Source organism: Candidatus Pelagibacter sp. FZCC0015 (assembly GCF_007833635.1).
Lineage (GTDB): Bacteria > Pseudomonadota > Alphaproteobacteria > Pelagibacterales > Pelagibacteraceae > Pelagibacter.
The window spans coordinates 689,085-804,427 of sequence record NZ_CP031125.1; the positions used below are offsets into that span (position 1 = coordinate 689,085).

Here is a 115,343-nt window from a genome sequence, read left to right on the forward strand (position 1 = left end):
CTTTTAAGTTTTTTATCTTTTTATCAGGGATGGATCCTTCCAAGTTTAATTGATCTATTTTTGTTATCAATGGTTGGTATATTAGGGGGTCTTGCAAATTTATGGTTATCACAATCTTATAAATATTCAGAAGTGAGTTTAGTTTCTCCTTTAAAATATCTTGGATTAGTATTTGCAATAATATTTGGATATTTTATTTGGAATGAAATACCAACTTCTAAAACTTTATTAGGTGCCTTATTAGTTATAGTTTCATCTATTATTATATTTAGAAGAGAGATGTATTTGAAAAAAAAGTTATCTGTTTCACGACATGAGTAAAACACCATCATATTGGAATAAAGCAAAAAAATATTTATCTCAAAAAGACAAAACTATGTCTTCTTTGATTAAAAAATATAAATCCCCCTCAGAAACAGTGCTAACTTCAAGAAAAGATGTTTTTTTCTCTCTCTGTAAAAGTATAATTGGACAACAAATTAGTATAGCTGCTGCTAATTCAGTTTTTTTAAAATTTAAGAAAAAATGCAAAAATAAAATTAACCCAAAAACAGTAAGCAAGTTGTCTACTATTCAGCTCAAAAGTTGCGGCTTAAGTAGACAGAAAGTAAAAGGAATAAAAAGTTTATCCCAAAAAATATTAAGTAAAGATTTTAATCCAAGACTTATTTCAAAAATGTCTGATGAAGATGCCATAATTTATCTTTCTCAATTAAGACAAATTGGAAGATGGTCAGCAGAAATGATTTTGTTATTTACTTATAATCGTCCTAATATTTGGCCCATCCAGGATATTGGTTTGTTAAGAGCTATTTCAAAAAATTTTAATAAAAAATATTTACCACCAGAAAGTTATGTGAAATATCTAAACAAAAAATTTTCTCCTTACTGCTCCGTTGCAACTTGGTATTTATGGAGAAGTATAGATCCAGAACCAATTCAGTATTGAAATTCAAAAAAGATTTTCATCTAGCAATTTTTTTAAATTCAATCCATCCACTCTTTATATTTGGATAAATTTATTTGAATATAATTTGGTAGTTTCTCTGTATTAAATTTTTCTAATATTACTCCATTTCCTACTTTATTTACTCTTTTATCAACTCTAAGGTCATATATAGCTTGTTTTTTATTAACTAAATTTTGTATTTCTTTTTCTGTTAGTGAAACAAGATCAAATTCTCTATGATGTAAATATGATTTAAGTTTATGTTCTATCATCTTGGGACTTTTAATATTAGAAAAGTGCCAACCACCATCTTCAATTATTTCTAAATTAGTATATTTTTTTTTAGAAAAAAAAGTATCTAATCTATAAAAAGGGTATTTTTTATGTTTCACATTTCTGAGCCATTGTGGCGAAATTAAATTTTTCTTTTTAACCCCTTTTGTACCAGGCCATTTAAAATTAGGCAGAGAAAGATTAAATTTATAATAAAACATATCTTGTTTAAAAATTAAAATTTCATTCTTAACATTTTTTAAAGTCTCAATATTTAATTTTGGAATTTCGTCTACATCAGAGATTAGAACCATATCATTGTCTTCAGCATCTTTTAAGCCCTCTAAAATAAAATTTCTTTGAGAATTTTCTCTATAAAGAGCATTCATTATATATTTAACATCTTTAGTTCTTTTATTGTCTTTTTTTTTAACTTCTTTTACAGATTCAGGTATTTTGTCATAGACTAAGTAGATAATTTTGTCTCTGAAATTTTTATATTTTTTTTCATTAAATATTAGATTTCTTTTTTCTCCCCTGTGATTGTAAGTACTTTCTACAATAACAAAATAATCTATATATTTATTTAAAACGTTAAGCCTAAGATCTAAAATTTGATCTTCGTCAAAAAACATAAAACAATCAAAAATTTTCATTTTTATTTTATTAATTAATTTTTTACATTCCTTCAAAAATTATATGTTCTCTAGTTGCATTATTTTCTAAATGTTTTCTAGCCTCAACATACTCCTCTGAATTGTAACAATTTTTTGCTGTTTCAATATCTGGAAATTCCGCAAGAGCTACTCTTACCATTTCTCTACCTTCTAAAGTAACATTATTTGCACTTCTAGCTATTATTTTTCCAGAATATTTTTCAACCGCTTCTTTAGCTTTAACGGCATATTTTTTAAGTCTTTCGTCGTCTTTTATTTCAGTATAATTTGCAACCCAATAAGCTTTCATAATTCTCCTTTTTAAATTTTTTTAATTATGATACCAAATTTATGTGAAAAAATTATTTTTAAATTTCTTTGGTACATCATTATTTTTGATATTTTTATCATTAACCCACGTTAATGCTGATGAATTGTTTAATAAAGGAAAAGAAGTTTTTCAGGGAGCTGGAAATTGTGCAGCATGTCATATGCTTTCAGATGCTGGATCTAACGCAATGGTTGGTCCAAATTTAAATGAAATTAGACCTGATATTCAAAGAATTATAATGGCAGTTAGAAACGGTATAGGAGTAATGCCCGCAATGGAGGGTATACTAACTGATGAGGAAATAGAAGCGGTTGCTCACTACACTTCTATAGCTGCGGAACAATAATAAAAATTTTAACTATAATTTTTTATCCAATGTTTAGCTATATCTACTCTTTTACAGATCCAAATATCCTTAAATTTTGTGATATAATTTAAAAATTTTTTAAGAGACTGTATTCTACCAGGTCTTCCAATTAATCTGCAATGTAAGCCAACCGACATCATCTTTGGTGAAGTTTTTCCTTCCTCATAAAGGGCATCGAAACTATCTTTTAAATAATTATAAAATTGTTCACCTGAATTAAATCCTTGATTGGTTGCAAACCTCATATCATTATTGTCTAGTGTATAAGGTATCATTAGTTGTTTTTTATTACCTTTTTTTATCCAGTAAGGAAGATCATCACTGTATGTATCGCTACAGTATAAAAAACTACCATTATCAATTACTAAATCTAGAGTATTTTCACTACACCTACCAGTGTACCAACCAGCAGGTTGATTACCAAAAATCTTTTTTATAGATTTGACTGCAAGTTTCATATCATTCTTTTCTTTTTTCTTTGATACATTTTGATAGTCAATCCATCTCCACCCATGACTAGCAACTTCATAATTTGCTTTTTTTATAGCCGAACAAACTTCTTTGTTTCTTTCCAATGCCATACCAACTCCAAAAATAGTAAGTGGAATTTTCTTTTTATTAAATAGATCGTGAATTCTCCAAAATCCTCTTCTTGATCCATATTCATAAATTGATTCCATATTTAAGTGTCGACCTTTAATTGGTTTTGCTCCTATAATTTCTGATAAAAATATTTCCGAAGTTTTATCACCATGAAGAGTACAATTCTCTGCTCCCTCCTCGTAATTAAGCACAAATTGCAAAGCTAACTTGGCATTACCAGGCCACTTTACTTTGACTTTTTGTGAACCATATCCTACCAAATCTCTTGGGTATTTTTTTTTCATTTTTTCAAAATAATTTGATCTTTTTTAAATTTATGAATAACGAGATTGTTTCCTTTTCCTTTTCTATCAACAATTAGGAAATTCATATTTTTCATAGAAATCAATGGAAAGTGCCAAATACCAGCATTGTAATTAACCCCAGTTTGTTTTGGGACTAAAAAGGATTGGATTTTATTTACATCTGGCTTATCTCCTTTTGGTGCTACAAACACTAAAAATTTTGTATCTTCCATAGGTATAAATGCTTGGCTTCCTAAAGGATGTTTTTCCATCATATCAATTTTCATAGGAAACCTTCTTTTTTTTGCTTTAAAAATACTAACAATTGCTTTCCCTTTGTTTTTAGATGCATCTACGTTTATCAAATTATCAAATCTTTTTGCATACCCGTCATTAATATTTATAGGATTTTTTTTTGACGTATCTATTAATTGACCAAATTTAGAAAAATTTTTTTTAGTAATTTTTTTTGCTTTTATTATTTTCATCTCACAAAATTTCCAAATGCCCTTATTCTTGAAATTCCACCATCTGGATAGATATTTATTCTAAGATAATTTTCCTTACTTCTCTTAATTAAGAATTTTTTAAAAATATGTTTCTTGTGAGCTGACAGTTTTGACTTATTTAAAATAAACTTCCAATTTTTTGAATTATTGACAATTGATTTATTGGACAGATCTTTTGAAATGCTTGCAGTTTGAATTGAGCAACTATCGGGATAGTTTCCTTTAAAATGATGGGTATCTATCTCTAGTTTTTTTATTAATCCTGGTTTTCCAAATTTTATTATAAGCCAATCAAAGTTTTTTCCTCTACTTCTTCTTGTTTCCCAACCATCTCCCATATTTTTTCCTTTACCAGGTGCTATGATATTATCAGCTCTGCCGAAATGTTCATTATTACAACCAATAATTGAAGCGCCATTTAAAACAGATGTAAGGTTGACAGTTTTGTTATTTAAAAAGTTTTTCTCCATTTCAATTTTTCCATAAAGTCTTAGTCTTGCAACTCCACCATCTGGAAAAATGTTCAGTCTTATATAATTAAAAATAGATTTGTTGTTTGATTTGAAGTTATGGTTTCGGCTTGGCCCAAGTTTTTTCTTGCTCAGTAAAGAAATCCATTTTGTTTTCTTATTAGGCTTTGTTTTACTAAAGCAACCCTCCAACGAAGCATGTGTGGGCTGATTTCCATTGAAATGTGTTGTGTCAATATCTATATCAAATATCTTTCCAGGTTTACCAAGTTTTAAAATTAAATAATCAAAACCTTTTGATCTTCTTCTCCTTGTTTCCCATCCATCCATCCATTTACCATGTTTGTCAAATAGTCCATCTTTAAAAACTGGAGTTTCGATGTTTAATATTCTATGAGCAGCTGCAAAAAAATCGTCAGTCTTAAATATAACTTTAGTTCCAATTCTTGGATCCGCTAAGTTAATCATTTTTGCACTTATAAATTTTTTCATTTTTTGTTTATTTCATTCAAACGAAAGGTTGCGATTTTTTTTACTTGTTTTTTTGCTTCAAGGAATTCACTTTCTACATCACTTTGTATTCTTTGTCTAAAATTATTCAAAATTTCATTTTTATTTTTTCCTTTTACGGCAATTATAAAAGGAAAATTAAACTTTTTTTTATATTCTGCATTTAATTTTTTAAATTCCTCATATTCATCATTAGAACATTGGTTTAATTTTGCAGAGGCTTGTTCTGATATAGATTCAGAGGTCATTTTTTTTGCTACAGCAAGCTCAGGATGTGCATTTAAAATCTCTAAAATTTTATTCATTTCGTAATTTTCATAAATATCAAGCATTTTAAACACAATATCTTCAAAGTTTTTAAATGGTTTTAACTCAAAAGCTTCCATAGCAACTGACTCAGTTTTTTCAAAAACATTACCAAATATAGACAAAAAATCAGACTTGTTAAGATCGTTAATGTTATCTATTGTTCTCATATAACTTTTAAAAATTTAAGTTTGAAATTAAATGATACTATAATTTTATGACAAAGCTCACAACTCATGTTTTAGATGTGTATTCTGGTAAACCTGGCAAAGGTATCTTGGTTGAGTTGTTTTATATTAATAATTCAGAACGAAAAAAATTAACGTCAACAAAACTTAATGATGATGGTAGAGCTAATTCACCATTAGCAGAGGGAGATGTTTTTATTAAAGGTAAATATGAATTAATTTTTCATATTGGAGATTATTTTAAAAACACATCTTCAGCTAGCGATGTACCATTTTTGGATGATGTTGTTATAAGATTTGGTATTTCAGATCCCTCACAGCATTACCATGTTCCTTTACTTGTTTCACCTTGGAGTTATTCTACTTATAGAGGTAGTTAAGTGATATCGAGTTCTGTTAAATTTCTATTAAATGACAAGCTTATAGTAATCAAAAATCCCGATCCAAATCAAACTTTACTTAATTATATTAGAACTGAATTAAAAAAGACCGGAACTAAAGAAGGATGTTCGGAGGGTGGTTGTGGTGCATGTACAATTGTTTTGGGTGAATTAGTCGATAATAAAATTGTATATAAAGCAATTAATTCTTGTATTTCATTTGTCCCCTCATTGAATGGTAAGCAACTTATAATTGTTGAAGATTTAGTTTCTGAAAATGGAAAACTTCACCCAGTACAAGATGCGATGGTAAAATTTCATGGTTCACAATGTGGTTTCTGTACGCCAGGATTTGTCATGTCTTTATTTTCAATGTTTAAAAATAATAAAAGTCTCAATAATGAATTAATAACAGATTCTATATCAGGTAATTTATGTCGTTGTACTGGTTATAGACCTATAATTGATGCTGCCAAAAGTTTAAATAAAATAAATAAGAATGATCAATTTTCTAAAAATAAAAATAAAGTTATTCAACAATTAAAAAAAATTAAACCGAAAAATATTTATATTAAAAAAGATGATAAAATTTATTTTTCACCAAAAAATATTAAAGATTTAAAAGGTATAATTAAAAAACATTCTAATTTTAGTTTTCTTGCTGGTGGAACTGACTTATCTTTAAAAGTCACAAAAGAAAGAAAAGAAATTCCGTTTATAATTGATTTAAAAGAAATTAATGAATTAGATTTTATCAAAGTAAGTAAAAATTATTTAGAAGTTGGTTCTGCCACACCTTTAATAAAATTTGAAAAAGAAATTAAAAAATATTATCCAGATTTTTATTTGGTTCTAAAAAGATATGGCTCTGTTCAAATTCGAAATGTTGGAACTATAGGTGGCAACATCGCAACAGCATCTCCAATTGGTGACTCACTGCCAATTCTATTATCTTTAAATGCAGATGTTTTAATTGAAAGTTTTAACAAAAGAAAAGTGATACCTTTAAATAATTTTTTTCTTGATTACAGAAAAACTAAATTAAAAAACAATGAATTTATACATTCAATAAAAATACCATTATTTAAGAAAAATATTTTTAAGGCATTTAAGATATCAAAAAGATTTGATGATGATATTTCATCTGTTTGTGGATCTTTTAATTTTGAGATTTATAAAAATAAAATTAAACAGGTTTATATTGCATATGGAGGCATGGCCGCTGTACCAAAAAGAGCTAAAGCATGTGAAAAAATTCTTAAAAACAAGCCTCTTACCATCAATACTTTTGATCAAGCAAAAAAATATTTGGAAAAAGATTTAAGTCCTATTGGAGACATGAGAGCTAGTAAAGAATACAGACTAGAGATAGCAAAAAATTTATTGATGAAATGTTTTGTAGAAATAAATTCTAATAAGTTATCAAGAGTAAATTAAATGAGCAAAGAGAACTACATCGAAGAAATAAGACCACACGATAGTGCCTACAAGCATGTGAGTGGATATGCAGAGTACACTGATGATATTAATGAGCCAAAAAATACAATTTATGGTGCTATTGGTTTAAGCAAAAAAGCCCATGCAATAATTAAAAATATAGACTTAACCGAGGTAAAAAAAAGTGAAGGAGTGATATCAATAGTTACTCAAAGAGATATCCCTGGTAGGAATGATGTGGGTCCAGTTTTTGATGGTGATCCAATTTTTCCAGAAAAAAAAGTTGAGTTTTTTGGTCAGCCATTATTTGCTGTTGCTGCTACAACTACAGAACTTGCTAGAAAGGCAGTATTAAAAGCCAAAATTATATATAAAGATTTAAAACCTGTTATTACAATTAAAGAAGCTTTAAATAAGAAGCAATTTTTATTTAAACCAAGAAAAATAAAAAAAGGTAACCCTTCTAAAAAAATAAAAAATTCAAAAAACAATTTAAAAGGAAATTTTACAACTGGAAGCCAAGAGCACTTCTATCTAGAAGGCCAGGCAGCTTTTGTTGTTCCTAAAGAGGATGATAATTTTTTAGTTTATAGTTCGACGCAACATCCATCGGAAACACAACAATTAATTGCAAAAATATTTAATCAAAAAAGCAATTCAATAAATGTTGAAGTCAGAAGAATTGGAGGTGGGTTTGGTGGAAAGGAAACAAATTTTATGACAGCATGCATTTGCGCGTTGTTAGCAAAAAAATCAGGGCAGCCAGTCAAATTAAGATTGGATAGAGATGATGATATAATTTTGACTGGTAAGAGACATGAATTTTTATCTGAATATGAAGTTGGTTTTAATGATCAAGGTATCATTGAAGGATTAAAATTAAATTTATCTTCTAATTGTGGAATGTCACCCGATTTATCAGTTGCAATAAACGAGAGAGCTTTGCTTCATGTGGACAATGCATATTATATTTCAGATATCGAGGTAACAAATAATTTATGTAAAACAAATATTCCAACCTCAACTGCATTTAGAGGCTTTGGTGGAAATCAAGGGATGATGGCTATAGAGAATATCATAGATAATATCGCAAGGTACTTAAAAAAAGATCCTATAGAAGTCAGAAAGAAAAATTTTTATCAAAAAGATAAAAGGAATGTAACTCATTATGGAATGATAGTTGAAGATAATGTTATTAATGAAATATTTAAAAAATTAGAAAATAAATCTAATTATAAGAAAAGATATTCGGATATAAGAAAATTTAATGAAAAAAATAAATTTAAAAAGAAGGGGATAGCCATTACTCCTTTAAAATTTGGTATTTCATTTACCACAATTCATTTAAATCAAGCTGGAGCCTTAGTTCATATTTACACAGATGGAAGTGTTCATTTGAATCATGGAGGAATTGAAATGGGTCAGGGGACACACACAAAGATTGCTCAGTTAGTGGCAAATTCATTAGGATTACCATATAATTTAGTTCATATCTCATCAACAAATACAGCCAAGGTTCCAAATACTTCAGCTAGCGCCGCTTCATCCACTACAGACCTTAATGGAGCAGCAGCGTTAAATGCAGTAGCAAAAATTAAATTAAATTTAGAAAAATTTATTAAGAAAAAATATAAGATCTACAATCAAGAGGCAGTTTATAAAGATCAATGCATAATATTTGGAAACAGACAATTTGAATTTAAAAGCATAATTCAAGAAGCATATTTAAATAGAATATCTCTTTCATCATCAGGCTTCTATTCAACACCAAAAATTAATTTTGATAAAAAAAAATTTAGAGGAAGACCTTTTTATTACTTTTGTTATGGAGCAGCTGTTTCGGAAGTAACTGTAGATACATTAACCGGTGAAAATATACTGGAAAGAGTGGATATCTTGCATGATGCTGGAAAACCAATAAATCCTGCACTAGAATTAGGTCAGATCGAGGGTGGTTTTGTGCAAGGACAGGGATGGCTAACAATAGAGGAATTAAATTGGAAATCAGATGGTCAGATTACAACTTTTTCTCCATCGACTTACAAAATACCTGCGGTAAGTGATATTCCAAAAAAATTTAATGTAGAAATTTTTAAAGAGGGATTAAATAAAGAAAAAGTTGTTAATAAAGCAAAAACAACTGGTGAGCCTCCTTTGATGCTAGCCATGAGTGTTTTTTATGCAATTAAAGATGCAGTTGCTTCAATTGGAAATTATCAGTTTGCACCAGAACTTAATGCACCGGCAACTCCTGAAAGAATTTTAATGAGTATTAACAAAATTAAAAATAAAATTAAAAATTAAAATGGAAGATAAAAAAAAATTTATGGCAAGAGCAATTGAGCTATCAATTAATAGCGCGAATACCATTGGAGGTCCCTTTGGAAGTGTTATAGTTAAAAATGATAAGATTATTGCAGAGGGTTCTAATAAAGTTACTTCTTCAAATGATCCAACTGCGCATGGAGAAATAGTAGCAATTCGAGAAGCCTGCCAAAATTTAAATACTTTCGATCTTTCTGGATGTGAGATTTACACATCTTGTGAACCTTGCCCGATGTGTCTTTCAGCAATTTATTGGTCAAGATTAGATAAAATATATTATGCAAATACTAGAGAAGATGCAAAAAATATAGATTTCGATGACTCATTTATCTATACAGAAATTCCAAAAAAAATTGATGATAGGAAAATTAAAATGGTACAAATGCTAAGAGATGAAGCTTTAAAAGCATTTGAAATTTGGGATAAAAAAGTAGATAAAATAAAATATTGATGGAATTTTTACCTTATACAATAAAATGGTTAGAAGTTATTCTAAGATGGGGCCATGTATTATTTGCAATATTATGGGTAGGTAATAGTTTTTTATTTAATTACTTAGATAATAATTTAAATAAAAATATAACGAGTGATGATATCGATGGTGAAGGATATCTGATGCATTCAGGTTTTTTTTACAAACTTTCGAGGTTAAAAACATCTCCACCTCAGGATTACTTAAATAGATTAGTAATCTTCAAATGGCAAAGTTACTTAACCTTTGTAACCGGAATGTTGCTATTAGTTGTAATTTACTATTATAACGCTGGTGTATTAATGGTTGATAAGCGTGTCCTGTTAATAACCCCTAGTTATGCAATTATTATCTCACTTTTATCATTGATTATTTCTTGGTTTGTTTACGATCTTTTATGTAAATCAAAATTAATTGAGAATAATATTTTATTTATATCCACGGGAATAATTTTGCTGGCAGTTGTATCATTTGGACTTACAAAATTATTTGGTCCAAAATTTGCAATTTTAAGTGTTGGATTAATCATTGGATCCAATATGTTTGGTAATGTTTTCACGGTAATCATCCCTAATCAAATGAACATAATTAGTAGCAGTGAAAGAGGTGAAAAATTTGATATGAGCTTATCTTTAGCAGCTAAACAAAGATCAATTCACAATAATTATTCAACTTTTTTAGTTTTGTTTATAATGCTTTCTGGGCATTCGAGCTTTTTAGTTTATCATCAATATAATTGGTTAATATTATGTGCGATTGCTGTCATTTCTGGTGTAGCAAGACATTATTTTAATTTAAGAGGAAGAAACATTCATAGGTTGTATATTCTAATTTCTTCAATAATAGCACTTATCGTTCTTGCAGTTTTAGTTTTATTATTTAAATAACTAGATATAAAAAATTATGTCTGAAAAAATGATTGTCAGCTGGGACGAGTACAACAAAACTGTTGAGAAACTAGCAATCCAAATTGATGAGAGCGGATATAAACCAACAATACTAGTTGGTATCATGCGTGGAGCAGCGCCTATGATAGATGTTCTAAGTAGAATTTTTAAACTAAAATGTGCGTATCTTGCAGTTGAGTCTTACAGTGGTAAGGGAGTAGAGGATGAACAGGGCGATATTGTGTTTTCAAGAGAAATGAGCTCGATAGCACCTAATATGGGTGGAAAAATACTTTTATGTGATGATTTATCTGACACAGGAATTACTTTTAACAAAAGTATAGATTGGTTAAAAAAATACGAACCCATTAAGGATAAAATAGAAGACATAAAAACCGCAACATTATTTAAAAAAAAGAAATCAACATTTGAGCCAGACTTCTGTGCAAATAGACTTCCTGATAATCCTTGGATAGTGCAGCCCTTTGAAATTTATGAAGAATTAAGGATTGAAGAAATCAAAAAAAAACATCAGATATAAAAAAGGCCAGTTAAAAAACCGGCCTTTTAAAATTTTTAAATTGAAAACTAATTACTTAGGTATATCTCCTTCAACACCTTTAACGTAAGTCATCATTCCTGCAAGCATTCCATCATCTGCAGTTTTTCCTTCAGCTACCATTAAATTACCTTTCTGGTCATAAATTGGTCCTGTGAAAGAATGAACTTTACCAGATGCTAAATCTGCTTGAAGTTTTTTTACTTTTGATCTTAGGTCAGCTGGCATTTGTGAATCTAAATCTGATATCACAACCATACCATCTCCAATACCATGCCAAGTATCTTTTTGATTCCATGTACCGTTCGCAACAGCTTTAACTCTGTCCACGTAATATGGACCCCAATTGTTTTCAACTGAAGTCAATACAGCTTTAGGAGCAAACTTGTCCATATCACTTGCTTGTCCAAAAGCATATACTCCAGCTTTTTCAGCCATTTGAACAATAGCAGTACTATCTGTATGTTGAGCAATTACATCAGCACCTTGATCGATTAAAGCTTTTGCTGCCTCTGCTTCTTTACCTGGATCATACCAAGTGAAAGCCCAAACAATTTTAGTTTTAATATTTGGGTTTACTTTTTGAGCTGCTAAAGTAAATGAATTGATACCTCTGATAACTTCAGGAATTGGAAAAGATGCAACATAACCAATAACATTTGATTTTGTCATAGTTCCAGCAATTGTTCCTAAGATAGTTCTACCTTCATAGAATCTAGCTGCGTATGTAGAAACATTTGCATGTTCTCTTTTGTATCCAGTAGCATGTTCAAATTTTACATTTGGAAACTCTTTTGCAACTTTGTTAGTTGGATTCATGTATCCAAAACTAGTTGTAAAGATAATGTCATGACCAGAATTAGCTAATTGTCTAAGAACCCTCTCAGCATCAGCACTTTCTGGAACACCTTCTACGTAAGTTGTTTTAAATCCGGCAGCTTCAACAGCTTTTCTACCCACATCATGCTGATATGTCCATCCATGGTCACCAGTTGGACCAATATAAACAAATGCTGCTTTCACATCCTTTGCTATTGCAGCTACAGTCAATGTAAATAATAAAACTAAAGAAGAGACGAAAGAACGAATAAATATTTTATGCATAAATTTATTTCCCCTTTTGATTTTTTAATAAAATTAAATTTAGATTAAATTATCTAAAAAAAAATAATTATTTTAGAATTAATTGTCTTTATGAAAAGATTTCCCCAGAGAACTAGGAGTACTTAGCCTAATTTTTCTACTATCACGAGAAATTACAACTAAAACTATTATTGTAACTATGTAAGGTAGAGCTGTTAAAAATTGCACAGGAATTCTTACTCCAATTGCTTGCATATGAAATTGAATAATTGTTAATCCACCAAAAATCATAGCACCAATCAAAATTTTAATTGGGTTCCATGTTGAGAAAACCACCAGAGCTAATGCGATCCAACCTCTTCCGCCTGTCATATTTTCAATCCACTGTGGAGTATAAATCATTGATAAATATGCACCAGCAAGTCCACTCATTGCACCTCCGTAAAGAATACATAAGTAACGAACTAACCTTACTTTTATTCCTTGATTAGATGCTGAAACAGGAGAGTCCCCCACAGCTCTTACTATTAATCCTATTTTTGTTTTTTTTAAAAAATAGTTAGTCATGAACGGTAGAGCAAAAGCAAAATAAAAAACAATTGAATGTCCAAATAATATTGGACCTACAAGTGGTATTGTATCTTTTAAACTTTCAAATAAAACAGGAAATTCTTTTCCAGGAATACCCACAAAATTTTTTCCTATCATCGCTGATATTCCAATTCCAAATATGGTAAGAGCTAAACCGGTAGCGACATGATTTGTAATTAATGTTTGAGTTAGAAATGCAAAAATAGTTGAGATTAAAACTCCAGCTAACATTGCCCCAAAAATTGCAATAATTAAACTTCCTGTAACAGTCATTAATGCGAAACCTGAAATAGCACCAATTATCATCATTCCCTCAACACCAAGGTTTAAAACTCCAGACCTTTCTGTAATTAGTTCGCCACAAGAAGCTAAAATCAAAGGAACAGCGGAGGCCATGATTGATGCAATTATCAGTCCAATAAAATTTATATCAATGATCATTTTTTTGAACCTATAAATTTAATTTTGAAAAAAAGTAAATAATCTGATGCAAGAAGAAAAAATAAAATCATTCCTTGAAAAACCTGACCAGTATATTTAGGTATTTGCATAAATATTTGAGCTGTTTCAGCACCCAGATAAGTTATTGCAACAACTAGAGATGCAAAGATGATACCAACAGGATGTAAACGTCCCAAAAACGCTACAATTATTGCAGTAAAACCATAATCTGGAGAAATTTCTCTATGAAGCTGTCCGATAGGACCAGTTATTTCTCCAACTCCAGCTAAACCTGCGCAAGCACCACTTATTAAAAAAACGAGGATGATCATTTTTTTACCTTTGTAACCAGCATATTTTGCTGTCTTTAAACTAAAACCTGAAACTTTCATCTGGAACCCTAAATATGTTTTATAAAATACAAACCAACTGACAATCACTGCTGCTAAAGCTAAAAATATTCCTGCGTGAATTCTTAGTCCTTCAAATAACAACGGAAGTTTAGCAGAGTCACTGAACTGTCTGGTTTCAGGAAAATTAAACCCTTCTGGATTGCTCCAAGGACCAACAACAAGATAGTCCAAAATTAATTTTGAAACATATACCAACATAAGACTTACTAATATTTCATTTGTATTAAAGTAAGTTTTTAAGATTGCCGGTATTGATGCATACAGCATACCACCAATTGCACCAGCTAAAATTACTATTGGAAGAATGTAAAACCCTTCTTGTTCATAAAACAATAATGCTACTCCTCCAGAAACTATCGCCCCGAAAGTTAATTGACCTTCAGCTCCAATATTCCAGTTATTACTTTTAAAACAAAAAGATAAACCGATTGCTATTAAACAAAGCGGTGTAGCTTTTAATAGTAATTCGCTGAAACCATATTTATCTGCAATTGGAACTATGAAAAAAAATTTTAGAGCTTCAAATGGTTTAAAACCTAAAATAAAAAAAATCAAACCTCCCGCTACTAATGTTAGAAAAATAGCTAACACAGGTGTAAAGAAAAAAATAGCTCTTGATGGTTGATCTCTTTTTACGATTTTGATCAATTTGCTCCTCCCATTAGTATCCCAAGTTTTTCAGAGGTTACTTCTTCAGCATTCATAATTTTTGACAATTTTCCTTTATGAATTACTGAAATTTTGTCACTTAATTTTAATAACTCATCAGTGTCTGTAGATATTAATATAATTGATTTATTTTGTTCATTGATTTTAATCAATGTTTCGTGGATATAATTTATGGCTCCAACATCTAAACCCCAAGTTGGATTAAAGCAAATTAATAAATCTGGAGATGTTATTAACTCTCTTCCAATAATTAATTTCTGCAGATTTCCTCCTGACAAAAATTGACTTTTTAACTCTATGTTATCTGTATTAACATTAAAGTCCGAAATTATTTTTTTGGAATGTTCCTTAATTTTGTTTTCGTTAATTAATCCATTATTAAAAAAATTTGATGATTTAAAATTATTTAGAGCCACATTTTCAAAAATTTTCATTTGTGGAATTGCAGCCTGCTCAAGTCTATCTTCTGGAGAAAAGGCCATCAAATATTCTCTTCTCTCTTGAGGATTTAAATCTCCTATGTAATTATTATTAAATTCTATACAATTCTTGTCTGATATAATTTCACCACTTAATACTTGAAATAATTCACTTTGACCGTTTCCTGATATACCAGCAATTCCTAAACACTCACCTCGATTAACAGAAAAATTAATATCCATTAAATTTGTTTCAAAAGGATCTTCACTTGTAAAATTAAGATTAGTTATCTTAATCAATTGATCTGATGAAGTTTTTGCTTTTTTTTTCTTAATTGTTTTAAGGTTCTGACCCACCATTTTGTTGGCAAGTGACTCAATATTTTCATTCTTTATTTCACTTACAGAAACTAATTTTCCTCTTCTCATTACAGCAACTTCATCACAAAGCTGCATAACTTCCTTTAATTTATGGGTTATATAAATAATTAAAATTCCTTCTTCTGAGAATTTTTTCAAAGATAAGAATAATTCACTCGTTTCTTGCTCTGTTAATACTGATGTTGGCTCATCCATAATTAAAACTTTTGGATTTCTTATCAGACATCTAATTATTTCCACTTTCTGTTTTTGACCTGCTGACAGATTTAGAACAGGAATATCAAGATCAATTGAAAAATTGTATTTTTTCATAATTGAATCAATTTTTTCTCTTAAACTTTCCCTTTGTTCATCTGAGTCTATTATTAAGTTTTCAAATACGGACAAAGTTTCAAAAAGATTAAAATGTTGGAATACCATTCCAATATCATTTTTTTTTGCATCTAATGGCGAATTGAGCTTTAGATTATTTTTATTTAAATAAATTTCACCTTCATCAGGAATGATGACGCCTGATAGAATTTTAACTAGTGTAGATTTTCCAGCACCATTTTCTCCAAGAAGAGCATAAATTTTACCACTATTAAACTCTAGCGAAACATTATCGTTTGCAACACACCCAGGATATATCTTTGTTACGTTTGAAATTTTAAGGTTTGTATTCATTACTTAGTTTAATGGTATAGAATTTTCATTTTTATTTTCCTGGTATTGATTTGATAAAATTTGATATTTTTTTTTAATTTCGTCTAATTGTTTTAAAATATCTTCTTTTTTTGAAGTAGGTAAATTCTCAATAAGTAAATTTATATTCTGACTTTTCCAATAGGAATTTTCTTTATTATATTCTCCATCGTTAATTTTAAATACTTCTTTGAGTATATTTAAATCGTGAGGAATTTTAAATTGATCATTTGTTTCAGTATACGGAAACACATAATAAAAATTATCAAATCCAGAAAAAGTAATCCCACTCAAACACATGCTACAAGGCTCATGTGAACTTAAGAAGATGCAGTCTTTTTCATTTGGTCTTGTCTTTGCATCTAATTCATAAAATTTTTTAAGAGTATGCATTTCTCCATGCCACAATGGATTTTCTATTTCATTGTTTGTGTCTGCAACTACAAGCGATAAATCATCTTTTTTAATTATTGCTGCACCAAATATTTTACTACCTCTAGCAACACCTTGTTCAGTTAAGGGTAAAATTTCTTTTGAAAATATATTTAATATTTTTTCTAGGGCTTTTTCATTCATATACTTGAACCATCAAATAAAGAACACAATTGTTACTATAATTAAACTCAAATTAATAAGAAATAAATTATTAATACAACTTTAAAGTTAGTAATTTATTAAACAAAAAATGTTAATTTAAACTTATGACAAAATTAAAATCAGCAGTAAGTCTTCTAATTATCATACTTTTTTTTTCAGGGTGTCAAACTGTTAAAGATAAAACAGATGCTATTGTTGAAAAAGAAAATGAAAAATTAAGTAAATTTCTTGGAAAATCAGCTAGCGAACTTCAGATGGAGCTTGGAAAACCAGACGAAGACTTTAAAAATGCTAAAGGGAACTTTGAGTTTGTTTATAATAGTAAAAAATATCTTGTTCCATGTGAGCGAAGGTTTGAAATAAATTCAGAAAATATAGTTGTGGGTTTTGTTTCAAACGGGTGTTTTTAAATTTATTGGTTGAAATAAATCTGTTCATTATAGGTTTTTTTTACTATTTTAAATGGAGTTATTCTAAACTACTTAGTTTTTTTATATTAATTCATAGTCAGTAATGTAACGTCTATTTAGTTAACGACGGAGGTTATATGGCTTCAAGAAAAGCAAAAGTGGGCTCTACAAACAGTCCAGACAAGAAACTTCCATTAAATAAATCCATACCTTTAGGAATTCAGCACGTACTAGCAATGTTTGCTGGTAATATAACTGTTCCTATTATTGTGGCTGGAGTTTTTGGTCAAACGCCTGAACAAAAAATATTTTTGATTCAAATGGCTTTGTTTGTTGCGGGAGTTGCAACAATTATCCAAACAGTTGGATACAAAGAAATTGGTGCAAGACTTCCTATTGTTCAAGGAACCAGTTTTGCATTTATACCAATCATGCTACCATTTAAAGCAGCAGGATTAGGTGCAGTATTTACAGCAGCGTTCATTGGAGGAATTTTTCAAATTTTCATTGGAAAAGTTTTAAAACCAATAAGACATTTATTCCCACCGTTAGTCACAGGTATAGTTGTGCTAATGATTGGATTTAGTTTGCTTAAAGTCGGTTTTATGTATGCAGGTGGAGGTGGATGGTTAATGAATAATAAACCTGAAATCTTTGCAAATGCAAATCATTTAACGGTTGCCGCTTCAGTGTTCATAGTTGCTATCTTTTTCAATCTTAGAGGTAAAGGAATGGCTTCTGCAGCTTCAATTTTGATTGGAATAGTAGCTGGCTTCATAGTTGCAGCAGCACTAGGAATGGTTAACTATGGTAAAATTGCATCTGCATCATGGTTTGCATTTCCAATGCCACTTCAATATGGAATTGATTTTGTGCCTGGTGCAATAATTCTAATGTTGTTTATGTCAATTGTTACAACGATTGAAACAATTGGAGACATAAGCGCTACTACAATGGGTGGTGCTAAACGAGAAGCAACGGATAAAGAAATATCAGGTGGAATTATGGCAGATGGTGTTGGTACTGCATTTGGTGCAATATTTAATGCGATGCCAAATACATCCTATTCACAAAATGCTGGACTAGTTGCGTTTACAGGAGTGGTAAGTAGGCACGTTGGAACTATTGCAGGAATAGTATTAGTTCTAATGGGATTATTTCCAAAATTAGGTGGAATAATTGCTGCAATGCCAGAGTCTGTAATTGGTGGAGCAGCAATCATTATGTTTGGTATGATTGTAGCTGCTGGTATTAAATTGATTTCAAGAGCAGAAATGGATCAAAGAAATTTATTAATCTTAGCTCTTTCTTTGTCTTTTGGAATTGGAATGTCATTGTTACCAGACTTTGTGAAAAATATTCCAGATTTTGGAATAAGTTTAAAACTACTGTTAACAACTGGACTTATACCTGCTGGATTATTAGCATTTGTTTTAAATGCTATAATGGCAAAGAAATAATTAATTTAAACTTGTGGGGAGAAATCCCCACAAGCAAGGTTTAAGACTTATTTAATTTCAATAAGCTTCTTTTTTTTATGTTCTGGAATTATTCTTTCACAAGATATTGTTAAAAGACCATCTTTAAGCTCAGCACCATTAACTTTTACATCATCAGCTATAGTGAATGATCTTGCGAATTGTCTTTGAGAAATACCTTTATGAATAATTTCTCCATTAACATCACTGTCCTCAGATTTATTAACTTGTTTTGTTCTAACTGTTAATAAATTGTCCTCGAACTCAACCTCAACGTCTTTTTTGCTAAAGCCAGCCAATGCTACTTCAATTGCATAGTTGTCTTTACCTGTCTTTCGGATGTTGTATGGTGGATAATTTGACTGCATTGTCAAATTCCCATTTCCCAACATATTTTCAAACTGGTCGAACATATCATCAAAACCAATTGAAAAAGGTCTAAGTGAGTTAAATATAGATAGATCCTTACTTGTCATAATATCCTCCTTTTTTAAGCAAGTTTATTTATGCAAGCCCCATTAGGCGACTTACCTAACTTATATGGGAATTAATTTTTTTTTTTCAAGATTGAATAAGTACTAAATTTTATTTGAAATTTTTAATGCAAATGCATAGTCAATAGCAATTTCTTCTATTGCCCCATCTCTTCCAGATTTTCCACCATGACCAGCATTCATTTCGGTTTTTAAAAGAAGTAAATTATTATCTGTTTTATAGTCTCTAAGTTTTGCTGTGAACTTTGCAGGTTCATCAAATAAAACTCTATTATCACTTAAACTTGTTGTAATAAAAATATGTGGATAATCCATCTTTTTAATATTGTTGTAAGGCGCATATGAAAAAATATAATCAAAATGTTCTTTATTCTCTTTTGCATTTCCAAATTCGTCAAATTCTCCCACAGTTAACGGTAAAGAATGATCAAGATTTGTTGTTAAAGAATCCACAAAAGGAACAGCCATGATAATTCCTAGAAATAATTCAGGAGATTGATTAACAACAGCTCCCATTAATAATCCTCCAGCAGATCCACCCATGCCAATAATTTTTCCTTTTGAGGTATAATTTTTTTCAATTAAATATTTTGCAGCATAAATATAATCTTCAAAAGTATTTTTTTTGTTTGTTAATTTTCCCTCTTTCCACCACTTCATACCTTTTTCCATACCACCTCTAATATGAGCTGTAGCCCAAATTATGTCTCTATTGATAAGACTTAATCTTGTAGAAGAAAAACTTGGGGACATAGAATTTCCATAAGACCCATATCCATACAATAAAACATTTGCAGACCCATCAATTTTTGTTTTTTTGTGTCTAGTAATTGTTAATGGAACTATTCTTCCGTCATGAGATTTAAACTCAACTCTCTCAACAATATAGTCATCTTTATTATGACCAGATGGGATCTCTTGTTCTTTAACAAGTTCTTTAGATTTTGTTGCTAAATTATATTTAAATACTCTAGAAGGAGTTTTGGGTGATGAGTATCCTAAATGAACTTCATCAGTATTTCTATCTTTTTGAGTTAAGCTTACTCCTGGAACATAAACAGATTCATCAGAAAAAATTAATTCTTCTTCTATATTTGTAGAAATATTTTTGACAAATAATTTATCTAGTGCATCTGATGTTTCACCACGAATAATCCAATTTTTAAGGAATGTTAATCCACCAATTAAAACTTCATCTTTTGCTGGAATATATGTTTTCCAATTTTGATTTTCTAAATTGTCACAAATATCAATTTTAAAGTCTTCAGCGTTTTTATTTGTATGATTATAAAATTTACCATCCCATGAATTAACAGAATACAATACACCTCTTTCTCTTTTAATAATAAGTTTTGGAGATGGATTTAATTCCTCTGATTTAAAGTAATATTGCTCTGAAGTATTATGGTCAGAAGTATTTATAAAAAAATATTTTTCATCTGAACTTTTTCCAATTCCTACTGTAAAAGCCTCACTTTTCTCCTCAAATATTAATTCATCTTTTGCCTCGAAATCACCTATTCTGTGCCTGTATATTGTTCTTGCTCTATGATTTTCATCAAGTTTAGAATAAAAAATATATTTATCATCTAAACTAAATGTTATTCCCCCTGATGTTTCCGTAATTTCTTTTGAAATAATTTTGTTTGTTTTTATATCTCTTAAATAAATTGTATAATATTCAGATCCTTTAAGATCTAAAGAGTATCCTAGATATTTATCATTGTTACTTACTTCTAAATCTCCAACCCCAAAATATTCAGTTTTAAGTTTTTCTTTTTCTTTATCTCCATTCCATATTTCCTCAATATTTTCTGAACCAATTTTTTTTCTAAGTTTTATGGAATAATTTCCTTTTGTTGTAGTTTTTGTCCAATATTCATAAGTGTGATCTTTATAGGGCAAAGATTCATCATCTAATTTAATTCTTGCTTTAATCTCATCAAATAATTTTTTTTGGATATCTTTTGTATCTTTTAAATGATGCTCTGAGTAAGCATTTTCATCTTCTAAATATTTTTTCACTTCAGGATCTAACTTGCTTTTATCTCTGAGAACTTCCAAAATATTATCTTGATGAATCCAGCTGTAATTGTCTTCCCAATCAATATTGTGACAAGTTTTTATCTCTAGTTTTTTTTTAAGTTGTGGTACTTTCATCTAATAAGGAAATATATGAATATTATTATTTATCTACTTGTAATTTTAGTCATCTTATATTTTTTATTAAGATGGTGGTCAAATATTTCTCCAAAAAAAATGTCAAAAGGAGTGAGGCTGATAACAATTTTATTGTTGGCTTTATTAGCAGTTTTATTTGCTATTGGTGGAAAATTTCTACTCACATTACCATTAACTCTCGCAAGTCTTGCTTTGGTTAAACTTAAAGGTTTATCATTGATACAATTGCTTTCTCTTTATAGACTTATTCAAACTTTGAGGAATTCTGGAAGATTTTCATTTAATCAGAATCAAAATAATAATTCTTCATCATTATCAATATCAGAGGCATATAAAATTTTAAATTTAGATATTAATAAAAAACCAACCAAAGAAGCACTAAATAAAGCTTACCAAAAAATTCAAAAAAAAATTCACCCAGATATTTCTCCAGAGACTTCAAGATTGTCAGCTATAGTCAATGAAGCTAAAGAAATAGTTCTTAAAGATATTTCTTAATTAATTATTGATAATAGTTTTTCATAAATCTTATCTGGATTTATTTTATCTTTACCGTGAGTGTTGTGAGAAACAGTAGTTTCTCCATCAGGAATTATTGGATGCATATTTGTATTATAAGAACCATAAATTAATGGTGTATCTGCCATTAATGTAATTGTTTTAATTCCTAATGCTGATGATAAATGCGAGAAACTTGTATCATTGCAAATTGCAACATTACAATTTTTTATAATAGGTAATGCTTCCTTTATACTGAGATTATCTAAAGCAACACACTTTTCTCTAAATTTTGTATTTAATATTTCTATTAAGATTTTTTGTTCATCTTTATTTTTACCTGTAGCTAAAAAAAACCTACATTTTTTAAAATTTTCTAATCTTTCCATTACGTTTAGAAAAGTTTTTGATGGTATTCTTTTTGTTGGGCCTGAACCACCTATACCCAACAAAATATTAAGTTCATCATTTTTAATATTAAAGTTTGCTGCTGATTTTTGAACCAGATCATTATCAATTTGAATTTCTGGATTATCAATAGTTTCGATATTTAAGTATTTTTTTATTATAGCTTTAGCTGGTTCTGTAATGTGTTGATTTTGTTTTTCAAATAACGGGTATTGAAATATTTCTTTAACACCTGCTAATTTAGAAATTAAGTTATATCTCAAAGATGAATTAAAAATAAAAACTTTATCGAAATTATATTTTTTAAGATCACTTGCTAATTTGAAAAATCCTTTAAAACCATCATGTTTTTGATTTATTTTATTGCCTCTTTCTAAGTGAATTATTTCATCAATATAATTTGTTTGATTTAAAAACTCGTTAGCCTTTGAATTTTCTTTAACCAACAAGCTAACGGGCACTCCAAATTTATTTGAAATAGCTCTAATATAGGGTAGGAATATTACTGTATCACCTATACCCATCCTGTTTTGAACAGCTAATATTTTCATAGTTAATTTATAAACTTTACTAATTAATATTTTTATATAAATTTTTACTATGAGTAAAATTAAAGGCATTTATGCGGCTTCAATGTCGATCTTAAATGATGATTTGACGCTTGATATCAAAAAAACCATTCAGCACGCAGAAATGGTTATAGACAATGGTTGTCATGGAGCAGCTATATTTGGAAGTACAGGGCAGGCTCAACTTATACCTGTCTCTGAAAAAATTAATTTGTTAAATCATCTGACTTCAAGCAAACATAAAGAAAAGTATATTATTGGTACTGGTTTAAATTCTTTAGGTGAAACAATTAATTTAATGAGAGTTTCTAAATCTTTAGGTTTCAATAGATTCTTAATTATGCCGCCTGCTTACTATAAATATGGGGATAAAGAAGTAATAGAATTTTATAGCAAAATAGTAGAGGTAATTTCTGATTGTGAAATAGTATTATATAATTTTGAAAAACTCTGTGGTTATAAGTTTAGTATTGAATGTATTGAAGAGTTAGTAAAAAAATACCCAAAAAATATTATTGGAGTAAAAGATAGTTCTTATAATCTTTTTGAAAACTTAAAAATTGATAATTTTTCAGTTTTACCAGGATCAGAATCAAAATTATTTAAAGGACTTCAATTAGGCTGTTCAGGAATTATCACAGCAACATGCAATGCCACATCTTCATTAGCAAGAAAAGTATATGATGACTTTAATGATGGACAAGATCAGACGGTAAACCAAAATCTTTGTGATGTAAGAGCTGAATTTGAAAAATATAATTTGATTTCAGGTTTACATACATACTTTAGTAAAAAAGAAATATATTATAAAAATCTTTTACCACCGCTTAGCATATTAAATACTAAAAATGAATCGGATTTAATTAATAATTTAGAAAAATTAAATTTTTCATTAAAAAATACTAAGGCGGCTTAAATGCAATTAGCTAGATTTTTAAATAATGTTTTTAAAAAAGATGGATTTATATTAGTTGACGCTAATTCAAAAAGTTACATCATTGGAAATCCAAAAAGTGAAAATCCAATAAAAGTTAAAATTTTAAATAAAAATCTTCATTATAAGTTACTATTTCATCCTGATTTATATTTTGGTGAAGCATATACAGATGGTGAAATAACCATTGAAAATGGGACACTAACTGATTTTTTGGATCTTTCTTTAATGAATTTTGGAAGAGGAGACTTAAATTTTTTTAGCTATTTGATTAATAGATTAAGAGGTTCTTATAGATATTTAACTAATTTTAATTTTATAAAAAAATCTAAGATGAATGTTTCGCATCATTATGATATTTCAGATGATCTTTACGACTTATTTTTAGATCCTAAAAGACAATATTCATGTGCATATTTTAAAAATGAAACAGATACATTAGAAACTGCTCAAAATAATAAAATTCAACATATAATAAAAAAACTTAATATAAAACCAAATCAAAAAGTTTTAGATATCGGATGTGGATGGGGTTCTTTAGCAGTGGATATAGCCAAAAGTGCAAACTGCGAAGTAACAGGTATTACACTTTCAGAAAATCAATTTAATTACTGCAAGAAAAGAGCAAAAGAACTTAATTTGGAAAATCAATTAAACTTTAAGTTAATGGATTATAGAGAGCTCGATGAAAAATTTGATAGAATAGTCAGTGTTGGAATGTTTGAACATGTAGGAAGAAAATTTTATAAAAAATTTTTTTCACAAGTTGAAAAACTTTTAAAGGATGATGGGGTGTCATTAATTCATACTATAGGATCAGTAAATCCACCAAGAGATCCACATCCATGGATCACTAAATATATTTTTCCAGGAGGCTATACTCCAAGTCTAAGTGAGGTAACAACGCCAATTGAAAAAGCAGGCTTAATCGTTGCAGATATTGAGGTTTTAAGACTTCATTACTCACATACACTAAGACATTGGAAAGAAAATTGCATTAGAAATAAAGATAAAATAATTCAAATGTTCGATGAAAGATTTTTTAGGATGTGGGAATTTTATCTTGCTGGTTGTGAGATGGCATTTAAATGGGGTGATCAAGTTGTATACCAATTTCAATTAACAAAGAGTTATTCTTCTACACCTGTTACAAGAGACTATATTTATCAATAAATAATTGGTAGAAACTAACTCCCTTAAAATGAAAAAAAAGAAAAAAAAATTAAAAAAAAGTATTTCTAAAAATCAAAGAAAAACCAAAAAAAGAGTTGAAAAAATATTCAAAAAGTCAAATAAATTTAAGATTATAAATAAATCTGTAAAAAAAATTAATAATCGAAGAAAACAAAAAAATAAAAAACAAAAAAAACCAAAACAATCAAAACAATCAAAAAAAATTTCAAAAAAATCTAAATCTATTGTATCAAAAAAACCAGATTTTCTTTTAAAAGTAGTTAACTTTCAAAATTCTTTAAAGCCTGAATTTAAGTTTAGATTAAATTTTGGTTTTGAAAAATATATCCAAGCATTTTTTGATAAAATAGCTGACACAATTTCACAATATAAAATTCTAAAAAAAGATGAAGCAAGAAGGTTAAAATTAGAAAAACAAGAAAAAGAAAGATTAGAAAAGATTGAAGCTGCAAAAGAAAAGCAAAAAGAGGCCGAATTAAAAGTTAAATTAAAAGAACAAGCTTTAAAAGATGAAATTAGATTAGAAAAACAAAGAACAAAAGAAATAAAATTATTCTTAAGAAAAGAACAAGCTCTTTTAAGAATTGAACAAGCAGAAAAACAAAAACAATTTTTACAACAATTAAAATTAGATAAGCAAATTGAAAAATTCAGAGTCAGAGAGGTTAAAGAATTAGAGAAATTGGAAAAAATTTCCTTGAGAGAAAAGAGAGAGGATTATGCTGGTTTACAACAAAGAATAGAAAAATTAAAAGAAAAATATCGAATTATAAGAGATCAAAAAATTAGAGAAAGAGTAGAGGCTTTAGGAGTTAAAATTCAAGGAGATGAAGATAGAGAAACACTGTTACAAAAAGAAAAAGAATATACTTTAGCTAGACAGAAAATTGAGTTTGCTCTCGAAAGTTTTTACAGAAGTGCTAGCAGTTTAGTATTTCAATTAAACAAAAGACATATAACAAGACATATGTCTATCTTTAGATGTATAGATAGAAGATTTGAAACAGGAGAAATATTTGTTAAATGGGATGAAGCTTTAGATGATGAATGGCTATTATTAATTTATATAAAAAATAATTCACCAGATGAAGGAATAGTTATTGAAGACAAAACCAATCCGGAAAAAAATATTTCTCATGAGTTTAAAAATAATGAAATATTTAAGGCCTCAGATACCATGGTTGATGCTCTTACACAGTTAATCGCAAGAAAAAGAGCCAAAAATATCAATTAAATTATCTTACATAATTAAGTATCATTAAGAATGCTACTTTCTTCAACATTAATGATTATTTTGTATCTAATATTAAAATATGTCCTTGCCTGGATAAGGTATTTTAACAGTCTCGACTCTAGATTAGGCCAATCTACATGGCGATGGAGTTATGATTACCCAGTAGTTGGTGAAAGAGATATTTCAGATTTAGATGATAAGATTTTTGTTAGACTGAGGAGGAAAAGAAATAGAGTTATAACTCTCATGTATTCAATATTATTAATTATGTTTTTATTATCCATGTCTTTACTAAGTGAATTTTTAATATTTTTTTTAACTTAGTTTTCTGAGTTGTTTTTTATTTTTTAAATATAAAAAAAAAGCAACAATTTCGTATCCATATTTAAAGATTGAGAAAATTATTGGTAGTTTAAAAAATTTATATAAAAATTTATATTTTGGAATTTTTTTCCAAACGTAAAGAAATGCCTCCGCGCCTTCAATAATTTTATCATTCTCCTTAACATGCAATCTTCTTAATAATTCTTTGTCATTTCTAGATGTTTCTTTTTCAGCATCTGAATTATTTGTAATATCTATCCAGTCAATATCTTTAATATTTTCTTTTTTATATAAGTTAATTTCAGATCTACAGATTTTACAAGAATTATTAAAAAATACTTTCATTTAATAATAATTAACTTTTAGTAATAAATTGTACATGCGTAAAATGATCAGTTGAAAATTATCAACAAACCACTATTTAAGATGAATGAGCAACTTCTTTAATAAATCCGACTTAACAAGACAAGATGCTGATAAAATAGTATCTGATACACTAAATAATTGTGATGATGGTGAACTTTATTTAGAGGAGTCAAAATCAGAGTCAATTGTGTTAGATGACAATAAAATAAAAAGCTCAAACTATAGTTCTGATTTAGGATTTGGCTTCAGAGCTATCTCAAACGAGGTTGTTGCTTATTCATATTCTAACGAAATATCAAAAGATTCATTAAAAAATTCCTCAGAAAATCTTAAATCAACTCTTAAATCAATTAAAGGCACATATAATCATGAAATTCCAAAATCTAATAAAAAATTTTATGAAGATATTAATCCAATTGAACAAAAATCTTTAGACTCGAAATTAGAAGTTTTAAATAAAGTAAATGATTTTTTAAGAAAAAAAGATGGATCAGTAAAACAAGTGACTGCTAGTTTTGCTGCTGAACAAAAATCAATTGAAATTATTCGATCAGGTGGAGAAGCACTCACCGATGTACGTCCATTAATTAGATTTAATGTATCTGTAATGTTGGAAAAAAACGGAAGAAAAGAAACGGGTGTATATGGTATTGGTGGCAGGCAATCTTATGATGATTATTTAAAAAATGATAATTGGAAAAATGTTTGTGAAGAAGCTTTTAGAATTGCTTCAGTAAATTTAGACAGTAAACCAGCGCCTGCTGGAGAGATGAAAGTAGTTTTAGGACCTGGTTGGCCAGCTATCTTAATTCATGAAGCAATTGGTCATGGTCTTGAAGGGGATTTTAATAGAAAAAAAACATCAGCTTTTCACGATCTTATGGGTCAAAAAGTTGCAAGTGAGGGTGTAACAATTGTTGATGATGGTACGATTGATAATAGAAGAGGAAGTTTAACAATTGATGATGAGGGAACGCCAACAGAGAGAACAGTTTTAATTGAAAATGGTATTCTTAAAAACTTTATGCAAGACAGGCATAATGCGAGATTAATGAAGACAAGATCCACTGGATCTGGAAGAAGAGAAAATTATAGACATATTGTTTTGCCAAGAATGAGAAATACAATGATGTTAAGTGGCAATCAAACTCAAGATGAAATGATCAAATCTGTTGATAAAGGAATTTTTGCTGTAAGCTTTGGAGGAGGTCAGGTAGATATCACATCTGGAAAATTTGTATTTAATTGCACCGAAGCCTACGAAATAAATAATGGAAAAATTGGGTCTCCAATTAAAGGCGCAACACTAATTGGTGATGGGCCATCAATACTTAAAGAAGTATCAATGGTAGGAAATGATATGATGTTAGACCCAGGTATAGGAACTTGTGGAAAGGCTGGACAAGGAGTTCCTGTGGGAGTCGCTCAACCTTCAATTTTGATCGATAAAATGACAGTTGGTGGAACAAAACTTTAATTATGGTTAAGGATCAAGAATTTCTAAAATCTAAAGCTTCATATTGTTTGGATTTGGCAAAAAAAATGGGAGCAACTGATGCAAGTGTTACAGTTGGTCACTCAATTTCAGAAACAGTTAATTTTAGAAATAAATCCCTAGAAGCTTCAGATAGATCAGATGGATTGGCATTAAGTATTGAAACTTATTTAGGTAAAAGAAGATCATCAATTTCATCATCAAATTTACTAGATGAAAATTTAAAAACTTTAATTGAAAAGTGCTTTGAAACTACAAAAATTACACCAGAGGATGAATTTAATTCTTTGCCTGATAAAAATTTATTAGCTAAACAAATTAGTAGTCTTAATTTGTATGATGAAACAAGATTCGAAAACGATAAAAAAATAAAATATTTAAAAGATTTAGAGGAGTCTGCTTCATCAAATAATCAAATCATAAATACAGAATCTAGTTTTACTGAAAATAAATCGAATTTTATACTTGCAAATAGTGACGGTTTTTGTGACGGTTATAAAACTTCTTCTTTTACTACTTCTTGCGTAACAGTTGCAAAAGATGAAAATAGCATGGAAAGAGACTACGAGTTTTCTAGCAAACGTCATTTGTCTGATATTAAGCAAGCAATAGATCTCGGAAATAAAGCTGCCAAGCAAACTATTAGAAAATTGAGCCCTAAAAAAATTGGAAGTGAAAAGATCAGCATAATTTTTGATAAAAGAATTTCAAAGGGAATGTTAAGTGTTTTTGCAAGTGCAATATCTGCCTCCGCAATTGCAAGAGGTACTTCATTTTTAAAGGATAAAATTGGTGAACAGGTTTTTGCTGATTCGATAAATGTGATTGATAAACCCGATATAATTAAAGGAATGGGTTCTCAAAACTTTGATGCAGAGGGTGTAAACTCAAATACATTACAACTTATAGAGAGTGGAATACTTAAAAATTATCTTGTCGACACATACAATGGAAAAAAATTAAATTTACAATCAAATGGAAGAAGTGGTGGAACTACCAATTTATATTTTGAAAAAGGAAATATAAGCTATGAGGATCTTATGAAAAAAAATTCAAGAAGTCTTTATATTACCGAAACTATTGGTCACGGATCTAATCTTGTAACAGGAGATTATTCAGTAGGGGCCACTGGTTTTTTGGTTGAAGATGGAGAATTTAAATATCCTGTTAATGAAATAACAATTGCTGGAAATTTTAAGGATATGTTCAAAAATATTATTTTAGCTAATGATTTAGAATTTGAATATTCAGTCAATTCACCAACTATGATGATAGAAGGTATGACTGTTGCAGGAAAATGAGTAGTTATTGTGTAATTGGCTCTGGAATTTCTGGAGCAACAATAGCTAATTTGTTAAGTAAAAAAAATTCTGTACACATTTATGATAAAGCTCGGGGCCCTGGTGGCAGATCTTCTTTTAAAAGATTAAATAATTCAAAAGGATTTGATCACGGGGCACAATATATTTCCCCAAAAACAATTCAATTTAAAAAATTTATTACAAATTTACGTAAAAAAAAAATTCTAAAAAAATGGAGTGGCAAACATATTTTTTTAAACAAATTAAAAAAAGAAAACAAAAATCATGTTAAAATAATTGGCTACAAGGGTAACAATGATATTAGCAAACATTTAATAAAGAATATAAATTGTAATTTTCAAAGCGAGTTAGAGAAGATTAAATTTGTAAATAAAAAGTGGGAGCTAGTCTTTAAGAATAATAAAACAAAATATTATGATAAATTAGTATTAACTTGCCCATTCCCACAATTAAAAAAATTATCAAAAAAATTTATTAAGGATCCATTCATTAAGCAAAAAATCAAAATGGATGCAAATATTACAGTCATGATCGAAATTAAAAAAACAAATAAAAACATATCAAGTTATTTATTTAACGATAAAATTTTAGGATGGGCTGCTAAAGAAAATAGTAAAAAAAGATTTAAAAGTAATAATGATTTATGGACTTTACAAAGTACAAGCCTATGGGCAAATAAAAAAATAAATAAAAATAGAGAAAATAAAGAAAAAAACTCAAAGATTTTAATTGATCAATTTTTTAAACTTACTGGAATTAAAAAAACAAAAATATTAACTTCATTAAATCATGGTTGGAAATATTCTTCAAATTCTAGATCTTTAAAAATTAAAAGTTATTGGAATAACAAATTAAATTTAGGAGTATGTGCAGATTGGTTTGTAGGTCCTAGAGTAGAGGCTGGATGGATAAGTGCCAACGATCTTTATAAAAAAATAAATAAATAATTTTATTCAAGATTTTTTAAGCGATATTCCCAATTTCCCATTCTCTCATATGTAATTTTAACAATCACTGAAGTTTTTTTATCAAGCCAAATGTCAAAATTTAATTTTTTATCTTCAGGAAGAGACATATCTTTAGACGTAAGTTTGAAATGATCTGTCTCGTATTCTTTACCATTAATTGAAATGTTTTCCTTACCAATAAAAGTAACAATTTGTTCTTTAATACTTCCAGAAATAGGACTTATTTGGCTTTCTGCTTGTAAAATTTTATGACTCCACCAATTCCCAATAATATTTTTAACAGAAGCTTCACCAGAATATGAGGATCCTTTGATCTCAAACTTTTTATTATTTTTATCTAGTTTTAAGTTTACAAATTTTTCTTTTTTATTTTGAAGTGTTTTTGATTGAAAAGATATTAAATTATCTTTTAAATAAATTTCCTCCCCATATCCTTCTACTTTAAATATTGTTGCAGATAGTAATTTTACCTCAAATTTATATTGATTTTTTACTATCGTTTTTTCACCATCTCTTTTAAAAAAATAATTGTTATAACCAATTACTTCATCATTTCTCAAGATCTCCATTTCTATTTTGTCAAATTTGTTATAATGACCTATATGAGCCAAAGAAATTGATGAAAAAAATACAACAATTAAAATAATTGCAAACTTTTTCATTTGCTGGTTACAATATTAGAATTTTTCATTAATAGATATAGCTTATTACTATTATGTTTTTAAAAATAAAAAAAATTCCAAAAGTAAAATGGAGCTCAGAAAAACCATTTAATTTTAAACCAAAGTTTTCTACATTTTTTTTCTTATGTTTTGGTTTGTCTTTATTTGGATTGGGTGAAGGATTATTAATTGTTTCATTCACAGGAGCCTCACCTTGGAGTGTTCTAGCCCAAGGTATTTCCTTAAATGTTAATTTAAGTATTGGAACTATCACTTTATTAATAAGTATTGCTGTTTTAATTTTATGGATTCCTCTTGGCCAAAAACCAGGGATGGGCACAATATTTAATGCTTTGATAATTGCAATTATGATTGATCTTTGTATCAAATATGTTCCAACACCGTCAAATTATATTCATCAATTATTGTTAGCTGTAATTTCTGTAATCATGGTTGGAATAGGTGGGGGTATTTACTTGGTATCAAACTTAGGAGCCGGTCCTAGAGATGGATTGATGATAGGATTACAAAAATTAACTAATTTTCCTATAGCTGTTGTAAGAGCAATATTAGAAATTTCAGTTGTAAGTATTGGATGGTATTTAGGAGGTACAGTGGGAGTTGGAACTTTATTGTTCGCATTTGGCATAGGTCCTTGCGTTGCTCTAGGACTTTATTTAGTTGATAAAACTTTTGATTAAGCAGCAGCTATAGCTTTTTCGCTTTTTTTTCTTTCGTGGGGATCAAGAATTGCTTTTCTCAATCTACATGAGTCTGGAGTTATCTCTAAAGCTTCATCTGTATTAAGCATACTTAATTGTTCTGCAATTGACATTTTTCTTACAGGTGTAAGTACAACATTCTCATCTGTGCCCTGTGTTCTCATATTTGTTAGTTTCTTACCCTTCATTACATTAATGATCATATCACCTGGTTTAGGTGAAAGACCAACAATCATTCCAGGATAAACGGAGTCATTATGTGTAACAAACATTTCTCCTCTTGCCTGTAAGTTAAAGATTGCGAATGCAACAGCTTTTCCCTGTTCCATCGAGATTAAAGCTCCATTTCTTCTAGCTTCCATTTCTCCTTCGAAAGGACCATAGCTATGGAATATTCTGTTGATCACTCCATTGCCTTTTGTAAGCGTAAGAAATCTACTTGTGTAGCCCATTAACCCTCTAGTAGGTGCATGAAAAATTAATCTTTTTTTATTAGTTCCAGTATCTTTTAATTCTATTAATTTACCTTTTCTTCTGTTCATTGAATCAATTACTTTTGAAGAATGTTCTTCATCAAGGTCCATAGTAATTTCTTCAATTGGCTCAAGTTTATTTCCACTTTCATCAGTTTTGTATAAAACCTTTGGAGGGCTAACTGTCATTTCAAAGCCCTCTCTTCTCATTTGAGTTAAAAGAATTTCTAACATTAGCTCACCTCTGCCACTAACTACAAAAGAGTCTTTTCCTTCGTTTTCTGAAAATGTAATACCTACATTATTTTGTGCCTCTTGAACTAATCTATCTCTTATTTGGGTGCTGGTTAGTTTTTTACCTTCAGTTCCAGCTAAAGGTGAAGTATTTACAGTAATTGTAATTGACATAGTAGGAGGATCTATTGGAGTAGCAGCGATCGGCTCATTTACCTCTAGGTCACATATGGTATCAGCAACGTTTGCTTTTTCTAACCCGGCAACAACTACAATATCTCCAGCCTCACCAACATCTATTGGAACTTTTTTTGTTCCTTCATATCTAAAAATTTTTGTTAATTTTCCTTCATCAACTTTTTCACCATTTAAATTGATTGCTTTTATTGATTGATTAGCTTTTGCAGTGCCTTGTGTAATTCTTCCAACTAAACTTCTTCCTAAAAAACTATCTGCATAAAGTAGTGTTGACAACATTGCAAAAGGTTTAGTTTTGTCAAGTTCAGCAGGTTTTACATGATCAACAATTAAATCTAACAAAGGATTTAAATTTTCTCTTGGACCATCAACTTCATGATCTGCCCAACCTGATCTTCCACTTGCATACAAAACTGGAAAATCTAATTGTTCTTCATTTGCATCTAAGCTAACAAATAAATCAAATGTTTCATCTAAAACTTCATTAGCTCTTTGATCAGCTTTATCTAATTTATTAATAACAACAATTGGTTTTAATCCTTGTTTAAGTGCTTTTGATAATACAAATTTTGTTTGAGGCATTACACCTTCTGCAGAGTCAATTAATAACAACGCTCCGTCTGCCATACTTAAAACTCTTTCAACTTCAGCAGCAAAATCTCTGTGACCTGGAGTATCGATTATATTTATTCTTGAATTTTTCCAATTAATTGAAGCAGGCTTAGCTAAAATTGTAATTCCTCTTTCTTTTTCAAGCTCACCCGAATCCATTAATCTTTCATCAACAACTTCATTATCTCTAAATGAACCACTCTGTTTCATTAAATTATCAATTAGAGTAGTTTTGCCATGATCAACATGGGCTATGATCGTGATATTTTTGATATTATTGCTCATAAATTCTGGCTCTTATACATATTTAAAAGGATATTAAAACTCAAAAAAACTCATAACTGGCTTGAAAAATTTGAAATATTTACAATTAATTTTGTTTTTTTTGCTTTTCTTTTTTAACTTTTCTTTTCTCTTTTAGAGTCAATTTAGGTTTTTTCTTTAAATTAGAATCTTTAAACGATTTACCGCTATATCTTTTTGACATTTTTATAATATTATAAGCTAAGTTAATTTATTTATCATTATAAATGTATTTTGTTCATTTAGGAGCGGGAGCAGGAGATCAAGATTCTAGAGCAAATTTTAGATGTGGGTTCACTGAATTTATTAAAAAAAAATACGATAATAAATCAAAGGTTTTTGTTGTTGAGGCAAATAAATTAAACATCGAAAAACTTAAATTTTGCTATAGGAACTATAAAAATATAAATATTCATAATATCGCTATATCAACTAAAAATTTAGAGGAATTAACTTTTTATTATGCAAAAGATGATGCACCACATTTTCAAGTTTGTTCTTCTGATTTTGATCACGTAAAAAAAAATTATCCAAATTCAGATATAGAAAAATTTACTGTTAAATCATTCACTATTAATAATTTTTTTGAAAATAATTCAATTAATGAGATTGATTATTTAAGCATTGATATAGAGGGTTTAGATTTTGAGGTAATCATGTCAATTGATTTTAGTAAATACAATATAAAAAATATTTCTATTGAATATCTTCATTTAACAAAAAATCAGAAAAAAAAATTAATAAGTTTTTTAACAAAATCAGGATATTCTTACTGTGGATTTGGTTATGATCATAATAATTTTGATTATCTTTTTTGTAAAAAAAAAATTTTTTGGAATAGATTACTATCTAAATTAATTCATAGGATCAGTATAAAACATTATAAGATTTTAAATAATTTTTTATTAAATAATTAAAAATTTAATTCGATTATAAAAAAAAAGGGCAGTAAAGACTGCTCTTTTTGAATTTTACTTTAAGAGTAGAGGGTTACATTCTCATACCGCAAACCAAAACATAATAAAATCAACACCTTTTAATTTACTACATTGTAACCACGTGAATTCTGACCTCAAACTAGTCCAACTTTCAGAAGATTACTACATTGAATAATTGATATTCAATTTAGCGTCTCAATACTTACTTGTTTTATTTTTATTTTTTTTTTGCGCACACCCATTCCATCAAAGTGTGTTAGAAATTTAATCAATCTTGGGTTTTTAATGTCTTATAAAAAAGAAAGTATAATTCTACCTGATGAAAAAATAATTAGTCACAATATCTGTAATGTAGAATTACAATCTAATATTATTATGTTTAATTGTTTTGTAATTTTTTAGAAAGTATATAAATTATAAATTTATGAATAATTTGTTATTAAAATTAATTAGAAATTTAATAAGACCCCATAAAATACCAAAAAAGATATTTAACAAATTAAATTATTATTTTAATTTTAAAAAATACAATCAAAATTTCTTTGAAAAAGAGCAAAATGATATATTTAAATATTTTGGTTTAAATAGAGAAGAAGGAATTAAAAAGTTAACACTCATAAAAAAAGAACTTGGTTTTAAATCAAGAGATAGTGGGATGAGTTCAGAACATGAGGTTATTTTTTCAAGTCTTTCTTTAAGCAAAAATAAATCAATTACTGATATATTAGAAATTGGTACCTTTGATGGTTTTAATGCTTTGCTATTATCAAATTTATTTCCTAACTCTAATATTGATACTATTGACTTGCCTGAAAATGATGATGACTTTATAAATTTTTATAATAGGAAAGATAATATTATTAAATTTATTCAAGACAGGAATATTATTTTATCTAAAAATAAAAATATTAATTATAGTCCTCTTAACTCATTAAAATTATTAAACTATAAAAAAAAATATGATTTAATTTGGATTGATGGCGCTCACGGATATCCAGTAGTTTGTATTGATATTATTAATTCACTTAATATTTTAAAAGAAAATGGTTTAATTTTATGTGATGATGTCCATTTAAAATTAAATCAAAGTAATTCAGACATAATGTATAGTTCAATCGCTACTTATGAAACATTAAACGAGTTAAAAAAAGAGGATTTAATTAACTTTAGATTGATATATAAAAGATTGGGTGCTGAACATAATTGTATAGAAAATGAAAGAAAATTTGTAGCAATAGTTTCAAAAATTTAATTTATTTTATATTTAAAGATTATCTACCAGTCGCTTAATATTATTCTCAACTACAACTGACATTATCCAATCTCGCTTTTGACAAAGTTGTTTAAATCTATCAATGGTATGTTTGTTGATTGTGTAATTAATTCTTTTCTTATGTTGTTTAATTTTTCCTTCTTTGAATTTCTAGGATGGGTATTCGGGAATTACATTCTCACTCACTGATTGAATAACTATTGAATTACCTTGTATTTTAAAATTGTTCATTACTTGTTCATTACTCATTCATTACTTTGTTCATTACTTTTATTTTCGTAGAGATAAAAAAAAAGGCGAGTAAAAACTCGCCTTTTTAAATTTCGTAGGTACGAAAAGGGTATTACATGCCCATTCCACCCATTCCTCCCATGCCACCCATGCCACCAGGCATTCCACCAGGCATACCGCCAGCAGCATCTTTTTCCTCTGGTTTGTCAGCGATCATTGCTTCTGTGGTTACCAATAATCCAGCAATTGAAGCTGCATCTTGTAGAGCAGTTCTCACAACTTTAACTGGGTCTATAATACCTTTTGCAAACATGTCACAATATTCTTCATTTTGAGCATCATAACCATTTGTTTTTTTCATTTGTTCTAATAATTTACCAACTACTACTGAACCATCTACACCAGCATTTTTAGTAATTTGTCTAATAGGAGCTTCTAATGCTTTTCTAACTAGATCAACACCTGCTTTTTGATCATCACCTTTTACTTTAACTTTTGCAAGATCTTGAGCAGCATATAAAAGTGCACAACCACCACCAGTTACAATACCTTCTTCAACAGCAGCTCTAGTTGCATTCAAAGCATCTTCAACTCTGTCTTTTCTTTCTTTAACTTCAACTTCAGTTGCACCACCTACTTTAATTACTGCAACTCCACCAGCTAACTTCGCAAGTCTTTCTTGAAGTTTTTCTCTGTCGTAATCAGAAGTAGTTTCCTCAACCTGTTGTTTGATAGATGCACATCTAGCTTCGATGTCAGATTTTTTACCACTACCATTAACGATAGTGCTGTTATCTTTATCAACTTTGATTTTCTTACAAGATCCAAGATCATCAAGTTTAACATTTTCAAGTTTGATACCTAGGTCTTCAGATATAACCTGACCTCCTGTTAAAATAGCTATATCTTCAAGCATAGCTTTTCTTCTATCACCAAATCCTGGAGCTTTAACAGCTACAACTTTTAAACCACCTCTTAGTTTGTTTACAACTAAAGTTGCTAAAGCTTCGCCTTCAACATCCTCAGAAATAATCATTAGTGGTCTACCAGCTTGAACAACAGCCTCTAAAAGAGGAACCATTGGCTGTAAATTAGTTAATTTTTTTTCATGTAATAAAATAAAAGGATTATCTAACTCTGTAGTCATTTTATCACTGTTAGTGATAAAGTATGGTGATAGATATCCTCTATCAAATTGCATACCTTCAACTACATCTAATTCTGTTTCAATACCTTTATTTTCTTCAACAGTAATAACACCTTCATTTCCTACTTTTTGCATTGCTTTCGCAATCATCGTTCCAATTTCTTTATCACCATTTGCAGAAATAGTTCCAACTTGAGCAATCTCATCGCTGTCTTTTACTTTTTTTGCAGATGCAACAAGGCTTTCTTTTACTGTTTCTACAGCAGCATCAATTCCTCTTTTTACATCCATAGGATTCATGCCAGCAGTTACATACTTAACACCTTCTTTAACAATAGCTTGTGCAAGTATAGTTGCAGTTGTAGTTCCATCACCAGCTTCATCATTAGTCTTACTAGCAACTTCTTTAACCATTTGTGCGCCCATATTTTCAAATTTATCTTCTAGGTCTATTTCTTTAGCTACAGAAACACCATCTTTAGTAATTCTGGGTGCACCATAAGATTTATCCATTACGACATTTCTTCCTTTTGGTCCTAATGTTACTTTAACAGTGTCAGCCAAGATATTTACACCTCTTATCATTGCCGCTCTTGCTTCAGCATCAAATTTAACAATTTTTGCCATTATATCTCTCCTTTAAATTAAATTACTTAGTTGTAATACCCATAATGTCTGACTCTTTCATTATGCTGTACTCTTTACCATCAATTTTGACTTCAGTTCCTGACCATTTTCCAAATAAAACTTTGTCACCAACTTTCACATCCATTGGAATTATTTTTCCATCTTCAGTTTTTGCTCCACCACCAATGGCAACCACTTTACCTTCTTGCGGTTTTTCTTGAGCTGTATCAGGTATAATTATTCCTCCAGCAGTTTTTTCACTACTATCTAATACTTCAATTAGAACTCTGTCATGTAACGGTTTAAATTTCATAAATTCTCCTTAATAAATCTTTATAAATATGAGCCTCATATAGATATTTCACAGTCTATTTCAAGATATGAAAATATTTATAATATTAAAATTACTAGTAAATCCAAGATTTTATGGTTTATACCTTAAAATATGACCAAAAATTTAGATTTAAATGGACTACAATCTATAGCCGATAATTATGATCTATTTTATATAGATTTATGGGGTGTTGTTCATAATGGGATTAATCTTCATGAAAAAGCAATAGTTGTTCTAAAGGAACTTTTAAAAAAAAATAAAATTCTAGTACTTTTAACAAATGCACCAAGACCAAATAAAACTGTTCAAAATTTTTTAGAAAAGATGGGCATGGATAAAATACTAAGAGATCACGTATTTACTTCAGGAGAGGCAGCATTGAATTATTTGAAAAAATCTTACATATCGAAAAAGTTTTACCACATAGGTCCACCCAGAGATTTTGATTTATTTTATTTATTTGAGAAAAATAAGTGTGAAGATATTAGTGATAGTGAATATTTATTGTGTACAGGGTTATTTGATGATCATGATAAGGATTTAAAATTTTATAAAGATTTACTTGAAAAACATATTGCCAAAAAAATGATTTGTACAAATCCAGATTTAATAGTTGATCGTGGTGAGGTTAGAGAGTTGTGCGCGGGTTCTGTCGCAATGGTTTTTGAAAAAATGGGTGGAGAAGTAGTATATTTTGGAAAACCACATCCAGAGGTTTATAATCAGTCAATTGACAATAAAAATAAAAAAATATTAGCAATAGGCGATAATTTAAATACTGATATTAAGGGTGCAAATCTTTTGAATTATGATTCCTTATTAATTAGTAACGGAATACACAGAAATGAAATAAGAAATAAAGGTATCCAAGATGTTTCAAAAGAGTATGAAGCGATAGTAAATTTTATTCAATCAGACTTAAAATGGTAAAAAATTATACAAATTTTAATATTAAAAAATTACACAGAGGATCAATTATTTTAATAGGTAATTTTGATGGTTTACATTTGGGGCATCAAAAATTATTTAAATTAGCACAGTCATACAAGAAAAAATATAATTTAAAAATTGGGGTAGTAAATTTTAATCCAATGCCAAAAATGTTTTTTAATAAAAAATTAAAAAACTTTCGGCTTTCTAATATTAATCAAAAAATTAAGTTACTAAGTATTTTAAAAGTAGATTTTGTAATTACAAAAAAATTTGATAAAAAATTTTCAAAAACTAAAGCGTTAAACTTTATTTCTAAAATTTTAAATAAAAAACTAGGATCTAAATTTATTTTTGTAAGCAATAATTTCAGATTTGGAAATAAAAGAGAAGGAAATGTTAAATTATTAAAAAAATATGAACAATTGTTTAATTATAAAGTTGTTAAGCCTGAACCATTAATTAAAAGTAAAAAGATAGTATCATCATCTTTAATAAGAAATTTTTTAGAAAAAGGTCTGTTGGACAAAGCTAATAATCTTTTAAAAAGAAACTGGGCGATACAAGGAGTGGTTAAAAAGGGAAGACAAGTAGGAAAAAAAATTGGTTTTCCAACCTGCAACATAGACATCGGTGATTATGTTTTAGCAAAGCCAGGAGTTTATGCCGTCAAGGTTTTGATAAAAAATAGCGACAAATATCTTAAAGGAATTGCTAATCTTGGATACAGACCGACATTTAATCAAAAAAAAATATTATTAGAAGTTCATTTATTTAATTTTTCTGGAAATCTTTATAATAAACTTTTATCAGTAGAGTTTTTAAAGTTTATAAGGAAAGAAAAAAAATTTAATAATGTTAATCAATTAAGAACTCAAATAAAAAAAGATTTAAATATTGCAAAAAAAGCTAAATGACTAAATCACAGATAAATCTCCCAAAAACAGCTTTTTCGATGAAAGCCAACCTGCCTACTAGAGAGCCAGAAATTCTTGAATATTGGAAAAAAATAAATCTTTACGATGAATTAAGAAATGAAAGTAAAGGAAGAGAAAAATTCGTTCTACATGATGGTCCTCCTTATGCGAATGGAAATATTCATATGGGAACAGCTCTAAATAAAATTCTTAAAGACATAATTGTAAAATTTCATCAAATGGACGGAAAAGATTCCATTTATGTTCCAGGCTGGGATTGTCACGGTTTACCAATTGAATGGAAAATCGAGGAACAATATAAAAAAAATAAAAAAAATAAGAATGAAGTTCCGATAGTTGAGTTTAGAAAAGAATGTAGAACATTTGCTGAGAAGTGGATTGAAGTTCACAAAAGCCAATTTAAAAGATTAGGTGTTGTAGGAGATTGGGAAAACTATTACTCAACAATGAGCTTTAATGCAGAAGCCCAGATAGTTAGGGAGCTTGGTAAATTTTTAAAAGAAGGAAGTTTATATAAAGGTTTTAAACCTGTGTTATGGTCAACAGTTGAAAAAACTGCACTTGCAGATGCTGAGGTAGAATATAAAGATCATAAATCAGATACAATTTATACTTCGTTTAAAGTTAAATCATCAAATTTTAAAGATTTAGTTGGAAGTGAAATAGTTATTTGGACAACAACACCATGGACAATACCAGCCAATAAAGCTTTAGCATATAACGAGTCTCTTGATTATTTAATGTTAGAAATAAATGACGAGGGTGATTTTAAAAATAGAAAAATTGTTATAGCAGATGCTCTACTAGAATCAGTTGTTAAAGAGTGTGAACTAAAAAATTATAAAAAAATTCATACTTTTAAAGGAAAAGAATTTAATAAAACTATTTGTAGTCACCCTTTTTTTAATCTTGGTTATGATCATGATATCCCAATGCTTGAAGCTAGATTTGTAACTACTGAGCAAGGAACTGGAATAGTTCACTGTGCTCCAAGTCACGGACCTGATGACTTTAATCTTTGTTTGAATAACAGTATTAAAGCGATCGAAACAGTAGATGGAGATGGAAAATATACAAGTAATGTAAAATTGTTTGAAGGAATTCATATTTTTAAAGCAAACCCTATTGTAATTGAAAAACTTAGAGATGAAAAAAATTTATTATTTAATGGTGAGTTGGTTCATTCTTATCCGCACTCATGGAGATCTAAGGCTCCACTTGTTCACAGAGCCACTCCACAATGGTTTATCTCAATGGAAAGTCATAAATTAAGAGATAAAGCATTAAAGGCCATTGATGAAACAACTTTTTATCCAAGCAAAGGTAAAGAAAGATTAAAATCAATGATAGAAACAAGGCCCGATTGGTGTGTGTCAAGACAAAGAGTTTGGGGAGTACCCCTTCCAATTTTCGTAAATAAAAAAACAAAAGAAATATTAGTTGATGATGAGGTTACTGAAAATATTGCCTCTATTTATCAAAAAGAAGGTTCGGATTGTTGGTTTTCAGATGATCCTCAAAGATTTTTAGGAAAAAAGTATAAAGCTGAGGATTTTGAAAAATTAAGTGATATTGTTGAGGTGTGGTTCGATAGTGGTTCAACTCACTCGTTTGTTTTAGAAAAAAGAGATGATTTAAAGTGGCCAGCATCGATGTATTTAGAGGGGTCAGACCAACACAGAGGTTGGTTTCATTCATCATTATTAGAATCTTGCGGAACTAGAGGAAGAGCACCATTTGAGTCGATTTTATCTCATGGATTTGTTGTAGACGGCAAAGGCTTAAAAATGTCTAAATCTTTAGGAAATGTAATTGCACCTGAGGATATTCTAAAAAAATATGGAGCTGATATTTTAAGGATATGGGTAGCATCATCAAATTATGCAGAGGATTTAAGAATTGATTATTCAATATTAGATCAACACGCTGACTCATATAGAAAGATTAGAAATACATTCAGATATTTGCTTGGAAATATCAATGATAATTTTGAAAATATAAATTTTGATGATTTAGATTTATCTGAGTTACCTGAGCTAGAGCAATTTATGCTACATAAAATTTTTGTATTAAATGATAAATTTAAAAAATATTTTAAGAATTATGATTTTCATAATTTATATAAAGAACTACTAAATTTCTGCACTGTTGATTTATCTGCTTTTTATTTTGATATTAGAAAAGATAATCTTTATTGTGATTCTAAAGATTCAAAAAGAAGAAAATCATGTATTTTGCTACTTAATATAATTTTAAATGCACTATTAAAATGGTTTGCTCCTATTTTGTCTTTTACAACTGAAGAAATTTTTAAGTTGTTATTTAAAGACAAAAAAAGTATTCACCTTGAAAAATTTTTGGAATTTCCTGATAAATTTAAAAATAAAAAACTCAGCGAAAAATGGAGTGAATTAATTAAAATTAGAAATATTTGTAACATAAGTATTGAAGAAAAAAGAGCTAGTAAAGAAATAGGATCAAGCTTAGAAGCTAATTTAAAAATACAAATGAGTCAAAAATTAAAAGATCTTACTGAAAATACGGATTTTTCTGAACTTTGTATTACTTCAAAAGCTGAAGTTATTTATAAAGATGATATTGAAATAACAGCAATTACTTCTAAAGCAAGAGGATCAAAGTGCTCGATATGTTGGAAGATTAAAGAAGCAGCTTGTGATAGAGTTAATTGTGCTTTGAATTAGGAATGATAATAAAAAACTTAGGAAAAAATTTTATTATTAATTTTTTTTTGGTTCTACTGATTTTTTCATTGGATAGAATTTCTAAAATTTATGTAATTTATCTTGACAAGAAATTTTTAGGATCTGAAATATTTTCTTCAAAATTTTTAAATATAACTTTAATTTTGAATGAGGGAATTGCTTTTGGGTTATTATCTTTTGATGAAAAGTATATATATAATATCTTAACTATATTTATCTTTATAATTATTCTTATTATCTTTTTTATGCTCATAAAAAGCAAAGGATTAAAAAAATACTCTCTCCTTATGATTTTTGGTGGAGCACTAGGAAATGTTTTTGATCGAATATTTTACAAAGGTGTTCCTGATTTTATAGATTTTCACATTGGAAATTATCATTGGTTCATTTTCAATGTCGCAGATATATTTATTACTTTTGGTGTGATTTTAATGATAATATTAGAATTATTTGGTACTAATAAAGAAAACAACCTATGAAGTTTTATAAAATTTTAATTATCTTAAATTTGCTTTTGTTATTACAAGCATGTGGGACTGTAAAAGAAGGCTTTTCAAACCAAAAAAAAAATAGTAGCGATGAATTTTTGGTTGAAAAAAAAGCTCCACTTGTAATGCCACCGAATTATAATGAACTTCCAGTTCCTAAATCGAAAAAAATTGAAAAAAAAGCAGAGGATAATGCAATTAAAAATTTTGTGAAAAACAATGGAATTGATAGTGCTGAATCCAATGAAGTTTTAGAAGTGAATAAAAATTTAGAGGAATCACTTTTAGAAAAGATAAAAAAGAATAATTGATGCTTACAAAAAGTATTAATTTCACCAATTTCAAAATTAAAAAAAGTACAAAAAAAATCAACAAACATTTGAGTTCAATTCTCTCTGAAAAAAATTCAGTAATCGAATCATTAAGCACGAATTATAAAAATAGTTTCACAAAAAAATCTTTAAAAAAGTTTAAATCCTTTTTAAATTTCAGAATGATTGGTATGGGCGGGTCTACACTAGGATCGCAGGCTATATACGATTTTCTTAATCACAAGATAAAGAAAAATTTTTATTTTATTGATAATCTTAAAAAAAAACAAAAAAAAGATACCAAAAAATTTGTTAATTTAATTGTTTCTAAATCTGGAAACACAATTGAAACTATAGCAAATACAAATATTCTAATTAAAAAAAATGAGAAAAATATTTTTATTACAGAAAATAAAAATAATTATCTTCATAATTTGGCGCAAAAATTAAAAGCAGAAGTAATACATCATAATAATTTTATAGGTGGTAGATATTCAGTTTTATCAGAGGTTGGAATGGCACCAGCAGAATTGATGGGTTTAAATCCTAAAAAATTTAGACAGTTAAATCAATTAATAAAAAATAAAAATTTTTTTGAAACTTTAATTACAAACGTCAGTTCGACACTTTTTTTTATTAATAAAAAAAAATTTAATTCAATCATTATAAATTATGATGAAAATTCAGAAAATTTATTTAAATGGTATCAACAATTAATTGCAGAAAGTTTAGGTAAGAAAAAAAAGGGTATATTACCAATTATATCAACAATGCCTAAAGATAATCATAGTGTCATGCAACTTTATTTAGATGGATTTCAAAATAATTTTTTTACTTTTTTTTATGTTAAAGAAAAAAAATCCCAAATTATTAATAATACAAATTTATCTTTATCATTTAAATTTTTAAAAAATAAAAAAATATCTGACATAATCTTTGCTCAAAAAAAAGCAACAGAAAATGTATTTAGAAAAAAAAATATCCCTTATAGGAGTTTTGAAATTATAAAACGTGATGAAAAAACTCTAGGTGAACTATTTTGTTTTTTTATATTAGAAACAATATTATTGGGAAGAATGCTTAACCTCAATCCGTTCAATCAACCATCTGTTGAATTAATTAAAAAGGAAACACTTAATTTATTAATTTAAGAAATTTAAAAAAAAAATTTTTGATATTCCATATTTTTTTTCTTCAATAATTTTGAAGTTTTCAGGAAAATTATCTTTTTCTTTTTTATGTCTATGAAGAATAATTATGCCATCTTTATCTAATAAATTTAATTTTTGCATATTTATTAGTATTTTTATAAAATTTTTATCTTTGTACGGAGGATCAAAAAAAATTAAATTAAATTTATTATCAAACTTGATAAATAAACTTTTATCGTAAACATCCTTTTCGATTACTTTATAATTTTTTAATGATCCTAAGCTGATCAAATTTTTTTTTAAAATAGGCAATACACCAAAATAATTTTCTACAAAAACCACATAATTTGCTCCTCGTGATAGACATTCAATGCCGAAGGATCCTACACCTGAAAATAAATCTAATATATTTGACTTGGTTAAATTTATTTTAAATTTATTTGTATGCTCTATTATATTAAATATAGATTCTTTTGTTAAATCTTTAAGAGGTCTAGTTTTAATATCTGGTGGTTCTAAAATTTTTCTACCCTTAAATTTACCAGATATTATTCTCATTTTTTTATGACTTTATAACCTATGTCTCGTCTAAAGAAGCCGCCTGGCCAATTTAATTTATGTATAGCAGTTATTATATTTTTCCTTGCAGAGCTAAAATTTTTAGATAAAGAAATGAAATTTAAAACCCTACCTCCGATAGCATAAATTTTTTTATTTTTTTTAATTGTTCCTGCATGAAATAATAACTTATCTTGATTTGTAATTATTTTATTTAAATTTTTTATTTCTACATTTTTTTTAAAACCTTCCGGATATCCTTTGGAACATAATACAATACATAAACTTTTTTTATTATACCATTTTACATTAAGTTTGTTTAATCTTTCCTCGCAGCATGCTAAAAAAATTTCATAAAGATCAGTTTTTAGTTTTGGAATTATGGTTTGGCATTCAGGATCACCCATCCTTACATTAAACTCAATTAAAAAGGGTTCATCATTAACAATCATTAAACCTGTATATAAAAAACCTAAATATTTAGTGTTTTGATTAGATAAACCCGCAAGTGTCGGTTTTATTATTTTATTAACAATTTTCTTTTGTAATTTATTATTTATCAGTCTTGAGGGTGAATAAGCCCCCATACCTCCAGTATTTTTACCTCTATCTCCTTCAAAAACTCTTTTATGATCTTGTGCAGTTCCAAAAAATTTATAATTTTTTCCATCATGGATAGTGAAAAAACTCATTTCTTCACCATTTAAAAATTCTTCAATAAGTAGGTTTTTTGCTTTACCAAACTTTCCATTAAAAATTTCCTCGATCGCATGATTTGCATCTATTTTATTTTTACAAATATAAACACCTTTTCCAGACGCTAAATTGTCAGCTTTAATTACAATTGGATATTTCGAATTTTTTAAAAATTTTTTTGCATTTTTCTTATTTTGAAAAATTCCAAATTTTGCTGTTGGTATATTATATTTTTTACAAAGTTTTTTAGTAAATATCTTTGATCCTTCGAGCCTAGAAGCTTTTTTGTTTGGACCAAATACTTTAATTTTAAATTTTTGTAAGTAATCTACAAGACCATCAACCAATGGTTTTTCTGGACCCACTATAATTAAACCAATTTTATTTTCCAAAATAAAATTTTTGAGTTTTTTAAAATTTTCTAAATCAAGGTTTACATTTTGAGAAATATTTTCGGTACCTGCATTTCCAGGGAAGCAATATATTTTCGTTATTTTTCTAGATTTTTTTAATACTTCACAAATTGCGTGCTCTCTTCCACCACTTCCTATTATTCCAACTTTCATATAAAACTATATAAACTAAAAATGATAAAAAAATTAGCAAAAATAAGATATTTACCTAATAATTTTGAGATAACTAAGCCGGGAGATTATGTTGAGTGCGCAGTTTCTGGAAAAAAAATTCTTATTGAAAATTTGACTTATTGGAATGTAGAATTTCAAGAAGCATATTACTCTTATAAGGAAGCTTGCCTAAAAAAAGAAACTGAGGAAAAAAAATAAAAGATTACTTCCATCTATTATGAGACCAAATCCATTGCCCTGGTTTTTTAAGTATCATTTTTTCGAGAATTTTATTTAGCTCATCAGTAATATATTGGTGTGAGTCATCCTTCGAAAAATAAATAGGTTTATAAATAGTTATTTTGAAGTTTATATCTTTTACTCTCTCAATATAAATAGGCACAATTGGGATATGAAATTTTTTTACCAATTGTGATGGAATAGTAGTTGTTAAAGCTTTTTGATTAAAAAATTTTGATAAAATTCCCTCAGAAACTCTCTGATCAATCATTAAAGCTGTTGAATAATTTTGATTTTTAAATTTGACTAACTGTTTTAAACCAGCAATACCTTTTTTAATTTGATTTTCACAAATATATTTCTTTCTTATATTTTCAATTATTTTATTTAAAAAAACATTATTTAATGGACGGTAAATTGCAGAAAGCTTTATTCCAGTCTTTTCTAAATACATTGCCATTAACTCAAAATTACTTAAATGACCTGAAATGAAAACTACTTGTTTGTTAGATTTTTTTATTTCTTCAAGAATTTCCTGACCCTCTACACTTATTTTAGAATTTTCTTTATCTAATCTGAAATCCTTAATAAAAATATATTCTGCAAAAATTCTTCCATAATTATTCCACATTAATTTTATTATTTCTTTTAAATTTTGAGGTTCAATATTTGGGATTGCTTTTTTAATATTCGAAATAATTATTTTTTTTGATCTAAAAAAAGGTCCAATTATTTCAAAAATTTTACCACTTAATCTAGATGAAAATTTTAACCCCAAAATTTTAAATAAAATAAAAAAAATTATTGTTAATAAAAATTGAGTAAAATATTTAATATATTTCATTTTTAAATTATAGATTTAATTAATTTTTCCTCATCAATTATTTTAAGTTCAGATTTAATAACTTTAATTCTGTTTTTATAATGTGAATTTATTCTCACATAATCTTTCTCTGTTGTTATTATTTTACAATTTAAAACTTTTGCTTTTTTAATAATATTTTCAATATCGTTAAATGTATATTGATAGTGGTCTGGAAATTCGAAGTCCTTTAATATATTTAGATTATATTCTTTTAGCATTGTGATAAATGTTTGATGATTTCCAATACCAGAAAATACTAAATAATTTTCATCCATTTTAAATTCATTTAAATTTATTATTTTATATTTTCCAATATGGATAATTATTTTAGGATTAATTTTAAGTATTTCTTGTTTTAAAAATTCTAAATTTTCTAGATTACCATTTAAAAATATTTGATTATATTTTTTTAAAGCTGTAATATTTTCTCGTAAGGGTCCTGCCGGAATTGTCATTCCATTTCCAATCCAATTAATTGTGTTAAAACATACAAAAGATTTGTCGTAATAAATTGTTTTGTCTTGAAGACCATCATCAAAAATTGCTATATCATACTTTTCTGAAACAGCTTTTTTAAGAGCATAAAATCTTTTTTTATTTAAAAAAAGTTTACCTTTATTTTGTAAAAGCATTTGTTCGTCGGTTTGATTCTTATAGAACTTTTTAACAAAACATGTTTTGATTTTTTTCTTTTTTAAGATTTCGTTTATTTGAATACATAAAGAAGTTTTTCCTGTACCACCGATATAAATATTACCAACGCATATTGTCTTGATATTTAATTTTTTTTTTTCAGATTTAAATTTCAACAAATTTATGATTTTGATTAAATAGGCAAGAGGTAATAATAAAAATGCAAATAAATTCGGCTTTTTATAATCCCAAAATTTAGGTTTTTTTAAATTCATTCCTAATAAAATACTGTAATTCTTTTATAGTTTTTTTTAAGATTTTTTTTCCAATATTTTTGATTTTCAACCCATTCTTTTTATTTGATCTAAATATTATTGATGATGCTAGCTCTTTAGAAGAGGTAATTTTTTTTGAGATATTTAATGATTTAAGTAATTTATAAACATCTTTAAAATTATCTACATTTGATCCATGTAATATTTTTGAACCTAGTCTCGCTGCCTCCAATGGATTTTGTCCACCTCTATTTATAATTGAGCCACCCAAAAATACTGTAGAGGCCAATTTGTGAAATTTTTTTGTTTCCCCAAATGTATCCACTAGATAAATATCAAAATTTTTTAAATTTGCACTTTTAGAACTATGCAAAACAACTTTTAAACCAAGGTCCTCTAATTCATGAATAATTTCATTAACTCTATGTACATGCCTTGGGATTATTATTGTCAAAAGATTTTTAATTTTTTTTTTCAATTCTAAATGAGCTTGAGCACAAAATATTTCCTCTTTATGATGTGTGCTAGATGAAACCCAAATTTTTTTTTTATTAAATTCAATTTTTAATCTTTTTCTAATATTATCTAACTTACTTTCATAATTTTCAGAAAATTTTAAATTTCCTATTTGAATTATTTTTTTTGTATTAAGATTTTTTAAATAAAATTTAGTTTCAAGATTTTGTGGAAAAGCTACAGTTATCAAGCTAAATACAGATTTGCTAAATTCTTTTATTTTCATCCATCTTTTGAAAGTTTTTTTAGTGATTCTTGCATTTAATAAAACTAAAGGAATATTAGATTTATTTATTTTTTTAAACATTGAAGGCCATATTTCAGAGTCCACAAAAATCGCAACACTTGGTTTCCATAATTTAATAAATTTGTTTGTGATGAAAAATAAATCAATAGGGTAAAATTGATGTATTGTTTTTTTAAAGTTATATTTTTGAAAAACCTTTGATGAACTTAATGTTGTAGATGTTACAAGAATTTGGCTTATTTCTTTATCATTTTCATAATTTTTTATAAGTGGAATTATACTTAAAATTTCACCAACACTTGCTCCGTGAAACCAAATTAATTTACCCTTTTTTCTTTTTTTTGTATTAAAACTGAATTTTTCAATAAATCTTTTGCTATCTTCTTTATTTTTTAAGACTCTATAAAAAATAATAAATGGGGATAGTAATGTTACTATGAGTAATAATATTTGGTAAAAAACATACATATTTATTTTTGAATTTGTTTATCATAGAAACTTTTATATAATTCTGAATTATTCATTAGGTCATTATGCTTTCCACTATCAATTACCTTGCCAGAATCAATTACATAAATATTATTTGAATTTAAAACTGTTGATAAACGATGTGCTATTACAATAGTTGTTTTATCTTTAGTTAAAATTCTTAGGGCGTCTTGTATTTTAGACTCTGTTTCAGAATCTAAAGATGACGTTGCTTCATCTAGCAATATAATCGAACTTTTTTTTAACATAGCTCTAGCTATAGATAGTCTTTGTTTTTCTCCACCTGATAATCTCACTCCATTTTCACCAATTAGCGTATCAAATTTATTTGGAAGATTTTCAATAAATTCATTACAAAATGATAATTCTGCTGCTTTAAAAATTTCCTCATCAGTGGCATTTTCATTAGCATACTTAATATTATTTTTTATTGTATCATCAAATAGAGTAGTTTCTTGGCTAACCATTGATATTTTTTCTCTTAGTGATTTAATCTTGGTTTCATAAATTGATTGGTTGTCTATAGTAATATTTCCAGATTGGGCATCATAAAATCTTGGGATTAAATTCATAATAGTAGATTTTCCAGAACCGCTATGTCCAACTAAAGACGTCATCTTACCACCTTTAAATTCTAAGTTAATTTTATCTAGGGTTATTCCTTCCTCTATTTCATATGAAAATTTTATATCTTTGAATTCAATATTTGAGTCTTTAATTTCAATATCTTTTGCATTTTCTAAGTCCTTAATTTTACTTTTTTGATCGATTATAGGTAAAATTCTAGAGGCTGCGGATAATCCTTGATTTAAGGTCAGGTTCAGAGTTGATAGAGCACGTACAGGTTGGTAAGCTAACATCATTGCTGCTAGGAAAGAAAAAAAATTATTAATATCAACCTCGCCTTTTAACATCAATTTTCCTGAATAAAAAATTAAAACTGCGATCATTACCCCAGTTAATGTTTCCATTATGGGCGAGATTCTTATATATACAGTTTGAATTTTCTGATTTTTATCTTTTAATTCTGTTAAGTATTTATCAGCCTTAAGTTTTTCATAATTTTCTTTTTGAAAAATTTTAATCAACTTATGATTCTTAAATAATTCTACAAGATAAGTTGTTAAAAAACCTGATGTAATCTGTGCTTCTGTTGCTACTTTATTAATTCTTTTCCCCAAGCTTTTTGCGGTAATACTTGCAAGAGGGATCATAATTATAGATATCGATGCAAGCTTCCAGTTTTGTAAAAACATAACTGATAATAAACCTATTAGTGTTAAGGAGTCTTTAAATAAAGTTAGTATTGCATTACTAAGCAAATTGGTAATATGAGAAACGTCATAAGTTAAGTTAGATATAAACTTACCTGAATGCTTTTTGTCTATAATTTGAGTATCAGTTCCAATTAATGTGTTTACCATGTCATACTGAAGTTTTTTTTTTATAGACTCTCCCACACCTATCATAGTTGTTTTTGCGAAGTATAATGAAAAACCTTTTACAGCAAATGTAATAATGATAAGAAATGGAATATAAATTATTAACGTTTGATCTTTTTCAATAAACAATTTTTTAATCGCAGGATCAAGTAACCAAGCAATTGCTGATGTACTTCCAGCAACTAATATAGAAAAAAAGCCTGATAATAAAATTTTATCTAAAAATTTTTTAGAATAGTCATTATATAAACGTTTATAAATTTCAATTTTTTTCATTAAATATTTTTAATTAATAAAAAACATAAAAAAACAATTAATCCAAAAAAATTATTACTTTTAAATACTTTTAAACAGCTATTTGTATCATTAGTGTCAAAAGTTTTTATTTGATAAAAAAATAGGTGAAAAGAAGGAATTAATATCAAGAAAAAGTAAATAGAATTAAATTTCATATAATATCCACCAGCAACAAAAAGAATTATTAATAAACTAAAACATAAGAACAAAAATTTTTTTGCATTATTTTTAAATTTTATAGAAGTTGATTTTAAACCTATTATTTCGTCATCTTTAATATCTTGGTATCCATAAACTGTATCATAACCAAGTGTCCAAAATATGGCTCCTAAATAAAAAAGGATAGGAGCTAATTCTATTTGACCCTTTACAGCAGACCATCCTAGCAGAAGTCCATAATTGAATGTAATTCCGAGGAACAATTGTGGCCAATAAGTATATCTTTTCATAAGTGGGTAACTAAACGCAAGAGGCATTGACCCTAATGCTAGAATGATTGTAAAAATATTGAAATTCAACAAAACTAGTAAAGCTAAAAAACACAAAATAAAAGCATAATAAATAGCAAGTTTAATTGAAATTTTACCTGATGCTATAGGACGATTTTTAGTACGAAATACTTTTGCATCAAATTCTTTATCTAAAATATCATTTACAATACAACCAGCAGATCTCATCAACACAGAGCCTAGAAAAAAAAGAGTTAAGTAGAAAAAATAGTTATTTAAAGTTAAAGAAAAATCATAAGCTAATGTTAGACCCCAAGCACATGGCCAGAACAATAACATAAACCCAATCGGTTTTTTTAATCTCGTTAAATCAATGAAAAGTTTTAAATGTGTCATAATATTTTACTTGTAAATAACAAAGGCTAGTTTCATAATCAAATTGATTCGTATGAATATAGATTACACAGTCACAGCGCTAATGTTTCCTGCAATACCATTATTAATGAGCGTTTATAGTAATAGATTTCATTCTCTTAGTATTTTAATTCGTCAGCTTCATGATGAGCATGTCTATGAGAAACATATTCCACCTGAATGGAAAAAACAGTTTATAAATTTAAGTGGCAGAATAACTCTTTTGAGATGGACAATATTATTCGCTGCATTTGGTTTTCTTTTTAATATGCTAACTGTATTTGCTCTTTATTTAGATGAAGTTCTTTTAGCTAGAATAATTTTTGGATCATGCTGTTTATCAATGATTATTTCTATAATCTTTTTTATACGAGAAATTCAAATTTCAACAAATGCACTTAAGCTCCATATGTCTGATATGGATGTTGATGTTAATTAGGAACTATTACAGCTGGACCTAAAATTTTTCTACCCTCAAGATCTTGATGAGCTTTAATAACTTCTTCTAATTTATATTTTTTAAAAATTTTAATTTTAACTTTACCAGAGCTAATCTTTTCAAACATTTTTTTTGATGCTTCATCTAATTCTTCTCTTGTTGACAGGTATTGTTGCATTGATGGTCTTACAAGATAAAGGCCTTTTGGCTGAATAACTTTTGGCACATTAATATCTGACAACGGTCCAGATGCATTTCCAAATGAAACCATCATTCCTCTTATTGCTAAACATTCAATTGATCCATCTAGTGTATCTTTACCAACACCATCATAAACAACTGGAACACCCTTACCATTTGTGATTTCCAAAACTTTTTTAGCAAAGTCTTCTTTATTGTAATTAATTACATGATCGTAACCATTTTCTTTTGCAATATTTACTTTTTCATCTGAACCAACTGTACCAATAACAGTACAGCCTAAACTCTTTGCCCATTGTCCAAAAATCTGACCAACCCCACCAGCAGCTGCGTGAAATAAAACTGTTTCACCTGATTTGACTGGATAAGTTTTGTGCAAAAGATAAAAAGTTGTTAAACCTTTTGTCATCAAGGTTGCTGCTACCTCAAGATCAATACCATCTGGTACTTTTACCAAGTTCTTGGTCGGGTAATTTCTGTGTGAGCAATATGAACCTAAAGGAATACCTGCATAAGAAATTTTATCACCAACATTGAAGTCTTTTACGTTCTCTCCAACATCAGTAATAATTCCAGCACCCTCTAAACCTAAACCAATCGGTAGTTTTAATGGGTACAAACCTGATCTATGGTAAGTATCAATGTAGTTAAGACCAATTGCTTTTTGTTCAATTGTTACTTGATCAGGACCTGGCTTATCTAAAGAAATATCCTTAACTTCTAAAACTTCAGGTCCACCAGTTTTATTAATTTCTACAGCTTTCATAATTTATTTTACAAACGTACCATTATGATAATCTTGAACTGCTTGCAAGATTTCTGCTTTAGTATTCATAACAAATGGTCCACCTCTAGCTATTTCTTCATTAATTGGTTTACCTGAAATTACCAAGAATTTAGAATTTGATTTAGCTTTAACCATTAAGTCTTCACCCTTAGTTAAAAGTATTAAAGTACTGTCTTTAACATTTTCATGTTTATTTTTACCAATTTCGATTTCACCAGTAATTAAATAAATAAAAGTATTGTGGGTAGATGGTAATTTTAAATTGAACTCTTTATCTTCATTTAATTCTACATCAAAATAAACTGGCTCAACATTGTGTCCTTTAACAGGACCTTCAGCTTTTTCAAATTTTCCAGCTATTACTTTTACTTGTTTATCATCATCTTTATGAACACTCATTTTATCAGCATCAATATAAAGATATTCAGGCTTACTCATTTTTAATTTAGCAGGCATGTTAATCCACAATTGAAATCCATGAAGTTTACCTTCTTTCATTGCAGGCATTTCTGAATGGATAATTCCACTTCCAGTTTTCATCCATTGAACGTCTCCTGCAGTCATTCTACCTTCACCACCGGTACTATCTTTATGCTCAAAATCTCCAGCTAACATATAAGTTACTGTCTCAATTCCTCTATGAGGGTGGGGTGGAAAACCTGCAATATAATCTTCACTATTTTCTGAACCAAATTCATCTAACATTAAAAATGGATCAAAGTAGTTTGGCTCAACACCAATACTTCTCTTTAATTTAACTCCAGCACCGTCAGAAGCAGGGATGGGGTCAATAATTTTGCTAACTTCAATATTTTTCATATTTCGTAAATAAGAATTTTTTATAATATATCAAGTAACTTACTAAGATCTTTGATTTGATGTTTTGGGACATAATCTAGATTATCAAAAGTATTGTTGTTTCTATTGACCCAAATAGAATTATAACCATAGTTTCCACCACCTGATACATCCCAAGTGTTAGCACTTAAAAAAGCAACTTCATTTTTTTTAATATTATATTTTTTAATTGGTATATCGTAAACTTTAGAGTCTGGTTTATAAATACCAACTTCTTCTATTGAAAAGAGATCATCAAATAAATTATCTAAATCATTGCTTTTAACCAATTCATTAAGAAGGGCAGGTGTACCATTTGAAAGAATAGCAAGTTTAAAATCTTTTTCTTTTAATAATTTTAAAACTTCTGGAACTTCTTTAAAGGTTGATAAAATTTTATATAGATCTAATAACTCATTTCTCATTGAAGAGTCTATCTGATAAGTTTTCATTGATTTATCCAAACTATCCTCTGTAACCTGCCAAAAATCCTTGTGACGTTTCATTAAACTTCTTAGCCAAGTATATTCTAATTGTGTTGTTCTCCAATAATTGGCGAAACCTTCCCACTTATCACCTATTTTATCTTTACATTTTTCAGCAGCTGAATTGACATCAAATAAGGTGCCGTAAGCATCAAAAATTATTGCTTTAATATTTTTCATAAACTAACTTATCAATATGAGTAACATTAGATTATTTTATTCAAAAAGTTTATCTCTTAATTTGACTGACAAACTTGATAAATCTCAATCTCACTATGTTTCAAAAGTTATGAGACTTAAAGAGAAAGAAGTTTTTTCTCTTTTTAATAGTAGTGGCGAATGGGAAGCGAAAATCTCAAATATCACAAAAAGCATAGTTGAATTTAATGTTACGAAACAATTAAGACAGAAAGAAAATATCAAAGATCTCTGGCTGGCTTTCTCTCCAATCAAATCAAATTACTTTAATTTTATGGTCCAAAAAGCTACAGAGCTTGGTGTAACTAAGTTTTTACCAATTATCTTTGAAAGAACGATTGTTAGAAAAATAAATAAAGAGAGATTGGAAAAAGTAATCATAGAAGCAGCTGAACAGTCAAATAGAATAACAGTTCCATCAATTGAGGATCCTCAAAAATTAAAAAGCTTTCTAAATAATGATATGGATTTAATTTTTACTGATCTCAACACCGCTAATACAAAAATTGATCTTACAAAGTTAACAAATAAACCCACTTGCGTAATCATAGGGCCTGAAGGAGATTTTTCTGAGGAGGAGAGGGAAGAGATTCTTGAATTTAATGGTGTTCAGCCTATCAAAATCAATGAAAACATATTGAGATCTGAAACGGCTGTAATTTCTGCTCTATCGATCATAAATTACGCCATTAATTGATATTTTGTCGCTAAAAGTAAAAGTGTATTTTTTTAAAAGACACTCTATATAGGGTAAAAAAATGAAAAAATTTTTATATATATTTCTAACATTCTTTATCACTTCAAGCGCATTCGCTAATCAACCAGTCGATTGGCAACTAGGTTTTCAAAAGGCTGCTTCCGAGACTATGAGAGATATTGTTAATTTTCATGATAAATTGTTGTTACCAATTATAATAGCAATCAGTGTTTTTGTTCTATTTCTGATGGTATATGCTTGTATAAGATTTAGAGCATCAGCAAATCCAGTTCCATCAAAAAGAACTCATAATGTTGCTGTTGAAGTTTTATGGACTTTAATACCGTGTTTAATTCTGATCGTGATGGCGGTTCCATCATTTAAAATTTTATACAAACAAGATGCAATTCCAAAAGCAGATATAACTGTTAAAGCTATAGGATATCAATGGTACTGGGGATACGAGTATCCAGACGAAAATATTTTCTTCGACTCTTACATGATCGAAACTAAAGACTTAAAAGAAAACGAGCCAAGACTGTTAGCTGTAGATAATGAACTGGTTGTTCCAGTAAATAAAGTTGTTAAAGTAATGATCACTGCTAATGATGTTCTACATGCTTGGGCACTTCCTTCATTTGGAGTAAAACGAGACGCTGTGCCTGGAAGAATAAATGAAACTTGGTTTAAAGCAGAAAAAGTTGGAACTTATTATGGTCAATGTTCTGAACTGTGTGGAATTAAACACGCGTTTATGCCAATTGAAGTTAGAGTTGTTACTGAAGAAGAATATCAAGACTGGTTGTTAGACGCTAAAGTCAAATTTGCAAAAGAAATTAATGAAGAAGATCAATTTAAAAAACTAGCGAGTAAATAATATGTATACACAAACAGCATCACACGACGATCATCATACACCAACTGGTTGGAAGCGTTGGGCTTATTCAACTAACCACAAGGATATTGGAACTATGTATCTAATATTTGCAATTATTGCAGGTGTGATTGGTACTGCATTCTCAGTTTTAATGAGAATGGAACTAATGCATCCAGGTGATGGAATTTTAGGTGGGAATTATCATTTATATAACGTCTTAGTTACTGGGCATGGTTTAATCATGATCTTCTTTATGGTTATGCCAGCAATGATAGGTGGCTTTGGTAACTGGTTTGTTCCAATAATGATTGGTGCACCTGATATGGCTTTTCCTAGAATGAATAACATTTCCTTTTGGTTACTACCAACTTCATTCATTTTATTAATCATGTCTATATTTATGGATGGCCCTCCAGGTCAAACAGGTGTAGGAGGAGGATGGACAATATATCCTCCATTATCATCTACAGCAGGTCAACCAGGTCCAGCAATGGATTTTGCAATTTTAAGTCTCCACTTAGCTGGAGCTTCTTCAATTTTAGGCGCAGTAAACTTTATTACTACAATTTTAAACATGAGAACACCTGGCATGACACTTCATAAAATGCCATTATTTGCTTGGTCAATACTAGTTACTGCTTTCTTATTATTGTTATCATTACCAGTTTTAGCAGGAGCAATTACTATGCTTCTTACAGATAGGAACTTTGGAACAGCATTCTTTGATGCACAAACTGGTGGAGACCCAGTTCTATTTCAACATTTATTTTGGTTCTTTGGTCACCCGGAAGTTTATATTTTAATTTTACCAGGTTTTGGAATGATCAGTCATATTGTTTCAACATTTTCTAGAAAACCAGTTTTTGGATACTTAGGAATGGCTTATGCAATGGTTGCAATTGGAATAGTTGGTTTCGTTGTTTGGGCTCACCATATGTATACAGTTGGTTTAAGTACAGATACTAAAGCATACTTTTTAGCTGCAACTATGATCATTGCAGTTCCAACCGGTATAAAAATATTTTCATGGATAGCAACTATGTGGGGTGGTTCGATTTCATTTAAAACTCCAATGGTTTGGGCTTTAGGATTTATATTCTTATTTACTGTTGGTGGAGTTACTGGTGTAGTGCTTGCAAATGCTGGAGTTGATACTGCAATGCATGATACTTACTACGTTGTTGCTCACTTTCATTATGTACTATCTTTAGGAGCGGTATTTGCAATCTTTGCAGGGTTTTACTACTGGTTTGGAAAAATGTCTGGTTACGAGTACTCAGAGTGGATGGGTCAATTACACTTCTGGTTAACGTTTATTGGAGTAAACTTGGTTTTCTTCCCACAACACTTTTTAGGCCTTGCGGGAATGCCAAGAAGATATGCTGACTATCCAGATGCTTTTGCAGGATGGAATTACATTTCTTCAATTGGCTCTTATATTTCTGTAATTGGATTGGTAGTATTTTTTATAAACCTTGCTTATGCGTTTTATAAGAAAAAAGCTGCAGCACAAAACCCATGGGGAGAAGGCGCTACAACTTTAGAATGGACTGTACCATCTCCACCTAATTTTCATACTTTTGAAGAATTACCAAAGTTTGAAGATGAAGAGGGTGTTGAAAAATCTACTAGCTAAATTTAGCAAATAAGATTTTTTAACTTTAAATTAATGATTAAGTCTAAATTAAAAAATAGAAACTTATCTCAAGAAGACGCCTTTAATTTATCTGAATTATTTAAATTAATGAAACCAAGAGTAATGTCTTTGGTTATCTTTACTTGTGCAGTTGGATTGTTAATGGCTCCTAATATAATTCCAACAAAAGATGCAATCATTGGAATAATTTTAGTTTCAATTGGAGCAGGAGCAGCTGGGGCTTTAAATATGTGGTACGAGTCTGATTTAGATGCCCTTATGACAAGAACTTGTTTAAGACCAATTCCGACCGGCAAGGTAAATAGAAATCAAGCACTAGTATTTGGAATTTCTCTTTCGATTTTTTCTGTAATTGCTCTTGATTATTATTCAAACAGAATATCAGCTAGTTTATTACTGTTTACTATATTGTTTTATGTGTTTGTTTATACAATTTGGTTAAAAAGAAAAACTCCACAAAATATAGTGATAGGAGGAGCTGCAGGAGCATTACCCCCAGTGATTGGTTGGACTATAGCTACCGATTCTTTAACTTTTGAGCCAATTACATTCTTTTTGATTATATTTTTTTGGACGCCCTCACATTTTTGGGCTTTAAGTTTGTATAAATCAGATGATTACAAAAAAGCAAAAATTCCAATGCTTCCATTAACAAATGGTGTTGAGAGCACAAAATTAAATATATTTGTCTATTCTTTAACAATGTTACCAGTAATTGTTTTGCCTTACGCTATTGGCTTTGTGGGGATAACTTTTTTAATTCCATCATTAATTTTGACAATTTATTATAATTATTTATGTTTCGAACTTTATAAATTTAAAAAGAACAAATTTGATGCAAAAAAAGCAAAATCTATTTTTGGATATTCAATTTTGTATCTATTTTTAATTTTTGTTCTTTTTTTAATTGATAAAATTTTATGATAACGCCTGACAAGAAAACAAAGAAAAAAAATATTTTAACTGCAATAGTAATTTTAGCATTTATGGTATTCCTATTTGTTTTTACTTTATACAACGTTGGAGTATTTGATAGACAGATATGATTAAAAGCAAAACATTAACTCCTTTACTTTTGGCTGGGATTTTTGTCCTTATGTTAGGATTGTCTTTTGCGGCAGTGCCTTTGTATGATCTGTTTTGTAGAGTTACAGGCTTCGGTGGAACAACCCAGGTATCTAAAGAAGCTCCAAAAATAGTTTTAGATAAAGTTGTAAGCGTTAGGTTTGATACAAATGTGAATAATCTTGAATGGAATTTTAAGGCAAAATCGAACGTGATTGATGTAAAGGTTGGCCAGGTCAACAGAATAGAATTTGAAGTTGAGAATATTGGTGACGAAACTACTTATGGTGTTGCTAGTTTTAACGTGTCACCAGCAAGTTTTGGTAAATATTATAGTAAATTAGGATGTTTTTGCTTCGAAAAACAAGAGTTGAAGGCTGGTGAGAAAGCGACTTATGTGATGACTTTTTATTTAGACCCTGAACTTGTAAACGATCCAACAACAAAAAATCTACAAGATGTAACCATGTCGTACACTTTTTTCTCGACAGATTACTATAAACAATCATAATCACGAAAAATGTCAGCAGAAAAAAAACACGATTACCACTTAGTTGATCCAAGCCCTTGGCCAATTTATACATCTTTTGCATGCTTAGTATTAGCAATAGGTGCAATTTTTTATATGCATAACGGTATTTCCTGGGGAATGTATCTTGGTTTAGCCTTATTAATTTATGGTGCGTATATGTGGTTCAGAGATGTAGTAATTGAAGCTGAACATCAAGGTCATCATACTCCAGTTGTCCAAATTCATCATAGATATGGAATGACTCTATTTATTGCTTCAGAGGTCATGTTCTTTGTTGCATGGTTCTGGGCTTACTTTGATATAAGTTTGTTTCCAAATGAATTTGTTGGAAATGTATGGCCACCAAAAGATATTGAAACATTTGATCCTTGGGATATTCCTTTAATAAATACTCTGGTTTTATTATTATCAGGAACAACTGTTACTTGGGCTCATCACGCTTTATTAGAAGATGATAGAAAAGGATTTATACAAGGATTAACACTGACTGTAATTCTTGGTTTCTTTTTTACTTTATTGCAAGCATACGAATACCATCACGCTACTTTTACTTACTCAGGCCATATTTATGGAGCTGTATTTTATATGGCAACAGGTTTTCATGGTTTTCATGTCATAATTGGAACTATATTTTTAGCAGTATGTTTGTGGAGAGGAAGACTTGGTCATTTTACTAAAGATCATCATTTCGGATTTGAAGCAGCTGCTTGGTACTGGCATTTTGTTGATGTAGTGTGGTTATTCTTATTTGCTGCAATTTATATTTGGGGAAGTTAATATTTATCCTTGAAGAATAAATTACTATTTTCAGTTTTTGTTTACTTTATTATTTTAATTCTGCTCTCTCTTGGGTTTTGGCAAATTTATAGATTAAATTGGAAATTAGAGTTAATTGAGCAAATTGAAAATTCCTTAAAAAATGACCCTGTAGAATTAACTAGTATTGAAAAAAAAAATTATCTTAGAATAAAGACAAGCGGAGAAATTGATTTTGATAAACAAATTTACTTATATAATTTAAATGATGTAGGGAAACCTGGGTTTGAGGTAATTAATCCAATAAAAATTGATGACGTCAATTACTTATTGAATAGGGGATGGATACCTTTCGAAAAAAAAGACCTACCCGAAATAAATTTAGTTGATCAAAATCAAATAGTCGGCACTCTTATGCTACAAACTAAACCAAGTACATTTAAACCAGAAAACGATATTGAGAAAAATTATTGGTTTACTTTGAATAGAGAAGATATTTCAAAATTTACTGGAAGGAATTTTTCAGAGTATGTCATTTATTTAAACGGTGATTATAAAATTCCAAAACCAAGAGTGATTACTGCTAAAATTTCAAATAATCATAAGAAGTATGCAATTACTTGGTTTTCTATGGCGATTTCAATTCTTTTAATATATTTATATTTTAGGAAAAAAAATTATTAAATGAGATACGTAAGTACAAGAGACACATCAAAAACCTTTGAATTTAAAGACGTTTTTATCAAAGGCCTTGCTGATGATGGAGGTTTATTTATTCCAGAAAGTTTGACGAAATATACTGAAAATGAAGTTCGAGATTTTAAAAAACTAAGCTACTCAGAGTTAGCCAAAAAGATCGTTTATCCATTTATTGGTAATTTCATGTCACAAGCAGAATTAAGTAAAATTATTGATAAGTCTTACTCTACATTTAGACGGGATAATGTTGTAGATTTTATAAAACTTGGAGACAGAACTGTGTTAGAGCTGTTTCATGGTCCGACTTTAGCTTTCAAAGATATTGCTATGCAACTTTTAGGTAACTTTTACGAGTATTACCTAAACAATGAAAATCAAAAGATTAATATTGTTGTTGCTACATCTGGAGATACTGGTGCTGCAGCAATTGATGCAATTAAAGGTAAAAAAAATGTTAATATTTTTGTACTTCATCCAGATAATCGTGTTTCACCAGTTCAAAGAAAATTAATGACAACGGGTAAAGACGAAAACGTATTTAACATAGCCATAAAGGGAAATTTTGATGATTGTCAAAACTTAGTTAAATCCATGTTTGCAGATAAGAAATTTTCAAATGACATTAAAATGTCAGGTGTAAACTCTATTAACTGGGCGAGGATTATTGCTCAAAGTGTTTATTACTTTTATAGTTACTTATCAGTTGAAGATGCAAGTGAACCAACTAATTTTTCAGTGCCGACAGGAAATTTTGGAGATGTATATGCAGGATATTTAGCCAAAAAAATGGGCTTGCCGATAGATAAATTAATTGTTGCAACTAATCAAAATGATATTTTACATAGAGCAATTTCAAAAGGTAGTTATGAAGCAGAAAAAGTTTCAGAAACCATCTCTCCAAGTATGGACATACAAATAGCCAGTAATTTTGAAAGACTTATATTTGATCTTAATAATGGAGACGATCAACAGACTTCTCTAGATATGAAAAATATTAAAGAGAAGGGACAGTATTTAATAAACGACGATAAATTAAATAAAATTAGCGAAAACTTTTTATCAGCTAGAATGAGTGAGGATGAGACTTTAGAGGTAATTAAGAATGTATATGAAAAATTTGCCATAGTTTTAGATCCACACACAGCTATTGGGTATGGAGCATTTGATAAACATAACTTAAAAGGAAACAATATCGTACTTGCAACAGCGCATCCCTGCAAATTTCCAGGTGCAATTCAAAGTGCAATTAATGTGAAAGCAGAATTGCCCAATGAATTAACTTTTATTTTAGATCAAAAAGAAAATTATGATATTGTTGAAAATGATATTGAAAAAGTAAAACAACATATTAAAGATAGAACATAATGAAAATAAACGAAAACGATTTACTGCCAAATTCAGAAGTGTTTGTTTTAGAAAATGGTGAGCCAACTAAAAAAAAAATTGAAGATTTTTTCAAAAATAAAAAAGTAGTTTTATTTGGATTACCAGGTGCTTATACATCAGTGTGTTCTGCTAAACATTTACCTGGTTACGTTAAGTTGCATGACAAGTATAAAGAAAAAGGTATTGATCATATTATTTGTATATCTGTAAATGATCCTTTTGTTATGAATGCCTGGGGAAAAGAAAATAACGTAGGTGATAAAATTATTATGATGGGAGACCCTTTTTTAAACTTTACTAAAGATATAGGTGCGGATGTTGATAAAAGTGGTAGAGGTTTAGGTATTAGATCAAATAGATACACTATGTATGTTGAAGATATGAAGGTTATTAAGTTACAAGAAGAAAAAGACACTGGATCATGCGAAATTTCAGCAGCAGAAAATTTTTTAAATTTAGTCTAAATTTGCAGCTTTTTTAGCTAATAAGTCTACCTCTTCATTCATAGGATTTCCATCATGAGCCTTTACCCAATTCCATTGAACATTGAGTGATTTATTCAAATTATATAATTCAATCCACAAATCTCTATTTTTAACATCTTCTTTTTTTGATGTTTTCCAATTATTAGCTAACCAAGTATTAATCCATTCAGTTATTCCATTTTTTACATATTGAGAGTCAGTATATATTTTTATTTCAATACCAGGTTTCATATCTTTCAGTGCATTAATTGGAGCAAGTAGCTCCATTCTATTATTTGTAGTGTTTTTTTCACTGCCACTAATTTTTCTTATTTCTTTTTCATCATTTATAATAGCAGCCCATCCACCATTACCTGGATTTGTTAAACAAGAACCGTCTGTATAAATTGTAATCATTAATTTAAATAGTCTTTAAATGAACTTAAATTGTTGTGAGAAAGCAATTTTTGATAATATTCATTAGGATCTTTAATTTTAATTAATGCTGTTTTTGGTGTATTTGAATAGTCATACAATCTTGTTAACAAATATCTTAATGCTGCACCTCTACATAAAATATTTATAGATTTCCTTTCCTTTGTTGAAATTTTTTTAACGCTTTCATAGCCTTTGATTAAATTTTTAATTTTTTTATGATTCATTTGGAATTTTCTTTTTTTATAATCAAAACAAAGAGCATTGATGCATATAGCAATTTCATACATAAAATAATCATTAGCAGCAAAGTAGAAATCAATAATTCCTGAAAGTTTATTTTTTTTGAAGAATATATTATCTATAAATAAGTCACCATGGATAATACCTTTGGGTAATTGTTTAGGCCAATTTTTATTAATATCGTTTAAGTTATTTTTTAAGAATACTTTTAAATTTGAAAATTTTTTTGACTTAAATTTAATACTTTCCAATAAGGGTTTTAAATTTCTAATACCCATTGAATTTTTTCTATTAAGGTTCATTTTATTTGTGACCAAATGCATGCGAGCAATTGTTTTACCAATCGCATAACAATCATTTATATTTAATATTTTTTTATCTTTACCATCCAAGAATGATACAATACATGCAGTTTTATTTTTTAATTTAATAAGATATTTATTTTCTTTGGTTTTCAGTGGCTTAGGACAGTTTATTTTTGAATTATTCAAATTATCCATTAACTTCATAAAAAAAGGTATTTCTTTTTGTAAAACTCTTTTTTCAAAAATAGTTAAAATGTATTTTTTCTTTTTTGATTTAAGAATATAGTTTGTGTTCTCTATTCCTTGTTTGATACCTTTAAAACTTTTTATTTTATCAATATTAAAATTTTCATTAATAATATTAATTTCTTTTTGATTTATTTTTGTATAAACAGCCATTTTTTAATTTAATTTTTTGGGAACTTTAAATACTACATCTTCTTTAATTATTTCAACTTCATCAATACTTATAGAAAATTTATTTTTTAAATCATTAATAAAATTTTCAACTAATATTTCTGGTGCAGATGCTCCTGATGATATACCTATAGTATTACAATTTTCTATTTGATCATATGGTATTGAGCTTTCTGAGTGAATAAGTTGTGAATTTTCACATCCTGATTTCTTTGCCACCTCAACAAGCCTAACAGAATTTGAAGAGTTTCTACTTCCAATAACAAAAAACATATCACAACTCTTTGCAATATTTTTTACTGCCATTTGACGGTTAGTAGTTGCATAACAAATATCTTCTCTCATTGGCTCTTTTATATTTGGAAAATTGGTTTTTAAAATTTTGATTATTTCTTTTGTGTCATCAACTGACAAAGTAGTCTGAGTAATATATGCTAATTTTTTATCTAGTTTATTTTTATAGTTTGTAGCATCTTCCTCATTTTGGATTAGATCTATAGAACCTTCATTTAATTGACCCATAGTTCCAATTACTTCTGGATGATTTTCATGACCAATTAAAATTATATGGTAACCAGCTTTATTAAGATTTTCTGCTTCTCTATGAACTTTAGAAACAAGTGGACATGTAGCATCTACATAAGTCATTTTATAACTTTTCGCATCCTCAGGTATTTTTTTCGGAACACCATGCGCTGAAAAAATTACCGGTCTTGATTTATCCTTTATCTCCTCCAGCTCTTCAACAAATATTGCCCCTTTATTTTTTAAATCATCTACAACATACTTATTATGTACTATTTCATGACGTACATAAACTGGAGCTCCAAACTTCTGTATAGATTTTTCTACTATTTCAATTGCTCTTTCTACCCCAGCACAGAACCCACGAGGTGCAGATAATAATATTTTTAATTCTTTATTTTTCATTTTTTTCTAAAAAATATTCAAGCAATATATGTGGAAAGGTTAAAGACGCCAAACCTATAAATATTATTTTTAAAATTGCACTATCTAAATTAAATGAATTATTCAGAAGATATAGTGCAATAAAAGAAAAAATAGCGGTTAAAATTGTTAAAGGTAAAGCTTTATTTACAAATAATTTAAATCCATTAACTATACTATTTGGATCAAGTTCAATAGCGAGGGAAATTGAATGTCTTATTGAATGTAAAAAACAAAAATAAACAGTAAAAGCTATTAGTGGTGATAAATAATAATTTAATATCAAAATTGAAAAATAATCTAAAAAAACAACAAATTTCTTGATTTCAAAATTCTTTAAGAAAAGAAAAATACTAGATAGTGTGCTGCAGAATATTCCTATTTGAATTATATTATTTGTCTCAATAAAATCTAAACTTGAATAAAATGTCTCATTATTGATTAATAATAATTTGAAAATCGCTATTGTTTCCTGAAAATGAAAATACAAAGGAGCAAGTAAAATTAAAAATCCTTTGAAAAAATAAAGTATTTGAGTGAAATAAGATTTTTCATTAATCAAAAATTGTGTATCCTCTTTGCCAAAGTGGTAGGAAGCGATTATTAAAAAAACAATTAAAGTTATTGATGGAAACAATATCCAAGTTACTATAACTAACGCTGAAATTAAAATATATATAATGTAGAATATATAACTTGATTTTATATTAAACAATTTAAGCAGTTTTTTTCCTTTAATATAATCTAATGAACCATGGGAAACCCCTATGATTAAAATTAAAAGTAAACACAAAATTGATGAAATATTAAAATTATTAAACTTGAACAGTAAAATACAAAAAATGTTTACAACAAAGAAAAAAATAAATGAATGATTTAGATTTATTTTTTTTATTTGATTGTTCATTTTAAATTAATTCTTTTAAAAATTTCCACTTTGGCATTTTTAGAATTACCTCTAAATCTTCAAAAAAACTGCTTTTATTTGATAAAAAATTGATAGCTGTTTTAGGTTTTGAATTAAAAACTTTAAAAAATATATTGCCCATTTCATTGGAATTATTTTTAAGAACTCTTAATAAGATTTTATCTAAAAAATCATATTTTGAATTGATTTTAAATAAATTTACATTTTTAATATTTTCTATGTTTTCTCTTATATATCTACTCTGTTCTTGTATATTTAGGAAAGTATAACCCGTACTTAATCTAGTCATGCCTCCTGCTGAGCCTATGTAAATTTCATTTAATTTATTTACATTTTTTTGTCTAAAAAGTGGAATTGCACCAGTTTCTTTGAAATTGATTTTGCAGTTTCTGATATTTAGGTGGTTGCTTAAATAATTATCAATTTGTTCATCATAATCTTTGAGTTTTTCATCATTTAGCTCAGATATCCAAGTAGTTTCAACTAATGCATTCCTTTTAGTAAATGGTAGCGTATAAAAAAAATGAACTTTGTTTCTTTGATCACAAGCAAAGTCCATCAAATTGAAAATTTCGTCATCAAAAAAGTCTTTTTCTGTTTCTATTTCAACCCCACAAAAGTGTTGCCATAACTCACTCTGTTTATTCTCAAAATTAGGTACACTATTAAATACAATTGAATTTGATTTATCTATTTCATCAATACTTTTAAAAAACTGAATATTTTTATTTAATTTAAGTTTTGAAAGTATTTTTTCGTAGAACATACCACTATCAATTGTTTGATATGGCGTATGTTCGCAATTTATATATTTCGTATTATTAGGTGTATTTATTGTAAAATTATTCCAACTTTTTTTGACACAGTCATCAAAATTATGGGAAAAAACTTTCCAAAATGACCAGGTTTTATCTCTTTTATAATCTTCTCTTGGTTCAATTATTGCTAGGGTTTTATCTTTTAATTTTTCATAAACTTCCAGCTCATATGCTAATGAAAGACCTGCGCAACCTCCGCCTATAATTGTGTAATCAAATTCTTTCATTTAAATTTATTTCTTCATTAATTAAATTATGGTCATGATTAATATTATCATCGTTTTTACTTATAAGTGATAACTTTATTAAGTCAAAAATAGATAAAAAAGTTTCAATAATTTTTTCAATATTTGAAACATAAATTTTTCCAGAATTTTTATAATTTTCTATGTTTTGTTTATTTAAAATTTTGTATCCTATTTTTCTATAAACCCTTCTTGCTACTAAAATAGAAAATCTGAAACTTAACGGTATTTCTTTAATTGAGTAAAATGAATTTTCATAAAACTTTTCTGAAAGCTTGATTGTATTCTTTATTTCCTCAAAACTTTCATTGATATAAGATCTATTATTTTTTTTATCTTCTATAACATCTCTAGAAATATTTGTTAATTGCATAGCAATCCCAAGATCAATAGCTGATTTTAGAGATTGTTCTTTGTGAACATTCAATATCTTAGCCATCATCAATCCAACTGTTCCAGCTACCCTATAGGAATAAATTAATAATTCTTTTTTTGAATTAAATTTAATATTTTCTTTTATATCAGAATTAATACCCTCAAATAAATCGTCTACAATTTTAGTTGAAATACTAAATTCATTAATAAGACCCCACATGTTTTTAATAACCGGATCATCATAATTTTTATTAACAAAATTATTTCTAAATTTAATAAAATTATCTTTTTTTATTTCAATATTGTTTTCATCATCAGCAATATTATCTGCTTCTCTACAAAAATCATAAAGCGCAGAGCATTTTTCATAGGTTTTTTTTGGTAAAAAAAAACCTGCCCAATTAAAAGATTTTGCGTAAATGGCTAAATAATTCTTTGTTAACATTAAAATAATTTATCTAAAACTTTTGCTGAAGAGAGAACACCTGGTACCCCAGCCCCTGGATGTGTTCCTGCACCAACAAAGTATAAACCATCATATATTTCAGATTTATTATGAAATCTAAAGTATGCGGATTGTGTAAATTTAGGTTGAATTGAAAACCCTGATCCAAATTTTGTATTTAATTCTTTTTCAAAGTAATCAGGTGTTAGATAAAAGTCCTCAACTATATTATTCTTAAGATCCGGCATTAAGTCTTTTTCCATTTTTTCAATTACAAGATTTTTCATTTTCTCACCTTCAGTTTCCCAATTTATTTTTGATTGATTGTTAGGAACAGGCACTAATACATAAAAACAATCATTCCCTTCTGGGGCCATAGTTTTATCAGTCGCTGTAGGTCTGTGAAGATAATAGCTAATATCGTTATTTAATTTTTTCTTATCAAATATGTCATCAAGATGTTCTTTATACTTGTTACCAAACTTTATTGTATGATGTTCAACATTCTCATAAATTTTTTTTGTTCCAAAATAGTAAACGAATAAACCCATAGAATATTCCATTCGATTTTTTTTCCAATTAAACAACATGGAATTCTCGTTGCTTTTGCTTAACATTTTCTCATAAAATGCAGGTGGATCTGCATTACAAACAACATTATCTGCACCAATTTCATTTTCATTATTTAATTTTACACCACTAATTTTATTATTTTTTGATATAATTTCTGTTACTTCACTGTTTTTTATTATTTCAATACCAACCTCATTCATTAATTTTTCAAAACCTTTAATTATATTTCCTGTTCCTCCAACTGAATAATGTATTCCCCATTTTTTTTCTAAATAAAGAATTAATCCATAAATAGAAGTGGTTGTAAAAGGATTTCCCCCAACTAGCAAAGGATGCATGCTAAGCATTCTTCTTAATTTTTCATTTTTTATATAAGATGAAACAAGTGAGTAAACTGATTTATAACTTTTAAGTTTTAATAAGGCAGGCAATTGTTGCATCATTACGAAAGGTTTATCAAATGGTACATCTGCAAGTTCTAAAAAACCTTTATCAAATATTTTTTTTGTAAAATTAACTAATTTTTCATATCCATTTACATCTTCTTTGCTAAGCTTCTCAATTTGGTCTTTCATCTCTATTTCGTCGCCTGAATAGTTAAATTTAGTTTTGTCCTCAAAAATAAACTGGTACCAAATTTTAAGTGGAGTTAATTCTATATAATTTTTTGGATCTTTATTGAATAACTCAAATAATTCATTAATTAAGTAGGGTGCAGTAATTACTGTTGGTCCAGCATCATATATAAATCCGTTTTTCTTAAAAACTCTTGCTCTTCCACCTAGATCTGGATGTTTTTCTATTAATTTTACGTTATGTCCTTTTGCCTTAAGTCTTAGCGCTGCTGCGATCCCACCAAATCCTGATCCAATGACTATAGAGTTCATTTTAATAATTTATAGCTTTTTTGAAAAATTGTAAGTGTATTATGAGTTAATTTTTTTTAACTCTGCTTTAGTTTCATCTAAATTTTTTTGAAACACAGCATCTAATTTTGACTTGTCTACAGATGTAGTTATTATTTTTTTAACTGAGTCCACGGCAATTTTTATTGATGCGTCCTTAATTTCTTTTAAAGCAGCTTCTTTCATCTGACTTATTTTATTTTCAGCTAAATTTTTTTTAATTTCTGATGATTTATGAAACTTATCATTCATCTCAATTATTAATCTATCTGCATCTTTTTTGGCGCTCTCAAGAATTTCGTTGCTAACAGACTGAGCTGTATCTAATTTTTTTTGTGAGTTATCTAATAGTGTTTTTGCCTCAGTTCTTAATTTTTCACTTTCATCAATTTCATTTTTAATGTCAGATATCATTTTATCTAACATTTCAGAAATTTTTTGAGGAATTTTAAGGTAAATTAACGCTCCAAAAAAAATAATAAATGATACGGCTACCCAAAATGTTGCATCAATTGCCATAGTATTTATCTCCATTTCTTTTAGATAGATCGTCAACAATTGCAGATATACTACTATTATTTACTTCAGCTCCAATTAGTTTTTGCAATAACTCAGATGAAGTCTCAATAGCAATTTTATTTATTTTATCTGGTGCATTTTTTCTTAATGCATCTATTTCTTTTTCAGCCTCAGCAATTTCATTATCAATTTGCTTATCAAGCACTTCTCTTTTTGCACCAATGTCTTTTAGCGCTTTTTCTCTTGCTTGATTGAAAATACTATTAGCCTCAAGTTTGCTTTTAGATATAATTTCATCATATTCTTTTAGTTTTGCATCACTATCTTCTCTTTGTTTCTCAGCAGCCTCAATATTTTCTAATATTTGAGATTTTCTCGATTCTAAGTTGTTACTAATTTTTGGTAGTATTAGTTTAGATAAAACTAAATACATAATACCAAAAGTAAGTATTAGCCAAAAAATTTGAGAAACCCAAAACTCTGGATTTAATTGAGGCATACCTCCACTTTCTGCTGCAAAAGCTTCTTTAATAAAAAAGAAGCTAAAAAATATTGACTGAAAATATATTTTTTTAACCATCAATTTAAAACGCAAAGAGTATGATTAACGCAACTACCAATCCGAATAATCCTGTAGCTTCTGCAAGTGCAAAACCTAAAAGCAAGTTAGGAAATTGTTTTTGTGCTGCAGATGGATTTCTCATTGCACCAGACAAATAATTTCCAAAAATTATTCCGATACCAACACCAGCTCCAGCTAAAGCAATTGCTGCTAAACCTGCTCCGATCATTTTTGCTGCTTCTAATTCCATTATATCCTCCTCTGTTATTAATGGTGTAAATTTAATGCATCATTTAAATAGATGCAGGTTAAGATTGCAAAAACATAAGCTTGAAGAAAAGCAACTAAGATCTCCAAACCAGTTAACGCAACCGAAAAACTTAGTGGAAGCCACCCACCAACTATTCCAAGGCTAATTACAAAGCCTCCGAAAACTTTCATCATTGTATGACCAGCCATCATATTGGCAAATAATCTAACTGATAAACTTATAGGTCTACTTAAATAAGAAATAATTTCTATAACAACAATTAAAGGGAGCAATACCGCAGGCACTCCACTTGGAACAAATAATTTTAAATACCCAAATCCATGTTTAATAAACCCAATTACAGTCACTCCAATAAATATAAATGCTGCGAGCACAAATGTTACAATGATATGACTTGTTACAGTAAAAGTATAAGGTATCATTCCAAACATGTTACAAAATAAAACAAACATGAATAGAGAAAATATAAATGCAAAATATGGTTTAGCTTTTGATCCAGCTGTATCGCTAATCATTTTGGATACAAAGGTATAGCTAAGTTCTGCTAATAATTGAATTTTGTTTGGTAGTATTGAATTTTTTTTTGATCCTAAATTAAAGATTAACAAAATAGATACAGTACTTAAAATCATAAATAAACTTGCGTTCGTAAATGATATGTCGAATGCTCCAACTTTAATTTCAGGTCCAATTCTATAAACATCGAATTGGGACATAGGATTTGCTGCCATAATACTTATTTATTTTTGCATTTTTTTTGCGGATCTAATCACATTGGTTATTCCAGCAACTACACCAACAAAAAAAAATATTAATATAAACCAGGGTTTAGTACCAAAGGTCTTGTCAAAAATAAACCCAATAATTGTCCCCACAGCTACTGCAGAAACAAGTTCTGTGCTCAATTTGAATGCAGTTCCTATAGGCGAGGGGTCATTCTTCTTATTGTAGAGATTTTTCTTTGAAATCTTGCTTTTTGCAATCTCTAAGCGAGTTTTGAAAGGGTCTTTTGGCATTTATATAGTTTAAGCAACCATACTCTCTGCTTTTTGTAAATCAACAGCCACAAGCTGACTAATTCCTTTTTGAGGCATAGTTACCCCATATAGTCTGTTCATTTTTGACATGGTTAAAGCATGATGAGTTACAATTATGAATTTGGTGTTGGTTATTTTAATTAGTTCCTCAAGTAAACTACAAAATCTTGTTACGTTAGCATCGTCAAGTGGTGCATCAACCTCATCTAATACACATATAGGAGAAGGGTTAGTTAAAAATACTGCAAAGATTAAAGAGAGTGCAGTCAATGCTTGTTCACCTCCAGATAACAAAGTTATAGATTGAAGTCTTTTTCCAGGAGGACTAACTAACATTTCTAAACCTGCTTCAAGTGGATCATCAGAGTCCACTAATTCTAATTTGGCATTTCCACCATTGAAAAGTTTTGTATAAACTTCATTAAATTTTCTATTAACTTTTTTAAAAGCTTCAATCAATCTTTCTCTTCCTTTTTGATTAAGTTCATTAATACTATCTTTAAGTTTTACGATAGCGGTAACAAGATCGGCACGATCTTGTTCCATTTTTTTTATCTCTACTTCATATTTACTTGTTTCTTCATCTGCTTTTAAATTTACAGATCCTAATTTTTCTCTTTCTTGTTTTTTCTTGTCTAAAGCATCTTCTTGATCAACTGGATTTGGAAGCTCTTCTACTCCGTTTAAATTTGAATTTTCTAAAATATTATCTTCATTTAAATTTAACTCAGAACTAATTCTATCAAGGAGATCATTTTTTCTTTTTTGCAGGCCTTCAATTGTAGCTCCTGAGCTTGCTTTTCTTTCTCTGATTTGAATTGATTGTTCTTGAATTTCATTTAATTGCGTTCTTAACATTTCAATTTTTTGATCTGTTTCATCTATAATCGCTTCATTATCAATTTTTTCTTTATCAGAAATTCTTAAATTTTCTGAAATTTGACCTTTTCTTTCAGCTTGCGCTCTAGGTTGATTTTCTAAATCACTTAATTGTTTTGATAATTTTTCTTTTCTTTGTGTTAGTTCGTTAACCATTTTTTCTGAGTTAGTTAATAAATTTTTCCAACTTTCAATTTCCGTTTCAATGGTTTTAATTCTTTCATTTCTTTTTATAGACTCATTTTTAATTGATTGATTTTTACTATATGCATCGGCATATTTTTCTTGGAGTAATTTTATATTTTCTGATTTTTCGCTAACTCCTAATAACTCACTTCTAGATCTCTCATTTTTTAAATCATTTAAAAAACTATCTAGCTCCATATTACATCTATCTAGAAGTGTTAATGCTTGATTTATTTCATTACTATCTATTAATTCTTTTACCCTTGATATAGTGTTTTTTACATTTCTTATTGGACCAACACTTATATTTACAGTTTCTTCTGCTAAACTGTTTACAACTTCATCAACAGCTTTTTGTTCTTCTTTAAGTTTATTTTTTGCACTTTCTAACTCTTCATTAGATAATTTTTCTGTTTCAAAATACTTCGAGTCTGTCTCAATTAATTCAGTTTTTTCTTCCTTCAATCTTTTTTCATTTGAGTTAGCGTCTATGATTATCCCTTTTTCTCTCGTGATATCATCATCAAGTGTTTGAATTGATTTTTTGATGCTTTCTATCTCATCTTGAATTCTTGTATTTTCCTCATCTAAACTTTGAAGTTCTAAATTAAGTCTTTGTATCCTTGATAAATTTTCAATATTTTTCTCTCTCAATGGATTTACCTTATCTGTAAAAGTTTTAATTGAGTTTTCTAATTCAGATATTTTGTTATTAAATCCTTCTACTTCTCCTTCTGCCTCAGTATTAATTTCATTTTCTATTCTAATTTCTTTATCTATTTCTAATAATTTTAAATAATACAAACCTGCCTCAATTTTTTTAATTTGATCTGAAATTAGTTTGTATTTTGTTGCCTCTTCAGCTTGTTTTTGAAGATTTGCTAATTGTTTTTCTTGCTGTCTTCTTAATTCATCTGCTCTTTTTAAATTATTCTCAGCCGCACCTAATCTTAATTCAGCCTCATGTCTTCTAACGTGTAAACCTGATATTCCTGCAGCTTCTTCTAAAATAGCTCTTCTATCTGTTGGTTTTGCAGTTACTAATGCACCTATTCTTCCTTGGCTAATCATAGATGGAGAGTGTGCACCAGTCGAAAGATCTGCAAAAAACATTTGCGCATCTCTTGCTCTTACTTCTTTATCATTAATGTAAAATTTAGATCCTTTATCTTTTTCTATTTTTCTTCTAACCTGTATTTGCTCCAACTCGCGGTATTGTATTGGACCTTCTTTATCTTTGTTTTCAACTTCAATAGATACTTCTGCAATATTTTTTGATGCTTTATTAGATGTTCCTGAAAATATAACATCCTCCATACCAGATCCACGCATACTTTTTGCCGAGGTCTCTCCCATTACCCATCTTAAAGATTCTACAATGTTAGATTTTCCACAGCCGTTAGGACCCACTATACCCGTAAGACCATCCTCAATTAAGAAGTTGGTTTTTTCAGCAAAAGATTTAAATCCGTTTAATTGGATTTTTTTAAACTCCATGCACTAACTTATATCAGTTTTTCTAGAGCTTTTTTTAAATTTTTATAATTTAGAGTTTTTTCAAATTTTTCGTTGTTAATAATAATCGTAGGAGTTGCGTTCACTTTGAAGTTCTTTGCTCCATCGATTCGATCGTTTAATACAAAATCTTCAATTTCCTTATTGTTTATACAAGTATCAAAATCAATACTAAATCCCTCACTTTTTAAAAATTTTTGTAGATTTTTATTTGCCTCCTGGATTGAACTTCCCTTTACCCATTTTTCTTGATTAGCATATAAACTTTCAAGGATATCTGAATTTCCATCATTTTTACACTGAGAAACTTTAGATGCATTAAAGGCCGCTATGTCTAATGGAAAATGTCTAAATTCTATTTTAGCGAGTCCAGTATCAAGATACTCCTCCTTTAATTGAGGATAAACATTTTTATGAAAATTAGCACAATGACTACAAGTTAATGATTCAAAAGCTATAATAGTTATTTTTGCATCTTTGTTCCCAACAGATATTCTTTTAATTTCCTCAGCTTGTACATTTAAGACTGTAGTAAAAAATATTAATATTAAGAATATAATTTTTTTCATTTCTCTCTAAAAACTCTAGTTAACTCTGTTAATGATTTTTTAATCTTTTCGTTTTTAACACCTTTAATCTTATCTTGATATTTGCTAATTGCCACATTTTTAAATTTTGTTTCACTTGAGCCCTTCATTTCATGTTCTTCATCAAAACTTATAAATTTAAGCTTTTCAACAACAGAATATCCAAAAAAAATATTCATTTTATCCAAAATATCTTTTTTCGAATATTCTACGTCAACTTCATGTCCTCGCTTGACCATAACTACTAAGGTGCTAACACCAAATTTATTTGAATTTTTAAATGTTTTTGGATAGCAAATTTTAAATAATTCGCTTCCAACTAAATATTTCCAATTGCTCAGTGTTTCTGAATATACATGACCTTTTTTATTTATTATTTTTTTGACATTTTTTGGCAAAGTGTCTTTGAAAGATCTTAATCCTTGAATGCTAGCGTTTCTCTGCTTAGTATTATTTTTTGATTGCATATGAAAGATCCAATAATAACAAATAATATTCTTAATTGGTACGATTTAAATAAAAGATCTTTACCATGGAGAAAGAATGTTTCTCAAACAAAAAAGCAATATTATACTTTAGTAAGTGAATTTATGTTGCAGCAAACCCAGGTTGCAACAGTAATACCTTACTTTAACAGATTTATAAAAAATATTCCCACAATAGAAAAATTATCTAAATATGATGATAGTAAATTAATTAAACTTTGGGAGGGTCTTGGATACTATTCAAGAGTAAGAAATTTAAAAAAAACCGCTCAAATAGTTGTTAAAAATTTTAATAAAAAAATACCTAGAAATTTTTTAGATTTAAAGTCTCTTCCGGGAATTGGAGATTATACAGCAAGTGCAATTTCTGCAATTGCATTCAATGAACCAATAATCCCTCTAGATGGCAATATTGAAAGAGTACTAAAGAGATACTTGCTTTTAAAAAAACAAGATCAAATAAAAAAAGAAAATTTACACGAGAAGAAAAAAATTTTTGGAACATCTATCAAAAGGTCTAGTGATTATGCTCAAGCTTTAATGGAATTAGGAGCACTAATTTGTAAACCTGTTAGTCCTAATTGTAAGAACTGTCCATTAGTAAAAAAATGTAAATCATTTAAAAATAAAAATTTTGATTTAGTAAAATTTAAAAAAAAAGATAAGGAAACTTTTTACAAGCTAAATGTTTATAAAAAAAATAATCATTATTTATTAATCAAAAATAATAAATTTAATTTTTTGAAAAATTTTAATATCTTCCCGATGGAGGAAGTAAATAATCCTAAAAATTTTGATAAAGATTTGAATTTTAAAATGTCTAATATGAGTATGAATATTAAAATTGAATTTAAAAATAAATATAATTTAAATAAAAATAATTATTGGATTGATCCAACAAAGCTTCAAAATTATACACTGCCAACATTTACAAAAAAGATAGTTAAATTTTTAGAAAGTCATAAATGAAAAAAATTGCAATAATTGGCGCTGGAATTTCTGGTTTGTATATTGCCAATTTATTCAAAGATCATAAGGATTATCAGGTTACGATTTATGAAAAAAGGAATTCCATAGAAATGCAAGATAGCTATGGAATTCAGTTGTCGGTAAATAGTGTAAAGCTTTTAAATAAAATAGGCTTCACTTCTTTTACTGAAGAAGAAAAATTTAATCCAAAAAAAATTGATTTTTATGAAATTAAAAATTCAAAAAAAATTTGTGACTTAGACATTTCAAAATTTAATTATGAAAATTGTAAATACACAACATTGAAAAGATCAAAATTGCTTCAATTTTTAAAAAAAAAAATAAATGAAGATATAATTAAATATAACCACAGTATTGAACAGATTGTTTACGATAAAGATTCAATAAAATTAATATTTGATAAAAAAAAAATAACTTGTGATTACTTAATTATTTCAGACGGTGTGTTTTCTAAAGGTAAGTTATTAATTTCAAACAATAAATCAAAACCAATTTACAATGATACAATTGCTATTAGAGGAACTATATCAAGAGAAAATTTTCAAAATTTAAATGAAGAAAATATTTCTTTGTTCTTAGGACCGAATTTTCATTATGTTGTTTATCCAATTAATAATGATAAATATTTAAATTTTATTGGCATTTTAAAACATAAATTAAATTCAAATGAGCAAGAGAACTATAATCTTTTTACCGAGAGTTCTTTTATAAGAAATATTAAATTTAAATTATCCAAAAAAGTTTCTCAAAGTTTTTTGGAAAATCTTCAAAATATTAAATTATTTCCAATATTTGTAAGTAAAAATTTATATAATCCTCCAAAAAATATATTCCTTGTAGGAGATGCATTTTTTGCTTTTTCACCTTCATTTGCACAGGGAGCTTCCCAATCAATAGAGGGGGCTAGTGAATTATATGAATGTTTAATAAATAATAATAATTTTTATAATATCAGATTAAAGAGAACAAAAATGATTAATAGTAGATCTAATTTCAATCAATTTGCCTTCCATTTATCAAATCCAATTATGATCATATTTAGAAATATTTTTTTAAAACTTTTAACTAAAAATAAAAAATTTTTAGAAAGTTATTTGGGTAAAATTTATAAAAGTTAATTTTTAGAAATTAATCTTTGTCTTAGATAGTCAATAGGATAAGTTCGTCCATTTATATCACAGTGCCAAAAAGTCCATCCATTGCAACTTTCAGCTCCTAAAATAGTAGCCGCAACTTTGTGTATAGAACCCTCTGCTTGATTATGTTTTATACTACCATCAGCCATAATTCTGGCTGTTATTTTTTTCTTATTATCAAAAATATTAGTTCCAGGTTTAATTATGCCAAGCTCGACTAACGAACCAAAAGGAATTCTTGGTTTTGATCTATTATTTTTTAGTGTATCTAATAAATCGTCTTCAATAGGCTTTGCAGTTTTTATGCGTTGCTCAGCAGCTTTAAAATAATTTTTTTCTTTTTCTATTCCAAAATAATTTCTCCCTAGTTTTTTTGCTACTGTAGCTGTTGTTCCTGATCCTAAAAAAGGATCAAGTATGAGGTCATTTTTATTTGATGTAGCTAGTAAAATTCTATGTAAAAGTGCTTCTGGTTTTTGTGTGGAGTGAATTTTTTTTCCATCCTTTTTGAGTCTTTCAGATCCATTGCATATTGGAAGATCCCAATTAGATCTCATTTGAAGATCATCATTTAAACATTTTAAAGATTGATAATTAAATGTGTATTTTGATTTCTCACTTTTAGAAGCCCATATTAAAGTTTCATGAGCGTTAGTAAAACGTGTGCCTCTAAAGTTTGGCATTGGATTATTTTTATTCCAAATAACATCATTTAAAATCCAGAAACCTAGATTTTGTATTGCTGTGCCAACTCTAAAAATATTATGGTAGCTTCCTATAACCCAAATAGCTCCATCTTTTTTTAAAATTCTTTTACATTCACTAAGCCACTCATAGGTAAAATCATCATATTTTTTAAAATTTTCAAATTGATCCCACTTATCATTTACCGCACTAACCTTTGATCTATCTGGTCTAGTTAATTCACTTTTTAATTGCAAGTTGTAAGGAGGATCAGCAAAAATTAAATCAAAAGTTTCACGTGGAATTTTTTTTAATTCTTCGAGACTATCTCCATTAATTATTTTATTTTTGAAATCAGTTTTCATTTGTAAAAATTAATTAGACTCCAAATGGATTCTTCGGTCAACCTGAGATTGAAAAATTTAGATTCGATTAGTGTTTCAAAATTAGAAAGTAACTAGATGTAGTGTTAATTTATTTTAGATATAGGTGAAAAAGTTTTTCTATGATGTTTAGTAATACCTAATTTTTTCAAAGCTTTTAAGTGCTGTTTTGTTCCGTACCCAAAGTTTTTATCCCAATCATAGCCTTTATTTTTTTTTGATAAAGTGGTTATAAACTTATCTCTTGATACTTTTGCAATTATAGAAGCTGCCGAAATAGAGGGGATTTTTTTATCTCCTTTAATAACTGATTTTAAATTATAATTTTTTAACTCTGGAGTTTTGTTTCCATCTATCAGAACGTGTGTTGGTTTTCTCTTAAGTTTTTTGATGGCTCTTTTCATAGCCAGTAAACTTGCTTGAAGTATATTCAGCTTTTCTATTTCTTTGACAGAAGCTTTGCCTATGGACCAAGTAGAATTTTTTTTTATATATGTACACAGATACTCTCTATCTTTTTTACTTAATGATTTTGAATCTTTTAATAACTTTTGATTAATTGATTTTTTTAAAATTACTGCTGAAGCATACACAGGTCCAATTAAACTTCCTCTACCAACTTCATCAACCCCTGCAATTATCTTCATCAAATTTTTAACTTCAGGTCTTTAATCTTATCTCTAATTTTCTTTAAATCTTCCCATGAGTATTTTTTATTTTCTGGAAAACGGATGAGATAAGATGGATTAAAAGTTATCATTAAAGGGAATGTTTTGTTTTTTAATATCACTTCCTTCCAATGTCCTCTTTCAGCAGTGATTTTTTCGCTTATTCCTGTTATAGCCTCCATTGCTGAACTACCCATTAAAACGATAATCTTTGGGTTTATAATTGATATATGCTCTTTTAAAAATACCGAGTACCTTTTAATCTCGGTTGAGGTTGGTTTTCTATCATCAGGTAGTCTAAAATTGATTGCATAACTTGTATAAATATTTTGCCTCTTAATATTGATGGCTATGAGCATTTTGTTAAGAAGTTCGCCAACTTCACCTCTAAATGGGACACCCAACTTTTCTTCTTCAGCCCCAGGAGCCTCTCCAATTAACATTAAAGGGCTATTTATATTTCCCTCACCTAAAATAATTTTGTTTGAATTTTCTTTCAATTTACAATTTTCAATTGAATTTATTTGATCTTTTAAATTTTTTAGTAATTCTTCTTTATTAGTTTGCAGAGTGCCATTTTTCGTTTCTAAAATATTAAATCTATTTATTGGCTTATCAGCGAATATAAATTTTGGCTCAATAGTATTAATTAGTTCTTGGTTTAATTTGGTATTTTGATTTATCACTTTTTTAGTCATAGTATGGTTACATGTTCCTAAAATTTCTAAAATTAGTACTATTAATATTTATATCTTATCAGACACCTTTGTATTCTAAAAGTGCTACTTTTAATGATTTCAACTCAAGAGATTTGTCAAATTATTTTTCTGGAATTGTTGCATTTGAAAATCGAGATAATTCTGAAGCTTTAAAATTTTTTAACTTAACCAAGGTATTAATTAACAAACATGACAGTTATTTAAAAAGATATGTTAACTCTTTAGTTTTAGATAACAAAGTACCTCAAGCAATTAATGTATTAAATAACAATGCAAACAAATCTAATTCAGATTTTTATGATGCGTATATAATTTTATTAATTGACAGTTTAAAAAAAAATAACTTTAAAAAGGCTGACGAATATTTAACACAAAGTTTAAAATTTCAAGATGAAGATAGAATAAACCTAGTTATATTTGAAACTCTAAAACAGTATATTTATACATTTAAAAATAAAAAAATATTAGATAACAAAAAAAATTTTGGAAACTTGTCTCTTATAGCCGAGACATTCCAAAGATGTTATATTGAAGATAAAAGAACTTCGTCATTTTTTCTTAATTTAATAAATAATCAACAAGGTGATTATTCAAGATACATTTTCTTTTATCTTAATTATTTAATTGATAACAATAAATTAAATGAAGCAAGATTAGTAGTTAAACAAATTGATTATATAAATTCAACACTTTTACTCTCACAAAGCAAAAGTTGGGTAGACAAAGAAAAATTCGATGATTTTGGAAAAATTTTTTCATGCAAAGATCATAATGATCTTGTAAGTGAGTTTTTATTTTTAATCTCTAATCTTTATTCTTCTCAGGATAATTTTGAGAAATCAAATTTTTACTTAAATTTGTCAAACTATTTGAATCCCAAGTTTGAATTTAATTTGTCATTGGTTGCAGAAAATTTTTATCTCAATGATGAATTTGATAAAGTACAAAGGATCTTAAAAAACTTTAAAAAAGAAGATGAATTTTATTATTGGTTTAGATTAAAAAAAGAAGCTCAAATAATAATTCAACAGCAGGATTATGAAAATGGAATTAAATACATAGACTCAAAATTTAATAAAATTGAAAATCCAAATATAAAAATGATTTTTGATTTAGCCAATTTTTATAAAAATTCTAAAAATTATGAAAAGGCAATAGATCGTTATACAGAAATTATTTTAACACTGGATGACAATTCACTTATCAAATCAGATGTATTGTATCGTAGAGGTGGTAGTTATGAAAGAATGGGCAATTATGAAAGGTCAGATGAAGATTTATTGCATGCGCTTAAAATTGATCCTAGTGATGCATATATTTTAAATTACCTTGCTTACTCTTGGTTAGAGCGTGATTATAAAATTAATGAAGCAATGGATATGTTGAAAACAGCATATGATTTAAAAAGTAATGATCCATATATTATTGATTCAATTGGATGGGCTTATTTTTTAATAGAGGACTATGTAGAAGCAGAAAAGTATTTAAAAAGAGCTGTAGAATTAATGCCAGATGACCCAATTGTGAATGATCATTATGGAGACATTTTATGGAAATTAAATCGAAAAATTCAAGCAAGATATTTTTGGAACAACGTATTAACTTTTGATGACACCGAGGACGATATGAGAGAAAAAATCAATATTAAAGTAATTGAGGGTCTTAAAAATTCCTAAATGAAAATTAATAAAATTAAATCTAATGCAAAGTTAAATTTAGCACTAAATATCACCGGAAGAAAAAAGGTTTTACATAAAATTGAAAGTATAATTGGTTTCATAGATTTACATGATGTTATTTCGATAAATCAACATAATGGAAAAAAACACCACATTTCTTTTTATGGAAAGTTTTCTAAAAATATTGGAAAAAAAAATACTGTTCAAAGATTATTTCAGATACTAGATAAAGAAAATTTATTAAAAAATAAAAAATTCAAAGTTAAAATTAAAAAATTAATCCCTCAAGAAGCTGGGTTGGGTGGGGGATCGATGAACGCAGCTAGTGTGTTTAATTATCTGGTTAAAAAAAAAATTATTAATCCTAATCATCAAAAAACTCGAAGTATCTGTGACTGGGTTGGTTCTGATGTTATTCTGGGAACCATTTCATCCAGCTGTGTGTTGTCATCAAGTGGTAGAATAAAAAAGATTTATAATACTCCAAAATATTATTCCACTTTAGTAAAACCTGATTTTGGGTGCTCAACTAAAAAAATATACTCAGCTGTTCGAAAGTTTACAAAATCAAAATATAACAAACCTAAAAAAAACATGTTTGGAGTAAAATATTTGATTGATCAACAAAATGCCCTTGAAACAATAGCACTCAAAAAATATCCAAAACTTAAAAAAATAAAGTTGTTCTTAGAAAGTATAAATAATCCATTATTTGTAAGAATGACTGGTTCAGGATCAACAATTGTTGCCTATTATAATTCATTAAAGAGTTGTAAATTGGCAAAAGCTAAATTTAAAAGAAAATATAAAAATTATTGGTGTGTTACAGCAAAAACTATATGAATTTTATATTTTTATGTTATAGGAAGCTAGTATTGGGGCGTAGCCAAGCGGTAAGGCACGGGTTTTTGGTACCTGCATCCTAGGTTCGAATCCTAGCGCCCCAGCCATTTATGAAAAATTTTTTAGATAAATTTTTTTCCAGATCAAAAAATCTTGATTATATCAGTCAAAATTTAAAACAAATTACTTTAACAACACCAGCAAATAAAATTTTTGAGGCAATTAATAATTTTTCAGAGAAAAGTGAAATCAGATATGTTGGTGGGTGTGTAAGAAAAGTGATAAAAAAAGAAAATGTTGATGATATTGACCTGGCAACAAATTTAACTCCCCTGGAAGTTTGTGAGGCTCTTAAAAACAAACAAATAAGTTATTACGAAACAGGAATTGAACACGGAACTATAACAGCAATAATTGATGAATATAAATATGAAATTACTTCTTTAAGGAAAGACGTCTCAACTGATGGAAGGCATGCTGAAGTAGAATTCTCTTTAGATTGGAAGGAAGATGCCTCTAGAAGGGATTTTACTATCAATTCAATTTATGCAGATGGTGATGGTAATTTATTTGATCCATTTAACGGTAAAAAAGATTTGGAGGATGGTTATATTAATTTTATTGGAAATACAGAAAAAAGAATTCAAGAGGATTATTTGCGTATTTTAAGGTATTTAAGATTTTATTTAAACTACTCAAATCATGAGCACCAGCCAGAAATAATAAAAAATATAAAAAAAAATATTGATGGAATTTCAAATATATCATCTGAAAGGTTAATCGATGAGCTAAAAAAAATAACTAGTTCAAATGGATTTTTAAAACTTTTCAAAGATAAAGAAAGTTTAGAACTCATAGAAATAATTTTCCCTCAATTAAAGAATATTAAAAATTTTAAAAAACAAAATTCTTATGCTGCAGAGAATTTTTTAAAAATTGACTTTATATTCTTAATTGCGCTTTTAGTGATTGATGGGACTGATAATGCTGATTATTTTCTTTATAAATTTAAAATATCTAACAAAGATAAGAAAAGATTAAAATTAATAGATCTTTTTTATAGAGAAAAAGTAACTTTAAACAATTTTACAGAGAAAAACTTGAATAAATTTTTTTATTTTAATGGGCGACAGGCTGTATTGGATATAATTAATTTTAAAATATTTATCTCAAACAAAGTAGAGAAAAAACTAATCAAACTATTAGATACTTATAAAGAGAAAGTAATTCCAACTTTGCCAATAGGGGCCGATCTATTAATGTCTAAATTTCAAATTCCTGAGGGCAAAACTTTAGGTAATAAATTAAAAAGGATAGAAGAAACTTGGGTTCAAAACGGATTTCAAATTTCAGATAAGCAGGTTCAACAAATAGTTAAAAGTTAAATATATTTAACGTCTTTAATTTCAAAATTTTTTACACCAGAGGGTGTATTTATTTCAACTAAATCACTTTTATTTTTTCCAATCAAACCTTTGCCAATTGGTGATTGAAAGAAAATTAGTTTTTGTTTTAAATCTGCTTCATCTCTTCCAACAATTTTATAATTTATTTTTTCACCAGTATCTAAATCTTCTAAATAAACTGTAGATCCAAAAATTACTTTTCCTTCATTGTTTAGTTTTGTAACGTCAATAACATTTGCTCTTGCAATAATATCGTTAATTTCTGTAATTCTTCCCTCGTTATGAGATTGTTCTTCTTTAGCTGCATGATATTCAGCATTTTCTTTAAGGTCTCCATGGGATCTCGCTTCAGCAATTGCAGCTACTATTTCAGGTCTTTTTTTTTCTTTTAAAAAAACCAATTCTTCTTTTAGTTTATTTAATCCGTTTAATGTTATTGGCTCTTTATCCATTTTCTTATTTCCATTTTGCAATCGGGGGTAATGACATCAAAATTCCTTCAACATTACCACCAGTTTGTAGCCCAAATTTCGTTCCTCTATCATAGAGCAAATTAAATTCTGCGTATCGACCCCTTTTAATATACTGAAACTCTTTATCTTTTAAAGTCCATTTTTTTTTTAATTTTTTTTTAATTATTTCATTAAATAGCATTTGAAATGTAACACCAACATCTCTGACAAATTTAAAGTCATTTTCAAAATTATCATTTTTATAGTCAAAAAATATCCCACCTATACCTCTGGCTTCTTTTCTGTGAGGTAGATAAAAATATTCATCACACCACTTTTTATATTTTTTATAATAATTTTTATTATGTCTATCGCACATTGCCTTTAATATTTTATGAAAGTTTTTCTTCTCTTTTTCATCTTTTATTGCTGGGGTTACATCCATACCTCCACCAAACCAATTCTTTGTTGTACAAATAAATCTGGTATTAAAATGCATTGCAGGAATATGGGGATTTTGCATGTGCATAACTATTGATATTCCTGATGCCCAAAATCTAGGATCTTTACTTGCGCCTGGTATATTCTTTTGAAATTGTTTAGGAAATTTTCCATAAACTTTTGAAAAATTTACTCCTACTTTTTCAAAAATTTTTCCATTTTTAAGAATTCTATATTCACCACCACCTTCATCTTTTTTACTGCTTCTATTCCAAGAAGTTGATTGAAAATTTAATTTGTTTTTTTCAATTTTTAAAATGTCGTCACATATTGCATTTTGTAATAGCTTAAACCAATTACTCGCTAAGTCTTTTTTAATTGAAATATCCATTTTATATTAATTCAATTTGACGCAAACTTTCCGCCAAAACAATGGCAACAGACGATGAAATATTAAGAGATCTTACTTGATTATTCATGGGTATTTTTAAACGATTTTTAATAATCTTGTGAACCTTTTCGGGTACACCAGCACTTTCTCTTCCAAACAAAATAGTATCATCAGGCTTAAATTTAAATTTAGTATAATTTATTGAACCCTTAGTTGTCATCAATACGATTCTCTGTTTTTTCTTTGCTTCAAAAAATTTTTCCGAACTTTGATAAAACTCTATTTGACTATAGTCCATATAGTCCATAACCACTCTTTTAAAACGTTTGTCTGATAATAGAAAGCCACATGGTTCAATTATTTCTAATTTAGCACCCAAACAAGCACAGGTTCTTATGATTGCAGCAGTATTCTGAGGTATATCAGGCTCATATAAAGCTATTTTGGGTCCTAAAATTGTTGAATTCTGTGTCATTCTTTCAGTAGTAAAATAATTATTTTATATTATATGAATTCGTATATTAACTATTTTAAATCAAAAAGAGATAATAATAAAAGCTACTAAAAAGTGTCTGAAAAAAAAACAAAAAGAAGAGATTTTTTATTTACAGCTACCACAGCGGTAGGAGCTGTTGGTGCTGCTGCAGTGGTGTGGCCAATGATAGATCAAATGAATCCAGATGCTTCTGTTAAAGCATTAGCTAGCACAGAAGTTGATGTAAGTGCATTAACACCAGGAAACACACTAACTGTTTTGTGGAGAGGTAAACCAGTCTTTATAAGAAGAAGAACCCAAGAAGAAATTGATGAAGCAAGAAAAGTGAAGATGGAGGATTTAATTCATCCAGAGAAAGATGAGGATAGAGCTAAAAATCCAGAGTGGCTTGTAATGTTAGGGGTTTGCACACATTTAGGATGTGTACCTTTAAATGACAAAGGCGATTACAATGGATGGTTCTGCCCATGTCATGGATCCCACTATGATACATCTGGAAGAATAAGAAAAGGGCCAGCTCCATTAAATATGGAAATACCTAAATACGAATTCGTTAACGCTAATACAATTAAGATTGGATAAACTAAACACTAATGAGTGATCATGACTACAGACCAAAATCAAAAGTAGGACAATGGTTTAATGATCGATTACCACTTTTAACTCTTGCAAATCATTTAACAGATTATCCGACTCCTAAAAATTTAAACTATTGGTGGACATTTGGGGGAATTTTAACTTTTTGCTTAATCACTCAAATTATCACGGGATTAACTCTAGCAATGCATTACATCGCTCACGCCGATATGGCTTTTGAAAGTGTTGAGCACATCATGCGAGATGTTAACTATGGTTGGTTAATTAGATATATTCATGCAAATGGTGCATCTATGTTTTTCTTAGCAGTATACATTCATATTTTTAGATCATTGTTTTACGGTTCTTACAAAGCACCAAGAGAAATAATTTGGATAATTGGAATAATTATTTACTTACTAATGATGGCAGCTGCGTTCATGGGATATGTATTGCCTTGGGGACAAATGAGCTTCTGGGGAGCAACTGTAATTACAAATTTATTTAGTGCCATTCCTTTTGTTGGAGAGGGTATTGTTACCTGGTTATGGGGCGGATACTCAGTAGACAATCCAACTTTAACAAGATTTTTTACATTGCATTATCTTATTCCATTTTTAATTTTAGGATTAGTTGTTTTACATATCTGGGCTTTGCATGTTCCTGGAAATAATAATCCAGTTGGGATAGACATCAAAAAACCTTCAAAAGACACTGTGCCTTTCCATCCTTACATCGTAATCAAAGATGGTTTCGCTTTATTAATGTTTATGATTGTTTTTGCATTTTTTGTTTTTTATTCACCAAATATACTAGGTCATGCTGATAATTATATCGAGGCAAATCCAATGGTAACACCTGCACATATTGTACCTGAATGGTATCTATTGCCTTTCTATGCAATTTTAAGATCTGTACCAGATAAATTGCTAGGTGTTGTGGCAATGTTATCTGCAATATTAATTCTAGCTGTATTACCTTGGTTAGATACTTCGAAAATTAGATCTGCAGTATTCAGACCTTTGTATAAACAGTTTTACTGGATACTAGTTGCTGATGTTCTAATTCTTGGTTATGTAGGCGCAATGCCAGCTGAAGGACTTTATTTGTTAATTGCAAGAGTTGCTACGGCATATTACTTTTTACATTTTTTAGTTATTCTTCCTGTTTTAGGATTTAAAGAAAAAACTTTACCGGTACCTTTGAGTATAACGGAACCAGTTCTTGGTGGTTCGCCCAATTTAGCAACAGCGAGGAAAAAAGAAAGTAAGATAGAATAAGTGAAAAAATTACTTAAAATATTTTCAGTATTATTATTAATTTGTTTGTCAAATACCTTCTCTTTTGCTGCTGAAAAAGTTGATTACTTAAAAACAGATTGGAGTTTTAAAGGGCTTTTTGGAAAATTTGATAGAGCTTCTCTTCAAAGAGGATATCAAGTTTACACTGAAGTTTGTGCCTCATGTCACTCAATGAAATACTTAAGTTACAGAAATTTAGCTGAAAAAGGTGGACCAGAATTTCCAGAAGATCAAGTTAAGGCTATTGCAGCTTCATTTGAGGTAATGGATGGACCTAATGCAGACGGTGAAATGTTTGCTAGACCAGGTAAATTATCTGACAAATTTGTAATGCCGTATGACAATGTAAAAGCTGCTCAAGCCGCAAATGGTGGTGCATACCCTCCAGACATGTCTGTTTTGGTTAAAGCTAGAGGTGGTGGTGTTGATTACATATATTCTTTATTACAAGGCTATGAAGAAGCTCCTAGTGGAATGACTTTGGATGATGGTGTTCATTATAATAAGTATATGTATGGAAATAAAATAAGAATGGCTGCTCCACTTTCAGATGGATTAGTCGAGTACGGTGATGGAACTACTGCTACTGTTGAACAAATGTCAAAAGATGTAACAACATTTTTAATGTGGGCTGCTGAACCTCATCTAGAAGCTAGACATCAGATGGGCTTTAAAGCAATTATATACTTAATTATTTTGACAATTCTTGTTTACTTCAGCATGAAAAAGATATGGTCACGTGTTGAATCTGAAGTTTAGTACGTCTCCATCTTTCACAATATAATCTTTACCTTCTAATCTCATTTTTCCATTAGCTTTAGAATTTACCCATCCATCATTAGCAACAAAATCTTCATAAGATATAGTTTCAGCTCTAATGAAACCTTTTTCAAAATCTGTATGAATTTCTCCTGCAGCCTTAGGAGCAGTACAGTTTTTTTGTATTGTCCAAGCCCGTGTTTCTTCAGGTCCAGAAGTAAAATACGTATCAAGTTCTAATATTTTATAGCCCTTTTGAATTAACATACTCAGACCTGTGTCTTTTAAACCAATCATATCCATATAATTTTTTTTTTCATCTTCTGCTAATTCATTTATTTGGTTTTCTATGTCTGCGGAAACAATCAGGGTGTTATCTTTTCCAAATTTTTCGATGAAGTCTTTAGTATATTTATTTCCATCCTGCACGCTTTGCTCATCTACATTACAAACAAAGATCTTTGGTTTTATTGATAAAAGACCACTTTGATTAAGTTGTTTTGTATCAAATTGAGAATTTAATATTGATATATTTTTATCATTATTAATGCAGTCTAATGCAATCTCTAAAATCTTAAGCTGATCTTCGTCTACATTTTTCTTATTATTTTTTTCAAGTCTTTTTTGGATAGATTCTAGGTCAGCTAACATCATTTCGGTTTCAATGATCTCAAGATCTCTTATAGGGTCAACGTCTGGATTAACGTTTTGAATATCGTCTGAGTCAAAGCATCTAATCATATGAATAACTGCATCAACTTCTCTTATGTGAGACAAAAATTTATTGCCTAGTCCTTCACCTTTAGATGCACCTTTAACAAGACCAGCTATATCCACAAATGAAATAGTTGTGTTTATTGTTTTTTTTGATTTTGAAACTTCTGATAATTTGTTCAATCTTTCATCTGGAACGGGGACTACTCCCACATTGGGATCTATCGTACAAAATGGAAAATTTGCAGCTTGAGCCTTACTTGAGTTTGTAAGAGCATTGAAGAGCGTAGATTTACCCACATTAGGCAAACCAACAATTCCACATTTAAAACTCATTATTTATTGTTTACTGTACTGGAGAATAAATCTAATTTTTTTTCAATAAGTGTTGAAATAGACTCTGTGATGTTTTTTGTTATTTTTTCTAATTCTAGCATCTCATCTTCGTCAAAATTTTGAAGAACAAAATCACTTATTTCCATTTTATCTTTTGGTTTTCCAATTCCTATTCGTACTCTTGAATAATCTTTGCCAATAAATTTATCTATTGATGCAATTCCGTTATGTCCTGCATCAGATCCACCAATTTTTGCTTTTATTTTTCCAAATTCTACATCTAGATCGTCATGAAAAACGATAACATCCTCAGCATCTATTTTAAAATATTCAATTAATTCTCTAATACAAATTCCAGAATTATTCATAAAGGTTAAAGGTTTAATAGCGTAAACTTTTTGGTCTCCTACATTACCAGTTGTAAGAAGTCCTTTGAATTTTGGTTTTTGTTTTGAAAGTCCAAATTTTTTATTTATTGCATCTATAATTTTGAAACCAATATTGTGCCTATTGTTTTCACTGTCTGGGGTTGGATTGCCTAGTCCTACAAGTAGAAGCATAAAATATTAATATTGGAGGATGAAGTTCAAATTTAATTAACTTATTTTTTTTCTTCAGCAGGTTTCTTATCTTCACCTTCTTTTTTATCAACATCAGCTGCCGGCTTATCTCCACCCTCAGCTGCCGTCGCTTCTGCTCCTTCAGCACCTTCTCCTTCAGCAGCTTCAGCTTCAGCAGGTTTTTCAGGTTCTTTCATAACAGTCGGAGCTGCTAGGGTTGCAATTACGAAATCTCTTCCTTGAATGGTAGGAGTAACCTCACTGTCAAGATTTATAGAAGAGATCTTAAAACTCTCTCCAATATCAACTCCATCAAGATCTATTACAAGATTTTCAGGAATTTTTTCGCTTGGACATTTTAGCTCAACTTTTCTTCTTACGATGTTTAAAACTCCACCTCTTTTCAAACCAGGAGATTTTTCATGATTTAAAAATTTTACTGGAACTTCAATTCTAACTTTTATTCCTGCGACTATTCTTAGAAAGTCTACATGAATTGGTTCATCTGAAATAATGTCATATTTTATTTCTCTTGGTAGAACTTTTTGAGTTTTACCATCAACATTTAAAGTTATGATGCTTGATAAAAAGTTTTCTTTTTCAATTAGTGATTTAAGTATCTTTTTAGATATTGAAATTTTCTCGTTTTGAGCCTCTCCACCATAAATTATTGCAGGCACATTACCGTTATCCCTAAGCGAATTAAGCTCACCTTTAGTTTTTGTATCTCTGATGTTGGCATCTAATGAATTCATAAAAACAAGGGTTTTTAGCTCAAGTTCCTTAATAACTCAAGGTATTTATTTGAATAAATCTGATACTGAGGTTGAATTAGATATTCTTTTAATTGCTTCTCCCATAAGCCCTGAAATTGACAGAACCTCAATGTTTTTAACACCTTTAGTTCTACTCATGTTATCGATTGTATCAGTTATCACTAAATTCTTAATTACAGAATTTTTAATTTTTTTTACCGCTTCACCACTAAGTACACCATGGGTTATATAAACATAAACTTCTTTAGCGCCTCTATCTTTAAGAGCTTTAGCTGCATTTACTATTGTTCCACCTGAATCGATTATATCATCAACAATTATACAAGTTTTACCTTTGACATCTCCAATTACATTCATGACTTGAGACTGACCTGGTTTTGGTCTTCTTTTATCTACAATTGCTAATCCAACATTTATTAATTTTCCAAGCGCTCTTGCTCTTTCAGTTCCACCCACATCTGGAGCAACACAAATTAAGTTTTTACTTTTTATCTTTTTTTTTACATGCCTTGCAAAAATAGGTGTTGCAAACAAGTTATCCACTGGGATATCAAAAAAACCTTGAATTTGACCTGCATGCAAATCAACAGTAACTACCCTGTCTGCACCCGCTTTTGTAATTAAGTTTGATACTAATTTTGCAGAAATTGAAGTTCTTGGTACTACTTTTCTGTCCTGTCTAGCATAGCCAAAATATGGAATTACTGCAGTTATATTTTTTGCAGAAGATCTTTTTAGTGCATCAATACACAACAAAAGTTCCATCAAATTATCATTAGCAGGTGAAGATACAGATTGAATTATAAAAATACTGTTTCCTCTTATATTTTCATTAATTTCAACATAGATTTCACCATCTGAAAACTTTCTAATACTAGAGTTAACCAATTTAGATTTTAGATATTTTGCAATATTCTTGCTTAATGGTTTGTTGCTATTTCCGGATAATAATTTCATTAAAAGACCCTAATTAAGCATAATTATTGAAATATTTCTACCATAATCATCATGATTTAGTCTTAACGCTCTTCTCGCACTAAAAAAATTATTTTTAACATTAAATGTATCAATATTTAGAGACTCAATATTTTTTATTTTATTCTTTAAAAGACATGATTTTACATATTTAGGCAAATCAAAATAAAGCTTTTTGTACTTAATTTTAAAAAAATTATTATTTTTTTTATCCTTTTTAATAAATTTTCTTTTAAAATCTTCTTTGACCTCATAATTTTTAGCTGAGATAGCAGGTCCAATAGCTGCAGTAATATTTTTAGGATCAGATCCTTTTTTGATCATAAATTGGATTACTTTGCTAATTATATCTTTGTATGCACCTTTCCATCCTGCATGAATTGCTGCAACTAATTTTATTCTTTCATCACAGATTAAAATCGGCACACAGTCAGCAGTTAAAACACCAATTGGTATGTTTTTTTGGTTTGTAATTACTGCGTCTGCTTTTGGTTTTGATCTAAATTTATTTTTTTTATTAATATAAACAAACTTATTACTATGTATTTGATGAAGTAAAAAAATACTTTTAGCGGTGCTTTTTATTTTTTTTTTAACTATTTGTAAATTTTTTTTAACATCTGAGGGATTATCTTTAGAACCAGGACCACAGTTTAAACTTTTATAAATTTTTTTTGATTTACCACCAGTTTTATTAAAAAAACCATGTTTAATTATTTTTATTTTCGAAAGTTTTTTTGATTTTATCAATTTTGAAAACCTGTCTTAAAATTGTTTCTCCTATTTTTTACAAGCATGACTTTGAACAATTCACCCATTTGATTTTCATCTATTAAACGTCTTACTCGGTAAAATAAATCTGCTTTTTTAGAAAATGCCATATTTTTGCTGATTATTTCTGCTCTTTGAAGAATACCCATATTTGTCAAAAATTTTTTTTGATTTGTAAAAATTGAATTAACTTCTTTAAACTGATTAATAAATTTTTCAAAGGAACGAAAGTTTATATTGTAAGTAATATCAGAGTCTCCAATATTTTCTAAAACGTTAGAATATTTGTGATTATTTACTGCCTGAAGAGTTTCATACATTTTGCTATCTGCATAACCATAATCAATAACTAACATTCCTCCATCATTTTTTTGTATTAAGTCACAAATTATTCTTAAATATTTAAATGTATCTGGCGAATATTCTATAACGCTCTGATCCTTTGATATTTCGAAATTAAGATCTTTTTCAATTGTTTCTATATCAATTTTTTCTTCTTTAAATTCAGCTTTGTTTGGATCACGCAAATTCACAAATCTTTCAAACCAGCAATCTTTTTTTTTAAAAAATTGTTTGATCGGTATGGCGTCAAAAAATTCATTAGCTAAAAAAATTGTTGGGTTTGAGTTTATTTTTTCAATGTTTTTTAACCATAAAAATTTTTTAGAATTTAAATTTTTTTTTTGTTCACTTAATAAAAAATCACTTTTTTCATGAATTACAAAACTGCAAGCATTGTAACACTCGGGAAAATTTATAAGTGTCTCATCTATAACTTTCATCATTTCACCATTTCCAGCTCCCAGTTCTAGCAAATTAAATTTTTTTGGAGAGCCAATGCTTTTCCAAAAAGTAATCGTCCAAATTGCAATAATCTCCGAAAATAATCTTGTGACATTGGGAGCAGTAATAAAGTCTCCATCTTCACCAAAAGGATTTTTTTTCATATAAAAACCTTTGTCCTTATCGTAAAGAGCAAAATTTATAAATTGATCTAATGGTAAATTATTTTTTTTAGCGAGTTTCATATTTTAAATAAAATAAGATTACTCCTGATATTATAAATATTAAACTTACTACTTGCCCCATCGTTAAGTTTAAAAGTATATAACCAAGTTGTTCATCTGGTACTCTGTAAAATTCAATAATAAATCTGAAAATTGAGTAAATTATTAAAAATAATCCTGAAATAACACCAGGTTTGTTTGAAAATTTATTTTTAAAATAAATTAATAATAAAAATAAAAATAAACCCTCTAATAGTGCTTCATATAATTGCGATGGATGCCTAGGAAAATTATCTACCTGAACAAATGTTACTGCCCAGGGTACATTAGTTATAGTTCCATACAACTCTGAATTTATAAAGTTTGCTATTCGTCCAAAAAATAATCCGACTGGAGCTACTAAAGCAACAATATCTAAATATAAGAATGGGTTTTGATTATTTTTTCTAGCGAAAAATATAGATGCGAAAATAACTCCAATTAACCCACCATGGAAGGACATTCCTCCTTGCCAAATTTTAAATATATCTAATGGATTATTTATATAAAAACTTAAATTATAAATTAAAATATAACCAAGTCTTCCCCCTAAAATTATACCTATAATTAAATAAGTTAAATAATCATCAAATTTATTTTTAACTTCTATGTCTTGGATAAATAATTTTTTAGCGAGAATCCAGCCTAATATAATTCCAAATATATAAGCTAAAGAATACCACCTGATTTCTAAAGAAAATATTTCTAAGGCTACTGGGTCAAAATTATTAATGAACATTTTTAATAATACTTATAAAGTATATCTTAAATATGAAAAATTCTAAATTTATAATTGATAAGTTTGCTAAATTAATAGAGCAGGGACTAGTATCTTCAAAAGACTTAACTACTGAATTATTTAATATCTTAAAATCTAAAAGAGATGAGTTTGTTTTTAAAATGAAACTTACAAGTAAAGATGAATTTGAAGTACTCTCAAAACGTGTTGAGAATCTTGAAAATAAAATAAATAAACTTAAGAAAAAAAAAAGTAAAAAAGTTAAACAGGCAAGAAAACCTTAACCCTTAAACCATTCATTTTTGATTTTTCCAACATTATATTTCCTCCATGAGATTTGATAATGTCCGATGAAATTGATAAACCAAGACCAACACTTGATTTTGAGTCTGCTCGACCCTTATCTATTTTATAGAAGGGTTTAAATACATTTTCATACTCATTTTTTGGTATTCCAGGACCATCATCATCAATAATAATGAATAAGTTAGTATTTTTTTTACTTAAGCTAATTTCAACTTTATTCGCATATTTCAGTGAATTATCAATTAGATTATTTAGACATCTATTAATTAAATTTTTCCTGCCATTAAAGTAAATTCTTGGTGTTAAGTTTTGTGAAATGTTTTCATTATTATATTTTTCAATAACTTCTGAAATTAATTCAGATAGATTAAACATTTCATCTTTTTCAACATATGATGAGCTGGTAAATTGTAAATATTCATTTAACATTTTCTCCATTTCATTGATGTCTTCAGTCAATTTATTAACAGTTTCTTTATCTTTTATGAAAGCTAATTGTAGTTTCATCCTTGTTAAAGGTGTTCTTAAGTCATGACTTATTCCAGATAACATTTCTGTTCTTTGATTTATGTGTCTTTCAATTCTCTTTCTCATTTTATCAAATTCATGTCCTGCTTGTCTTATTTCAAGGGCTCCAGAAGGTTTGAACTCTTCAATATTTTCTCCTTTACCAAACCTTTCAGCCGCGCGAGCTAGGTTTGTGATTGGTCTAGTTTGATTTTTTAAAAATATTAGAGAAATGATCACCATTATAATTGCAGGTACTGTGATCCAAAGTGCAAATATTCTTGCTGAAGAACTTGCAACCCTATCTTTGGGCACTAAAAATTTAAAATAACCATCTTTGTATTTAATTCTTAAATCAATTAATTCTTTATAACTTGTTGTATCAAACCAGTATTCATTTAATCCAAATTTAGATTTTAGTTCTCTTCTTAAAGTTCTATCTATAGGACTAAACCATCTTTCAGTATCTGTATTTTGTAATTTTTCGTTATTGGTAAACTCAATATTTAAATCTAAAAATATGGAAAAAAGATCTAGCAACTCTTGTTTATTTTCTTGCTCACTTCCATAGCCTTCAATAAATGTACTAATTTCATTTACCAAGGTTCTTGTCATACCTTTGTTTGTTTTGATCCAAAGGCTATCAAAAAAAACAATTGTAATTACTAGTTGCAAAACCAAAACTGGAATAGCAACTATAAGAAGTGCTCTATAAAATAATCTTTTTGGTAATATTTTTTTAAAGTAATCACTCAATCCAGAGAACATATCCCGCACCTCTTATTGTTTGCAAAAATTTTGGATTTTTTGGATCAATTTCAATTTTTTTTCTAAGCCGAGTAATAATAACATCTATTGATCTCTCTTTATCTAAATTGATTAATTGACCAATATCTTCCCTAGAAAATGTTTTGCCTGGGTTATTAATCATTTTTTCTAAAATAGTTTTTTCCGTTGCATTAATCTTAAATTCTTTATCACTTTTAAATATTAAAAGTTTATTCAAATCAATTTTTACATTTGCAAATTCTATCACCCTTTTCTGATCTGTTTTGATAGTTTTATTTAATATGTTCTGTATTCTTAGAATTAATTCTTTTGGTTCAAATGGTTTCGGTAAATAATCATCAGCACCAATCTCTAAGCCTTCAACTCTTTCACTTGCTTCACCTTTGGCAGTGAGAAGTATAACTGGTGTATCTAATTTTTTTTTATTCTCTTTTAAAAATTCAAGCCCACTTTTACCAGGCATCATGATATCCAAAACTATTAAATCAAACTTAATTATTTTTATTTTCTCTGATGCATTTTCTGCATTTTCAGCAGTAGTGACTAAAAATTTATTTTCATTTAAATACTTTTTTACAAGAGATCTAATTCCATCATCATCATCAACCACTAGTATATGTGCAATAAACTTATCCATTAATTATTTTACTTAGTACATTATCAAAATTAATAACCTCTTCAGAACTTGAATTTAATAAAGCATTATAAATTCTCTTTTTTTGTAAATTGAAAATTTCATTAAAAATTTTTTTACCTTTATCATTAAGAAAAACATGCTTTACTCTAGTATCTTGGTCATCTTTTTTAAAAATGACGATTTCAAGTTTAATCAAATCTTTGAGAACACGATTTAAGCTTTGTTTTGTTACTTTTAATCTCTTAAGCAGCTCAGAAATTGAGATCCCTTCATACATTGACAGTAAATGAATTACTTTATGGTGTGCTAAACCAATTGAATATCTATCTAATATTTTTTTAGAGTCAGAAAAGGTTTCTCTATAGCTTACGAATAGTTTTTCAATTAGATCTTTAAGTTGGTCATCTTTTAAATATAAAAGTTCTTTCATAATAGGTAAGTTATATTGACATATTAAAGATACAAAGATATTTTTCATTTATAAATTAAAAAAATTTTCACACATGATACCTTACGATAAGCGATCTGGAAAAATATGGTACAACAACGAATTAGTTGATTGGGCTGACGTTAAACTACATGTTTTAAGCCATGGTATGCACTACGCTAGTTGTGTATTTGAGGGTGAGAGAGTTTATGATGGTTCAATTTTCAAATTAGAAGAGCACACAGCTAGATTTTTTCATTCTGCAAGAAGAATGGGTTTTGAAATTCCATATACAGAAGAAGAAATCAATAATGCATCCAATAAAATTATAGCAACCCAAAAAGTAGAAAATGGTTATGTAAGACCTGTTGCTTGGAGAGGTAGTGAGATGATGGCTATTTCTGCGCAACAAACAAAAATACATGTTGCGATTGCAACATGGGAATGGGGATCATATTTTGATCCTAAACTTAAAGTAGAAGGAATAAGATTAAATATTTCAAATTGGAGAAGACCAGCACCTAATACAATACCGTGGGATACAAAGGCGTCAGGTCTTTACATGATTTGTACACTCTCAAAACATGAGGCAGAAAAGCAAGGATATACAGATTCTTTAATGCTTGATCATGAAGGGAATATTGCTGAAGCAACTGGAGCAAATATTTTTTTCAAAGATAAAAATGGAGAAATTCACACTCCAATACCAGATTCTTTTTTAGATGGTATTACAAGAAGAACAGTAATTGGAATTGCAAAATCAAAAAATATAAAAGTACATGAGAGAAAAATTAGTCCAACTGAATTACCTAATTTTGTTGGATGTTTTTTAACAGGAACAGCAGCAGAGGTAACACCAGTTTCTTGTATTGCTGAAAATCAATTTAAAGTTTGTGATATTATTATTGATTTGAATGAAAGTTATCAGGCATTAGTTAGGAAGAAAAAAGCAGCCTAATCTTTACTGTCTTCAGACATAGCATGATCAATACCTTTTCGCATATAATCATATGCAGTAAAAAGTGTTAAAGCAGCCGATAACCACAAAAGAATTATACCTATAGTTTGAGCATTATAATCTTGGAAATTAATTATTTTATTTCCAGTATCTCCAGACAATAAAAGAGCAATTGATACCATTTGTAATACTGTTTTAAGTTTAGCAAGGTTTGAAACAGGAAGTTTTATTTTTCCCTTTGCTAAAAATTCTCTCAAACCTGAAATTAAAATTTCTCTTGTAAGAATTATTATTGCTGCAATTACTTCATAATTTCTGATTGTCCCATCCATAACCAAAAGTATTAATGCTGTAGCAACAATGATTTTATCAGCTATAGGATCTAATAATTCACCCAGTTTTGACTCTACTCCAAACATTCTAGCCAACATACCATCCAAGAAGTCTGTAAATGATGCAATAATAAATAATATTAAAGCAGTAAGATCACCATAAAATCCTGGAAGATAAAAAGCTAAAACAAAAAAAGGAACAATTATTATTCGCCCTATCGTTAATATGTTTGGAATTTTTTTTAGCATAATTATTCGTGGAAAAAGTTATATATCTTTTTTGCTACTTTTTCTTCAACACCTTCTACAGATTTTATTTCATCTAAGCTAGCAGACTCAACTGATCTTGCAGATCCAAAATGGTTCAATAAAGCTCTTTTTCTTATAGTCCCAATCCCCTCTATTTGATCTAACAGAGATTTGCTTATACCTTTTTTTCTCTTTGCTCTATGAGCGCTTATAGCAAATCTATGTGATTCATCTCTTATTCTTTGAAGAAAAAATAGAGTAGGGTCATTTCTAGTGAATTTATATTCTTTGCCATTGTGAAAAAAAGTTTCATTTCCACTATTTCTAAATTTACCTTTTGCTATTGCAATAATTGGAATGTCGTGAAGTCCTAATTCATTAAGGCTCTCTCTAGCGACTGAATATTGACCTTTCCCCCCATCTACTAGAACCAAATCAGGAAAAGTAAGGTAATTATCTTTTTCTTGAACTGCTCTTTTGAACCTTCTATTTAATACCTCTCTCATCATTCCATAGTCGTCTTGCTCATTTTTTTTATGCTTAATATTAAATTTTCTATATCTTTTTTTGATAAATCCTTCATCGCCGTAGGCTATTAAAGCGCCAACACTATTTGTGCCTTGAATATGACTATTATCATAAACCTCGATTAAGTTTATATTGGTTTCTAAATTAAATTTTTTAGCCACTGCATCAAACAATTCTTTATTGTTCTGACTTTCATAAAGTTTTCTATTTAGACTATCCTTTGCGTTTTTAATTGCTTGATTAATTACTTTTAGTTTTGATCCTTTTTTCGCAACTGAAATATTTATTTGTTTACCTTCTTTTTGTGTCAGTGTTTTTTCAATTAGTACTTTTTCCTTTATTTCTTCTGAAAGGATAACTGATGAAGGAACACTTTTATTTTCATAAAATTGAGAAACAAATGAATTAAGGATTTCACTAAACTTTTCATCTGGATCGTGTTTTGGGAAAAAAGCTTGATTGCCCCAATTTTGTTTTGATCTATAAAAAAATACTTGAATACAAGTTTTTCCAGATTCTTTATATCCAGCAATAACATCTGCCTCAACTAAGTTTGCTTCATTAATTCTCTGTGAAGATTGAATTATGTTTAATGCTTTAATTCTATCTCTTAAAATTACAGCTTTTTCAAAATCAAGATCCTCACTTGCCTTTTCCATTTGGTTAGAAAGATTTTTTTGAATTTTCCTAGATTTGCCTGAAACAAATTCAATAGCATCTTCTACTGTTTGATTGTATTCCTCTTTTTTTACATATCCTACACAAGGTCCAGAACATCTTTTTATTTGATATAAAATACAAGGTCTTTCTCTGTTTTTGAAAACGGTGTCATCACAAACTCTTAAATGAAAAATTTTTTGTATCATTTTAATTGTCCAATTAGCTGAACCAGCAGAGGCAAAAGGTCCAAAGTAAAAACCTTCTTTTGTTTTTTTTCCTCTATGTCTTTTTATTTGAGGCCATTTATCTTTATTACCAATAAATATAAATGGAAATGACTTATCATCACGTAAAAGGATATTAAATTTTGGTTTATGTTTTTTAATTAAATTTGCTTCTAGTAGTAAAGCTTCACTTTCATTAGATGTTGTTGTTATCTCTAATTTTCTTGTTTGAGACAACATTCGTTCAGTTCTAATTATATGATTTTTTTCTGAAACATAACTCTTTAATCTATTTGGTAAATTTTTTGCTTTACCCACATAAAGAATTTCATTCTTTTCATTAAGCATTCTGTATACGCCTGGAAGTTTTGGGACTAGAGGTAGCTCTTTTTTAATTACTTCTTTTCCTATTTCAGAGCTTATCATGGCTTCTCTTTTTGGTAATTTGAATACCAACAGATGAACACTGTTTTAAAATTTCTAATTTTTCAATTTTCAACATTATTTTAGCAATCCTTTTGTCTTTAAATAATTCGTCAAAAACAGCTTCTGCTAAAGTTTCTAGGAAATTATAATGTTTCTTTTTTACAAGTTTCGTAATTAATTTTACTATAGTTCCATAATTAACAATGGATTTGATATCTTTATCGCTTGAAGGTTTTTTGTCTTCATAGTCTATTTCAAGACTAAATTTAACTTTTTGTGGTTTTTCTTTTTCAAAATCGTAATAACCAAGTTTTAAATCCAAGATTAATTCGTTAATTAGGATTTTTTTCTCATAATTAAATAAGCTTTTATTTTTATCTATTTTAACAATTTTTAAATTGTTCTTTTTCATTCTTTACCCATTACATCTGGTGTTTGCCAGTTAAGATTTTGACCACTATCAATAGCCAAAACTTGACCAGTAATAGATATATTTTTAATAAAAAAGTCAACAGCATTACATATTTGTTCCACATCAACTTGTCTTTTAAGAGGTGTTGCTAAATATTGCTTTTTGAAATGTTTTTCAGACTGTCTTTGATTTTTTATAGTGGGTCCAGGTGCAATTGCGTTTACTCTTATATTTGGAGCTAAACTCATAGCGCTAGTTTTTGTTAAAGTATACAAACCAGTTTTGCTAAGAGTGTATGAAAAAAAGTAAGGAGTTAATTTGAACACTCTTTGATCAATAATATTTATAATATTATTATTTTTGCCTTTAACATTTTTAGCAAATTCTTTCGTCAATAGTGCAGGCGCTCTTAAATTGGTTCTTAAATGCTTACTCCAACTATCCAATGAAAAATTTTCCAATTTATCATTTTCAAATAAGGAGGCATTGTTAACAAGACAATCAAAATTTTTTAGTTTTGATTTTGCAAATTTAATTATTTTTTTTATATCAGTTTCTTTGCTTAAATCACCTTTAACTAAGTATACTTTTGTGCCTTTACTAGATAACTCTTTTTTTAATTTTTCTGCTTTTAATTTTGATTTATTATAATGGATTAAGATTTCAATATTTGGACCAGATAACTTTCTTGCAATTGCAGCACCCATTCGAGTAGCTCCACCAGTAATAATTATTTTCCGTGCTTCCATTTCTTATCTCTTTTTTTTGTAACTTTAGTTCCTGGCATACCCATAGTTGATCTACCTTTTGGATAAAGCTTATTTTTTACGTCATACTGCCTTATTTTTGGATTTAATGTAATTTCTAATTCAGTGCTTTCTAATTTTCTTATCTCATCTCGTATTTTAGCAGCTTCTTCAAACTCTAAATTAGATGCTGACTCTTTCATTTTTTTATCTAGGGCTTTAAGGTGTTTTTTAAGATTTCCTCCGACATTAGACCCTTCGCTTACTTTAACGTAGTCTTTTTCATAAACACTTTCTAGAATGTCACTGATTTCTTTTTTTACCGATTTTGCATCTATCTTGTGTTTCTTATTGTAAGCTAACTGAATTTTTCTTCTTCGATCAGTTTCTGCAATTGCTTTTTTTATACTTTTCGTCTCCTTGTCTGCATATAAAACTACTTTACCATCAACATTTCTAGCTGCTCTTCCTATAGTTTGAATTAAAGATGTTTCAGATCTTAAAAAACCTTCTTTATCAGCATCTAAAATTCCAACTAAAGCACATTCAGGAATATCTAATCCCTCCCTTAATAAGTTAATTCCAACTAAAACATCAAATACACCCATTCTTAGATCTCTCATGATTTCAATTCTTTCTAATGTATCAATATCTGAGTGGAGGTACCTTACCTTTATACCGTTCTCATGAAGATATTCCGTTAAATCTTCAGCCATTTTTTTAGTGAGTGTTGTTACTAATACTCTATGATTATTTTCTATAACTCTTTTACATTCATGCATTAAATCATCCACTTGATTTTTTGCAGGTCTTATTTCTACAGGAGGATCAATTAATCCTGTTGGTCTAATTACCTGGTCTATAAACTGACCTTTTGTTTGTTCTAGTTCCCATGGCCCAGGAGTTGCGGAAACAAATACAGTTTGAGTTCTCATTAAATCCCATTCTTCAAATTTTAATGGTCTATTATCCATACACGAAGGAAGTCTGAATCCGTATTCTGCTAAAGTGCTTTTTCTTGATCTATCACCTTTATACATTCCATTAAGCTGAGGTACTGTAACGTGACACTCATCTACAAATATTAAAGTGTTATCTGGAAAGTATTCAAAAAGAGTGGGAGGAGGCTCTCCTGGTTTTCTTCCTGACAAAAACCTTGAATAGTTTTCAATACCAGCACAAGAACCTGTGGCTTCAATCATTTCAAGATCAAATTTAGTTCTTTCTTCTAATCTCTGTGCTTCTAATAATTTATTTTCAGCACGATGTTTCTTTAAAGTTACTTCTAATTCTTTTTTTATATTAATTACTGCTTGTTCGATTGTAGGCTTAGGAGTGATGTAGTGACTATTTGCATAAACTTTTACTAAACTTAATTCTCTTACTTTATCACCAGTTAACGGATCAAACTCTTCTATCTGTTCTAATTTATCTCCAAATAGACAAAGTCTCCAAGCTCTATCTTCTAAATGTGAAGGAAATATTTCTAAATATTCTCCTCTTGCTCTAAATGTTCCTCTATAAAAATTTTGATCATTTCTTTTATATTGTAGAGCAACTAGAGATTTGATTATTTCTTCTCTGTTGTAGTCATAATTTTTTTGAAGAGTTAGCGTCATTTTACTGTACGCTTCAACTGAACCTAATCCATAGATACATGAAACACTTGCTACAATTAAAACATCATCTCTTTCTAAAAGAGATCTAGTTGCTGAGTGCCTCATTCTATCAATTTGTTCATTTATAGAGGCTTCTTTCTCTATATATGTGTCTGATCTCGGCACATAAGCCTCTGGAGTGTAATAGTCATAATATGAAACGAAATATTCAACAGCATTGTCTGGAAAAAAGGTTTTCATTTCCCCATAAAGTTGAGCAGCAAGAGTTTTGTTTGGAGCTAAAATCAAGGCAGGTCTATTAGTAGCTTCAATTACTTTAGCCATTGTAAAAGTTTTTCCAGATCCCGTTACACCAAGCAAAACTTGATTAAATTGATCTTTGTTAGCACCATTTACTAATTTTTTAATCGCTTCAGGCTGATCACCAGCAGGTTTAAAATCAGATTTAATTTTGAATTTTTTTCCACCCTCTAGTTTTTCACCAATTTTAGGATTTTTACTCTGAATATCTGTAATTAAATCTTGATAAGTATTTTCCATATATTAAACAACGTAGTAGAATTTATTTATATTTCAATGAGCATAATATCAGACAGTTTAAAGAAGATTAAACCATCGCCTACTATTGCTGTTACTCAAAAAGCAAGAGAATTAAAAGCTGCTGGAAAAGATGTTATTGGATTAGGCGCAGGGGAACCAGATTTTGATACTCCAGATAACATTAAGCAAGCAGCTATAAAAGCTATTAACGATGGTGATACAAAATACACGGCAGTAGATGGTACTCCAGCATTGAAAAAAGCGATTGTAGAAAAATTTAAAAAAGAAAATAATTTAGATTATACAACTGATCAAATTACAGTTGGTGCTGGTGGTAAGCATGTAATTTATAATGCAATGATGGCCACATTAAACGAAGGTGATGAAGTTATAGTTCCTGCTCCTTATTGGGTTTCTTACCCAGATATGGTTTTATTAGCTGGAGGAAAACCAGTGATAATGGAATGTGATGAAAAACAAGGTTTTAAAATAAATCCAATTGATCTTGAAAAATTTATAACTCCAAAAACTAAATGGATTATTCTTAATTCTCCTTCAAACCCAACTGGAGCATGTTATTCAGAGCAAGATATCAAAGCAATCGCAGCTATCTTAGAAAAACATAATCATGTGTATATTTTGAGCGATGATATTTATGAGCACGTGACTTATGAAGGTTTTAAATTTTTTACAATTGCTCAAATTAATAGTTTAAAAGATAGAGTGCTTACAATGAATGGTGTAAGTAAAGCTTACTCAATGACAGGCTGGAGAATAGGGTATGCAGCTGGTCCAAAAGACATTGTTAAAGCTATTGCTAAAATTCAATCACAATCAACAACTAATCCTTCTTCCATTAGCCAAGCCGCTGCAGTTGAGGCACTAAGTGGAACACAAGACTTTATAAAGAAAAGAGCAAACTCTTTTCAGGAGAGAAGAGATTTTGTGGTTAATGCTTTAAATGCAATAGATGGAATTGAATGCCTAAATCCAGATGGAGCGTTTTATGTTTTCCCAAGTTGCAAAGGTTTAATGGGCAAAAAAGATCCTAATGGTAATGAAATTAAATCTGATACTGATTTTGTTCAATCATTATTAGAGAATAGTGGGATCGCTGTAGTCCAAGGCTCTGCATTTGGTTTGGAAGGTTTTTTTAGAATTTCATATGCAACTTCAATGGAAAATTTAAAAAAAGCAATGGATAAAATATCTATTTTTTGTAAATCCTTAAATTAATGAAAACAGCCCTAGTGTTTGGTTCATCGGGTTTAGTTGGTGGGCATCTTGTTAATCAACTTATCCTGAATTCAAACTACTCAAAAATAAAGATTTTTGTTCGTTCAAAAATAGAACCTATTAATCCAAAAATTGAAATTATTGATACTAATTTTAATGATTTAGAAAAGTATAGAAATGATATTAAAGGTGAAGACTGTTTTTTTTGTATTGGTACAACAAGAAAAAATTCACCTAATAAAAATGAATATGAAAGAGTTGAACTCAATATTCCTACACAAATTGCCCAAATTGCTAAATCAAATTCAATTAAATCATTTTTTTTCGTTTCATCTGGTTATGCAGATCCAAAAAGTTCAGGTGATTATTTAAAATTCAAAGGATTAGTTGAACAAGAAATTAAAAATCAAAATTTTGATAAAATTGGGATCATGAGACCATCTTTTTTATTGGGAAATAGAAAAGAAAAAAGAATAGGTGAAAAATTTGGTATAATATTATTTAAATTGTTAACTCCAATATTAGTTGGGCCTTTAAGAAAAATGAGACCAATTAGGGCAGAAATAGTCGCCAAAGCAATGGTAAAGTTGGCAAATGAAAATATTAATCAAAGTATATTTGAATCAAATGAGATTGCTGAATTAGTGAGATAGGAATTTTTCAGCTTCTAATGCTGCCATACAACCCATTCCTGCAGCTGTAACGGCTTGTCTAAATGTTTTGTCTTTTACATCTCCCGCAGCATAAACTCCAGGAATATTTGTTTCAGTAGAATCTGGTTTAGTAATTAAATACCCCTCATTATCCATCTTAAGTTGATCTTTGAATAGTGAAGTTGCTGGATCATGTCCAATAGCTATAAACAATCCATCTAGTTTTAATTCTTCAGTTTTATCTGTTTTTAAATTTTTAATTTTAATGCCTTTAACATTTTTAGGTTCTTGATCTCCCAATACGTCTTCAACAACAGAGTCCCAAATAATTTCAATTTTTTTATTTTCCATTAATTTTTTTTGAAGCATTTTTTCAGCTCTCAAACTATCTCTTCTATGAATTAATTTAACTTTGGATGCAAACTTTGTAAGGAACATCGCTTCTTCAACAGCTGCGTTACCTCCTCCAACAACAGCAACCTCTTTATCTTTAAAGAAAAAACCATCACAAGTAGCACACGCAGAAACACCAAATCCTCTATATTCTTGTTCAGATTTCAGATTTAACCATCTAGCCTGAGCTCCTGTAGAAATAATTATGCTATCAGCAGTATATTTTTGCCCACTATCGCCTATAGCCTCAAACGGAGTAGATTTTAAATTTACCGAACCAATATGATCTTCAATCATTTCAGTTCCAACTGCTTTTGCTTGTTCTTTCATTTGATCCATCAACCATGGACCTTGAATAACTTCAGCAAATCCTGGAAAATTTTCAACATCAGTAGTTGTTGTTAATTGTCCACCAGGTTCAGAACCATAAACTAAAATTGGATTTAACATCGCTCGAGCCGCATAAACTGCTGCTGTGTATCCGGCAGGACCAGATCCAATTATTAACACTTTTGTGTGTTTAGTTGGATTTTGACTCATATGAAAGCTATATAGTGATTAATGTCTAAATTAAAAGGATTATTATTAACTCAAGGAATGCATGGCATGATAAGCCAGGTTGAGGGTTTAGCAAAAGCTTTAGATATTGATTTTACACACCATAAGGTTGAACTAAATAATTTTTGGAAAATTCTTCCACCAAAATTAACTCCAATATCACAAAATGTTTATAAAAAAATAAACGAGTCTGATTTTGATGTAATTATTTCATGTGGAAGAAAAAGCGTGATTCCCTCAATCCACTTAAAAACTATTTCAAAAAAAAAAGTTTTAAATATTCATATTCAAGATCCAAAGGTGGATTTTAATCATTTTGATTTTATTGTTGCTCCCGAACATGACGGGATAAATGGTGCAAATGTAATTAAAACAAAAGGTGCAATTCACTATTTAACGGAAAATGAAATTGAAGAAAATAGAAGTTATTTAAATTCATATATCAAAAAGGATAATAGAAAAGTTTGGTGTTTGATAATGGGTGGTCCTACAAAATATTATGACTACTCAACAAAAAACATGAAGCACATCTTTTCAATTTTCTACAAATTGTTGAAAAAACATGATTTTCAACTTGTGGTCATACCTTCAATGAGAACACCGTTAAGTACTATACATTATGCAAAAGAGTTTTTTGGAGAAAATCACACTGTGATTATGAATGTTGATAAAAAAGCTTATCTTTCAGCTTTAGCTATTTCGGAAAATATAGTTGTTACTTGTGACTCTAGCTCAATGATATCGGAAGCTGCTTTAACTGGAAAACCAATTTATGTTGCTAATATTTTACCAAAAAGAAAAGATGTTAGATTTCAGAATTTTAGAAATTTATTTAGAGAATTAAATATTACTAGAAACTTAGGTGAAGAAATTGAAAATTGGAACTATCAAAAATTAGATGAAACGAATAGAGTAGCAAAAATTATTAAAGAAAAAATACAATCATAATGTCATTTTTAAATTCAATTAAAAATAATTCAAAAGAACATAATTTCCCTTTTAATCACTGGGAGTATAGTGATGCTTTGTCCGAAGGAGCAATTGATGAAATTGTTAAAGCCGACATTCCTGATGTTAGTAAACATAATCTTAATTATGATGGAACAAGAGCAATAGATGGTGGAGCTGCAGAATTTAGAAAAGGTATAGCTTCAGGTGGACAAGCAATAAAGTTTAGATGTTTTATTAATAAAGAAAACTCATCTCAATTTCCAAATTTAGTAAAATTTATAAATGAACTTCAGTCTAAAGAAACATATGAAACAATTTCTAAAATGATTAATAAAGATTTATCAAATTCCTATGTTAGGGTTGAGGTTATATGCGACCGAGAGGGTTTTTGGTTAAAACCTCATTGTGATATAAAAGAAAAACTTATGTCAGGCTTAATATTTGTTAATAAAACAAATGAGTCTGAAGATTTAGGAACTGATTTTTACAATGCAAAATTAGAAAAGGTTAAGACACTTCCTTACAAACATAATTATGGTTATCTTTTTACCAGTGGACCAAACACTTGGCATGGGATGGAGAAGAAAAAGATCGTTAAAGAAAGACGATGTATTCAAGTAAACTATGTTACCTTTGAAACTGATTGGAAAGTAAATTCTTAAACGTCCTGAAGAGAAGTCACTTCTAATTTTTTTGTTTTTAGAGATCTTATCGCCTCTAAGCATGCCTGAGCAGTGGACATATTAGTGCAATAAGGAACTTTATTCTTAAGCGTTGCTCTTCTTAAAGCTATTGCGTCACTTAATCGATGTTCACTGTTTCCGCCCCCGGTATTTATCACCAATGCAATTTTTTTAGAGTCCAAAACATCTACTATATGTGGTGAACCTGTGCTTACTTTATTTATAATTTTACATTTCATGCCATGTTTTCGAATATATTCTGCGGTTCCTCTGGTTGCGCATAATGTAAACTTAAGTTTAAGAAGTTCTTTTGCTAAATCAATTCCCTCATCTTTGTGACTATCTTTAAGAGAAATAAAAGCTAATCCTTTTTTTGGTAATGAGTTAGCTGCTGCGATCTGACTTTTGGCAAAAGCCATTCCAAAATTTTTATCAAATCCCATAACTTCTCCAGTGGACTTCATTTCAGGTCCTAACAATAAGTCACTGTTTGGAAATTTATTAAATGGGAATACTGCCTCTTTAACTGCATACATACCTTTAGATTTATCTTTTAAATTGAACCTAGATAACTTTTCACCAGCCATTACTCTTGATGCAATTTTAGCTAGAGGCAATCCTTTTGCTTTTGATACAAAAGGTACTGTTCGACTTGCTCTTGGATTAACTTCGATCACATAAATTTCATCTTTTTTAATTGCAAACTGTATATTCATGAAACCTTTAACATTTAAAGCTATCGCTAATTTTTTAGTTTGATTTTCTATTTCTTTTAGAAGGTATGGTTTAATTGATACAGGGGGTAGGCTACATGCCGAGTCTCCTGAATGAATTCCAGCTTCTTCGATATGTTGCATAATACCTGCAACGTGAACTTGTTTTCCATCTGATATAGCATCTACATCTACTTCCATTGCATGATCAATAAACTTATCAATCAAAATTGGATTATCTTCTGCAGCTTTAAACGCTTCTTCAACAAATTTTTTAAGCTGATTTTTTTCATGAACAATTTCCATTGCTCTTCCACCAAGAACATAAGATGGTCTTACCATTAATGGTAATCCAATTTTATCTGCAATTTTTATTGCTTGATTAAATGTTTTTGCAATCCCACTCTCAGCCTGTTTGAGTTTTAGTTTATTTAATAAATTTCTAAATCGGTCTCTATCCTCTGCTAAATCGATAGAAGTATATTGTGTTCCTAAAATTGGAAGTTTATTGTCATGTAAAAATTTAGCAAGTTTAATTGGAGTTTGACCACCAAACTGAGCTATCACTCCTATTAGGTTTCCTTTTTCTTGTTCTTTTTTAATTATGTTAAAAACGTATTCTTCTTTTAAAGGTTCAAAGTATAATCGATCACTCGTATCATAGTCTGTTGATACTGTTTCAGGGTTACAATTAACCATTATTGTCTCAAAACCCGCATCTTTTAAAGAAAAACTAGCCTGACAACAACAATAATCAAATTCAATTCCTTGACCAATTCTATTTGGTCCTCCTCCAAGAATAATTATTTTTTTCTTATTAGATGGATCAGCTTCACATTCTGAGTTTATTGAAAAATTTCTTTGATAAGTTGAATACATATAAGGCGTAAACGATTTGAATTCAGCCGCACAAGTATCTACTTTTTTATAAACTGGAAGAATTTTTAGCGCCGATCTTTTTCTTCTAACAACGTCTTCAGAAGTTTTAGTCAATTCCGAAAGTTTTTTATCTGAAAACCCTATTGATTTTATTCTATTAAATTCTGCAAAATCTTTAGGAAGTCCCTTGGTTTTGATCTGTGTTTCGCAATCAACTATTTCTTTAATTTGCTCTAAAAACCAAGGATCAATTTTGGATAAATTATATATTTTCTTTAAGTCTATTTTTTTTCTAATTGCTTCCGCAACTAGTAATATCTTATTTGGAATAGTTTCTTTAAGCTTCTTTTCAATTTGTTTTTTATTTAATTCAAAAATTCTGTCTAAACCTGAAAAACCAGTTTCAAGTGATACCAACGCTTTTTGGAGAGACTCCTTAAAGTTTCTTCCTATTGCCATTGCCTCTCCTACAGATTTCATGGATGTTCCTAAAGTTGCAGGAGAAGTTGAAAATTTTTCAAACGTAAATCTTGGAATTTTAGTCACCACATAATCTATACTTGGTTCAAATGATGCAGGAGTAACTTTAGTTATCTCATTTTTTAATTCATCCAGAGTATAACCAACTGCTAATTTTGCAGCCACTTTTGCGATAGGAAATCCAGTTGCTTTTGATGCAAGTGCTGATGATCTTGATACACGTGGATTCATTTCAATGACAACCATTCGACCATTTTTAGGATTGATAGCAAACTGAACATTTGATCCTCCTGTTTCAACTCCAATTTTTCTTAAACATGCAATAGATGCATTTCTCATTACTTGATATTCTTTATCTGTAAGTGTAAGAGCCGGTGCAATTGTTACCGAGTCACCCGTATGAATTCCCATTGGATCTATATTTTCAATCGAGCAAATGATGATACAGTTATCTTTCTTGTCTCTTACAACCTCCATTTCAAATTCTTTCCAGCCCTCTAAACATTCCTCTACAAGAACTTGGCTTACTGGAGACTCATGCAATCCATTTTTAACAATTTTTAAATAATCTTTTTTAGTTTTAGCTATTCCCCCGCCAAGTCCACCAAGTGTAAAAGCAGGTCTTATAATTGCAGGTAAACCAATTTTTTTTAATACTTTTGATGCTTGATTATTATTATTTACGATTTCTGATTTTGGTAAATCTAAACCAATATCTATCATATTTTTTCTAAATTTCTTTCTATCCTCGGCATTGGAAATTGCTTTAGAATTTGCTCCTATCAACTCAATTTTGTATTTTTTTAGAACTCCTTTTTTCTCTGCTTCCATTGCAAGGTTAAGTGCAGTTTGTCCCCCCATTGTTGGAAGAATTGCATCGGGTTTTTCTTTCTTTAGAATTTTTTCTAATACATCTAGTGTAATTGGTTCAATATAAGTTTTATCCGCAACATCTGGATCTGTCATAATTGTTGCTGGATTTGAATTTATTAAGACTACTTTATAACCCTCATCTTTAAGAGCTTTACATGCTTGTGTCCCTGAATAATCAAATTCACATGCTTGTCCTATAATTATTGGACCAGCTCCTACAACCAATATTTTTTTAAGATCTTTTCTTTTTGGCATTTTTTTTCATGTTGTTAATAAATTCTTGAAACAAATAAACACTATCTTGAGGTCCCGGATTAGATTCTGGATGATATTGAACTGAAAAGACTGGTTTGTTTTTTAGTTTAATACCTTCAATACTATTATCAAATAAAGATTTATGTGTGACTTCAATATTTTTTGGTAATGTTTCTTTAACTACTTCAAAACCATGGTTTTGACTTGTTATTTCTACATTGTCATGAATTAAATTTTTAACAGGGTGATTTGCTCCTCTATGACCAAGTTTCATTTTTTTTGTTTTGCCACCCAATGCTAATGCTAAAATTTGATGACCTAAACATATACCAAAAATTGGTAAATTTTTTTTAATCAGATCTTTAATAATTTCTATAGCATATTTCCCTGTTGCAGCTGGATCACCAGGACCATTTGATAAAAATATTCCATTTGGTTTTAAAGCTAAAATTTTGTGGGCACTAGTTTTACAGGAGACAACTGTAACTTTACAGTTGAAGTCAGAGAAATATCTTAAAATGTTTTTTTTAATTCCATAATCAATTGCAACAACATGAAATGAGTTCTTATTATTTTTTTTATATCCAAGTTCTTTTTTCCATGTTTTAAGACCTTTCCAAATATAATTTTTCTGGGTTGAAACTAACTCTGCAAGATCAAGATTTTTTAATCCACTCCATTTTATTGTGGAGTTTGTCAATTTATTAATATTAAATTTTCCTTTTTTTGAATAACTAATAGTACCTTTGGGTGCGCCCTTGTCTCTTATAAAGTTTGTTAGGCTTCTGGTGTCTAAGCCAGTAATTCCAACAATTTTATTTTTCTTTAGCCAAGTATCTAAATGTAGGAATGATCTATAATTTGAAGGTGAGGTTATTTCAGAATTAAGTATCACTCCTCTTGTCCATATTTTATCAGATTCATGATCTTCTTTATTGGTTCCAACATTTCCAATATGGGGAAAGGTAAAGTTAATAATTTGACCTGCATATGATGGGTCAGAGATAATTTCTTGATAGCCTGTTAATGATGTATTAAAGCAAACTTCGCCTGTGGCTTCTCCCTGGTAACCAATTCCAATTCCTTTGAATACCTTTTTATTTTCGAGAACTAAAACGCCTGTATTGATTTGAGATTTTATTTTTGAGTTAGTTTTTTTTGATTTTTTGTTCAATTACAACTCATGAGTTAAAGGTTAATACAATAATTGCTTTATTATCGCAACAGAGATGTAATATAAAATTGTAAAAATACAATTTTTCTTTTGAAGAATTTTTTCTTTAAAGTAGATTAAAAATTATGTCATTAAAACAGACCATCGAAAACGAATATAAAAATGCATTAAAATCTAAAGATAAAAATAAAATATCAACCTATAGGTTAATATTATCTTCTATTAAGGATTTGGACATTGTTAACAGATCAGGCCCTAACAAAAAGGAAACTGATGATGAAGACATTAAGAAACTTTTAAAAAAAATGGTTAAGCAACGAACCGAATCAATCGATATTTATAAAAAAAATAATAGAACAGATCTTTTAGAGGTTGAGCAAAATGAATATGATATTTTAACAAGTTTTCTACCAAAGCAGCTTAGTGAAGAGGAAACTAGGAAAATTTGTGCAGATGTTATTTCTAAAATTGGAGCAAATTCATTAAAAGATATGGGAAAAGTTATGGGCGAACTTAAAAAAACTCATGCAGATGAAATTGATTTTTCTAAAGCAGGATCAATGATCAAAGAATTGTTGAGCAAATAATGAAATACCCAAAAGAGTATCTTGATGAAATTAAAAATAGGTTGAAAGTTTCAACGGTAGTATCAAAGAGTGTTTCTTTAAAAAAAAGAGGTAAAGAATATGTAGGTTTATCACCTTTCAAAAATGAAAAAACACCCTCATTTACAGTAAATGATGAAAAAGAATTTTATCATTGTTTTGCAACCTCAGAACATGGCAACATTTTTGATTTTGTGATGAAAACTCAAAATTTAAAATTTGGAGAGGCAGTTAAATACTTAGCTCAACTGGCAGGGATGCAGCCATATATGTTTTCACAACAAGATGAAGAAAGAGAAAAAAAGTGGAATGAGTATAAATCCATATTTAGTAATTATGTTGAATTTTATCACAATGAACTTTTAAAAAATGAAAATTATTCAATTGCTAGAGATTATTTAAAAAATAGATCACTAGGTAAAGATGAAGTTAAAAAGTTTAAGATAGGATACATAGAAAAAAATTCAAATTTTTTCGAAAAAATAAAACAAGATTATAGTGAACAAACTTTAGTCGAGACTGGTTTATTCTATTTAGATGAGAAAAAAAAAATTTATATCGAAAGATTTAGAGGTCGATTAATATTTCCAATCAAAAATATTTCAGGTCAACCAATAGCTTTAGGTGGAAGAATAATTGAAAATTTAGACTATTTAGCAAAATATATAAATTCGCCTGAAACAAATTTTTTTAAAAAAGGATCAAATTTATATAATTTAGATTTAGCAAGAAAACTTTCAAATAAAATTGATCATATCTATCTGGTTGAAGGATACATGGATGTTGTAGGTCTTAGTAAAAATGGAATTGATAATGTAGTAGCAAATCTTGGTACGTCTTTAACCGACAAACAAATTTTAATTTTAAACCAATTCTTTGATGATATCGTAATTTGTTTTGATGGTGATGAAAGTGGATATAAGGCTGCAGTTAGAGCTGCTGAAAATTCAATAAAAGAACTGAAACCTGAAAAACAAATTTCATTTTTATTTCTGCCAGATAAAGAAGATCCAGATAGCTATGTAAATAAAAATGGTAAGGCTAATTTTGTTGATTTTACAAAGCAGAACAAATTATCTATTCATCAATTTATTTTTAGTCATTACAAAAAACAAACTAAAAACAATCCATCATCGATGGCTATTTTTGAGAAAAAACTTAGAGGAATTTCAGATACAATAAAAGATGATTTTATAAAAAAGTATGTTTTGGAATACTTTTTAGAAAAAATTGCTGAGCTAACACCACATACCAATCAAAATAATAAAAGATTTTATACAAAGAGAACAA

The 115,343-nt window shown here is 28.6% G+C and carries 122 protein-coding genes and 1 tRNA gene (2 of these 123 cut by a window edge); 55 read left to right on the forward strand and 68 right to left on the reverse strand.

Annotation, left to right across the window (positions count from 1 at the left end; all coding sequences use genetic code 11):
- Together DT059_RS03610 and DT059_RS03615 are read left to right on the forward strand one after the other, a co-directional pair.
- Window positions 1-321, forward strand: partial view of a DMT family transporter gene (locus DT059_RS03610; protein WP_145596845.1) — the final stretch only. The gene continues 561 nt to the left of window position 1, outside the view; the window shows 321 of its 882 coding nt (coding positions 562-882); its start codon lies beyond the left edge, outside the window; its stop codon occupies window positions 319-321.
- Window positions 314-949 carry a DNA-3-methyladenine glycosylase family protein gene (locus DT059_RS03615; protein ID WP_145596847.1) on the forward strand — a complete coding sequence of 212 codons (636 nt, stop codon included), beginning with the start codon at window positions 314-316 and terminating at the stop codon, window positions 947-949. The genes DT059_RS03610 and DT059_RS03615 overlap by 8 nt, the downstream gene beginning before the upstream one ends.
- A 38-nt stretch (window positions 950-987) precedes the next feature.
- Here the strand turns inward: DT059_RS03615 and DT059_RS03620 are convergent, their stop codons facing one another.
- Window positions 988-1,878: a hypothetical protein gene (locus DT059_RS03620; protein ID WP_145596850.1), complete on the reverse strand. Its 891-nt coding sequence runs from the start codon at window positions 1,876-1,878 to the stop codon at window positions 988-990.
- Window positions 1,879-1,900: 22 nt separating this feature from the next.
- Window positions 1,901-2,188, reverse strand: coding sequence for a DUF1330 domain-containing protein (locus DT059_RS03625; RefSeq protein ID WP_023854706.1), 288 nt, complete (start codon window positions 2,186-2,188; stop codon window positions 1,901-1,903).
- A gap of 43 nt (window positions 2,189-2,231) precedes the next feature.
- Here DT059_RS03625 and DT059_RS03630 point away from each other — a divergent pair, with 43 nt between their 5' ends.
- On the forward strand, window positions 2,232-2,555 hold the full coding sequence (locus DT059_RS03630; protein WP_205713263.1) for a c-type cytochrome: 324 nt from the start codon (window positions 2,232-2,234) through the stop codon (window positions 2,553-2,555).
- 8 nt (window positions 2,556-2,563) lie between these two features.
- Here the strand turns inward: DT059_RS03630 and puuE are convergent, their stop codons facing one another.
- Genes puuE through uraD form a run of 4 tightly spaced genes read right to left on the reverse strand, consistent with a single transcriptional unit; the run spans window position 2,564 to window position 5,428 of the window.
- Window positions 2,564-3,463 (reverse strand): allantoinase PuuE, encoded by a 900-nt coding sequence (puuE, locus tag DT059_RS03635; RefSeq protein ID WP_145596854.1) that lies wholly within the window; start codon window positions 3,461-3,463, stop codon window positions 2,564-2,566.
- The gene (locus DT059_RS03640; RefSeq protein ID WP_145596855.1) at window positions 3,460-3,951 is read right to left on the reverse strand and encodes an ureidoglycolate lyase; all 492 of its coding nucleotides are present in this window, start codon (window positions 3,949-3,951) and stop codon (window positions 3,460-3,462) included. Before DT059_RS03640 ends, puuE begins: the two co-directional genes overlap by 4 nt.
- Window positions 3,948-4,934: an allantoicase gene (gene alc, locus DT059_RS03645; RefSeq protein WP_145596857.1), complete on the reverse strand. Its 987-nt coding sequence runs from the start codon at window positions 4,932-4,934 to the stop codon at window positions 3,948-3,950. Before alc ends, DT059_RS03640 begins: the two co-directional genes overlap by 4 nt.
- Entirely contained in the window at window positions 4,931-5,428 is a 498-nt protein-coding gene (uraD, locus tag DT059_RS03650; RefSeq protein WP_145596859.1) for a 2-oxo-4-hydroxy-4-carboxy-5-ureidoimidazoline decarboxylase, read from the reverse strand. Before uraD ends, alc begins: the two co-directional genes overlap by 4 nt.
- A 47-nt stretch (window positions 5,429-5,475) precedes the next feature.
- Here uraD and uraH point away from each other — a divergent pair, with 47 nt between their 5' ends.
- The 6 genes from uraH to DT059_RS03680 are packed head-to-tail and all read left to right on the forward strand — an operon-like array spanning window position 5,476 to window position 11,488.
- Window positions 5,476-5,826, forward strand: a complete 351-nt coding sequence (gene uraH, locus DT059_RS03655; RefSeq protein WP_023854712.1) for a hydroxyisourate hydrolase — start codon at window positions 5,476-5,478, stop codon at window positions 5,824-5,826.
- The gene (xdhA, locus tag DT059_RS03660; protein ID WP_145596861.1) at window positions 5,827-7,263 is read left to right on the forward strand and encodes a xanthine dehydrogenase small subunit; all 1,437 of its coding nucleotides are present in this window, start codon (window positions 5,827-5,829) and stop codon (window positions 7,261-7,263) included. It abuts the gene before it with no gap.
- Entirely contained in the window at window positions 7,264-9,567 is a 2,304-nt protein-coding gene (xdhB, locus tag DT059_RS03665) for a xanthine dehydrogenase molybdopterin binding subunit (RefSeq protein WP_145596863.1), read from the forward strand.
- A gap of 1 nt (window position 9,568) precedes the next feature.
- Window positions 9,569-10,039, forward strand: coding sequence for a nucleoside deaminase (locus tag DT059_RS03670; RefSeq protein WP_075536554.1), 471 nt, complete (start codon window positions 9,569-9,571; stop codon window positions 10,037-10,039).
- Complete coding sequence (locus DT059_RS03675) at window positions 10,039-10,947, forward strand: urate hydroxylase PuuD (protein WP_145596865.1); 909 nt, start codon at window positions 10,039-10,041, stop codon at window positions 10,945-10,947. Before DT059_RS03670 ends, DT059_RS03675 begins: the two co-directional genes overlap by 1 nt.
- A gap of 16 nt (window positions 10,948-10,963) precedes the next feature.
- Window positions 10,964-11,488, forward strand: a complete 525-nt coding sequence (locus tag DT059_RS03680) for a phosphoribosyltransferase (protein WP_072090269.1) — start codon at window positions 10,964-10,966, stop codon at window positions 11,486-11,488.
- A gap of 51 nt (window positions 11,489-11,539) precedes the next feature.
- Here DT059_RS03680 and DT059_RS03685 read toward each other — a convergent pair whose 3' ends face one another.
- The 5 genes from DT059_RS03685 to DT059_RS03705 all read right to left on the reverse strand — a co-directional run bounded on the left by DT059_RS03685 (window position 11,540) and on the right by DT059_RS03705 (window position 16,763).
- Window positions 11,540-12,610, reverse strand: coding sequence for a BMP family ABC transporter substrate-binding protein (locus DT059_RS03685; protein WP_145596867.1), 1,071 nt, complete (start codon window positions 12,608-12,610; stop codon window positions 11,540-11,542).
- A 78-nt stretch (window positions 12,611-12,688) separates the two neighbouring features.
- The gene (locus DT059_RS03690; protein WP_445082357.1) at window positions 12,689-13,609 is read right to left on the reverse strand and encodes an ABC transporter permease; all 921 of its coding nucleotides are present in this window, start codon (window positions 13,607-13,609) and stop codon (window positions 12,689-12,691) included.
- Between the two features lie 8 nt (window positions 13,610-13,617).
- Window positions 13,618-14,682 (reverse strand): ABC transporter permease, encoded by a 1,065-nt coding sequence (locus tag DT059_RS03695; protein ID WP_168189256.1) that lies wholly within the window; start codon window positions 14,680-14,682, stop codon window positions 13,618-13,620.
- Window positions 14,679-16,169, reverse strand: coding sequence for an ABC transporter ATP-binding protein (locus DT059_RS03700; RefSeq protein ID WP_145596871.1), 1,491 nt, complete (start codon window positions 16,167-16,169; stop codon window positions 14,679-14,681). Before DT059_RS03700 ends, DT059_RS03695 begins: the two co-directional genes overlap by 4 nt.
- Before the next feature lie 3 nt (window positions 16,170-16,172).
- Window positions 16,173-16,763 carry a nucleoside deaminase gene (locus DT059_RS03705; RefSeq protein ID WP_145596872.1) on the reverse strand — a complete coding sequence of 197 codons (591 nt, stop codon included), beginning with the start codon at window positions 16,761-16,763 and terminating at the stop codon, window positions 16,173-16,175.
- A gap of 125 nt (window positions 16,764-16,888) precedes the next feature.
- Here DT059_RS03705 and DT059_RS03710 point away from each other — a divergent pair, with 125 nt between their 5' ends.
- On the forward strand, window positions 16,889-17,194 hold the full coding sequence (locus tag DT059_RS03710; protein WP_075505181.1) for a hypothetical protein: 306 nt from the start codon (window positions 16,889-16,891) through the stop codon (window positions 17,192-17,194).
- A gap of 137 nt (window positions 17,195-17,331) precedes the next feature.
- A complete protein-coding gene (locus tag DT059_RS03715; protein WP_145596874.1) occupies window positions 17,332-18,654 on the forward strand; it encodes a uracil-xanthine permease family protein in 1,323 nt (440 codons plus the stop codon).
- A gap of 47 nt (window positions 18,655-18,701) precedes the next feature.
- On the opposite strand, the gene DT059_RS03720 is transcribed toward DT059_RS03715, so the two are convergent.
- Window positions 18,702-19,148 (reverse strand): Hsp20 family protein, encoded by a 447-nt coding sequence (locus DT059_RS03720; RefSeq protein WP_075485922.1) that lies wholly within the window; start codon window positions 19,146-19,148, stop codon window positions 18,702-18,704.
- Between the two features lie 102 nt (window positions 19,149-19,250).
- Window positions 19,251-21,326 (reverse strand): S9 family peptidase, encoded by a 2,076-nt coding sequence (locus DT059_RS03725; RefSeq protein WP_145596876.1) that lies wholly within the window; start codon window positions 21,324-21,326, stop codon window positions 19,251-19,253.
- Window positions 21,327-21,341: 15 nt separating this feature from the next.
- Here DT059_RS03725 and DT059_RS03730 point away from each other — a divergent pair, with 15 nt between their 5' ends.
- Window positions 21,342-21,845: a J domain-containing protein gene (locus DT059_RS03730; RefSeq protein WP_145596877.1), complete on the forward strand. Its 504-nt coding sequence runs from the start codon at window positions 21,342-21,344 to the stop codon at window positions 21,843-21,845.
- Here DT059_RS03730 and DT059_RS03735 read toward each other — a convergent pair.
- Window positions 21,842-22,804 (reverse strand): glycosyltransferase family 9 protein, encoded by a 963-nt coding sequence (locus DT059_RS03735; RefSeq protein ID WP_168189257.1) that lies wholly within the window; start codon window positions 22,802-22,804, stop codon window positions 21,842-21,844. The genes DT059_RS03730 and DT059_RS03735 overlap by 4 nt on opposite strands.
- A gap of 49 nt (window positions 22,805-22,853) precedes the next feature.
- On the opposite strand from DT059_RS03735, the gene DT059_RS03740 reads away from it, so the two are divergent.
- From DT059_RS03740 to DT059_RS03750, 3 genes are read left to right on the forward strand one after another with little or no spacing between them, the layout of a single operon-like run.
- Complete coding sequence (locus tag DT059_RS03740) at window positions 22,854-23,738, forward strand: dihydrodipicolinate synthase family protein (protein ID WP_145596881.1); 885 nt, start codon at window positions 22,854-22,856, stop codon at window positions 23,736-23,738.
- The gene (locus DT059_RS03745) at window positions 23,739-24,929 is read left to right on the forward strand and encodes an SAM-dependent methyltransferase (protein ID WP_145596883.1); all 1,191 of its coding nucleotides are present in this window, start codon (window positions 23,739-23,741) and stop codon (window positions 24,927-24,929) included.
- 28 nt (window positions 24,930-24,957) lie between these two features.
- Window positions 24,958-26,184 (forward strand): hypothetical protein, encoded by a 1,227-nt coding sequence (locus DT059_RS03750; protein WP_145596885.1) that lies wholly within the window; start codon window positions 24,958-24,960, stop codon window positions 26,182-26,184.
- Between the two features lie 315 nt (window positions 26,185-26,499).
- Here the strand turns inward: DT059_RS03750 and DT059_RS03760 are convergent, their stop codons facing one another.
- Complete coding sequence (locus DT059_RS03760) at window positions 26,500-26,853, reverse strand: thiol-disulfide oxidoreductase DCC family protein (RefSeq protein WP_145596887.1); 354 nt, start codon at window positions 26,851-26,853, stop codon at window positions 26,500-26,502.
- Window positions 26,854-26,938: 85 nt separating this feature from the next.
- Between DT059_RS03760 and DT059_RS03765 the strand changes: the two genes are divergently transcribed.
- From DT059_RS03765 to DT059_RS03775, 3 genes are read left to right on the forward strand one after another with little or no spacing between them, the layout of a single operon-like run.
- Complete coding sequence (locus DT059_RS03765; protein WP_145596889.1) at window positions 26,939-28,351, forward strand: TldD/PmbA family protein; 1,413 nt, start codon at window positions 26,939-26,941, stop codon at window positions 28,349-28,351.
- Window positions 28,352-28,353: 2 nt separating this feature from the next.
- Complete coding sequence (locus DT059_RS03770) at window positions 28,354-29,670, forward strand: TldD/PmbA family protein (RefSeq protein WP_145596891.1); 1,317 nt, start codon at window positions 28,354-28,356, stop codon at window positions 29,668-29,670.
- On the forward strand, window positions 29,667-30,638 hold the full coding sequence (locus DT059_RS03775; protein WP_145596893.1) for an NAD(P)/FAD-dependent oxidoreductase: 972 nt from the start codon (window positions 29,667-29,669) through the stop codon (window positions 30,636-30,638). The genes DT059_RS03770 and DT059_RS03775 overlap by 4 nt, the downstream gene beginning before the upstream one ends.
- Window positions 30,639-30,640: 2 nt before the next feature.
- Here the strand turns inward: DT059_RS03775 and DT059_RS03780 are convergent, their stop codons facing one another.
- Window positions 30,641-31,321: a DUF6134 family protein gene (locus DT059_RS03780; protein ID WP_145596895.1), complete on the reverse strand. Its 681-nt coding sequence runs from the start codon at window positions 31,319-31,321 to the stop codon at window positions 30,641-30,643.
- A gap of 53 nt (window positions 31,322-31,374) precedes the next feature.
- Between DT059_RS03780 and yczE the strand changes: the two genes are divergently transcribed.
- The gene (gene yczE, locus DT059_RS03785; protein ID WP_145596897.1) at window positions 31,375-32,022 is read left to right on the forward strand and encodes a membrane protein YczE; all 648 of its coding nucleotides are present in this window, start codon (window positions 31,375-31,377) and stop codon (window positions 32,020-32,022) included.
- Here yczE and typA read toward each other — a convergent pair.
- Complete coding sequence (gene typA, locus DT059_RS03790; RefSeq protein WP_145596899.1) at window positions 32,019-33,845, reverse strand: translational GTPase TypA; 1,827 nt, start codon at window positions 33,843-33,845, stop codon at window positions 32,019-32,021. The genes yczE and typA overlap by 4 nt on opposite strands.
- A gap of 245 nt (window positions 33,846-34,090) precedes the next feature.
- On the opposite strand from typA, the gene DT059_RS03795 reads away from it, so the two are divergent.
- Window positions 34,091-34,780: an FkbM family methyltransferase gene (locus DT059_RS03795; RefSeq protein WP_145596901.1), complete on the forward strand. Its 690-nt coding sequence runs from the start codon at window positions 34,091-34,093 to the stop codon at window positions 34,778-34,780.
- Between the two features lie 445 nt (window positions 34,781-35,225).
- A complete protein-coding gene (locus DT059_RS03800; protein WP_145596903.1) occupies window positions 35,226-36,053 on the forward strand; it encodes a class I SAM-dependent methyltransferase in 828 nt (275 codons plus the stop codon).
- A 364-nt stretch (window positions 36,054-36,417) separates the two neighbouring features.
- Here the strand turns inward: DT059_RS03800 and groL are convergent, their stop codons facing one another.
- Both groL and groES read right to left on the reverse strand, forming a co-directional pair.
- Window positions 36,418-38,079 carry a chaperonin GroEL gene (groL, locus tag DT059_RS03805; RefSeq protein ID WP_145596905.1) on the reverse strand — a complete coding sequence of 554 codons (1,662 nt, stop codon included), beginning with the start codon at window positions 38,077-38,079 and terminating at the stop codon, window positions 36,418-36,420.
- A gap of 22 nt (window positions 38,080-38,101) precedes the next feature.
- Entirely contained in the window at window positions 38,102-38,392 is a 291-nt protein-coding gene (gene groES / locus DT059_RS03810) for a co-chaperone GroES (RefSeq protein ID WP_145596907.1), read from the reverse strand.
- Between the two features lie 132 nt (window positions 38,393-38,524).
- Here groES and DT059_RS03815 point away from each other — a divergent pair, with 132 nt between their 5' ends.
- The 6 genes from DT059_RS03815 to DT059_RS03840 are packed head-to-tail and all read left to right on the forward strand — an operon-like array spanning window position 38,525 to window position 44,954.
- Window positions 38,525-39,343 carry a TIGR01459 family HAD-type hydrolase gene (locus DT059_RS03815; protein ID WP_145596909.1) on the forward strand — a complete coding sequence of 273 codons (819 nt, stop codon included), beginning with the start codon at window positions 38,525-38,527 and terminating at the stop codon, window positions 39,341-39,343.
- Window positions 39,337-40,260: a bifunctional riboflavin kinase/FAD synthetase gene (locus tag DT059_RS03820; protein ID WP_145596911.1), complete on the forward strand. Its 924-nt coding sequence runs from the start codon at window positions 39,337-39,339 to the stop codon at window positions 40,258-40,260. Before DT059_RS03815 ends, DT059_RS03820 begins: the two co-directional genes overlap by 7 nt.
- A complete protein-coding gene (gene ileS, locus DT059_RS03825; RefSeq protein ID WP_145596913.1) occupies window positions 40,257-42,983 on the forward strand; it encodes an isoleucine--tRNA ligase in 2,727 nt (908 codons plus the stop codon). The genes DT059_RS03820 and ileS overlap by 4 nt, the downstream gene beginning before the upstream one ends.
- Window positions 42,984-42,985: 2 nt before the next feature.
- A complete protein-coding gene (lspA, locus tag DT059_RS03830; protein ID WP_145596915.1) occupies window positions 42,986-43,483 on the forward strand; it encodes a signal peptidase II in 498 nt (165 codons plus the stop codon).
- Entirely contained in the window at window positions 43,480-43,803 is a 324-nt protein-coding gene (locus DT059_RS03835) for a DUF3035 domain-containing protein (protein ID WP_145596917.1), read from the forward strand. The genes lspA and DT059_RS03835 overlap by 4 nt, the downstream gene beginning before the upstream one ends.
- On the forward strand, window positions 43,803-44,954 hold the full coding sequence (locus DT059_RS03840) for a glucose-6-phosphate isomerase (RefSeq protein WP_145596919.1): 1,152 nt from the start codon (window positions 43,803-43,805) through the stop codon (window positions 44,952-44,954). The genes DT059_RS03835 and DT059_RS03840 overlap by 1 nt, the downstream gene beginning before the upstream one ends.
- Here DT059_RS03840 and rsmD read toward each other — a convergent pair.
- Window positions 44,946-45,512: a 16S rRNA (guanine(966)-N(2))-methyltransferase RsmD gene (gene rsmD / locus DT059_RS03845; RefSeq protein ID WP_145596920.1), complete on the reverse strand. Its 567-nt coding sequence runs from the start codon at window positions 45,510-45,512 to the stop codon at window positions 44,946-44,948. The genes DT059_RS03840 and rsmD overlap by 9 nt on opposite strands.
- Window positions 45,509-46,774, reverse strand: a complete 1,266-nt coding sequence (purD, locus tag DT059_RS03850) for a phosphoribosylamine--glycine ligase (RefSeq protein ID WP_145596922.1) — start codon at window positions 46,772-46,774, stop codon at window positions 45,509-45,511. The genes rsmD and purD overlap by 4 nt, the downstream gene beginning before the upstream one ends.
- Before the next feature lie 21 nt (window positions 46,775-46,795).
- Here purD and DT059_RS03855 point away from each other — a divergent pair, with 21 nt between their 5' ends.
- Window positions 46,796-46,993, forward strand: coding sequence for a DUF2093 domain-containing protein (locus DT059_RS03855; RefSeq protein ID WP_145596923.1), 198 nt, complete (start codon window positions 46,796-46,798; stop codon window positions 46,991-46,993).
- 4 nt (window positions 46,994-46,997) lie between these two features.
- Here DT059_RS03855 and DT059_RS03860 read toward each other — a convergent pair whose 3' ends face one another.
- The 5 genes from DT059_RS03860 to ubiA are packed head-to-tail and all read right to left on the reverse strand — an operon-like array spanning window position 46,998 to window position 52,623.
- Window positions 46,998-47,858 carry a lysophospholipid acyltransferase family protein gene (locus tag DT059_RS03860; protein ID WP_145596925.1) on the reverse strand — a complete coding sequence of 287 codons (861 nt, stop codon included), beginning with the start codon at window positions 47,856-47,858 and terminating at the stop codon, window positions 46,998-47,000.
- Between the two features lie 2 nt (window positions 47,859-47,860).
- Complete coding sequence (lpxK, locus tag DT059_RS03865) at window positions 47,861-48,787, reverse strand: tetraacyldisaccharide 4'-kinase (RefSeq protein WP_145596926.1); 927 nt, start codon at window positions 48,785-48,787, stop codon at window positions 47,861-47,863.
- Window positions 48,768-50,018: a 3-deoxy-D-manno-octulosonic acid transferase gene (locus DT059_RS03870; RefSeq protein ID WP_145596928.1), complete on the reverse strand. Its 1,251-nt coding sequence runs from the start codon at window positions 50,016-50,018 to the stop codon at window positions 48,768-48,770. Before DT059_RS03870 ends, lpxK begins: the two co-directional genes overlap by 20 nt.
- A gap of 2 nt (window positions 50,019-50,020) precedes the next feature.
- The gene (locus DT059_RS03875; RefSeq protein WP_145596930.1) at window positions 50,021-51,757 is read right to left on the reverse strand and encodes an ABC transporter ATP-binding protein; all 1,737 of its coding nucleotides are present in this window, start codon (window positions 51,755-51,757) and stop codon (window positions 50,021-50,023) included.
- Window positions 51,757-52,623 carry a 4-hydroxybenzoate octaprenyltransferase gene (ubiA, locus tag DT059_RS03880; protein ID WP_145596931.1) on the reverse strand — a complete coding sequence of 289 codons (867 nt, stop codon included), beginning with the start codon at window positions 52,621-52,623 and terminating at the stop codon, window positions 51,757-51,759. Before ubiA ends, DT059_RS03875 begins: the two co-directional genes overlap by 1 nt.
- A gap of 52 nt (window positions 52,624-52,675) precedes the next feature.
- Between ubiA and DT059_RS03885 the strand changes: the two genes are divergently transcribed.
- Window positions 52,676-53,080 (forward strand): DUF2721 domain-containing protein, encoded by a 405-nt coding sequence (locus tag DT059_RS03885; RefSeq protein WP_145596933.1) that lies wholly within the window; start codon window positions 52,676-52,678, stop codon window positions 53,078-53,080.
- On the opposite strand, the gene DT059_RS03890 is transcribed toward DT059_RS03885, so the two are convergent.
- The 3 genes from DT059_RS03890 to DT059_RS03900 are packed head-to-tail and all read right to left on the reverse strand — an operon-like array spanning window position 53,073 to window position 55,570.
- Window positions 53,073-54,047, reverse strand: a complete 975-nt coding sequence (locus DT059_RS03890) for a quinone oxidoreductase family protein (RefSeq protein WP_145596934.1) — start codon at window positions 54,045-54,047, stop codon at window positions 53,073-53,075. The genes DT059_RS03885 and DT059_RS03890 overlap by 8 nt on opposite strands.
- A gap of 3 nt (window positions 54,048-54,050) precedes the next feature.
- On the reverse strand, window positions 54,051-54,887 hold the full coding sequence (locus tag DT059_RS03895) for a pirin family protein (protein ID WP_145596935.1): 837 nt from the start codon (window positions 54,885-54,887) through the stop codon (window positions 54,051-54,053).
- A 20-nt stretch (window positions 54,888-54,907) separates the two neighbouring features.
- Window positions 54,908-55,570 (reverse strand): haloacid dehalogenase type II, encoded by a 663-nt coding sequence (locus DT059_RS03900; RefSeq protein WP_145596937.1) that lies wholly within the window; start codon window positions 55,568-55,570, stop codon window positions 54,908-54,910.
- A 16-nt stretch (window positions 55,571-55,586) separates the two neighbouring features.
- Between DT059_RS03900 and DT059_RS03905 the strand changes: the two genes are divergently transcribed.
- From DT059_RS03905 to DT059_RS03950, 9 genes are all read left to right on the forward strand, one after another.
- Entirely contained in the window at window positions 55,587-56,285 is a 699-nt protein-coding gene (locus DT059_RS03905; RefSeq protein WP_145596939.1) for an RsmE family RNA methyltransferase, read from the forward strand.
- Window positions 56,286-56,346: 61 nt separating this feature from the next.
- Window positions 56,347-57,162: a cytochrome c oxidase subunit II gene (gene coxB, locus DT059_RS03910; protein WP_145596940.1), complete on the forward strand. Its 816-nt coding sequence runs from the start codon at window positions 56,347-56,349 to the stop codon at window positions 57,160-57,162.
- Window position 57,163: 1 nt separating this feature from the next.
- A complete protein-coding gene (ctaD, locus tag DT059_RS03915) occupies window positions 57,164-58,798 on the forward strand; it encodes a cytochrome c oxidase subunit I (RefSeq protein ID WP_075536509.1) in 1,635 nt (544 codons plus the stop codon).
- A 33-nt stretch (window positions 58,799-58,831) separates the two neighbouring features.
- Window positions 58,832-59,743 (forward strand): heme o synthase, encoded by a 912-nt coding sequence (gene cyoE / locus DT059_RS03920; RefSeq protein WP_145596941.1) that lies wholly within the window; start codon window positions 58,832-58,834, stop codon window positions 59,741-59,743.
- 118 nt (window positions 59,744-59,861) lie between these two features.
- On the forward strand, window positions 59,862-60,395 hold the full coding sequence (locus DT059_RS03930) for a cytochrome c oxidase assembly protein (protein WP_023854768.1): 534 nt from the start codon (window positions 59,862-59,864) through the stop codon (window positions 60,393-60,395).
- A 9-nt stretch (window positions 60,396-60,404) separates the two neighbouring features.
- The gene (locus tag DT059_RS03935; RefSeq protein WP_023854769.1) at window positions 60,405-61,193 is read left to right on the forward strand and encodes a cytochrome c oxidase subunit 3; all 789 of its coding nucleotides are present in this window, start codon (window positions 60,405-60,407) and stop codon (window positions 61,191-61,193) included.
- Between the two features lie 9 nt (window positions 61,194-61,202).
- A complete protein-coding gene (locus DT059_RS03940) occupies window positions 61,203-61,856 on the forward strand; it encodes an SURF1 family protein (protein ID WP_145596944.1) in 654 nt (217 codons plus the stop codon).
- Window positions 61,857-63,236, forward strand: a complete 1,380-nt coding sequence (gene thrC / locus DT059_RS03945) for a threonine synthase (protein ID WP_145596946.1) — start codon at window positions 61,857-61,859, stop codon at window positions 63,234-63,236.
- Entirely contained in the window at window positions 63,236-63,721 is a 486-nt protein-coding gene (locus tag DT059_RS03950) for a peroxiredoxin (RefSeq protein ID WP_072090815.1), read from the forward strand. Before thrC ends, DT059_RS03950 begins: the two co-directional genes overlap by 1 nt.
- On the opposite strand, the gene rnhA is transcribed toward DT059_RS03950, so the two are convergent.
- From rnhA to DT059_RS04025, 15 genes are read right to left on the reverse strand one after another with little or no spacing between them, the layout of a single operon-like run.
- Window positions 63,713-64,138, reverse strand: coding sequence for a ribonuclease HI (gene rnhA / locus DT059_RS03955; protein WP_145596949.1), 426 nt, complete (start codon window positions 64,136-64,138; stop codon window positions 63,713-63,715). The genes DT059_RS03950 and rnhA overlap by 9 nt on opposite strands.
- Entirely contained in the window at window positions 64,138-65,103 is a 966-nt protein-coding gene (locus DT059_RS03960) for a homoserine kinase (RefSeq protein WP_145596951.1), read from the reverse strand. Before DT059_RS03960 ends, rnhA begins: the two co-directional genes overlap by 1 nt.
- A 3-nt stretch (window positions 65,104-65,106) precedes the next feature.
- Window positions 65,107-66,051: a 4-hydroxy-3-methylbut-2-enyl diphosphate reductase gene (gene ispH / locus DT059_RS03965; RefSeq protein ID WP_145596953.1), complete on the reverse strand. Its 945-nt coding sequence runs from the start codon at window positions 66,049-66,051 to the stop codon at window positions 65,107-65,109.
- A complete protein-coding gene (locus DT059_RS03970) occupies window positions 66,041-66,976 on the reverse strand; it encodes a Brp/Blh family beta-carotene 15,15'-dioxygenase (protein WP_145596955.1) in 936 nt (311 codons plus the stop codon). Before DT059_RS03970 ends, ispH begins: the two co-directional genes overlap by 11 nt.
- A gap of 1 nt (window position 66,977) precedes the next feature.
- Complete coding sequence (locus DT059_RS03975; protein WP_072090810.1) at window positions 66,978-68,042, reverse strand: lycopene cyclase family protein; 1,065 nt, start codon at window positions 68,040-68,042, stop codon at window positions 66,978-66,980.
- Window positions 68,029-68,880 (reverse strand): phytoene/squalene synthase family protein, encoded by an 852-nt coding sequence (locus DT059_RS03980; protein WP_145596959.1) that lies wholly within the window; start codon window positions 68,878-68,880, stop codon window positions 68,029-68,031. The genes DT059_RS03975 and DT059_RS03980 overlap by 14 nt, the downstream gene beginning before the upstream one ends.
- Entirely contained in the window at window positions 68,880-70,340 is a 1,461-nt protein-coding gene (gene crtI / locus DT059_RS03985; protein WP_145596965.1) for a phytoene desaturase family protein, read from the reverse strand. Before crtI ends, DT059_RS03980 begins: the two co-directional genes overlap by 1 nt.
- A gap of 39 nt (window positions 70,341-70,379) precedes the next feature.
- Window positions 70,380-70,892, reverse strand: coding sequence for a F0F1 ATP synthase subunit B family protein (locus DT059_RS03990; RefSeq protein ID WP_240704582.1), 513 nt, complete (start codon window positions 70,890-70,892; stop codon window positions 70,380-70,382).
- On the reverse strand, window positions 70,867-71,457 hold the full coding sequence (locus DT059_RS03995) for a F0F1 ATP synthase subunit B family protein (RefSeq protein WP_023854781.1): 591 nt from the start codon (window positions 71,455-71,457) through the stop codon (window positions 70,867-70,869). Before DT059_RS03995 ends, DT059_RS03990 begins: the two co-directional genes overlap by 26 nt.
- Window positions 71,458-71,461: 4 nt before the next feature.
- Window positions 71,462-71,689 (reverse strand): F0F1 ATP synthase subunit C, encoded by a 228-nt coding sequence (locus DT059_RS04000; RefSeq protein WP_006997791.1) that lies wholly within the window; start codon window positions 71,687-71,689, stop codon window positions 71,462-71,464.
- A gap of 17 nt (window positions 71,690-71,706) precedes the next feature.
- Window positions 71,707-72,441, reverse strand: a complete 735-nt coding sequence (locus DT059_RS04005; RefSeq protein ID WP_072090806.1) for a F0F1 ATP synthase subunit A — start codon at window positions 72,439-72,441, stop codon at window positions 71,707-71,709.
- Window positions 72,442-72,450: 9 nt separating this feature from the next.
- Window positions 72,451-72,726: an AtpZ/AtpI family protein gene (locus tag DT059_RS04010; protein WP_075484905.1), complete on the reverse strand. Its 276-nt coding sequence runs from the start codon at window positions 72,724-72,726 to the stop codon at window positions 72,451-72,453.
- Between the two features lie 9 nt (window positions 72,727-72,735).
- Window positions 72,736-75,309 (reverse strand): chromosome segregation SMC family protein, encoded by a 2,574-nt coding sequence (locus tag DT059_RS04015; protein ID WP_145596968.1) that lies wholly within the window; start codon window positions 75,307-75,309, stop codon window positions 72,736-72,738.
- A gap of 8 nt (window positions 75,310-75,317) precedes the next feature.
- On the reverse strand, window positions 75,318-75,896 hold the full coding sequence (locus DT059_RS04020; RefSeq protein WP_145596970.1) for a thioredoxin domain-containing protein: 579 nt from the start codon (window positions 75,894-75,896) through the stop codon (window positions 75,318-75,320).
- The gene (locus tag DT059_RS04025; RefSeq protein ID WP_145596972.1) at window positions 75,893-76,381 is read right to left on the reverse strand and encodes a DUF721 domain-containing protein; all 489 of its coding nucleotides are present in this window, start codon (window positions 76,379-76,381) and stop codon (window positions 75,893-75,895) included. The genes DT059_RS04020 and DT059_RS04025 overlap by 4 nt, the downstream gene beginning before the upstream one ends.
- On the opposite strand from DT059_RS04025, the gene DT059_RS04030 reads away from it, so the two are divergent.
- Window positions 76,382-77,368 carry an A/G-specific adenine glycosylase gene (locus tag DT059_RS04030; protein ID WP_145596974.1) on the forward strand — a complete coding sequence of 329 codons (987 nt, stop codon included), beginning with the start codon at window positions 76,382-76,384 and terminating at the stop codon, window positions 77,366-77,368.
- Window positions 77,365-78,507, forward strand: a complete 1,143-nt coding sequence (locus DT059_RS04035; protein ID WP_145596976.1) for an FAD-dependent monooxygenase — start codon at window positions 77,365-77,367, stop codon at window positions 78,505-78,507. The genes DT059_RS04030 and DT059_RS04035 overlap by 4 nt, the downstream gene beginning before the upstream one ends.
- Here the strand turns inward: DT059_RS04035 and DT059_RS04040 are convergent.
- The 3 genes from DT059_RS04040 to DT059_RS04050 all read right to left on the reverse strand — a co-directional run bounded on the left by DT059_RS04040 (window position 78,504) and on the right by DT059_RS04050 (window position 80,958).
- A complete protein-coding gene (locus tag DT059_RS04040) occupies window positions 78,504-79,574 on the reverse strand; it encodes a site-specific DNA-methyltransferase (protein WP_145596977.1) in 1,071 nt (356 codons plus the stop codon). The two genes, DT059_RS04035 and DT059_RS04040, sit on opposite strands and share 4 nt — an antisense overlap.
- Before the next feature lie 104 nt (window positions 79,575-79,678).
- Window positions 79,679-80,239 carry a ribonuclease HII gene (locus DT059_RS04045; RefSeq protein ID WP_145596979.1) on the reverse strand — a complete coding sequence of 187 codons (561 nt, stop codon included), beginning with the start codon at window positions 80,237-80,239 and terminating at the stop codon, window positions 79,679-79,681.
- Window positions 80,239-80,958 (reverse strand): uracil-DNA glycosylase, encoded by a 720-nt coding sequence (locus tag DT059_RS04050; protein WP_145596981.1) that lies wholly within the window; start codon window positions 80,956-80,958, stop codon window positions 80,239-80,241. The genes DT059_RS04045 and DT059_RS04050 overlap by 1 nt, the downstream gene beginning before the upstream one ends.
- A gap of 11 nt (window positions 80,959-80,969) precedes the next feature.
- Here DT059_RS04050 and DT059_RS04055 point away from each other — a divergent pair, with 11 nt between their 5' ends.
- The 4 genes from DT059_RS04055 to DT059_RS04070 all read left to right on the forward strand — a co-directional run bounded on the left by DT059_RS04055 (window position 80,970) and on the right by DT059_RS04070 (window position 84,886).
- Window positions 80,970-82,655: a tetratricopeptide repeat protein gene (locus DT059_RS04055; protein ID WP_145596983.1), complete on the forward strand. Its 1,686-nt coding sequence runs from the start codon at window positions 80,970-80,972 to the stop codon at window positions 82,653-82,655.
- Window positions 82,656-83,501: a GHMP family kinase ATP-binding protein gene (locus DT059_RS04060; RefSeq protein WP_145596985.1), complete on the forward strand. Its 846-nt coding sequence runs from the start codon at window positions 82,656-82,658 to the stop codon at window positions 83,499-83,501. It abuts the gene before it with no gap.
- Window positions 83,502-83,534: 33 nt separating this feature from the next.
- Window positions 83,535-83,608, forward strand: a tRNA-Gln gene (locus DT059_RS04065).
- A gap of 3 nt (window positions 83,609-83,611) precedes the next feature.
- Entirely contained in the window at window positions 83,612-84,886 is a 1,275-nt protein-coding gene (locus DT059_RS04070) for a CCA tRNA nucleotidyltransferase (RefSeq protein WP_145596987.1), read from the forward strand.
- Here DT059_RS04070 and greA read toward each other — a convergent pair.
- The 3 genes from greA to DT059_RS04085 are packed head-to-tail and all read right to left on the reverse strand — an operon-like array spanning window position 84,883 to window position 86,666.
- On the reverse strand, window positions 84,883-85,359 hold the full coding sequence (gene greA / locus DT059_RS04075) for a transcription elongation factor GreA (RefSeq protein WP_072090793.1): 477 nt from the start codon (window positions 85,357-85,359) through the stop codon (window positions 84,883-84,885). The two genes, DT059_RS04070 and greA, sit on opposite strands and share 4 nt — an antisense overlap.
- Window positions 85,360-85,363: 4 nt before the next feature.
- Window positions 85,364-86,191 (reverse strand): oxygen-dependent coproporphyrinogen oxidase, encoded by an 828-nt coding sequence (gene hemF / locus DT059_RS04080; protein WP_145596989.1) that lies wholly within the window; start codon window positions 86,189-86,191, stop codon window positions 85,364-85,366.
- Between the two features lies 1 nt (window position 86,192).
- On the reverse strand, window positions 86,193-86,666 hold the full coding sequence (locus tag DT059_RS04085; RefSeq protein ID WP_145596991.1) for a tRNA (cytidine(34)-2'-O)-methyltransferase: 474 nt from the start codon (window positions 86,664-86,666) through the stop codon (window positions 86,193-86,195).
- A gap of 93 nt (window positions 86,667-86,759) precedes the next feature.
- On the opposite strand from DT059_RS04085, the gene petA reads away from it, so the two are divergent.
- The 3 genes from petA to DT059_RS04100 are packed head-to-tail and all read left to right on the forward strand — an operon-like array spanning window position 86,760 to window position 89,323.
- Window positions 86,760-87,269, forward strand: a complete 510-nt coding sequence (gene petA, locus DT059_RS04090; RefSeq protein WP_072090790.1) for a ubiquinol-cytochrome c reductase iron-sulfur subunit — start codon at window positions 86,760-86,762, stop codon at window positions 87,267-87,269.
- A gap of 11 nt (window positions 87,270-87,280) precedes the next feature.
- Window positions 87,281-88,543 (forward strand): cytochrome b, encoded by a 1,263-nt coding sequence (locus DT059_RS04095; RefSeq protein ID WP_072090789.1) that lies wholly within the window; start codon window positions 87,281-87,283, stop codon window positions 88,541-88,543.
- Window positions 88,544-89,323: a cytochrome c1 gene (locus tag DT059_RS04100; protein ID WP_145596993.1), complete on the forward strand. Its 780-nt coding sequence runs from the start codon at window positions 88,544-88,546 to the stop codon at window positions 89,321-89,323. It begins immediately after the preceding gene.
- Here DT059_RS04100 and ychF read toward each other — a convergent pair.
- From ychF to lgt, 7 genes are read right to left on the reverse strand one after another with little or no spacing between them, the layout of a single operon-like run.
- Window positions 89,300-90,373 carry a redox-regulated ATPase YchF gene (gene ychF / locus DT059_RS04105; RefSeq protein ID WP_145596995.1) on the reverse strand — a complete coding sequence of 358 codons (1,074 nt, stop codon included), beginning with the start codon at window positions 90,371-90,373 and terminating at the stop codon, window positions 89,300-89,302. The genes DT059_RS04100 and ychF overlap by 24 nt on opposite strands.
- Window positions 90,373-90,933 (reverse strand): aminoacyl-tRNA hydrolase, encoded by a 561-nt coding sequence (pth, locus tag DT059_RS04110; RefSeq protein ID WP_145596997.1) that lies wholly within the window; start codon window positions 90,931-90,933, stop codon window positions 90,373-90,375. Before pth ends, ychF begins: the two co-directional genes overlap by 1 nt.
- A 41-nt stretch (window positions 90,934-90,974) precedes the next feature.
- Complete coding sequence (locus DT059_RS04115) at window positions 90,975-91,688, reverse strand: 50S ribosomal protein L25/general stress protein Ctc (protein WP_145597000.1); 714 nt, start codon at window positions 91,686-91,688, stop codon at window positions 90,975-90,977.
- A 45-nt stretch (window positions 91,689-91,733) separates the two neighbouring features.
- Complete coding sequence (locus tag DT059_RS04120; protein WP_145597002.1) at window positions 91,734-92,666, reverse strand: ribose-phosphate pyrophosphokinase; 933 nt, start codon at window positions 92,664-92,666, stop codon at window positions 91,734-91,736.
- A 9-nt stretch (window positions 92,667-92,675) separates the two neighbouring features.
- Window positions 92,676-93,434, reverse strand: a complete 759-nt coding sequence (gene pgeF, locus DT059_RS04125) for a peptidoglycan editing factor PgeF (RefSeq protein ID WP_145597004.1) — start codon at window positions 93,432-93,434, stop codon at window positions 92,676-92,678.
- Window positions 93,431-94,483: an SAM-dependent methyltransferase gene (locus DT059_RS04130; RefSeq protein WP_240704583.1), complete on the reverse strand. Its 1,053-nt coding sequence runs from the start codon at window positions 94,481-94,483 to the stop codon at window positions 93,431-93,433. The genes pgeF and DT059_RS04130 overlap by 4 nt, the downstream gene beginning before the upstream one ends.
- Window positions 94,470-95,240 carry a prolipoprotein diacylglyceryl transferase gene (gene lgt / locus DT059_RS04135; RefSeq protein WP_145597006.1) on the reverse strand — a complete coding sequence of 257 codons (771 nt, stop codon included), beginning with the start codon at window positions 95,238-95,240 and terminating at the stop codon, window positions 94,470-94,472. Before lgt ends, DT059_RS04130 begins: the two co-directional genes overlap by 14 nt.
- A 32-nt stretch (window positions 95,241-95,272) precedes the next feature.
- Here lgt and DT059_RS04140 point away from each other — a divergent pair, with 32 nt between their 5' ends.
- Complete coding sequence (locus tag DT059_RS04140) at window positions 95,273-95,524, forward strand: hypothetical protein (protein WP_145597008.1); 252 nt, start codon at window positions 95,273-95,275, stop codon at window positions 95,522-95,524.
- On the opposite strand, the gene DT059_RS04145 is transcribed toward DT059_RS04140, so the two are convergent.
- Genes DT059_RS04145 through DT059_RS04155 form a run of 3 tightly spaced genes read right to left on the reverse strand, consistent with a single transcriptional unit; the run spans window position 95,502 to window position 97,909 of the window.
- Window positions 95,502-96,821, reverse strand: a complete 1,320-nt coding sequence (locus DT059_RS04145; protein WP_145597010.1) for an ATP-binding protein — start codon at window positions 96,819-96,821, stop codon at window positions 95,502-95,504. The genes DT059_RS04140 and DT059_RS04145 overlap by 23 nt on opposite strands.
- The gene (locus tag DT059_RS04150) at window positions 96,802-97,479 is read right to left on the reverse strand and encodes a response regulator (RefSeq protein WP_075504719.1); all 678 of its coding nucleotides are present in this window, start codon (window positions 97,477-97,479) and stop codon (window positions 96,802-96,804) included. The genes DT059_RS04145 and DT059_RS04150 overlap by 20 nt, the downstream gene beginning before the upstream one ends.
- Entirely contained in the window at window positions 97,472-97,909 is a 438-nt protein-coding gene (locus tag DT059_RS04155; RefSeq protein WP_023854811.1) for a MarR family winged helix-turn-helix transcriptional regulator, read from the reverse strand. Before DT059_RS04155 ends, DT059_RS04150 begins: the two co-directional genes overlap by 8 nt.
- 73 nt (window positions 97,910-97,982) lie before the next feature.
- Between DT059_RS04155 and DT059_RS04160 the strand changes: the two genes are divergently transcribed.
- Window positions 97,983-98,864 carry a branched-chain amino acid aminotransferase gene (locus tag DT059_RS04160; protein WP_145597012.1) on the forward strand — a complete coding sequence of 294 codons (882 nt, stop codon included), beginning with the start codon at window positions 97,983-97,985 and terminating at the stop codon, window positions 98,862-98,864.
- Here the strand turns inward: DT059_RS04160 and pgsA are convergent.
- Genes pgsA through uvrB form a run of 5 tightly spaced genes read right to left on the reverse strand, consistent with a single transcriptional unit; the run spans window position 98,861 to window position 104,600 of the window.
- Entirely contained in the window at window positions 98,861-99,445 is a 585-nt protein-coding gene (gene pgsA, locus DT059_RS04165) for a CDP-diacylglycerol--glycerol-3-phosphate 3-phosphatidyltransferase (protein WP_023854813.1), read from the reverse strand. The genes DT059_RS04160 and pgsA overlap by 4 nt on opposite strands.
- 2 nt (window positions 99,446-99,447) lie before the next feature.
- On the reverse strand, window positions 99,448-101,283 hold the full coding sequence (uvrC, locus tag DT059_RS04170; protein WP_145597014.1) for an excinuclease ABC subunit UvrC: 1,836 nt from the start codon (window positions 101,281-101,283) through the stop codon (window positions 99,448-99,450).
- Window positions 101,270-101,695 (reverse strand): dihydroneopterin aldolase, encoded by a 426-nt coding sequence (locus tag DT059_RS04175; protein WP_023854815.1) that lies wholly within the window; start codon window positions 101,693-101,695, stop codon window positions 101,270-101,272. Before DT059_RS04175 ends, uvrC begins: the two co-directional genes overlap by 14 nt.
- Window positions 101,692-102,444, reverse strand: coding sequence for an SDR family oxidoreductase (locus tag DT059_RS04180; RefSeq protein WP_145597016.1), 753 nt, complete (start codon window positions 102,442-102,444; stop codon window positions 101,692-101,694). The genes DT059_RS04175 and DT059_RS04180 overlap by 4 nt, the downstream gene beginning before the upstream one ends.
- Window positions 102,426-104,600 (reverse strand): excinuclease ABC subunit UvrB, encoded by a 2,175-nt coding sequence (uvrB, locus tag DT059_RS04185; RefSeq protein WP_145597018.1) that lies wholly within the window; start codon window positions 104,598-104,600, stop codon window positions 102,426-102,428. Before uvrB ends, DT059_RS04180 begins: the two co-directional genes overlap by 19 nt.
- 36 nt (window positions 104,601-104,636) lie before the next feature.
- On the opposite strand from uvrB, the gene DT059_RS04190 reads away from it, so the two are divergent.
- A complete protein-coding gene (locus DT059_RS04190; protein ID WP_145597020.1) occupies window positions 104,637-105,836 on the forward strand; it encodes a pyridoxal phosphate-dependent aminotransferase in 1,200 nt (399 codons plus the stop codon).
- Window positions 105,836-106,489, forward strand: coding sequence for an NAD(P)H-binding protein (locus DT059_RS04195; RefSeq protein WP_145597022.1), 654 nt, complete (start codon window positions 105,836-105,838; stop codon window positions 106,487-106,489). Before DT059_RS04190 ends, DT059_RS04195 begins: the two co-directional genes overlap by 1 nt.
- Here the strand turns inward: DT059_RS04195 and trxB are convergent.
- Window positions 106,478-107,422: a thioredoxin-disulfide reductase gene (trxB, locus tag DT059_RS04200; RefSeq protein ID WP_145597024.1), complete on the reverse strand. Its 945-nt coding sequence runs from the start codon at window positions 107,420-107,422 to the stop codon at window positions 106,478-106,480. The two genes, DT059_RS04195 and trxB, sit on opposite strands and share 12 nt — an antisense overlap.
- A gap of 21 nt (window positions 107,423-107,443) precedes the next feature.
- On the opposite strand from trxB, the gene DT059_RS04205 reads away from it, so the two are divergent.
- The gene (locus DT059_RS04205; RefSeq protein ID WP_145597026.1) at window positions 107,444-108,388 is read left to right on the forward strand and encodes a mitochondrial fission ELM1 family protein; all 945 of its coding nucleotides are present in this window, start codon (window positions 107,444-107,446) and stop codon (window positions 108,386-108,388) included.
- Window positions 108,388-109,053, forward strand: a complete 666-nt coding sequence (locus tag DT059_RS04210; RefSeq protein ID WP_145597028.1) for a hypothetical protein — start codon at window positions 108,388-108,390, stop codon at window positions 109,051-109,053. Before DT059_RS04205 ends, DT059_RS04210 begins: the two co-directional genes overlap by 1 nt.
- Here DT059_RS04210 and carB read toward each other — a convergent pair.
- Window positions 109,050-112,274, reverse strand: coding sequence for a carbamoyl-phosphate synthase large subunit (gene carB, locus DT059_RS04215; protein ID WP_145597030.1), 3,225 nt, complete (start codon window positions 112,272-112,274; stop codon window positions 109,050-109,052). The genes DT059_RS04210 and carB overlap by 4 nt on opposite strands.
- A complete protein-coding gene (carA, locus tag DT059_RS04220; protein WP_145597032.1) occupies window positions 112,252-113,448 on the reverse strand; it encodes a glutamine-hydrolyzing carbamoyl-phosphate synthase small subunit in 1,197 nt (398 codons plus the stop codon). The genes carB and carA overlap by 23 nt, the downstream gene beginning before the upstream one ends.
- A 125-nt stretch (window positions 113,449-113,573) precedes the next feature.
- Between carA and DT059_RS04225 the strand changes: the two genes are divergently transcribed.
- Both DT059_RS04225 and dnaG read left to right on the forward strand, forming a co-directional pair.
- Entirely contained in the window at window positions 113,574-114,035 is a 462-nt protein-coding gene (locus tag DT059_RS04225) for a GatB/YqeY domain-containing protein (protein WP_145597034.1), read from the forward strand.
- On the forward strand, window positions 114,035-115,343 hold the 5' portion of the coding sequence (gene dnaG, locus DT059_RS04230; RefSeq protein WP_145597035.1) for a DNA primase. The gene runs 467 nt beyond the window's last position; 1,309 of the gene's 1,776 nt are visible here — the first part of the coding sequence; the start codon lies at window positions 114,035-114,037; the stop codon falls past the right edge of the window. Before DT059_RS04225 ends, dnaG begins: the two co-directional genes overlap by 1 nt.

What these genes read in the sequence shown, in the direction of transcription:
- DT059_RS03740 (WP_145596881.1), top strand. Translation starts at nt 22,854, where the DNA reads ATGAGTAAAATTAAAGGCATTTATGCGGCTTCAATGTCGATCTTAAAT.
- alc (WP_145596857.1), bottom strand. Translation starts at nt 4,934, where the DNA reads ATGAAAAAATTTATAAGTGCAAAAATGATTAACTTAGCGGATCCAAGA.
- uraH (WP_023854712.1), top strand. Translation starts at nt 5,476, where the DNA reads ATGACAAAGCTCACAACTCATGTTTTAGATGTGTATTCTGGTAAACCT.
- DT059_RS03795 (WP_145596901.1), top strand. Translation starts at nt 34,091, where the DNA reads ATGTATTTTGTTCATTTAGGAGCGGGAGCAGGAGATCAAGATTCTAGA.
- DT059_RS04150 (WP_075504719.1), bottom strand. Translation starts at nt 97,479, where the DNA reads ATGGATAAGTTTATTGCACATATACTAGTGGTTGATGATGATGATGGA.
- DT059_RS04205 (WP_145597026.1), top strand. Translation starts at nt 107,444, where the DNA reads ATGTCTAAATTAAAAGGATTATTATTAACTCAAGGAATGCATGGCATG.
- lgt (WP_145597006.1), bottom strand. Translation starts at nt 95,240, where the DNA reads ATGTTCATTAATAATTTTGACCCAGTAGCCTTAGAAATATTTTCTTTA.
- ctaD (WP_075536509.1), top strand. Translation starts at nt 57,164, where the DNA reads ATGTATACACAAACAGCATCACACGACGATCATCATACACCAACTGGT.
- carB (WP_145597030.1), bottom strand. Translation starts at nt 112,274, where the DNA reads ATGCCAAAAAGAAAAGATCTTAAAAAAATATTGGTTGTAGGAGCTGGT.
- DT059_RS03760 (WP_145596887.1), bottom strand. Translation starts at nt 26,853, where the DNA reads ATGAAAGTATTTTTTAATAATTCTTGTAAAATCTGTAGATCTGAAATT.
- DT059_RS04005 (WP_072090806.1), bottom strand. Translation starts at nt 72,441, where the DNA reads ATGGCAGCAAATCCTATGTCCCAATTCGATGTTTATAGAATTGGACCT.
- DT059_RS03815 (WP_145596909.1), top strand. Translation starts at nt 38,525, where the DNA reads ATGACCAAAAATTTAGATTTAAATGGACTACAATCTATAGCCGATAAT.
- thrC (WP_145596946.1), top strand. Translation starts at nt 61,857, where the DNA reads ATGAGATACGTAAGTACAAGAGACACATCAAAAACCTTTGAATTTAAA.
- DT059_RS03750 (WP_145596885.1), top strand. Translation starts at nt 24,958, where the DNA reads ATGAAAAAAAAGAAAAAAAAATTAAAAAAAAGTATTTCTAAAAATCAA.
- DT059_RS03675 (WP_145596865.1), top strand. Translation starts at nt 10,039, where the DNA reads ATGGAATTTTTACCTTATACAATAAAATGGTTAGAAGTTATTCTAAGA.
- cyoE (WP_145596941.1), top strand. Translation starts at nt 58,832, where the DNA reads ATGATTAAGTCTAAATTAAAAAATAGAAACTTATCTCAAGAAGACGCC.
- DT059_RS04025 (WP_145596972.1), bottom strand. Translation starts at nt 76,381, where the DNA reads ATGCAATCAAAAAATAATACTAAGCAGAGAAACGCTAGCATTCAAGGA.
- DT059_RS03905 (WP_145596939.1), top strand. Translation starts at nt 55,587, where the DNA reads ATGAGTAACATTAGATTATTTTATTCAAAAAGTTTATCTCTTAATTTG.
- DT059_RS03620 (WP_145596850.1), bottom strand. Translation starts at nt 1,878, where the DNA reads ATGAAAATTTTTGATTGTTTTATGTTTTTTGACGAAGATCAAATTTTA.
- DT059_RS03835 (WP_145596917.1), top strand. Translation starts at nt 43,480, where the DNA reads ATGAAGTTTTATAAAATTTTAATTATCTTAAATTTGCTTTTGTTATTA.
- lspA (WP_145596915.1), top strand. Translation starts at nt 42,986, where the DNA reads ATGATAATAAAAAACTTAGGAAAAAATTTTATTATTAATTTTTTTTTG.
- DT059_RS04175 (WP_023854815.1), bottom strand. Translation starts at nt 101,695, where the DNA reads ATGAAAAAGAACAATTTAAAAATTGTTAAAATAGATAAAAATAAAAGC.
- xdhB (WP_145596863.1), top strand. Translation starts at nt 7,264, where the DNA reads ATGAGCAAAGAGAACTACATCGAAGAAATAAGACCACACGATAGTGCC.
- typA (WP_145596899.1), bottom strand. Translation starts at nt 33,845, where the DNA reads ATGAGCAATAATATCAAAAATATCACGATCATAGCCCATGTTGATCAT.
- DT059_RS03735 (WP_168189257.1), bottom strand. Translation starts at nt 22,804, where the DNA reads ATGAAAATATTAGCTGTTCAAAACAGGATGGGTATAGGTGATACAGTA.
- DT059_RS03800 (WP_145596903.1), top strand. Translation starts at nt 35,226, where the DNA reads ATGAATAATTTGTTATTAAAATTAATTAGAAATTTAATAAGACCCCAT.
- uvrC (WP_145597014.1), bottom strand. Translation starts at nt 101,283, where the DNA reads ATGATAAGCTCTGAAATAGGAAAAGAAGTAATTAAAAAAGAGCTACCT.
- coxB (WP_145596940.1), top strand. Translation starts at nt 56,347, where the DNA reads ATGAAAAAATTTTTATATATATTTCTAACATTCTTTATCACTTCAAGC.
- DT059_RS03680 (WP_072090269.1), top strand. Translation starts at nt 10,964, where the DNA reads ATGTCTGAAAAAATGATTGTCAGCTGGGACGAGTACAACAAAACTGTT.
- trxB (WP_145597024.1), bottom strand. Translation starts at nt 107,422, where the DNA reads ATGAGTCAAAATCCAACTAAACACACAAAAGTGTTAATAATTGGATCT.
- DT059_RS03870 (WP_145596928.1), bottom strand. Translation starts at nt 50,018, where the DNA reads ATGTATGTTTTTTACCAAATATTATTACTCATAGTAACATTACTATCC.
- lpxK (WP_145596926.1), bottom strand. Translation starts at nt 48,787, where the DNA reads ATGAATTTAAAAAAACCTAAATTTTGGGATTATAAAAAGCCGAATTTA.
- groL (WP_145596905.1), bottom strand. Translation starts at nt 38,079, where the DNA reads ATGGCAAAAATTGTTAAATTTGATGCTGAAGCAAGAGCGGCAATGATA.
- DT059_RS03625 (WP_023854706.1), bottom strand. Translation starts at nt 2,188, where the DNA reads ATGAAAGCTTATTGGGTTGCAAATTATACTGAAATAAAAGACGACGAA.
- DT059_RS04130 (WP_240704583.1), bottom strand. Translation starts at nt 94,483, where the DNA reads ATGAAACTCGCTAAAAAAAATAATTTACCATTAGATCAATTTATAAAT.
- DT059_RS04015 (WP_145596968.1), bottom strand. Translation starts at nt 75,309, where the DNA reads ATGGAGTTTAAAAAAATCCAATTAAACGGATTTAAATCTTTTGCTGAA.
- DT059_RS03640 (WP_145596855.1), bottom strand. Translation starts at nt 3,951, where the DNA reads ATGAAAATAATAAAAGCAAAAAAAATTACTAAAAAAAATTTTTCTAAA.
- DT059_RS03900 (WP_145596937.1), bottom strand. Translation starts at nt 55,570, where the DNA reads ATGAAAAATATTAAAGCAATAATTTTTGATGCTTACGGCACCTTATTT.
- DT059_RS04030 (WP_145596974.1), top strand. Translation starts at nt 76,382, where the DNA reads ATGAAAGATCCAATAATAACAAATAATATTCTTAATTGGTACGATTTA.
- DT059_RS03720 (WP_075485922.1), bottom strand. Translation starts at nt 19,148, where the DNA reads ATGACAAGTAAGGATCTATCTATATTTAACTCACTTAGACCTTTTTCA.
- uvrB (WP_145597018.1), bottom strand. Translation starts at nt 104,600, where the DNA reads ATGGAAAATACTTATCAAGATTTAATTACAGATATTCAGAGTAAAAAT.
- DT059_RS03875 (WP_145596930.1), bottom strand. Translation starts at nt 51,757, where the DNA reads ATGAAAAAAATTGAAATTTATAAACGTTTATATAATGACTATTCTAAA.
- ispH (WP_145596953.1), bottom strand. Translation starts at nt 66,051, where the DNA reads ATGAAAAATAAAGAATTAAAAATATTATTATCTGCACCTCGTGGGTTC.
- groES (WP_145596907.1), bottom strand. Translation starts at nt 38,392, where the DNA reads ATGAAATTTAAACCGTTACATGACAGAGTTCTAATTGAAGTATTAGAT.
- DT059_RS04115 (WP_145597000.1), bottom strand. Translation starts at nt 91,688, where the DNA reads ATGAATTCATTAGATGCCAACATCAGAGATACAAAAACTAAAGGTGAG.
- DT059_RS03685 (WP_145596867.1), bottom strand. Translation starts at nt 12,610, where the DNA reads ATGCATAAAATATTTATTCGTTCTTTCGTCTCTTCTTTAGTTTTATTA.
- crtI (WP_145596965.1), bottom strand. Translation starts at nt 70,340, where the DNA reads ATGAACTCTATAGTCATTGGATCAGGATTTGGTGGGATCGCAGCAGCG.
- DT059_RS04035 (WP_145596976.1), top strand. Translation starts at nt 77,365, where the DNA reads ATGAAAAAAATTGCAATAATTGGCGCTGGAATTTCTGGTTTGTATATT.
- DT059_RS03930 (WP_023854768.1), top strand. Translation starts at nt 59,862, where the DNA reads ATGATTAAAAGCAAAACATTAACTCCTTTACTTTTGGCTGGGATTTTT.
- DT059_RS04225 (WP_145597034.1), top strand. Translation starts at nt 113,574, where the DNA reads ATGTCATTAAAACAGACCATCGAAAACGAATATAAAAATGCATTAAAA.
- DT059_RS03615 (WP_145596847.1), top strand. Translation starts at nt 314, where the DNA reads ATGAGTAAAACACCATCATATTGGAATAAAGCAAAAAAATATTTATCT.
- DT059_RS04050 (WP_145596981.1), bottom strand. Translation starts at nt 80,958, where the DNA reads ATGACTAAAAAAGTGATAAATCAAAATACCAAATTAAACCAAGAACTA.
- DT059_RS03990 (WP_240704582.1), bottom strand. Translation starts at nt 70,892, where the DNA reads ATGGAGATAAATACTATGGCAATTGATGCAACATTTTGGGTAGCCGTA.
- DT059_RS04190 (WP_145597020.1), top strand. Translation starts at nt 104,637, where the DNA reads ATGAGCATAATATCAGACAGTTTAAAGAAGATTAAACCATCGCCTACT.
- ychF (WP_145596995.1), bottom strand. Translation starts at nt 90,373, where the DNA reads ATGAGTTTTAAATGTGGAATTGTTGGTTTGCCTAATGTGGGTAAATCT.
- DT059_RS03770 (WP_145596891.1), top strand. Translation starts at nt 28,354, where the DNA reads ATGGTTAAGGATCAAGAATTTCTAAAATCTAAAGCTTCATATTGTTTG.
- DT059_RS03885 (WP_145596933.1), top strand. Translation starts at nt 52,676, where the DNA reads ATGAATATAGATTACACAGTCACAGCGCTAATGTTTCCTGCAATACCA.
- DT059_RS03730 (WP_145596877.1), top strand. Translation starts at nt 21,342, where the DNA reads ATGAATATTATTATTTATCTACTTGTAATTTTAGTCATCTTATATTTT.
- DT059_RS04145 (WP_145597010.1), bottom strand. Translation starts at nt 96,821, where the DNA reads ATGTTCTCTGGATTGAGTGATTACTTTAAAAAAATATTACCAAAAAGA.
- DT059_RS04180 (WP_145597016.1), bottom strand. Translation starts at nt 102,444, where the DNA reads ATGGAAGCACGGAAAATAATTATTACTGGTGGAGCTACTCGAATGGGT.
- DT059_RS03820 (WP_145596911.1), top strand. Translation starts at nt 39,337, where the DNA reads ATGGTAAAAAATTATACAAATTTTAATATTAAAAAATTACACAGAGGA.
- DT059_RS03775 (WP_145596893.1), top strand. Translation starts at nt 29,667, where the DNA reads ATGAGTAGTTATTGTGTAATTGGCTCTGGAATTTCTGGAGCAACAATA.
- ileS (WP_145596913.1), top strand. Translation starts at nt 40,257, where the DNA reads ATGACTAAATCACAGATAAATCTCCCAAAAACAGCTTTTTCGATGAAA.
- DT059_RS04040 (WP_145596977.1), bottom strand. Translation starts at nt 79,574, where the DNA reads ATGAAAACTGATTTCAAAAATAAAATAATTAATGGAGATAGTCTCGAA.
- hemF (WP_145596989.1), bottom strand. Translation starts at nt 86,191, where the DNA reads ATGGATATTTCAATTAAAAAAGACTTAGCGAGTAATTGGTTTAAGCTA.
- rnhA (WP_145596949.1), bottom strand. Translation starts at nt 64,138, where the DNA reads ATGATTACAATTTATACAGACGGTTCTTGTTTAACAAATCCAGGTAAT.
- DT059_RS04160 (WP_145597012.1), top strand. Translation starts at nt 97,983, where the DNA reads ATGATACCTTACGATAAGCGATCTGGAAAAATATGGTACAACAACGAA.
- pth (WP_145596997.1), bottom strand. Translation starts at nt 90,933, where the DNA reads ATGCTTCTACTTGTAGGACTAGGCAATCCAACCCCAGACAGTGAAAAC.
- rsmD (WP_145596920.1), bottom strand. Translation starts at nt 45,512, where the DNA reads ATGAGAATAATATCTGGTAAATTTAAGGGTAGAAAAATTTTAGAACCA.
- DT059_RS04120 (WP_145597002.1), bottom strand. Translation starts at nt 92,666, where the DNA reads ATGAAATTATTATCCGGAAATAGCAACAAACCATTAAGCAAGAATATT.
- greA (WP_072090793.1), bottom strand. Translation starts at nt 85,359, where the DNA reads ATGGATAAAGAGCCAATAACATTAAACGGATTAAATAAACTAAAAGAA.
- DT059_RS03995 (WP_023854781.1), bottom strand. Translation starts at nt 71,457, where the DNA reads ATGGTTAAAAAAATATATTTTCAGTCAATATTTTTTAGCTTCTTTTTT.
- DT059_RS03890 (WP_145596934.1), bottom strand. Translation starts at nt 54,047, where the DNA reads ATGAAAGCTGTAGAAATTAATAAAACTGGTGGACCTGAAGTTTTAGAA.
- DT059_RS04010 (WP_075484905.1), bottom strand. Translation starts at nt 72,726, where the DNA reads ATGCCAAAAGACCCTTTCAAAACTCGCTTAGAGATTGCAAAAAGCAAG.
- DT059_RS03725 (WP_145596876.1), bottom strand. Translation starts at nt 21,326, where the DNA reads ATGAAAGTACCACAACTTAAAAAAAAACTAGAGATAAAAACTTGTCAC.
- DT059_RS04060 (WP_145596985.1), top strand. Translation starts at nt 82,656, where the DNA reads ATGAAAATTAATAAAATTAAATCTAATGCAAAGTTAAATTTAGCACTA.
- DT059_RS03950 (WP_072090815.1), top strand. Translation starts at nt 63,236, where the DNA reads ATGAAAATAAACGAAAACGATTTACTGCCAAATTCAGAAGTGTTTGTT.
- puuE (WP_145596854.1), bottom strand. Translation starts at nt 3,463, where the DNA reads ATGAAAAAAAAATACCCAAGAGATTTGGTAGGATATGGTTCACAAAAA.
- DT059_RS03935 (WP_023854769.1), top strand. Translation starts at nt 60,405, where the DNA reads ATGTCAGCAGAAAAAAAACACGATTACCACTTAGTTGATCCAAGCCCT.
- DT059_RS04085 (WP_145596991.1), bottom strand. Translation starts at nt 86,666, where the DNA reads ATGACACAGAATTCAACAATTTTAGGACCCAAAATAGCTTTATATGAG.
- purD (WP_145596922.1), bottom strand. Translation starts at nt 46,774, where the DNA reads ATGAAAGTTGGAATAATAGGAAGTGGTGGAAGAGAGCACGCAATTTGT.
- DT059_RS03780 (WP_145596895.1), bottom strand. Translation starts at nt 31,321, where the DNA reads ATGAAAAAGTTTGCAATTATTTTAATTGTTGTATTTTTTTCATCAATT.
- ubiA (WP_145596931.1), bottom strand. Translation starts at nt 52,623, where the DNA reads ATGACACATTTAAAACTTTTCATTGATTTAACGAGATTAAAAAAACCG.
- DT059_RS04155 (WP_023854811.1), bottom strand. Translation starts at nt 97,909, where the DNA reads ATGAAAGAACTTTTATATTTAAAAGATGACCAACTTAAAGATCTAATT.
- DT059_RS04055 (WP_145596983.1), top strand. Translation starts at nt 80,970, where the DNA reads ATGTTCCTAAAATTTCTAAAATTAGTACTATTAATATTTATATCTTAT.
- DT059_RS03705 (WP_145596872.1), bottom strand. Translation starts at nt 16,763, where the DNA reads ATGAATGAAAAAGCCCTAGAAAAAATATTAAATATATTTTCAAAAGAA.
- DT059_RS03960 (WP_145596951.1), bottom strand. Translation starts at nt 65,103, where the DNA reads ATGGCTGTTTATACAAAAATAAATCAAAAAGAAATTAATATTATTAAT.
- DT059_RS04210 (WP_145597028.1), top strand. Translation starts at nt 108,388, where the DNA reads ATGTCATTTTTAAATTCAATTAAAAATAATTCAAAAGAACATAATTTC.
- DT059_RS03710 (WP_075505181.1), top strand. Translation starts at nt 16,889, where the DNA reads ATGACAAAATTAAAATCAGCAGTAAGTCTTCTAATTATCATACTTTTT.
- uraD (WP_145596859.1), bottom strand. Translation starts at nt 5,428, where the DNA reads ATGAGAACAATAGATAACATTAACGATCTTAACAAGTCTGATTTTTTG.
- DT059_RS03700 (WP_145596871.1), bottom strand. Translation starts at nt 16,169, where the DNA reads ATGAATACAAACCTTAAAATTTCAAACGTAACAAAGATATATCCTGGG.
- DT059_RS03970 (WP_145596955.1), bottom strand. Translation starts at nt 66,976, where the DNA reads ATGAACAATCAAATAAAAAAAATAAATCTAAATCATTCATTTATTTTT.
- yczE (WP_145596897.1), top strand. Translation starts at nt 31,375, where the DNA reads ATGTTTTTAAAAATAAAAAAAATTCCAAAAGTAAAATGGAGCTCAGAA.
- DT059_RS04000 (WP_006997791.1), bottom strand. Translation starts at nt 71,689, where the DNA reads ATGGAATTAGAAGCAGCAAAAATGATCGGAGCAGGTTTAGCAGCAATT.
- DT059_RS03860 (WP_145596925.1), bottom strand. Translation starts at nt 47,858, where the DNA reads ATGAAATATATTAAATATTTTACTCAATTTTTATTAACAATAATTTTT.
- DT059_RS03840 (WP_145596919.1), top strand. Translation starts at nt 43,803, where the DNA reads ATGCTTACAAAAAGTATTAATTTCACCAATTTCAAAATTAAAAAAAGT.
- pgsA (WP_023854813.1), bottom strand. Translation starts at nt 99,445, where the DNA reads ATGCTAAAAAAAATTCCAAACATATTAACGATAGGGCGAATAATAATT.
- DT059_RS04070 (WP_145596987.1), top strand. Translation starts at nt 83,612, where the DNA reads ATGAAAAATTTTTTAGATAAATTTTTTTCCAGATCAAAAAATCTTGAT.
- DT059_RS03670 (WP_075536554.1), top strand. Translation starts at nt 9,569, where the DNA reads ATGGAAGATAAAAAAAAATTTATGGCAAGAGCAATTGAGCTATCAATT.
- DT059_RS03715 (WP_145596874.1), top strand. Translation starts at nt 17,332, where the DNA reads ATGGCTTCAAGAAAAGCAAAAGTGGGCTCTACAAACAGTCCAGACAAG.
- DT059_RS03855 (WP_145596923.1), top strand. Translation starts at nt 46,796, where the DNA reads ATGATAAAAAAATTAGCAAAAATAAGATATTTACCTAATAATTTTGAG.
- DT059_RS04195 (WP_145597022.1), top strand. Translation starts at nt 105,836, where the DNA reads ATGAAAACAGCCCTAGTGTTTGGTTCATCGGGTTTAGTTGGTGGGCAT.
- DT059_RS03980 (WP_145596959.1), bottom strand. Translation starts at nt 68,880, where the DNA reads ATGTTAACAAAGAATTATTTAGCCATTTACGCAAAATCTTTTAATTGG.
- DT059_RS03895 (WP_145596935.1), bottom strand. Translation starts at nt 54,887, where the DNA reads ATGAAAAATATTGAAGTTAGCAAAATTATTGACCCCATCCCTGCTTCT.
- DT059_RS04095 (WP_072090789.1), top strand. Translation starts at nt 87,281, where the DNA reads ATGAGTGATCATGACTACAGACCAAAATCAAAAGTAGGACAATGGTTT.
- DT059_RS03765 (WP_145596889.1), top strand. Translation starts at nt 26,939, where the DNA reads ATGAGCAACTTCTTTAATAAATCCGACTTAACAAGACAAGATGCTGAT.
- DT059_RS04140 (WP_145597008.1), top strand. Translation starts at nt 95,273, where the DNA reads ATGAAAAATTCTAAATTTATAATTGATAAGTTTGCTAAATTAATAGAG.
- DT059_RS03975 (WP_072090810.1), bottom strand. Translation starts at nt 68,042, where the DNA reads ATGAAAGAATTTGATTACACAATTATAGGCGGAGGTTGCGCAGGTCTT.
- DT059_RS03745 (WP_145596883.1), top strand. Translation starts at nt 23,739, where the DNA reads ATGCAATTAGCTAGATTTTTAAATAATGTTTTTAAAAAAGATGGATTT.
- DT059_RS04020 (WP_145596970.1), bottom strand. Translation starts at nt 75,896, where the DNA reads ATGAAAAAAATTATATTCTTAATATTAATATTTTTTACTACAGTCTTA.
- DT059_RS04045 (WP_145596979.1), bottom strand. Translation starts at nt 80,239, where the DNA reads ATGAAGATAATTGCAGGGGTTGATGAAGTTGGTAGAGGAAGTTTAATT.